Genomic DNA, 115,343 nt, shown 5'->3' on the forward strand with positions numbered 1-115,343 from the left:
TGAATGAAATAAAATATCTTGAATATGCTCTTCGATATTTTTTAAATCAAGCTTTGTTAAAATATCATCTAACTCTCCAACAACTCGTTCAAACAGGTTTATTTTTTCGTATAACAATTTTAAAATATGTTCTTCGACCGTATGTTGAATGGCTAAATTGTAAATGTGAACATCATGTTTTTGACCTAAACGATGGACCCTTCCAATTCGCTGTTCTAGACGCATTGGATTCCACGGCAGATCATAGTTAATAATATGATGACAAAACTGAAGGTTGATTCCTTCGCCGCCCGCTTCAGTGGCAATAAATACTTGCGCGTGGCTTTCAAAAAGCTGCTTCATCCAGTCTTTTTTACCTCGCTTAAATCCTCCTCTAAACGGTACAGAGGTAATTCCATGCTGTTTTAAATACCACTGTAAATACAGTTGAGTTGCTCTGTACTCAGTGAAAATAATGACTTTGTCATCAATTTTTTGAACGAGCTCCAGAACTTTTTCTGCTTTTGCATTTTGCGGTACTTGCTGAAGTAGTTCCATTAACGGCGTAATCATATGTTCCGTTAATGCGCTGTTTTGATCTTCCTGACGTTCCAGCATGTTTTTTAATGTCATATACACCGCTTCACGGCTGCTGCAGGCCTCTCGCTGCAGGGTTAAAATTGAAAAAGCGCTTGAAGGGTGCAGTCCGTTTCCTTTAAAAGACGTAATCGCATCGTATAGCTCGCGTTCTTTTGGCGAAAATTCAACAGGAATGGTTTGCACAATTCGCTTCGTCCATTCGATACCCGTATCGTGGCGGCGATTTCGAATCATAACTTTGTTAACAAGCTCTTTTAAGTGCTCATCGTTTTGCAAAGAGCGTTTTTTAGCAGAAAATAATTCTTCAAAATAGTCTTTATTGCCGAGATGGCCAGGCTTTAAAAGAGAGACTAAGTTAAAAATTTCTTCAATTCGATTTTGAATCGGTGTTGCGGTTAGCAACAGACAAAATTTCTTTTTCAGACTTTGAACAAATTCATAGTTTTTTGTTTTGTTGTTTTTAAGTTTATGAGCTTCATCAATGATGATGAGGTCGTAGTCTTGTTCTAGCACAATTTCTCGATGAGGAGAACGTTTTGCAGTATCAATTGAAGACACAACGATGTCACACTGATCCCACACATATGATTTTCTTTGAGGGACTGCAGGAATATAAAATTTTTGATTCAATTCCATAGCCCACTGTGAAACAAGCGAAGCTGGAACTAAAATGAGAACTTTTTTAACAAGTCCGCGAATCATATATTCCTTCAAAATTAACCCTGCTTCAATCGTTTTCCCCAGTCCTACTTCATCTGCTAAAATGGCTTTCCCATTCATTGTTTCCACTACTTGTTTGGCTACTTCGAGCTGATGAGGAAGCGGCGTTAAATCGGCTAGATGCTTTGGGCTTTGTAGTCCTTCAAATTCTGAGATAAGCGTTTGGTCTTCTATTTCATAGGCAAGTTTATACAAATCCCATGCAGACCAAGGACCGTCTTGCTCCAATTTAGTTGAGAAGGCCGCTTCCCATGTTTCATCGATGTTTAATTTCACTTTCATGATAAAAATGCTCCTTTGTAAAAAATTTTTATTGAACAAATGATAAGAATCAGGTAGGATAAAAATATATTTAGAAAATTTGAAAAAGAAAATAGATTAGCACTTTACAAATGATTGTGTGAATAAAGATAGATACATCTTTCAGTAGTATGCCCAACTTTACCAACTTTATAGAAGCGAATGATGACACGGGGAGAGACTACTTGAATGTAGCGCCGAAGGAGCAAGCAATAAAATTGTGAATCTCTCAGGCAAAAAGACTCTTGTTTGACGCAGCTCTGGAGAGTGTCTATGCGTTTATAGACCACCCACGAGGCAAACCTATTCGTTTATAGGTAAACTTTCAGGTGAAAAGGACAGAGACTTCCTACTAAATACAGTAGGGGGTTTTCTGTCCTTTTTTGTTTGGATACATAGTGATCCCCACACTCTTTGAAAACTCCCCGTTATGAAAAGTTTCACGTGAAAAAGAGGAGGACATAAATATGACAACAGAATTACACAAAACGCCGCTTTATGATACCTATCAGAAATATGGTGCCAAAACAATTGATTTTGGAGGATGGGCTCTTCCCGTTCAATTTTCTTCTATTAAAGAAGAGCATGAAGCTGTACGTACAAAGGCAGGCCTTTTTGATGTCTCTCATATGGGAGAAATTCTTGTAACAGGAGCTGATAGCTTAGCTTTTCTTCAGCACACGATGACAAATGACGTTTCTACCCTCGTAGATGGAAAAGCGCAGTATACGGCTATGTGTTATGAAGACGGAGGCACGGTAGATGATTTGCTGATTTATAAAAAAGCAGATCAAGAGTATTTGCTAGTCGTAAACGCTGCTAATATTCAAAAAGACTATGAGTGGCTGGTGTCTCACAAACAAGGAGATGTAACGCTCGTTAATCAATCTGATGAAACTGCGCAGCTAGCTTTACAAGGTCCCGTAGCAGAAAAAGTTTTACAAACGTTAACGAACGAAAATTTATCTTTATTAAAGCCGTTTACATTTGCTGATGATGTAGAAGTAGCGAATGTAAAAGCTCTCGTTTCACGTACTGGGTATACGGGGGAAGATGGCTTTGAAATTTATTGTTCTTCAGCTGACGCCTCTCACTTGTGGAAGGCTATTTTAGAAGCTGGCAGTGATGAAGGTGTGTTGCCTTGCGGATTAGGCGCTCGCGATACGCTTCGTTTTGAAGCTACTTTGGCTTTATATGGCCAAGAGCTTTCAAAAGATATTACGCCCATTGAAGCTCGAATTGGATTTGCAGTAAAAACGAACAAAGACAGCTTTATTGGAAAAGAAGTGTTAAAAGAACAGCGTGAAAGCGGGGCACCTCGTAAGCTGGTAGGAATAGAAATGATTGATAAAGGTATACCAAGACACGGTTACGAAGTATTTGCAGATGAAGAACAAATTGGATTTGTGACAACAGGTACACAGTCACCGACATTAAAGAAAAACATCGGTCTAGCACTATTGTCAGCAGAGTATACAGAGCTTGGTCAAGAAGTGGAAGTGCAGGTTCGAAAAAAACGCTTAAAAGCAAAAGTGGTTTCAACACCTTTTTATAAACGTTCAAAGTAAGCTTTGGGGAGGAATTTAACATGTTACATCGCTATTTACCAATGACAGAACAAGATCAGCAGCAAATGTTAGCAGCAATTGGTGTTTCATCTGTTGATGATTTATTTTCAGATATTCCGCAGCGCGTTCGTTTTCAAGGAGAATACAATATTAAAAAAGCGGCTTCAGAGCCTCAGCTGTTAAAAGAATTAAATAGTATGGCTGCTAAAAATGTTCATTTAAAAGACTATGCTTCTTTTTTAGGAGCAGGAGTTTACGATCATTACATGCCGGTTATTGTTGATCATGTTATTTCTCGTTCAGAATTTTATACGGCTTATACTCCGTATCAACCAGAAATCTCTCAAGGAGAACTTCAGGCCATCTTTGAATTTCAAACAATGATTTGTGAGTTAACGGGGATGGACGTGGCTAATTCTTCTATGTATGACGGAGGAACTGCTTTAGCAGAAGCCGCTATGCTCAGTGCGGGTCAAACAAAAAAGAAAAAAGTACTTGTCTCTGCGGCTGTTCACCCTGAGTCAAAAGATGTTTTAAAAACGTATGCGAAGGGTCAATACATTGAAGTGGTAGAAATCCCTGCAGCAGACGGAGTAACAGATATGATTGCATTAGAAAAAGAGATGGGGAGTGACGTGGCAGCTGTTATTGTCCAATACCCAAATTTCTACGGACAAATCGAGCCGTTAAAAGAAATTGAAGAAATTACTCATCAAGAAAAATGCATGTTTGTCGTTTCAAGCAATCCTTTATCATTAGGTTTACTTACGCCTCCTGGAGAATTCGGAGCGGACATCGTCATTGGAGATGCACAGCCATTTGGTATTCCAAGTCAATTTGGAGGCCCGCACTGCGGATACTTTGCAACTACGTCTAAGCTTATGCGGAAAATTCCAGGGCGATTAGTAGGGCAAACGGTGGATGAAAACGGTAAGCGAGGGTTTGTATTAACGCTTCAAGCGCGTGAACAGCATATACGCCGCGATAAAGCAACGTCTAACATTTGTTCAAATCAAGCGTTAAATGCTTTAGCAGCATCGGTTGCCATGACAGCTTTAGGCAAGCAAGGTGTAAAAGAAATGGCGCTGCAAAACTTATCAAAAGCGCATTATGCATATGAAGCGTTAAAGGCAAAAGGAGTAAATGTAGCATTTGAAGGAGCGTTTTTTAACGAACTAGTCGTGAAGCTTCCTGTTTCGGTAGCAGAAGCAAACAATCATTTATTAGCATCAAAAATAATTGGCGGTTATGATCTTAGCCGTGATAACCAATCGCTTGAAAATCACATGCTGCTTGCTTTTACAGAGCTCCGTACAAAAGAGGAAATTGACCAACTTGTAAATGAATTGGGGGATCTTCATGCTTAATCAAAATCAATCACTTATTTTTGAAAGCAGTAAAGAAGGGCGAATCGGCTATTCATTGCCGGAGTTAGATGTGCCGCAAGTAAATGCTGAAGAACTGCTTGGAAAAGCGTATGTGCGTACCGAAGCTCCTGAGCTTCCTGAAGTATCAGAACTTGATATTATGCGTCACTACACCGCGCTTTCAAAACGAAATCACGGAGTGGACTCAGGGTTTTATCCGCTTGGTTCATGTACGATGAAATATAATCCAAAAGTGAATGAACAAGCAGCACGCATTGCTGGATTTGCGCATATTCATCCGCTTCAAGATGAGCAAACGGTTCAAGGTGCTCTCGAACTTTTATATGATTTACAAGAGCATTTAACAGAAATTACGGGAATGGATGAAGTAACACTTCAGCCAGCAGCAGGTGCTCACGGCGAGTGGACCGGGCTTATGATGATTCGTGCCTATCACGAAGCAAATGGTGAGACGCAGCGAACAAAAGTCATTGTTCCAGACTCAGCTCATGGAACGAACCCGGCTTCGGCAACAGTTGCGGGATTTGAAACGGTAACGGTAAAATCAAACGAACATGGTTTAGTGGACTTAGAGGATTTACGCCGCGTAGTGGGAGAAGATACAGCCGCTTTAATGTTAACAAACCCAAATACGCTAGGGTTATTTGAAGAAGATATTTTAGAAATGGCTGAAATTGTTCACGCAGCAGGTGGGAAACTTTATTATGATGGTGCAAATTTAAACGCAGTATTAAGTAAAGCTCGCCCTGGAGATATGGGGTTTGACGTTGTGCATTTAAACCTTCATAAAACGTTTACAGGTCCTCATGGAGGAGGCGGTCCTGGTTCTGGTCCGGTAGGGGTAAAAGCAGATTTAATTCCGTATCTGCCTAAACCAGTGCTTGTGAAAACAGAACAAGGCTACCACTTCGACTATAACCGTCCTCAGTCAATTGGACGCGTAAAGCCGTTTTACGGCAACTTCGGTATCAACGTTCGCGCTTATACGTATATTCGTTCAATGGGTCCAGACGGCTTAAAAGCCGTAACGGAAAATGCTGTGTTAAATGCCAACTATATGATGCGTCGTTTAGCAGAGCACTATGAGCTGCCGTTTGACCGTCACTGTAAGCACGAATTTGTTTTATCAGGAAAACGTCAGAAAAAGCTTGGCGTGCGCACATTGGATATTGCGAAACGACTGCTTGATTTTGGCTATCATCCGCCGACTATCTACTTCCCGCTTATTGTAGAAGAGTGCATGATGATCGAACCAACGGAAACGGAGTCGAAAGAAACGCTGGATGCGTTTATCGATGCGATGATTCAAATTGCAAAAGAAGCAGAACAGACGCCTGAACTTGTACAGGAAGCTCCGCATACAACGGTTGTGAAGCGCCTTGACGAAACGCTGGCAGCGAGAAAACCAGTTCTTCGCTATCAGAAAGAACAGGCTGTTCAAAACGTCTAACAAAAAACCTCGCTCAAAGGCGAGGTTTTTCTATATACATATCATTATTTTTTCTTTTTCACTTTACCGTTCCACATTTTGAAGCCGCCTTTTAAATCATAGATTTCTTTAACACCGTGGCGACGAAGCATTTGTGCTGCGCGTCCTGTGCGCATTCCGCTTTGACAATAGATGTAGACAGGCTGATCTGGACGAAATTCTTTAATGCGCATACGGAACTGTGAAAGAGGAATATTTCGTGCGCCTAAAATATGTCCGTTTTCGAATTCATTCGGTTCACGAATATCAACTAGCTGTGCCTTGCGGTAGCCGCTGCGGAATTCTTCTTCAGTTAACGTTTTCATAATGCGACGTTGGACAAAGAACATAACGACAGAGTATATGATGATTATTCCAAGTAAAATGAGTACTGCTGTAATTGGTGACATGCTGATTCTTCCTTTCTTCGACAAAATCCATACTCTTATTATATAAGTGAATGAAATTAGAAGTAAAGCGATTTTGCCTTGAATCTAGCGGATTTCTTCCCGAAAATGAAAAAACTACCACATTTGAATTCACAGTTTTATGTTGCTCTTTGCTTTTCCTTAGCCCAATCTTTTGGTAGACTAAAAAACGGATTTATTTTTTATATTACATATAGCTGAGGATGAGGTAGATGAAAGCAAAGTGGAGATTTATTGATTCCAACAACCGTTCGCCTTATTACAATATGGCGTTAGATGAAGCGTTATTAGAATGGCATAGTAAAGGAGAAATTCCACCTACGATTCGTTTTTACGGATGGAACCCTCCAACGCTGTCGATCGGTTATTTTCAAAAAGCTGAAAAAGAAATTAACTTTGATAAAGTAAAAGAATTAGGACTAGGCTTTGTGAGACGTCCAACGGGCGGCAGAGGCGTGCTTCATGATGAAGAGCTTACTTACAGCGTAATTGTATCTGAAGAGTATCCTAACATGCCTAAGACAGTTACAGAGGCATATCGCGTCATCTCGGAAGGTTTACTGGAAGGATTTCGTTCGTTAGGGCTCGAGGCTTATTTTGCTATTCCTCGTTCAGAAGAAGAAAAAAATAGCTTAAAAAACCCTCGTTCATCCGTGTGTTTTGATGCTCCTTCTTGGTATGAACTAGTTGTAGAGGGCCGCAAAATTGCTGGAAGTGCCCAAACTAGACAAAAAGGAGTTATTCTACAGCACGGCTCTATTCTGTTAGAGATTGATGAAGATAAATTATTCAGCGTGTTTAATTATCCAAATGATCGCGTGAAGGAAAGAATGCAGCGCGCATTTCGTTCTAAAGCGGTAGCCATCAATGCAATTGCGGGCCGCAAAATCCCTATTGAAGAAGCGAAAGAAGCGTTTTACAAAGGATTTGCTTTGGCTCTTGATATTGATTTAGAACCGTATACGCTGTCTGAAGAAGAGGAAGCATATGTAGAAGAACTAGCGCGAACAAAGTACGGATCGGATGAATGGAACTTTAAGCGCTAAACGGATGCCCATGGGAAATAGATAAAAGTGCAACTTCTATAAGTTGCACTTTTTATTGGAATTTTTAGAAATAATGCTTGGCTAATAGAATACATGGGGAAGAAAAGTCAAACACTTTTTTTGCGAAAAAAAAAATATTTCACTTGACACCTTTCTATATGTAGATGTTTGGTCGAGTGTCAAATACTATATATTGAATTCGTCCAAGCCGTGTGGTAAGTTATTGATAGTTGATTGAAAAACTCTTTTTCCTTTAAAAGGAAAAAGAGTTAATAAATTTATAGATGTTCGATAAGTAAGGAGTTGTGAGAATGACTGTTTTGTTAAATCAAAAAGTGAATATGAATGTTGAAAAGCTCAATTCAGATATTGAACGCTTTCCGCAAGTACATCCGATTACACCGGATATGAAGTTGACTCATAAAGGTGTTTCAAGATTGGTAATGTTAGACCGCTATGCGTTTAAAGATACGGAAAAATTAACGTTATCAGAAGGAGATTTTGTTGTTCTAACTGTAAAGGAAGATCCAAAATTTCCAGCACGAGGACTTGGCTATGTGGAAAGCATTAATTTTGAGCAAAAGGCCGCTGTTGTCAAGGTAGAAGATGAGTTTAGAGGTGCTTTATCGCCTGAAGAAGCAGAAAACGGGTTAATTACTCGTTCGCTAGATGTCATTGAAAAGCCTCTAGAAGTCTTCTACGAGCAAATTGCAAAACGTAATGCAACAGGATTAGCTTCTGTGGAAAAAACAGAAGAAAAGCGCAAAGAGTGGTTTGAAAAGTTCTATCAAGAGCTTGTTCAGCTAAACTTTGTACCAGCTGGCCGCGTTCTTTACGGTGCAGGTGCTGACACAGACGTAACGTACTTCAACTGTTACGTAATGCCTTATGTAAAAGATTCACGTGAAGGTATTTCAGAACACCGCAAACAAGTAATGGAAATCATGAGCCGTGGAGGCGGTGTTGGAACGAATGGTTCAACTCTTCGCCCGCGCAACACGCTCGCTCGCGGTGTAAACGGCAAATCATCTGGTTCGGTTTCATGGTTAGATGATATTGCTAAACTGACGCATCTTGTTGAGCAAGGTGGGTCGCGCAGGGGAGCTCAAATGATCATGCTTGCCGACTGGCATCCTGACATTGTAGAGTTTATTATTTCTAAAATGCAAAACCCTCGCATTTTACGTTTCTTAATTGAAAACACAAATGACGAAATGATTAAAAAGCACGCGCAAGATAAATTGAAGTTCACGCCGCTAACAGAGTCTGAAGAAGCGATGTACCAAGGAATCATTAACTATAAACAAATTCCTGGTCTTGGTGGGTTCAGTGAAAAAATCATTAAAGATGCAGAAGAAAAGCTGCAAACAGGCGGAACGTACAGCGTTCATAACTCAGAGTTTTTAACAGGAGCAAACATTTCTGTATGCTTAACAAAAGATTTCATGGATGCTGTTGAAAACGACGGAGAATACGAACTTCGCTTCCCAGACGTAGAAAGCTATTCAAAAGAAGAAATGGCTAATTACAATGAAAACTGGCACGAAGTAGGCGATGTGCGCGAATGGGCAAAACAAGGAAACAAAGTTCGTACGTACCGTACTATCCGTGCAAAAGAGCTATGGAACTTAATTAATATTTGTGCAACGTACTCAGCTGAACCAGGCATTTTCTTCTTCGACAATGCCAATGACATGACAAATGCTCAAGCATATGGTCAGCACGTTGTTGCAACAAATCCATGTGGTGAACAACCACTTGCACCATTCTCCGTCTGCAACTTAGCTGCTGTTAACTTAGCGCAAATGGCAGATAAAGAAATGAAAACAGTTAACTTTGAAAAGCTACGTCAAACAGTTGAAACTGGCGTTAGAATGCAAGATAACGTTATTGATGCAACTCCTTATTTCTTAGAAGAAAACCAAAAGCAAGCGCTTGGCGAACGCCGCGTTGGTCTTGGTGTAATGGGTCTTCACGATCTTCTTATTTATTGTGAAACAGAGTACGGCTCTGACAAAGGCAATGAGTTAGTAGATAAAGTGTTTGAAACAATTGCAACAACGGCTTACCGCGCGTCTGTAGAGCTTGGAAAAGAAAAAGGAAGCTTCCCGTTCTTAGTGGGCGAAACAGATGCTGAAACGGCTTCTTTACGTGAAGCATTCACAAATACAGGCTTCATGAAAAAAATGCCTGAAGATATTCGTGAAAACATTAAAGAGCACGGTATTCGAAACTCTCATCTACTAACAGTAGCGCCAACAGGCAGTACTGGAACAATGGTTGGAGTATCAACGGGTCTTGAACCTTATTTCTCATTCTCATACTTCCGAAGCGGCCGTTTAGGTAAGTTTATTGAAGTAAAAGCTGATATCGTTCAAGAGTATTTAGATCAGCATCCAGAAGCAGATCCAAACAATCTCCCTGAATGGTTCATTTCAGCTATGGAACTTGCACCACAAGCTCACGCGGACGTGCAATGTGTGATTCAGCGCTGGATTGACAGCTCAATTAGTAAAACAGTAAACGCTCCTCGCGGTTACACGGTAGAGCAAGTTCAAAAAGTGTACGAACGTCTGTATAAAGGCGGAGCAAAAGGCGGTACGGTGTACGTAGACGGAAGCCGTGATGCACAAGTCTTAACGCTAAAAGCAGAAGAAAATACATTTGATGAAGAAATTGAAGCGCCAAAAGAAGAAACGAAACCGCACGTGGTGTTAGTTGATACAATTAACGAAATTCGTTCAACTGATGTGACAATTGGTTCTGAAGTAGGCAATACTTGTCCGGTTTGCCGTCAAGGAACGGTAGAAGAAATGGGCGGATGCAACACATGTACAAACTGTGGTGCACAGCTGAAATGCGGCCTTTAATTTTGAACATGATTGACTAGTAAAAGCTGACTCAAACGAGTCAGCTTTTATTATGTATAAAAATGGGGCATAAATAAGAAGCGGGATCGAACGGTTCTTGTATTTGAATAAGCATTGTAGTATGATTTTAATTGAATGTCTTTTATCCAGTTTTATCTTATGACATCGCTTTATTTACACGTTTTTTTCACATAGATTATCAAACATGAACACGATATCACTATAAGAAACAGACATTTATGACTTATTATTAGCAATACATAATATTAATTGGGGGAGATTTCATGCCTACACCGAGTATGGAAGATTATATTGAACAAATATATATGCTAATTGAAGATAAAGGATACGCTCGAGTGTCTGATATTGCTGATGCATTGGCGGTTCACCCCTCATCTGTAACGAAGATGGTTCAAAAACTAGACAAAGATGAGTACTTAATTTATGAAAAATATCGAGGCCTTGTTTTAACAGCTAAGGGACAGAAGATTGGAAAACGTCTTGTTTATCGCCACGAGCTTTTAGAGCAGCTATTGCGAATTATTGGCGTGGATGAGAAAAATATTTATGATGACGTAGAAGGAATTGAACATCATTTAAGCTGGAATTCCATTGATCGAATTGGAGATTTGGTTCAATACTTTGAAGAAAATCATAACCGTATTCAAGATCTTCGCAATGTACAAAAACGAAATGAAGAAGAGCAGAAATTATAAGAGAAAAGCAGCGGCCAATAGCGTCACTGCTTTTTTCTTTTTATCATAACTTGTTGCTGAGTCGACTACAAATGTAGAGTGGGTAGTTTGGAGGAGAGGCTGTGTACGTCGACGGAGTGTTTTCAGGTGGCGGTATTAAAGGGCTTGCACTGATTGGCGCGTTACAAGCTCTAGAGGAAAAAGGCTTGATCTTTCGGCGGTTAGCCGGAACGAGTGCGGGTTCCATTATTTGTGCATTTGTAGCAGCCGGTTATACAAGTGAAGAAATTGTTGAAATGATGAATGAAATTGAGTTATCTTCTTTTTTAGATCAAAGAATGTCTTTTTTACCATCAAGCTTGACAAAGTGGCTGTTTTTATATTGGAAAATGGGATTATATAAAGGAGAAAGGCTTGAAAAGTGGATTGCTGAGAAACTGCGGAGCAGAGGAATTCGTACATTTGCTGATTTGCCTGATCAGTCGCTGCGTATTATTGCTTCAGATTTGACCAACAGTACGATGCTTGTTCTTCCAGATGATTTGCCTAAATATCAAATCGACCCGAATCGCTTTTCTGTAGCAAGAGCCGTTCGAATGAGCTGCAGCATTCCATATTTTTTTGAGCCGGTTAAATTAAAATCTACTCCAAGCAGTTTAATAGTCGACGGGGGCGTGTTAAGCAACTTTCCAATTTTTCTCTTTGATGATGATAAAAGTCTTAAGAAACGACCGGTAATTGGTGTGAAGCTGAGCCCGAAGGACGAAGAGAGAGAACGGAATAAAATTAAAAATGCCGTTGGTTTATTCAGTGCGCTTTTTGAGACGATGAAAGATGCGCACGATGCAAGACATATTTCAAAACGTCACGAAAAAAATATTATCTTTTTACCTGTTAATCAAGTTTTTGCGACAGAATTTACTCTCACAGAAGAACGGAAAGAAGAGCTGATTGCGTTTGGCAAAAAGCGTACAAGGGCATTTTTGAAAAAATGGTGCTATTAAAAAAACAAGGAGGCTCTTCTCCTTGTTTTTTTAAAAGAATGCTCTATTTTTCTTTTTTCCTTTTGTACCTTCGATGACGGTCAAGTGTGAGTTGTTTTTCTTTTTCTTTAGCGGTTTCGTTGATTTGGATACCGGGCGCTTATTTGAGCTTCGGTACGTATGCATATCAACTTTGTTGCTTCCTCGCTCTTTTTCTTTTTGACGCAGTTTCGATTGCTTTACTGCGCGCACATAGCCTCTATCTTGACCTTTTGTCTGAGAAGGGCGGAGAATAAACCGATAAACTAAGTAAAACAAAATGATAAACAGAAAAATATAACCTGCTTGACGTAATAAAACAGCTGGATCTGTAATCAACGTAAATGCAAAGCCAATGACTCCTAACCCGATTAGACCATATACAAGTGGTTTCACGAATGGACGTCTCATTTTGTTCACCTCCTAAAATAGTAAAAAAAGAAAGCAAAACGGTGTGGATTAGACAACTTGTTCGTCAGTGGTAGAAGAAAGTTCATTTTCAACGCGTAAAAGTTCTTTAAATGAAGCAATCGCAACTTCAACTTGATCATCTTTTGGTTCTTTGGTTGTTAAAAGCTGAAGCCATAAACCGGGATAACCTAAAAAGCGAAGAAGAGGGACATGACGAACTTTATTGGTTAACTGTAACACTTCAAATGATAAACCAAGGACAACTGGAATTAATGCAAGGCGATCCACAATTCGTAACCAAAGAGGATCCGTTGGAACGAGTAGGTAGACAAACATTCCTACAACTACGGTAAAGAGGATAAAGCTACTTCCGCAGCGATAATGAAGTCGAGATTGTACTTGAACGGCTTCTACCGTAAGTTCAGCATTGTTTTCATATGCATTAATGACCTTGTGTTCTGCTCCATGATATTGAAACACCCGTTTAATAAGTGGCGTTTGTGAAATCACATAAATATAGCCAAGGAGCAATAATAGTTTAAATACTCCTTCAATAAAAACTTGAGCTACACTTGAAGTGAAAACAGGACGTGTCAATTGTGCTAAAAACACAGGAATCAATGTAAATAGTACTTTCCCGAAAAGAAAGGATATTACACCAATAGTTGCAACGCCAAATATTAAAGATAGTTTTGATTCTTTTTTCTCTTTTTGTTGTTCTGCTGCTACTTGAGCATCATCTTCTGGATTCACGTCATAGCGTTCAGAGGAAAAGTTCAAGTGCTGCGTACCGTTTGCACTAGCTTCAACAATAGCTGCAATTCCTCTTAAAAAAGGAATTTTTTTTAAAGCAGTGAGTACGGAATTTGATTTTCTTTTTGAATGAAAATAATCAATAGATTGATCTTTGCGGCGAATAGCCGTTACCATCATACGTTTGCCACCGAACATGACACCTTCTATAACGGCTTGACCACCATACGCAGGTTTTTGTAATTTAGACATTTCAGGCACCAACCTAACTTAACTAGACTTCTTAGTATTTTATATTCTACAGCAAAATCAAATAAACCTCTAGGCGGATGCATGTTATCTAGTTTAGCCAATATTTTTCATCTCCACACCCTCGTTATGAATTTTTTTCCTTTCATTTATAAAATTTGTTTATAAAACTCTGTGCGAAGTAGTTTTAAAATATCTCTTCGATATCAGGCTCCCTTCTTGCGTATAGGAAGAGTAATAAACGTAAAAACTTAGAAATGAGTCGGTAGGAAATGAGAAAAAAGTTCATACTACATCAAGAGGTGATTAATATGTCAGAACCTAAAGAACAGCATGAAAAAAAACAGGATAACCACCCTACGCATAAACAGGAAATGTCTTTTTTATTTAAAGCTATCTTTATTTCCTTTTTTGGAGGGGTTTTCTGGAGCTTTATTGGCTATTTAAATTATCTGTTTAGCTTTAGCATTATCAATCCAAATATGCTTTTAGATCCATGGGCATTAGGTGATTGGAAGGATAAAGGAATAGGTGTTATCGTCAGTATTTTTCTTATAGGGGTATTATCTATTGTTGTCGGGTTGTTATACTACGTCCTATTAAAGAAGTTTAAAACAATTTGGATAGGTTTTGCCTACGGCTTATTATGGTGGGGAATTGTATTCGTTGTTTTGAACCCGCTCTTTCCCAACTTAAAAACAATTGGAGAGCTTCCAGCTAACACGATTATTTCATCCCTCTGTATTTATATTTTATATGGTGTATTCATTGGATATTCCATTTCTTTTGAAGCGGCAGAGCTTCAAACAAAAGATGAGTCTACAGATTTTCAAACGGCGAATAAGTAGTGTGAATGTTCCAACGTATGCTAATATATTCTGTATAATGATTTAAAAAGAAAAATAAAGTGCAAATTCACATAAGTGAGCTGCATAAAGGGTTCGTAGTAGGGGAGAGTGTTGAAGTAAGATGAATAAGATTTTAGTAATAAACGGTCCTAATTTAAATCGTTTAGGCGTACGCGAACCAGCGGTATATGGGACAGATAATCTTCAAAATCTTGAAGAGAGGCTTCAGCGAGCAGGCAGAGACCACGGAGTAGAAGTTGAGTGCGTACAGTCTAACCATGAAGGTGTAATTATCGACTGGATTCACGAAGCGGATGAGAAGTTTGATGGTATTATGATCAATCCTGGGGCTTTTACTCACTACAGTTATGCCATTCGAGATGCGATTGCCAGTATATCTGTTCCCGTTATTGAAGTGCATATTTCGAACGTACATAAGCGTGAAGAGTTTCGCCACCATTCGGTGACGGCACCTGTTACGCATGGTCAAATTGTTGGGTTAGGTTTATACGGATATGAGCTTGCCCTGCAGGCACTTTTACAATTAAGGGGGAAATAAAATGAAAATCGAAAAACTACGCGAACAGTTTTCAAAATTGAATGTAGATGGTGTTGTAATTACAAGCGAATATAACAGACGCTATATGACTAATTTTACAGGATCTGCAGGTGTCGTTATCATTTCTGAAGACAAAGCGGCATTTGTAACAGATTTTCGTTATGTTGAACAAGCAACTAGTCAAACAGAAGGTTTTGATATTGTTCAGCACAAGGGTCCTATTGTAGAAGAAGTAGCAAATGTAGTGAAACAATTTGGAATTAAAAAGCTTGGCTTTGAACAGAATTATGTTACATATGGACAGCATCAATTATTTGATAAGCATATCGGCGCGGAACTTGTTCCAATCTCGCACGCAATCGAAAACTTACGCTTGATAAAGAGTGACTCAGAGATTAAGATATTAAAGGAAGCTGCAAAAATAGCAGATGCAGCATATGAACATATTTTAACCTTTGTTCGTCCTGGTTTAACAGAGCTTCAAGTGTCTAATGAACTGGAGTTCTTTATGAGAAAACAAGGCGCAACATCTTCATCTTTTGATACAATTGTTGCTTCAGGGCATCGCGGGGCTTTACCGCATGGTGTTGCTTCTGACAAAGTAATTGAAAAAGGCGAACTTGTAACGCTTGATTTTGGCGCATACTATAATGGTTACTGTTCAGATATCACACGAACATTTGCCGTCGGTGAAGTAAGTGATAAGCTAAAAGAAATTTATAATGTCGTACTGCAAGCACAGCTTAACGGAATGAACGGCATCAAAGCAGGTATGACGGGTAAAGAAGCAGATGCGCTAACGCGTGATTATATTACAGAACACGGATACGGCCAGTATTTTGGACATTCGACCGGTCACGGCGTAGGGTTAGAAGTACACGAAGGCCCATCGCTTTCTGTAAAATCTACAGATGTACTGCAGCCAGGTATGATTGTAACCGTTGAACCAGGTATTTACATACCAGACTTAGGGGGCGTTCGTATTGAAGATGATACGGTCGTCACAGCAGAAGGTAATGAGGCATTATCGCACTCATCAAAAGAGTTCATTATTTTATAAAATGTAGGAGGATTTCTTCATGATTTCAGTAAATGATTTTCGTACAGGTTTGACAGTAGAAGTAGACGGAGGTATTTGGCGTGTAATGGATTTCCAACACGTAAAGCCTGGTAAAGGCGCTGCATTCGTTCGCTCAAAACTGCGTAACCTTCGTACAGGAGCTGTGCAAGAAAAAACGTTCCGTGCAGGTGAAAAGGTAGGAAAAGCTCAAATTGATAATCGTAAAATGCAATATCTATATGCAAGCGGCGATCAGCACGTATTCATGGACAACCAGTCTTATGAGCAATTAGAGCTTCCGGCGAGTGCAATTGAATATGAGCTAAAATTCTTAAAAGAAAATATGGAAGTAGCAATTATGATGTACCAAGGTGAGACATTAGGTGTTGAACTTCCAAACACAGTTGAGCTTAAAGTAACAGAAACTGAACCTGGTATTAAAGGTGACACAGCTTCTGGCGGTACAAAACCGGCAACTGTTGAAACTGGTTTAACAGTAAACGTTCCGTTCTTCGTAAATGAAGGTGACGTATTAATTATCAACACAACAGACAGCAGCTACGTATCACGCGCGTAATTCGGTCGTGTAAGCAAGCTGCAAACACACAAAAAAGGCAGAGAATCATTCTCTGCCTTTTTTGTGTGTTTTTTGGTGCTAACCCTTCCTTATTTTGCATAGGTTGTACTAAACAACGCAGAGATATAGGAGGGGCTTATGAAGCAGTGGTTGGATCATTTAAACGGTACGGTATTAACGATGGCGTGCCTTCGATTTATTTCTTCATTTATTGAGTTTATTGCCGCTATTTTAATTGTAACAAACAATGATGTGAAAAAAGCATTAATGATTAATGGAATGCTAGCGCTTGTTGGTCCGATTGTGATGGTGAGTTCTTTCACCATTGGTTTAGTGTCCGTAGCAGATCAATTATCTTTTGGAAAATTAATCATGATTGTAATAGGGGTGCTCTTCATTTTAATCGGTGTTTTTAAATAAAAGGTAGGCATAAAATGGTCAAGCTCATAATACATTGAAATGAGTTCAAATATGAGGGGATGAATATGTTAAACGAAATACTTACAATTTTTCCGCCTAATTTAAAAAAGACTGTTGAATTTTATGTCACAAACCATTCTCATGTACTAGAAGAAATTCGAGTGCGCATAGGAAGACCTATCGAATTTACAATCAACAATCAGCCTTATTTCGAATCGTATCTTCCAAGTGCAGAAGATGCTTTATTTATCTTAAATAAATTAAGCCAGTTTTCGATTTATATGATTGAAGAAGAATTAAAAAAAGGATATGTCACCATTGAAGGCGGACACCGGGTTGGACTAGCGGGAAAAGTTGTAACGGAAAATGGACAGGTTCGTGTGATTCGAGATGTATCATCCTTTAATATCCGGATTGCTAAACAAAAGATTGGCATTTCGAATCAGCTTATTCCTTTTTTATACAATCGTTATTGGCAAAGTACGGTCATTATAGGACCTCCGCAAACAGGAAAAACAACCATGATTCGTGATTTAGCCAGAGTAATAAGTACTGGCATAGAGCGCTCTAAGATTCCTCCGTTTAAAGTAGGGATTGTAGATGAACGATCAGAAATTGCTGGGGCTGTTAAAGGAGTTCCTCAGCATACATTTGGATCTAGAATGGATTTATTAGATAGCTGTCCAAAAGCTGAAGGCATGATGATGATGATTCGCTCCATGAGTCCCGATGTACTGATCGTGGATGAAGTTGGAAGTGAAGAAGATTGTAAGGCCGTACTTGAAGCCGTTAATGCTGGCGTTCGTGTCATTATGACTGTTCATGGGTATGACATTGACGATTTAATGAAGCGTCCCACTTTGCAAGCTTTAATGAAACTTCACGTATTTAAAAGGTATGTTGTGCTATCGAACAGCCGAGGTCCTGGAACACTTCAGGCTATCTATGATGAGCATTATAACTCCATGAAAACGACCGCTGAAAAGTCGCTTATTGAAAATAGTAAAGGATGATGGTGTATGAAACTGTTTGGTGCCATCTTTATCTTATTTGCTTCCACTTACACAGGATTTGAGTTTGCAAAGCAGCTTAGCGAAAGACCTAGGCAGCTCAGGCAATTAAAAACGGCTCTTCGGTCGTTAGAAGCAGAAATTATGTACAGCAACCGGCCTCTTCAAGAAGTTGCTCATTTGTTATCTTTACAGCTTCCTAACCCTTTAGCTTCTTTATTTAGCGAGTTTTCAATGAAATTAAAAGAAGGTACTGAAAGTGTCAAGGAAGCTTGGGAAAAGACGTTGGATCAATTTTGGAAACAAACCGCACTTAAAACAGGAGAACTAGAAATCTTAAAACAATTTGGTGAAACGCTTGGTCAGCATGATCGTTATTCGCAGCAAAAGCATATCTTGCTGACGCTGAATCATCTCGAACGCGAAGAACAAGATGCAGTTGATAAGCAGAATCGCTATGAAAAAATGGTTAAAAGTTTGGGCTTTCTATCTGGATTGCTACTGGTCATCCTATTGATGTAGCGATGGAGGAGGATTGAATGTGGGAATTGATATGAACACCATTTTTCAGATTGCTGGGATTGGTATCGTCGTAGCTTTTTTAGTCACCGTACTCGAACAGATGGGAAAAAAAGATTACGCGAATTGGGTTACCCTCATCGGTTTTATTTATATTTTATTTATGGTTGCTTCGATTGTGGAGGACTTATTTCAAAAAATCAAATCGGTTTTTTTATTTCAAGGGTAGAGGGGTGATTTGCCATTGAAATGCTTCAAATTGTGGGCTTAGGATTAGTAGCGACATTTTTGGCACTTATTTTAAAAGAACATAAATCACCTATTGCTTTTTTACTTGTCGTATTCGTGGGATCCGTGATCTTTCTTTTTTTAATTGATCAAATCTACGAGATTATTAAGATGGTTGAGCGGCTGTCGATCAATGCCCACGTTAACATGATTTATGTGGAAACCATTTTGAAAATCATTGGTATTGCCTATATCGCCGAATTTGGTGCTCAAATTACGAAAGATGCAGGACAAGGTGCCATTGCTTCCAAAATTGAATTAGGTGGAAAAGTGCTGATTCTCTCCATGGCAATTCCTATTTTGACGGTCATTATTGAAACGATTATTTCAATGCTGCCCAATTAATTTTACTTAATATGAGGTGACGAAATGAAGCGGTGGACGTTTAAAGTGAATATACTCGCTCTTCTTTTGTTCCTCTTTTTTTTCTTTCCAGAAAATGTACAAGCTTCCGAACCCCCGAAGCAGCAAGAACTTGTCAATGAACAAATTGATAAGCTCGGTATCGATGAAGTCAAACAGTTTTGGGACGATATTATTACCCAATACGGCGGCTTTTTACCCGAGAGTCAGAAGGGAAGTTTAGTCGATTTTTTAAAAGGAGAAAAAGAGTTCTCTCTTAAAGAATGGCTAGGAGGTCTTGTAAAGTTTTTATTTCACGAAGTATTAGCGAATGGAAAGCTCCTCGGTACGCTCATTATGCTAACGGTTTTTAGCGTGTTTTTGCAAACGCTCCAAAGTGCGTTTAATCAGCAAACCGTAAGTAAAGTAGCGTATGCGCTTGTATATATGGTTTTGATCATCATTGCTCTTAATAGCTTTCAAATTGCTATCTCTTATGCAACGGGAGCGATTGAGACCATGACCAAATTTATTTTAGCTCTGGTGCCGCTGCTGCTTGCCTTAATGGCATCATCAGGAGGAGTTGTATCGGCAGCCTTTTTTCATCCGATGATTTTGTTTTTAATGAACACAAGCGGTTTGCTTATTCAATACGTAGTGATGCCGCTGCTTTTTCTTTCAGCACTGCTTAGCATTGTGAGTACGATTTCAGATGAGCATAAGGTTACACAGCTTGCTCAGTTGTTAAGAAATATAAGCATTGGCGTGCTTGGAATATTCTTAACCGTCTTTTTAGGTGTGCTGTCCGTTCAAGGTGCCACATCAGCTGTTGCTGACGGTATTACGATTCGAACGGCAAAGTTTGTCACAGGGAACTTTATACCTGTTGTAGGGCGTGTGTTCACAGATGCGGCTGATACAGTCATCAGTGCCTCGCTTCTATTAAAGAATTCAGTAGGGATTGCTGGAGTAGCAGTCTTACTGTTAATCGTCGCGTTTCCGGCTATTAAAGTGTTAACGCTCGCTTTTATCTATAAGCTAGCAGCAGCTCTTCTTCAACCCATTGGAGGAGGACCGGTTATTTCCTGCTTGAGCATTATCAGCAAAAGCGTCATCTATATTTTTGCGGCGCTTGCGGTTGTCTCGCTCATGTTTTTCTTATGTTTAACGGTCATCATTACAGCGAGCAACGTCACAATGATGGTGAGGTGAAGAAATTGCAGGCCTTAACGACGTGGATTACTAATATCGTTCTTTTTATCTTATTAGCTACCATTATTAATTTACTGTTGCCCAATTCTAGTTTTCAAAAGTATACGAAGCTGGTGGTTGGACTTCTTTTGATGCTGATTATTATTACACCCGTTTTTCAAATTTTTAAAGTGGATGTTAATCAAATGCTGAAATCACTTAGCTTATCATCTATTCGATCCGATCAGCAGGTAGAAAATTCAATAGAAAATCAGAAAAAAGAAATACAAGCTTCACAACGTGCATATATTTTAGAACAAATGGCTGTCCAAATGGAGGCAGATGTAAAAGAGGAGTTGATGGATCAGTATGGTGTAGCAATTGATCGAATTCACATTGAAACAAAAAAGCCGAACGACGAACCTACCGCTGATAATATTAAATCCATTTCAGTTGCCGTAAGTAAAAAAGCATCGGATGATTCCGAGGTTGTTTCAGCTGTGAAAATTATTTCTATTGATACCTCCACACCGATCGAAACAAACAAACCAACAGAATCCAAGAAATTATCCAACTATTTAGCAGCAAAATGGGATGTAAAACAAGGCCAAGTTGTTGTGAATATGGAGGAGGGAGACACGAAATGAGTCAAAAACCAGAAAAAGGTGACCCATCATTTTTTCAGCGGTTCTTTTCACTTAAACAGTCATCAACTACGAAGAAACCTTCAAAGTTAATGTATATAGGCATTTTACTAGCAGCAGGCGTTATCTTTATGGTATTTAGCAACTCACTCACAACATCTATGAATTCAGGCGGATTATTAAAGAGTGCAAGCAAAGAAACCAGCGCACCACCGGTATCACAGGATGTTCCCGCTTTTAGCTCCAAAAAGACAACAACGATGACAGGTTATGAAGAGCGGTATGAGGAAGAATTGAAAGATATTTTGGATCAAGTTAGAGGCGTAAGTAAGGTAAAAGTAATTGTGAACCTAGATGCAACAGAATCCAAAATATATGAAAAAAACAGCGTGACAAAATCGCAAACCACCAACGAAACGGACCGTGAAGGAGGGACTCGTAAAGTTGAAGATTCCTCAACAGATGAACAGCTGGTCATTGTAAGAAGTGGAGAACAAGAAAAGCCTGTTGTAGTTAAAACCGAAAAGCCAAAAGTAAGAGGTGTGTTAGTTGTCGCTAAAGGAGCTGATAATATCGAGGTAAAGAAATCTATTATTGAAGCCGTGACAAGAGCGCTCGATATACCAAGTCATAGAGTAGCAGTATTAGCGAAAAAAGGATGAGGGGGAAATGAATATGTTATTAAAAAAGCAAACGGTTTGGTTATTAACAATGTTAAGTTTAGTTGTTGTGTTATCGGTGTACTATATGACAACGCCAGAAAATCCTCAGAGTAATGTTGCGCTAGTAGACAATGAAAAACAAAACGAAAAGCAGGCTGATGACAAGGCTCCTGCAGAAGATACAAAACAACAGGCAGATGAGAAATCAGGAACAAAAGAAGATTCAAAAACTGAAGGCTCAGCAGAAGATGTAAAGAAGGAAACGGCTAAAAATGCAAAAGAATCAGCGGTTGTATCAAGTACAGATAGCGATGAGCTATTTACGGCGCTTCGCTTGGAATTAAATGATGAAAGAAGTCAGCTGAAAGAAGAGTATCAGGAAGTAGCGGCATCAAAAAATGTGACGCCTGCAGAAGTAAGCAAAGCGATGGATAAAATCGATGAATTATCAAAGCTTGGTGAAAAAGAAGCAACGCTGGAAACATTAATTAAAGCAAAAGGATACAGCGACGCGCTAGTAAGAGCAGATGGAAAACAAGTGCAAATTACCGTTAAGACAGAAAAACACTCAAAAACAAAAGCAAATCAAATCATTCAGCTAGTCAAAAAAGAAATGGGGCCAAAAGAAGTAGCGGTAGAGTTTCAGCCAACTAAATAAAGGGAATAAAAGAAGTGTAGAACAGCCGCAAATTGGGGTTGTTTACACTTCTTTTTTTATGAAATGACTAAAATCTAAGCGAGACGGTAAAAATTTTAACATGGCTTTCTTTTTTTACTTCGGTTATAATAGGTTTCATAATCTTATATTAGTACTAGGTGACAAATGTTTTCATACGTATTGTCATCTGTAAAGCTATGTTTCCATTTATAAAACGATAACGCTAAAAAGTTATTATAGAGTAAGTGGAACTTCTTTTTAATGTTTGCCAAACGAATTGAATGGCTGTAGCCATTTATCGTATTATTAACATTGTAGAGAATTCTATTTTCATGAGGTAGGAGTGTTCAATATGTTAAAAATTCAAGAGATCCGTGAGATCATTAAACTAGTTGATCAATCATCAATCGAGGAGTTCACCTATGAGCACGAAGGCTCCAAAATCAAGATGAAGAAAAAAGACGCAATTGTTTCCAAACAAGCGCAGCAAGTAGTGGTTTCGGCACCTGAACAAGTGGCAGCACCTGCACCGCAGGCAGCAGCGGCTCCAGCGCCAGCCCCGGCAGCACAGTCTGCACAGCCAAAAGAAGAACAAGCGGCCCCAGCGGTTGATGAAAGCTTACATAAAATTACATCTCCAATGGTAGGGACATTCTATGCGTCATCATCGCCAGAAACAGATGTATACGTAACGCCTGGAGATAAAGTACAAAAAGATTCGGTTGTATGTATCGTAGAAGCAATGAAATTATTTAATGAAATCGAAGCAGAAGTTAAAGGTGAAATCGTTGACGTATTAGTTGAAAATGGACAACTTGTAGAATACGGTCAACCTCTTTTCTTAGTAAAGCCTGAATAAGGAGCGGTAAATATGATTAAAAAGCTATTAATTGCGAATCGAGGAGAAATTGCGGTTCGAATTATTCGAGCGTGTAAAGAGTTAGGTGTAGAATCAGTAGCTGTTCATTCTCAAGCTGATCGCGAATCTTTGCATGTACAATTAGCAGACGAAGCGTATTGTATTGGACCAACGTCATCTAAAGACAGCTATTTAAACTTTACAAACATCATGAGCGTTGCGATGCTAACGGGCTGTGACGCCATTCACCCTGGATACGGCTTTTTAGCTGAAAACGCTGATTTTGCAGAGCTATGCAGAGAGTGTAACGTTACATTTGTAGGACCAAGTCCTGAAGCCATTAACAAAATGGGAACAAAAGACGTAGCGAGAGAAACGATGCGTGAAGCCGGTGTCCCAATTGTTCCTGGTTCAACTGGAATTGTAGAGTCAGTAGAAGACGGTATGTCAATCGCTAATGACATTGGCTATCCTGTTATTATTAAAGCAACGGCAGGAGGCGGAGGAAAAGGAATCCGCGTTGCGAAAAATGAACAAGAGCTTATTAAAGGTATTACAATTACGCAGCAAGAAGCTGCTACAGCTTTCGGTAACCCTGGTGTGTACATTGAGAAGTTCATTGAGGATTTCCGTCACGTTGAGATCCAAGTGTTGGCTGATTCTCATGGAAATACTGTACATTTAGGAGAGCGTGATTGCTCGATTCAACGCCGTCTTCAAAAATTAATTGAAGAAACACCTTCTCCAGCGTTAGACGAAAAAACGCGTGAATTAATGGGCGACGCTGCTGTTAAAGCCGCGCAAGCCGTTAATTACACAGGAGCCGGAACCGTGGAATTCATTTATGATTACCGTGAAAATAAATTTTACTTCATGGAAATGAATACGCGTATCCAAGTAGAACATCCTGTTACAGAGATGGTGACAGGAGTTGACTTAATTAAAGAACAAATCAAAGTGGCAAATGGTGAAACTTTACCGTTTACGCAAGAAGAAGTGACATTTAACGGATGGGCAATTGAGTGCCGAATCAACGCAGAAAACCCAGAGAAAAACTTTATGCCATCACCAGGTACGATTCAAATGTACTTGCCGCCAGGCGGCTACGGAGTGCGCGTAGACTCTGCTGCATACCCGGGCTATGCAATCCCACCTTACTATGATTCAATGGTGGCTAAATTGATTGTTCATGCGCCAACTCGTGAGGAAGCTATTGAACGAATGAAGCGCGCGTTAGATGAATTTGTTATCGATGGCGTTGCGACCACTATTCCTTTTCACCAAAAGCTATTAAATCATGAAAAATTTGTTAGCGGTGAATTCAACACGAAGTTTCTTGAGCTATATGACGTAATGAATTCTTAGTATAATATAAACTATAGGAGGTGCTGTACATGAATGAAAATCATGTATTAGAAATGGAAGAACACCCAAATTCTCTTGGCAAAGTAGAAATTGCTCCTGAGGTTATTGAAGTCATTGCGGGTATTGCTGCTTCTGAAGTAGAAGGCGTTTCTGCAATGAGAGGAAATTTTGCAGCTGGCGTTGTGGAGAAACTAGGAAAGAAAAACCACGGTAAAGGTGTAAAAGTGGACTTAACAGAAAACGGGATAAAAGTAGACGTATTTTGTATGATGAAGTTTGGTGTGTCTATTCCAAACGTAGCGCAGCAAGTACAAGATAACATTCGTCAAGCCCTTAAAAATATGACAGCTATTGATCTCGATGAAGTAAACATTCATATCGTAGGGATTCAGTTTGATACGCAAAGAACTGATATTGAAGAAGTTGAATAAAACAAACGTTTACCTAACGGCTGTTGCTAAAATGGAATAACGTATGATTACTTGTTCCTTTTCAACACAAGCTATGGTAAAGTGAAAAAGACTGTCTCGTCATAAAGACGGTCTTTTTCGTGTTCTACAAACTTCGTATAAGAACAATGAAGTATCGTTTCATAAACTATGCTATTATCTAGGTATACTAGTTGAAGAAGATAAATAAAGGAGCAAAAATAATGAAAAGACATACAGCACGCCAAAAAGCACTACAAGCACTATTTCAGCATGATTTAGGGCAAACCGAGCCAATGGAGGCAATCGGAAATGTTGTACAAAATGAAAAGTCTGATCAATTTTTAGAAAGTCTCGTGCTAGGTGTGGTTGAGCATCAGCAAGAAATTGATGAACTTTTACGCAATCACTTAGAAAAGTGGACGTTAGATCGCGTAGCTACTGTAGACCGCGTTATCCTGCGTATTGCCGTATACGAAATGAAGTATGAAGAAGAAATTCCTACGAGCGTTACGTTAAATGAAGCGATTGAATTAGCAAAAACATTTGGCGATGATCAATCAAGCAAGTTTATCAATGGCGTATTGTCTAAAGTGTTAACAGCTTTATCTAAATAAACGTTCATCTTGCCAAATCAAGTGACTAACATGCTTCTCTCCTTTATATAAAGGGGAGAGGGTGACTGCAAAGGAGGCGAAATGATGAGTGAAGTGCGTTATCTAACCGTTACGGCTCTTACACGATACATCAAGCGCAAGTTTGACGTAGACCCTCACATGCAAGATGTATGGATTAAAGGAGAAATTTCTAACTTTAAACGTCATAGTCGAGGACATATGTATTTCACCTTAAAAGATCAAAATGCTCGTATCGCAGCCGTTATGTTTGCTGGGCATAACCGTCAGCTTAATTTTCAGCCTGAAGAAGGAATGAATGTACTTATTCGAGCTGAAATTTCGGTTTATGAACCAAGCGGAAATTATCAAATGTACGTAAAAGAAATGCAGCCTGACGGCGTTGGAAACTTATACTTGGCCTACGAACAGCTGAAAAAAAAGCTGGAAAAAGAAGGCTTGTTTGATCCTGCCAGAAAACGAAAACTTCCGAAGTATCCAACAACAATAGGTGTGATTACATCTCCTACTGGAGCCGCCGTACGTGATATTATTACGACATTAAAGCGCAGATATAACGCGAACATTATTGTTATGCCCGCTCTTGTTCAAGGAGTGAATGCGGCACCGTCTATCATAAAGGCAATTGAAGAAGCGAACCGTCGTAAAGAAGCAGACGTATTAATTGTCGGCCGCGGTGGCGGGTCAATTGAAGAGCTTTGGGCGTTTAACGAAGAAAGCGTTGCTCGCGCAATTTTCACTTCTACTATTCCCGTTATTTCAGCGGTTGGACATGAAACCGATTTTACAATTGCAGACTTTGTAGCAGATCTGCGAGCCCCTACTCCAACGGGTGCTGCGGAGTTGGCTGTACCTCATATCAGTGAAATTACGGAAAGGTTGACTCAGCGAAATATCCGTCTTCTTCGTTCGATGAAAGAGATGCTTCAGTCTAGTAGCCGCAGGCTTGAACGATCTCAGAAATCATATGCTTTTCGTTATCCCCAAAAGTTGGTCGAGCAAAAAGAGCAGCAGTTAGATCAGCTGATGGAGCGTTTTTATCGTGAAGGTAGAAGGTACATTGAGCATAAACGGACGAACTACGAGCAGCTAACAGCCGCTTTGTTGCGCAATCACCCCGAGCATCAGTTAACGAAAGCCGCAGACCGTCAACAGCAGTTGACGAAAATGCTGACAAAAGAGATGCAGCAGCTGCTAAAGCAAAAACAGCTTTTATTTGCCACGGCAACGTCAAAATTACATACGCTTAGTCCATTAAAAACAATGGAAAGAGGCTACAGCTTGGTATACGATAAAGAAAAAGAGTTAATTAAATCAACCAAACAAGTATCCAAAGGTGATGTAGTAAACGTTCGTTTGACCGATGGACAGTTGCAGTGTGAAGTTTCGAAAATAGAGGAGCGATGAAAAATGGCGACAAATAAAGAGTATACGTTTGAAGAGGCGATGGAGCAGTTAGAAACCATCGTAAATAAGCTAGAAGAAGGCGACGTGCCTTTAGAAGAAGCAATTCAACAATTCCAAGAAGGAATGACTCTTTCAAAATTCTGTCACGATCGTCTTCAGCATATTGAAAAACAAATGGAAACTATTTTACGTGAAGACGGAACGCTTGAGCCATTCTCGGTACAGGAGGAAGAGTGATGGTGAATGAAATGAATTTAAAAGAGTATATTTCTTTTACAAAAGATCGAGTAGAAACACGCTTGCCTGAAGTCGTAAAAGCATTACATGCTCCGGTTAACTTAAAGGAATCCATGCTTTACTCGCTTACGGCAGGAGGAAAGCGACTTCGCCCAGTGCTGTTGTTTGCAACGCTACATGCATTTGGAAAAGACGAGAGCATGGGATTAGAAACAGCCTGTGCAGTGGAAATGATTCATACATATTCGCTCATTCACGATGATTTACCTAGTATGGATGATGACGACTTAAGAAGAGGAAAACCGACCAATCACAAAGTGTACGGCGAAGCAACGGCTATATTAGCTGGAGATGCTCTTTTAACAAATAGCTTTCAGCTCATTTCTGAGGCGGCACACCCTGAAATTACATCACATATGAAACTTGAACTCATTACAGAACTGGTAAAAGCAAGCGGAACAGAAGGTATGATCAGCGGACAGGTTGCAGATATGGAAGGCGAAAAAAAGCAGCTCACGCTAGACGAGCTTGAATATATTCACCTTCATAAAACGGGGAAGCTGCTAGGATTTTGTGTAAAAGCAGGAGCAATTCTTGCAAAAGCTACGCCTCTACAGCAAGAATTATTAGAAGAATTCAGTAAGCATGTAGGGTTAGCGTTTCAAATTCAAGATGATATCTTGGATGTGGAAGGGTCTGAAGAAAAGTTAGGAAAGCCAATTGGCAGTGATACAGAAAATGAAAAAACGACATATCCTTCTTTATTAGGTATGGAAGCGGCCAAAGAAAAGTTACAGTATCATGTTGAACAAGCACTTCTTTCGTTACGTCAAGCTCAAATTAAGCACGGATTACTAGAAGAAATTTGTTTATATATAGCAAAACGTGATAGTTAATGACGATTTCTGTCAGGTTTTTTGAGTGATACAGTAAAATAAGATTGAGTCCCAATAGGGGCTATGCTATAATGATTTTACTACTGTATAAAAGCGTAGTGCATAGGTTTGAAAGACATATACAATATCTTGGTGGCCGTTATCACATTTGTGTTAGCGGCTATTTTTTCACTGTTTTCCTTTGAATATCACTGGTTTACTGATAGAATATCAAAGGTATTGTAAGTAATAAGGAAATACTAAAAATTGACTATACGTATAAAACAATAGACAATGTATTAAGGTAACTTTATAACAAGTACGAAAGTGAGTGATCCACCTTGGATCTTACAACGATAAAAAATCCTGAGTTTTTAAAGAAGATGTCAGTAACACAATTAGAAGAACTAAGTGAAGAGATTCGTCGTTTTTTAATTACAAAGCTTTCTGCAACTGGTGGTCATATAGGGCCAAATTTGGGGGTTGTTGAGTTAACGCTTGCACTCCATAAAGTGTTCGACAGTCCAAAAGATAAATTTTTATGGGACGTCGGGCATCAGTCATATGTCCATAAAATTTTAACAGGACGAGCGGGAGAGTTTGATACAATCCGTCAATATAAAGGGTTATGCGGTTTTCCGAAGCGAGATGAAAGTGAGCATGATGTATGGGAAACGGGACATAGTTCTACATCTCTTTCAGCCGCAATGGGAATGGCTGCAGCAAGAGATTTGCAAAAAACAAAAGCGCACATTGTTCCTATCATTGGTGACGGAGCTTTAACAGGTGGTATGGCTCTTGAAGCGCTTAACCACATCGGGCACGAGCAAACGGATATGACCGTTATTTTAAATGACAATGAAATGTCTATCGCTCCTAATGTGGGGGCTGTACACAGCATTCTGGGACGTTTGCGCACGGCGGGCAAATACAACTGGGTAAAAGATGAGCTTGAAGTCTTACTGAAAAAAGTGCCTGCGGTAGGCGGTAAGCTTGCGGCAACGGCAGAACGTGTAAAAGATGGCCTAAAGTACATGGTTGTGTCAGGCATGTTCTTTGAAGATCTTGGCTTTACGTATTTAGGGCCGGTTGACGGCCATAGCTATGACGATTTATTGGAAACGTTACAATATGCAAAGAAAACAAAAGGACCGGTACTGATCCATGTGATTACGAAAAAAGGGAAAGGGTACTTGCCAGCGGAAAGCGATAAAAGCGGAGCGTGGCATGGTACAGGCCCATATAAAATTGAGTCCGGTGACTTTATTAAAGACAAAAATGTTCCGATTGCTTGGAGTAAATTAGTAAGTGATACGGTATTGAAAATGGCTAGAGAAGATGAGCGTATCGTAGCAGTAACGCCAGCAATGCCTGTAGGTTCAAAACTTGAAGCGTTTCAAAAAGAGTTTCCGCATCGCATGTTTGATGTTGGGATTGCAGAGCAGCATGCTACAACAATGGCAGCGGGTCTTGCAACTCAAAATATGAAGCCCTTTTTAGCTATTTATTCTACGTTTTTACAGCGTGCATACGATCAAGTGGTTCATGATATTTGCCGCCAGAAGCTAAATGTATTTATTGGGATTGATCGCGCTGGGCTAGTAGGTGCTGATGGTGAAACGCATCAAGGCGTGTTTGATATTGCATTCTTACGTCATTTGCCTAACCTTGTTATTATGATGCCAAAAGATGAGAATGAAGGCCAGCACATGGTTCATACTGCTTTGACTTATGAAGAAGGTCCGATTGCCATGCGCTATGCGAGAGGAAACGGATTAGGTGTTGAACTAGATTCAGAACTGAAAAACATTCCGATCGGTACATGGGACGTATTAAAAGAAGGTTCAGATACAACCATTTTAACGTTTGGTACAACGATTTCAATGGCGATGGATGCAGCAGCAGAACTTGAGAAGCAAGGAATCAGCGTCAAAGTGGTCAATGCTCGTTTTATTAAACCGCTGGATGAAAAAATGCTTCACGAAATTTTCCAAACTAATAAGCCTGTGATTACGGTGGAAGAAGCGGTACTTCAAGGCGGTTTTGGAAGCTCGGTGTTAGAGTTTGCATCAGAGCACGGCTATTATGATACGCGCGTTGAACGTATGGGGATTCCAGATCGCTTTATCGAGCACGGCAGCGTAACAAAACTTTTAGAAGAAATTGGCTTAACCAAAGAAGAGATTATAAATCGAGTTAAAAAACTCGTAACACCAATACAAAAGAGGCTTGAAGTTAAGTGACAAAAAAAGAACGAGTAGATGTATTATTAGTAGAAAGAGGTTTGATTGAAACAAGAGAAAAAGCAAAGCGTACAGTGATGGCAGGACTTGTTTATGCGAATGAAGTCCGTTTGGATAAGCCGGGAGAGAAAATTGAACGTGATACGCCGCTGACAATTAAAGGTGCAGTGATGCCTTATGTCAGCAGAGGCGGCTTTAAGCTTGAAAAAGCAATTAAAGAATTTAATGTCCATGTAGCGGATAAAATCATGATTGATATTGGTTCTTCTACTGGAGGCTTTACCGATTGTGCGCTTCAAAATGGAGCGAAGATGTCCTATGCGCTAGACGTAGGCTATAATCAGCTAGCTTGGAAGCTTCGTCAGGATGAGCGAGTAGAAGTAATGGAACGAACAAATTTCCGTTATGTGACCCCAGCTGATTTATCAAGAGGCTTGCCTGAATTCGCTTCTATCGATGTATCATTTATTTCCTTAAGACTCATTCTCCCTGTGTTAAAAACACTTCTTGTTCCACACAGCGATGTTGTTGCGCTTGTTAAGCCCCAGTTTGAGGCTGGAAGAGAGCAAGTTGGGAAAAAAGGAATCGTGCGTGACTCAAAAGTGCATGAAGAAGTCCTTCAAGGCATGGTGGATTTCTCCCTTCGTCAAGGGTACGATGTATATAACATGTCGTATTCACCGATAACAGGAGGAGATGGAAATATCGAATTTCTTCTTCACCTTCGCTGGAAAGGCGAGCGTGAACTTGGTGACAATCAAGCTCCGCTTACTGTGCGTGAAGTGGTCGAAGAAGCACATAAAACGTTAAAAGAGAAAAAGTAATAATGGCCAATGTTAAGCAAAGACTTAGCATTGGCGATTTGATTATGACTCTTTATACAAAAGGTGCATAATCAAGTTGAACACATTATGATACTTAATTAGTGAAAGACTTATAAACAACAAAACAAAAAGAAGATTACATATTAATGTGAGGTGCCAACATGAATAAAGGGCAAAGACATATTAAAATTCGTGATATTATCACGAATAATGATATTGAAACACAGGATGAATTGGTAGATATTTTAAAAAACCAAGGTTTTAATGTAACACAGGCAACAATCTCTCGTGATATTAAAGAACTGCACTTAGTCAAAGTGCCTTTGATGGACGGTCGATACAAATACAGTTTGCCTGCAGATCAGCGTTTTAATCCCTTACAAAAGTTAAAGCGCTCTCTTATGGACGCATTTGTAAAAATTGATTCAGCCGGGCATATGTTGGTGATGAAAACATTACCGGGAAATGCAAATGCGATTGGCGCATTAATTGATCATTTGGACTGGGACGAAATATTAGGAACAATTTGTGGAGACGATACATGTTTGATTATTTGCCGTACTCCTGAAGATACGCAAATTATATCAGACCGATTCTTAGAAATGTTATAAAGGTGAGTGAAGCAGGTTGTTAGCTGAATTATCCATTAAAAATTTTGCGATTATTGATGAACTTTCTGTTTCATTTGAAAAAGGCTTAACGGTATTAACAGGTGAAACAGGAGCGGGAAAGTCAATTATTATTGATGCCATTTCATTGTTAGTAGGTGGAAGGGGCTCTTCGGAGTTCGTCCGCCACGGAACAGACAGAGCCGAAATCGAAGGGCTTTTCTTATTTGATGAAGAACAGCATCCAAGTCATGAAAAAGCTAAACAAGTCGGTTTAGAAGTGGAAGATGGAATGATTGTGCTTCGCCGAGACATTACCACAAATGGGAAAAGTATTTGCCGGATCAACGGTAAGCTCGTCACGTTAGCTATCCTACGTGAAGTCGGACAAACGTTAATTGATATACATGGACAGCACGAGCACCAAGACTTAATGAATCAAGATCGTCATTTAACTCTTCTTGATCAGTATGGAGGAGAACAAGTAGAAGAGGCTTTGACGGAGTATCGAGAGGTATTTTCGAGGTATACATCGTTAAAAAAACAGTTGGATCAATTAACTGAAAATGAGCAGCAGATGGCGCACCGCCTAGATCTTATTCAATTTCAATTAGATGAAATCAAAGCGGCAAATTTGCAGCTGAACGAAGACGAGGAACTAAATGAAGAGCGCTTGAAGATTTCTAACTTTGAAAAGATCTATACGTCATTAAACGATGCGTACAATGCGCTGCACGGTGAGCATCAAGGTTTAGATTGGGTAGGCGTAGCCATGAATCATACGGAGGATATTTCGTCACTGGAAAAAAACTATGCCGATATTTCTGAAATCATTTCATCGAGTTTCTATCAGCTAGAAGACGCGTCTTATAAAATTCGTCAGCAGCTTGATTTATTAGAATTTGATCCCAAACGCTTAGACTTTATTGAAGCGCGTTTAAATGAAATTAATCACTTAAAGCGTAAATACGGTCAAAGCGTAGATGAAATTCTAGAATATGCTGCACAAATTGAAGATGAAATTGATCGTATTGAAAATCGAGATACGCATGTGAGCAAGATCAAAGAACAGTTAGACAGCGTAGCGCAGGATTTATTAGTAGAAGCTAACAATGTTTCAACTATTCGAAGAAAACTTGCTCAAGAGTTAACGGATAGCATCCATCATGAGCTTCAAGAACTTTATATGGCTAAGACCGTATTTCAAATTAAATTCTCTGTCGTAAATGCAGGTAAAAATGACGTTGAAGTAAATGGAGAAAGAATAAAATTCACAAAAGACGGCATTGACAGCGTAGAATTTTATATTTCTACCAATCCAGGTGAACCGTTAAAGCCTCTTGCAAAAGTAGCTTCAGGAGGAGAGCTTTCAAGAATTATGCTGGCGTTAAAGAGCATTTTTTCTAAGCATCAAGGTGTGACGTCCATTATCTTTGATGAAGTTGATACAGGCGTAAGTGGAAGAGTAGCTCAATCGATCGGTGAAAAGATCCATGCCATTTCTGTTGATTCACAAGTTCTCTGTATATCTCATCTGCCGCAGGTAGCAGCTATGGCAGATACTCACCTCTTTATCGCTAAAGAGATAAAAGGTGATCGTACAACGACGTCTGTTCTGCCATTAACTCTTGATGAAAAAGTAAAAGAAATTGGTCGAATGATTGCAGGAGCTGAAATTACAAGCTTAACGAAGGAACATGCCAAAGAGCTTTTAGATTTAGCGGATAAGATGAAGCAGACCATGTAACAAAACACCTTTTAACACGTAACAGTATGTGTTAAAGGTGTTTTTTTATACAAAATGGAGGAACTGAAAATGTTTCCTTGCACTTCTTTTCATTTTTCTCGGAACTTCTGTTATAAATGCGCTCTAAGAAGGCTAAATTAAATGTGTAGCCATTTAGGCGAGGAAGCGAGGAGAGTGAAAACATGCAAAATCGATACAGACATATAATTGGTGCGATTCTCCTTGTTTCGTTCATTTTTGTAGGATTTATTCCAGTTGTGCAACAATATATACACATTCCAAAACAAATCGTCTTATTTGAACAGCAAAAAGAAAAAATTAATACGACATTACCGCTTAGCGTAGAAGCTTCATCACCTGTTTACGATGTAACAAGTAACAAGGCGAAGCTGACCGTAGCAGGCAAACAGGTAGGCAAAGAAGAGTTGATGCTTCATTTGGCCGGTATTCCTGTAAAGCGTGTAGACGTGCAGGTATTATCTGATTTTAAAGTCATTCCAGGTGGACAATCAATCGGTGTGAAATTAAATTCAAAGGGTGTTCTTGTTGTAGGCTATCATCAGGTAGATACAGCAAAAGGTAAAAAATCTCCTGGCGAGATTGCGGGTATTCAAGTTGGAGATATGATTACGAAGATTAATGGTAAAACCATTGAAAAAATGAGTGATATTACACCGTTTATTCAGCAGGCAGGGAAAACGGGTGAACCATTAAATCTGCATATTTTAAGAGAAAAAAAGCAGTTTGACACTAAGCTGTATCCGTTAAAAGATAAGCAGGATTATGCTTACAGAATCGGTTTATACATCCGTGATTCAGCTGCAGGAATTGGCACAATGACTTTTTATGATCCAAAATCTAAAAAATACGGCGCTTTAGGCCACGTTATTTCGGATATGGATACAAAAAAGCCAATCGTAGTAGAAGATGGACAAATTGTCCGTTCGACTGTGACATCAATTGAGAAAGGTTCGAACGGCGTTCCCGGTGAAAAGCTAGCGAGGTTTTCTGAAGATAGACAAATCATTGGAAATATTACACGAAATAGTCCTTTTGGTATTTTTGGAAAATTGTCTTCAACGATGGAAAACGGAATAATGGATAAAGCGATGCCAATTGCTCTATCTCATCAAGTAAAAGAAGGACCGGCTAAAATTCTAACGGTAGTAGATGATGATCAAGTGGAAGAATTTGATATTGAAATTATGAGTACTATACCTCAAAAGTTTCCGGCTACTAAAGGAATGGTTATTAAAATTACAGATCCTAAATTGTTAAAGAAAACAGGTGGAATTGTTCAAGGAATGAGCGGGAGTCCGATTATTCAAAACGGTAAAGTCGTTGGAGCAGTTACCCATGTTTTTGTGAATGATCCTACCTCGGGTTACGGTGTCCATATTGAATGGATGCTTAACGAAGCAGGAATCGATATTTATAAAAATAATCGAAAAAAAGCGAGCTAATGTTGTCATTAGTTCGCTTTTTTTGATAAAAATTATTGTCGTAAATGTACGAGAAAAACGTCGAAAAACAAAGAAAATAAGAGAAAATCGAATAAATTCCATTTAAAAGACTTTTTTCTAAAAAAATAAAGGAAATAATGTTGCATTGTCGAATTTGTCCTTTAGAATAAAGAATAGAGACACGTAGGAAACGACGTATAACATAAAGGACTGAGGAGGAAGCTGCATTGAAAAAAATTAAAGTATGCTTGGTTGATGATAATCGGGAACTAATTGGTTTGCTTGAAGATTATATTTCAGAGCAAGAAGACATGGAAGTAATCGGAGTAGCTTACAATGGACAAGAGTGTTTATCCATTTTAAAAGATAAAGATCCGGATGTTCTTGTATTAGACATTATTATGCCGCATCTAGATGGATTAGCAGTTTTAGGTCAGTTAAAAGAAATGAAAAAAGAAAATTATCCAAATGTCATTATGCTAACAGCATTTGGGCAAGAAGACGTAACGAAAAAAGCAGTTGATTTAGGAGCTGCTTATTTTATTCTAAAACCGTTTGATATGGAAAACTTAGTGAATCATATTCGCCAAGTTAGCGGACAAACATCTTCATTTATGCAACGTTCATCTTCTTCCATGCGTTCACATCGCGACAGCAAACCAGCAAATTTAGATGCAAGCATTACGAGCATCATTCACGAAATTGGCGTGCCTGCTCATATCAAAGGCTATTTATATTTAAGAGAAGCCATTTCAATGGTATATAAGGATATTGAGCTGCTTGGGTCGATTACAAAAGTACTGTATCCTGATATTGCAAAAAAATATAATACAACAGCAAGCCGCGTTGAGCGCGCCATTCGTCATGCTATTGAAGTAGCATGGAGCCGAGGAAACATTGATTCTATTTCTTCATTATTCGGATATACTGTCAGCATGTCAAAAGCGAAGCCGACAAACAGTGAATTTATCGCCATGGTTGCGGATAAATTACGCCTTGAACATAAAGCGAGTTGAAAGGGATAGGACTGCTGGAATTACGGGGTTTTGAGTGAGCTGATACCTTTTGTAATACAGAGTACATGCCGATAAACTTTTGGAATTTACACTAGATATTAAACTGAAAACCAATAAACTTTTTACTGCAGGGCCGATGAATTTTAATCATTCATGGGTCCTTTTATTTTGGTTTGAGAGATGAAGGTATTGAGGTTAACGGGAACGTGCATCTTGTTTCTCTTCATATCAGTAGCGGGGTATTTTATTGGGATAATTTATTTAATTGTTATGAGGGCTTTGTGTTTGAAAAAAGATTTAGAAGATGCATAAAAAAATTTATCTACATATCTTAAATGGGATATGCATAAGTAAATGATAAAAAGCAGCCTTCAGAAAAGGCTGCTTTTTCTAATCCATTAATTTAGCAATCGGTTTTGAAAGGAATAAAACAATAATTCCAAGTACAATTGTCACAGCACCGATTAAGCTGAAGATGTCGAAATAACCTAACGACTGTGTATAAGATGCCAGAACACCCGCTAGTTTATTAGCAACAGCAGAGCTTGCCATCCATACGCCCATTAACAGAGAAGCAAGTTTTAATGGAGCCAGTCTACTTACCATAGACAACCCTACTGGCGAAATCATAAGCTCAGCCAGCGTGTGCAGGAAGTAAGTGAAAATCATGAACAGGATATTTACTTTTAAAGCTGGGTCATTACCAGTATACATAACGGCTGGAATTAAAATTAAGAATCCTAATCCAACTGTTACAAGTCCCATACCCATTTTTGTTGGCGTTTTGAAATCACCGCGTTTTGAATTTCCTAGCTTGTACCAAACAAGTGACATAATTGGTGCTAAAATCATGATAAACAGTGGATTCAACGATTGGAACCACTCTGTTGGAACCGTGAAACCGCCTATTTGACGATCAATTTGATCTTGAGCATATAGCGTTAAAGAACTTCCAGCCTGTTCAAAAGCTGTCCAGAAAGCAATAACAACAAAGGCTAGAATAACGATAGCAACCGTTCTTTTCTTTTCTCGTACTGTCAGAGGAGCAGCTGATGTTTGAGATGCTGCTGCATGAACTTTTCCTGTAGGTTCTTTCCCAATATCACCTAAATAGCGATTAGCCAGTAGGTTAAATAAAATTTGTCCAACAACCATTCCAATAGCTGCTGTTAAAAATCCGTATTTGTAACTCATTAATCCAACAACTAGCGGCGCGAAAAATGCACCAAAGTTAATACCCATATAAAAAATAGTGAAAGCACCGTCACGGCGAGGATCATTTTCTTCATACAGATCTCCCACTAATGTGGAGATATTTGGTTTGAAAAATCCGTTTCCGATAATTAATAAAGCAAGTCCGATATACAAAGCGGCTACGCTTTGATGAATGAAGATGGAAAAATTCCCGAGCGCCATAATCACACCACCGATCGTGATGGCTAGCCTTCTTCCGAGGAAGCGGTCTGTTAAATATCCGCCAATCATCGGCGTAATGTAAACAGCACTAGTGAATGTTCCATATAAGCTCAGTGCAGTTGCTTTATCTACCCCGAGTCCACCTTGAGCAGCGGTAGCAGTTAAATAAAGAACCAGAATGGCTCTCATTCCATAATAACTAAATCTTTCCCATGCCTCAGTAGCGAATAACAAGTACAGTCCAGGAGGGTGTTTTTTCCTAGACTCCTTTGGCTGCTGATTTTCGTGTTGTACAGCTGCTTGCATAATGAAGTCCCCCTAAAATTTTTCTCATACTATTTAATTCTTTTGTTTGAATTGATCAAAAAATCAGAATATAAGTACTGGAATAAATATAATGTATTTTTATTTTAGTAGAAAAATAATAATTTCGTCAATGAAATTATATGGAAAAATCAAAAAATAATTAAATATACACAAAAAAGCATTAAATTACTTATTTGAAAGCATTTTTAAAAATACATTTATATTATTAAATATTCTAATATATGTTATAGGGAATGAAAAGAGAAGGTAATACTATTTTTTGAAATGAAAACTCGAAAGAAAAAAGGATCTGTTATTCAGATCCTTTTTTATCTTCGTCCGCATTTAGTTCAGCGAGTTTTTGCAGTAAAATATGCTGAGGCATATGCATTAATTGCTCGAGAGGGATATTCAATTGTTCGGCTAATTTTACGGCTGTATCCGGTGAAATTTGCAGTGGTCTCATACACAACAACCTCCTTTTGCATATAAAGTAATGAAAGTGAAAAAGTATAAACAGTAAATTCGTGCTTTCACTATTAAGTAATGCTAAAGTTAATAATAAGTGATAATAGAGGAGTTGAGCAAGTATGTTTGTAATAGGTCATCGCGGCGCAGCTGGAACGTTCCCTGAAAATACGATGATTTCCTTCAAAGAAGCAGCGAGAGTTGGAGCACATGGAATTGAACTTGATGTGCATATGACAAAGGATGGAGAACTTGCTGTAATTCATGATGAAAAAGTAGATCGAACGACGAATGGAAAAGGGTATGTAAAAGATTTTACGTATCAAGAGTTACAAAAATTAGATGCGAGCTATAAATTCAAAAAAAAGTATGGAGTATGTAAAATCCCCGCGTTAAATGAAGTAATGGAGTGGGCTTCAAGTGAAGGAATTAGTGTAAATATTGAGTTAAAAAACAATATATTTGACTATCCATACTTGGAAATGAAAGTCCTGGATTTAATTTATTTATACAAGATGAAGGACCGAACGATGATTTCATCTTTTAATCATAACAGCTTAGCCCGAATTGGTTCTTTGGATTCTACGATTGAAACAGCTATTTTATATTCTTATCCGATGTATGAGCCTTGGGTATATGCGCAGCATCTTGGCGCAAAAGCTCTTCACCCTAATCAGCGTACCGTGAATGAAGTAAATGTAGCCGCTTCAAAAGATTGTCAAATTCCAGTGCGGCCTTACACAGTAAATGATGTAAAAGTAGCCGAGCAGCTTCGGAAATATGGATGTGAATCCATTATTACTGATTATCCTGAAAAAATGGTGAAGCAATTTGGAGGGCGTTTTTCGTAAAAAAACATCGCATTAATGCGATGTTTTTTTATCTTTTTGAAATCTGTTTTGAACTTTGTTTCGCTTGCGGTCTCTGTGCAGAATAAAGCCAGCAACAAATCCAAGGCCGATTACAAATAACAGAAGGCCGACTGAAAATTGCAAAAATAAAGAAGGGAACGGGGATTGCAGGATGCCAAAAAGCATATCTCTCATCAGTTTAATGCCATATCCAGCGAGTATACCAGGAATAAGTAAGATTAGCAGTGCGATAATTCGAACCATAACTGCTCCTTTCGCTTCTCTTTTTTAAAAATGAATGCGTTTACATTATGAAACCGTTATACTTGAATCATAAAAGAACTAAATAAATTGTCAAGAGCGTTTCTTTTTTTATATGATAGGTATATGCAATATTTTGCACGGAATATGTACATATTAAGTAGAAAAGGTGAAAAAATATGCAAAATGTGTTGATCGTTGGAGGAGGAAAAGGCGGATTAGCTATTCTGAAAATCTTGTTGGAAACCGAATTTATGAAAGTGATTGGTGTAGTAGACGTACGAGCTAACGCGCCGGCTGTTTTGCATGCGCAAGGACAAGGTATTTCAACCGGAATGAATTGGGAGCCTTATATGACAAAGCAGCTTGGCGTCATTGTTGAAACAACAGGTAAACAAGGCGTTTTTCAACAATTGCAGAGAAGCAAACCTGCTGATGCACTGGTGGTTCCGGGATTGGTTGCTGAAATTATGGCCAATCTGATGGAGGAAAAAGAAGAGTTAATTCAGCGGTTAAAGCAAGAATCGTATAAATATGATCTTATTTTTAACGCGGCTCATGATGCGATGGTCGTGATTGATAGGAATGGATATATTACGCTATTTAATCAAAGTGCCGAGCGGTTGACGAACTTTTCGCACAGAGATGTAATTGGTAAGCATCTTCATGAAGTCATTCCAAATAGTAAACTTGTTGATGTTCTTCATACAAAAACGATTGATCAAAATAGTGAATTTGTGTTAGATAGCGGACGGAAGGTAATTACGACTAGAATACCAATACTCGACGAGAATAGAGAGCTGTTTGGGGCCTTTTCGATTTTTAAAGATATTACGGACGTTGTGGGGTTGGCAGAAGAAGTTACGAACTTAAAAGAAGTACAAACTATGCTTCAAGCTATTATTCAATCTTCTGAAGAAGCTATTTCGGTTGTAGATGAAGAAGGAAGAGGGATTTTAATTAATCCTGCTTATACGAGAATTACGGGTTTAAAAAAGACGGATATTATTGGTCAGCCCGCGACTGCCGATATCTCTGAAGGAGACAGTATGCACATGAAGGTGCTGCAAACAAGACGTCCTGTTCGAGGTGTAAGAATGAGGCTTGGTCCGAGTAAAAGAGACGTAGTTGTGAATGTTGCCCCCGTTATTGTCGATGGGAAATTAAAAGGAAGCGTTGGCGTTATTCATGATATGTCTGAAATTCAAGAGCTTACAAATGAACTCAAAAGAGCGCGTCAAATTATCCGAACGCTTGAAGCGAAATATTCATTTGCTGATATCATTGGTCAGTCTGAAGAATTTCAGCTAGCAATTGAGCAGGCTAGACTTGCTGCTAAAACACCAGCTACTGTTTTGCTTAGAGGTGAATCTGGAACGGGTAAAGAGCTGTTTGCACATGCAATTCATAATGCGAGCAGCCGAAAGTTTAATAAATTTGTTCGGATCAACTGTGCTGCGCTTTCTGAGTCTTTGCTTGAAAGTGAACTTTTTGGGTATGAAGAAGGAGCTTTTTCCGGGGCAAAACGAGGCGGGAAACGAGGCGTTTTTGAAGAAGCCAATAACGGTAGCATCTTTTTAGATGAAATCGGGGAGCTCTCAGCTCATATGCAGGCTAAGCTGCTTCGGGTGCTTCAAGAAAAAGAGCTTATTCGCGTTGGAGGAACGACTCCTGTTCCGGTGAATGTTCGCGTTATTGCAGCTACGAATGTGAATTTAGAAAAAGGAATGGCTGATGGAAGCATCAGGCAGGACTTGTATTATCGGCTAAACAAAATTCCGATTCACATACCTCCTCTTCGGAAGAGAAAAGAGGATATTGGAGCACTTGTTACGCATTTAATTACAAAAATTAATCAAGATTACGGCCGGCATGTTGAAGGGGTAACAGAGCGGGCTTTACAATCATTAAGATCATACGACTGGCCAGGAAACGTCAGAGAGCTTGAAAACATATTAGGCAGAGCCATTATTTATATGCACTATACGGAAACAATGATTGATTCTGTTCATCTCCCTTCACTTGAAGGCAAGGGCAAAAAAGAAAAAAATCAGATGAACGAAGAGGTAGTATTCGAAGGGAAAACTTTGGCGCACATGATGGAAAATTATGAAGCTGAACTTATTCAAAAAGTGTTGCTTGCAAACGAGTATAACCGAACGAAAACAGCAAAACAGCTCAATATTTCCCTGCGTTCTCTGTATTATAAGTTGGAAAAATACAATCTTGCAAATAACAGCATGCAATAAAATGCATGGTGTGCAATTTATTGCATATAAATAGAGAGGTATTCTTTTTTTCTGTTTGTTGTTAGAATCAATAAAAAAAATTTTTTGTGCGTAAGAACGGATATAAGCAGCTATATTATGTAATATATGCAGGGGATGGCACAAATCTTGCATGTATTTTAGATGACTGCATAAATGCGCAGTATGCTCTTTAAAAAGGGGCAAAAGAAAGAATGAAAAAGGAGAGGTCGAACATTCCATGACTCTTGCTACCATCTTATCTCGGGTTGCTAAGCAGTCTTCTTTGACTGTTGCTGTTGCTGCAGCTGAAGACTTAGAAACAATTGAGGCAGTGTATGAAGCTGTGTCAAGGGAAGTTTCTGAATTTATTTTGTTTGGCAACGAAACGACAATTAATGAATTATTCAGGCATTACCGCCCATCCTTACTCACTCATAAGGCTGTGACGGTCGTACATACGGAGTCCGTTTTAGAAGCGGCTCAATTGGCTGTGCGTTCAGTTCAGCAAGGTCAAGCTCATATCGTAATGAAAGGGAATTTATCCACATCGCTTATTTTAAAAGCTGTGTTAAATAAAGAGCATGGTTTGCGTACGGGAAATGTTTTATCACATGTAGCGGTGTTTGACGTTCCTTACTATGACCGCCCTATTCTTGTAACAGATGCAGCTATGAATATTACGCCATCTCTGGAAGAGAAAGTTCAAATCATTCAAAACGCGGTGAACGTTGCTCACTCAATTGGGATAGAGGTACCCAAAGTAGCTCCTATTGCAGCGGTTGAAGTTGTGAACCCTTTGATGCCTGCAACAGTAGAGGCTGCACTTCTTACACAGATGAACCACAGAGGACAAATTAAAGGCTGCGTTATTGATGGACCTTTAGCACTCGACAATGCCATTAACATAGAAGCAGCCAAGCAAAAAGGCATTCAAAGCGAAGTTGCCGGTCAAGCAGATATATTACTCGTTCCAGCAATTGAAACTGGGAACGTCTTATATAAATCCCTTATTTATTTTGCTAAAGCAAAAGTTGGAGCTATTCTAGCGGGGGCAAAAGCTCCGGTCGTCTTAACATCCAGAGCAGATTCATCAGAAAGTAAATTATACTCACTGGCGCTCGCTATCAGCGTCGCTCAACAGAATTCTTAGGAGGCACTAACAATGAAAATTTTTGACTATATGGAAACATACGATTATGAGCAGTTATTATTTTGCCAAGATAAAGATTCAGGCTTAAAAGCCATTATTGCAATTCATGATACAACAATTGGACCAGCTCTAGGCGGTACGAGAATGTGGACATATGAATCAGAAGAGGCTGCAATTGAAGATGCGCTTCGTTTATCACGCGGAATGACTTATAAAAATGCAGCAGCAGGCTTGAATTTAGGCGGAGGGAAAACGGTTATTATCGGAGATCCTCGCAAAGACAAAAACGAAGCGATGTTCCGTGCATTTGGTCGCTTTATTCAAGGATTAAACGGTCGATATATTACAGCAGAAGATGTGGGCACAACGGTAGAGGATATGGATATTGTATATGAGGAAACGGATTATGTAACGGGTGTATCTCCTGCTTTTGGTTCATCAGGCAATCCATCACCTGTCACAGCCTACGGTGTATACCGAGGAATTAAAGCAGCAGCAAAAGAAGCATTTGGAACAGATATGCTTGAAGGAAAAGTAGTAGCTGTCCAAGGCGTAGGAAACGTAGCATATAATTTATGCCGCCACCTTCACGAAGAAGGAGCGAAACTTATTGTAACGGATATTAATAAAGAAGCTGTTCAGCGTGCGGTAGAAGAATTTGGTGCGCAAGCAGTAGACCCAAATGATATTTATGGTGTAGAATGTGATATCTATGCTCCTTGTGCACTCGGAGCAACGATTAACGATGAAACGATCCCTCAAATAAAAGCAAAAGTTATTGCAGGGGCAGCTAATAATCAATTGAAAGAAACGCGTCATGGTGATTTAATTCATGAATTAGGCATTGTATATGCACCGGACTACGTTATTAACGCAGGAGGCGTTATTAACGTAGCTGATGAGCTAGTTGGATATAACCGTGAGCGTGCGCTGAAAAAAGTTGAAGGTATTTATGATAATATTGAAAAGGTAGTTGAAATCTCAAAACGAGATGGCATTCCAACCTATCTAGCAGCAGATCGCTTAGCTGAAGAAAGAATTGAAAAGCTGCGTCGTTCACGCAGTCAATTTTTACAAAATGGACAGCATATTTTAAGTAGACGTCATACGCGCTAATGTTTGAGCTGAAGGCTGGGCAAAAGGAATAAATGAAATCCTTTCGACCTAGCCTTCGTTTATGAGAATGATAAGGTAGGAGGACATGTGTTGGATATGCACGAATATCGAATGCTGATAATAAATCCGGGTTCAACGTCCACAAAAATTGGCGTGTTTCACAACGATAAACCAATTTTTGATCGAACAATCCGCTACGATTCACAGCAAATGAATCAGTTTGAGACGATATATGCACAGTATGAGTTCCGTAAAAATTCGATTTTAGAGGCACTTGATGAAGAAGGGATTAATTTATCTAAATTAAGTGCAGTATGTGGAAGAGGAGGGCTTTTACGCCCCATTGAAGGCGGCACATACGAAGTAAATCAAGCCATGCTCAAAGATTTAAAAGACGGTTATGCCGGCCATCATGCTTCAAATTTAGGCGGGATTTTAGCGTTTGAGATTGGGTCTGGATTAAATATTCCAGCGTACATTGTTGATCCAGTGGTGGTAGATGAGCTAAGTGACATCGCTCGTATCTCTGGAACTCCTTTTATGGAAAGGAAAAGCATCTTTCACGCGCTGAATCAAAAATCGGTTGCTCGAAAAGTGGCTAAAGAAATGAACAGCACATATGAACAAATGAACGTTATTGTTACCCATATGGGCGGAGGCATTACAGTTGGAGTCCATCAAAGCGGAAAAGTAATTGATGTGAACAATGGTCTGCACGGTGACGGTCCTTTTAGTCCAGAGCGCGCTGGCGGTGTACCGGTTGGTGAATTAGTTCGTCTTTGCTTTTCAGGTCAGTATTACCGTGAGGAGATTATGAAAATGCTTGTAGGAAAAGGCGGGCTTGTCGGTTATTTGGGCACATCTGACGTGCAGAAAGTCGAAGAGTTAGTGAAAAATGGAAACGAAAAAGCTAAGCTTATCTACGAAGCAATGGCTTATCAAATTTCGAAGGAAATTGGAGCTGCCAGTACGGTTTTGTATGGAAAAGTAGATGCCATTATTTTAACGGGAGGCATTGCTTATTCAAAGGCGTTTGTTGAGCTGATTATTAATCATGTAAAGTGGATTGCAGATGTCATTGTTTATCCTGGAGAAAATGAGCTTCAAGCGCTAGCAGAAGGGGCTCTCCGAGTGCTTACAGGTGAAGAAGAAGTGAAGGAATATAAAGGCGCTTAATAGCGTTTGCAGAAAGGTGTGAAGCAGTGTGGCAAAAGAATATGATTTGGTCATTCTCGGCGGTGGAACCGGAGGGTACGTAGCAGCTATTCGTGCCTCTCAGTTAGGTCTATCAGTAGCGGTTGTGGAAAAAAATAAGTTAGGCGGCACATGCCTGCACGCAGGTTGTATCCCAAGCAAAGCTTTACTAAGAAGTGCAGAAGTCTATCAAACGGCTAAGAAAAGCAGTGAATTTGGCGTAGAAACGTCCAATGTACTATTGAACTATGCACGTGTACAAGAACGAAAGTCAGAAATTGTTTCACAGTTACATAATGGTGTCAAACAGCTAATGAAAAAAGGTAAAATTGACGTATATGAAGGGATTGGACGTATTTTAGGACCTTCTATCTTTTCTCCTATGCCAGGAACCATCTCCGTCGAATTAAAAAGCGGTGAAGAAAACGAAATGCTTATTCCAAAGAATGTAATTGTCGCAACAGGGTCTCGTCCTAGAACATTACCTGGTTTAACGATTGACGGAGAGAAAGTAATCACTTCAGACGAAGCATTAAAGATGGAAACACTTCCTGCTTCTATTATTATTGTGGGAGGCGGCGTCATCGGAATTGAATGGGCGTCAATGCTCACAGATTTTGATGTTGATGTAACGGTTGTTGAATACAGCGATCGAATTTTACCAACAGAAGATCAAGATATCTCCCGTGAAATGACGAAGCTTTTAAAAGCAAAAGGAGTTACTATTATTACTTCTGCTAAAGTAATGGCTGATACACTGTCTATTGATGGTCAGGTAAAAATTTCGGCTCAAGTAGGAGACGATATGCAAGAATATGAAGCAGAAAAGCTGCTTGTATCTGTAGGGCGTCAAGCGAATGTCGAAGGAATTGGTCTCGAGAATACCGATATTGTAGTAGAAAACGGTGTGATTGCCACGAATGATTTCTATCAAACGAAAGAATCTCATATCTACGCAATTGGAGATGTGATTGGCGGACTGCAGCTTGCACATGTAGCTTCTCACGAAGGAATTGTAGCTGTTGAGCATTTACACGGTGAAAAGCCTTTGAAGATTGATTATAGAACAATCTCTAAATGCGTATACAGCAGCCCGGAGGCAGCAAGTGTAGGATTAACAGAACAAGAAGCCAAACAGCAAGGGTTTCAGCTGAAGGTTGGAAAGTTTCCGTTTAAGGCCGTTGGAAAAGCTCTTGTATATGGAGAGGCAGAGGGATTTGTTAAAATTATTGCTGATGCCGACACAAATGATGTCCTTGGTGTGCATATGATTGGACCTCACGTGACGGATATGATCTCTGAAGCGGGTCTTGCAAAGGTATTGGATGCTACACCATGGGAAATTGCTCATACCATTCATCCTCACCCTAGCCTTTCAGAAGCGATGGGAGAAGCTTCATTAGCTGTAGATGGAAAAGCGATTCATTTTTGATGATTAAAGGAGGTTTAAACATGACAAAAAACCGTCATGAATCATTAGGATTAACTGATGAACAAGTACTTGAAATGTACCGCACTATGCTGCTTGCACGAAAAATTGATGAGCGTATGTGGCTGTTAAACCGTGCAGGGAAGGTGCCTTTTGTTATTTCATGTCAAGGTCAAGAAGCCGCTCAGGTTGGCGCAGCTTTTGCCTTAAACAGAGAGAATGATTACATATTACCTTATTACCGCGATCTGGGTGTTGTGCTAGCATTTGGAATGACCGCCCGCGATTTAATGCTTTCTGGGTTTGCTAAAGCAGAAGATCCAAACTCAGGAGGTCGTCAAATGCCAGGTCACTTTGGCCATAAGGAAAAGCGAATTGTAACAGGATCTTCTCCAGTTACAACACAGGTGCCTCATGCAGTAGGAATCGCTTTAGCAGGACGATTGGAGAAAAAAGACTTAGTCACGTTTGTCACGTTTGGAGAAGGATCTTCTAACCAAGGAGATTTCCACGAAGGCGCGAACTTTGCAGGTGTTCATAAGCTTCCTGTTATCTTTATGTGTGAAAATAACAAGTATGCGATTTCTGTTCCGGTTGAAAAGCAGCTAGGATGCGCAAAAGTATCTGATCGTGCGATTGGATATGGCATGCCAGGCTACACAATCGATGGAAACGACGTACTTGAAGTATACCGAGTGGTAAAAGAAGCAAGAGATCGTGCATCCAGAGGAGAAGGACCTACTCTTATTGAAACTGTTTCAGAACGTTTGACTGCCCATTCAAGTGATGACGATGATCGTGCATATCGCGGAGCAGAAGAATTGTCTGAAGCTAAAAAGAGCGATCCGCTTGCGTACTTTGCGACTTATTTAAAAGAGGTTAACGTGTTAACCGATGAACGAGAAAAACAAATGCTTGATGATATTATGAATATCGTTAATGATGCAACAGATTATGCTGAAAACGCTCCTTATGCAGAAGCGGAATCAGCTTTAAAATACGTGTACGGTGAGTAAGGAGGAGAACATATGCCGGTTATTTCATATATTGATGCAGTAACAATGGCCATTCGTGAAGAAATGGAAAGAGATTCCCGCGTGTTTGTATTAGGAGAAGACGTAGGGAAAAAAGGCGGCGTATTTAAAGCAACCAACGGGCTGTACGAGCAGTTCGGAGAAGAAAGAGTTATTGACACACCTCTTGCAGAGTCGGCCATTGCGGGGGTAGGAATCGGAGCAGCAATGTACGGTATGCGTCCGATTGCTGAAATGCAGTTTGCTGATTTTATTATGCCTGCAGTCAATCAAATTGTGTCAGAAGCAGCAAAAATTCGCTATCGTTCTAATAATGATTGGAGTTGTCCGATTACAATTCGAGCTCCTTACGGCGGCGGAGTTCACGGTGCTCTTTATCATTCTCAATCTGTTGAAGCACTATTTGCCAATACGCCAGGGTTAAAGATTGTGATGCCTTCTACGCCTTATGACGTAAAAGGATTATTAAAAGCAGCTATTCGTGATGATGATCCAGTTCTTTTCTTTGAGCATAAGCGTGCTTACCGTTTGATTAAAGGAGAAGTCCCTGAAGATGATTATGTACTTCCGATTGGCAAAGCAGACGTAAAGAGAGAAGGAGACGACATCACGGTTATTACATATGGTCTTTGTGTACACTTTGCTCTTCAAGCTGCTGAAAAACTGGAAGCAGACGGTATTTCAGCACACATCTTAGATTTAAGAACGGTCTATCCGCTTGATAAAGAAGCTATTATTGAAGCAGCCTCTAAAACAGGTAAAGTACTGCTTTTAACGGAAGACAACAAAGAAGGCAGCATCATGAGCGAAGTAGCAGCTATTATTGCTGAACACTGCTTATTCGATTTAGACGCGCCAATTCAGCGCCTTGCTGGCCCTGATGTTCCAGCTATGCCGTATGCACCAACAATGGAAAAATATTTTATGGTGAATCCAGATAAAGTAGAAAAAGCAATGAGAGAATTAGCTGAATTTTAAAAGGAGTTGTATCAATTGGCTATTGAAAAAATTACGATGCCGCAGCTCGGTGAAAGTGTAACAGAAGGTACAATTAGCAAATGGCTCGTTTCTGTTGGAGATCACGTAAATAAGTACGACCCTTTAGCTGAAGTCATGACGGATAAAGTAAATGCTGAAGTGCCTTCTTCTTTTAGTGGAACAATTAAAGAGTTAATTGCAGGTGAAGATGATACTTTACCCGTGGGAGAAGTGATTTGTTTAATTGAAGTAGAAGGAACTGTACCTCAAAAAGAACAGGAAACGTCTGATAAGACCGTAGAAGAATCAGCGCCAAAAACAGCGGACAGTCAATCCAATAAAAGCCGATACTCTCCAGCTGTTATGCGTCTGTCACAAGAGCATAATATTAATTTAGATACCGTGACAGGAACAGGTGCGGGCGGCCGCATTACAAGAAAAGATATTTTAGCTGTTATTGAAAAAGGTGGAGCTGCTGAAGTGAAAGAAACACCTGCATCAACAGTTCAGCCAGAAGCACCCGTAGCGGCAGCTGCTCCGAAAACGAAGCAGCCCGCGCCGGTTGTGTCTGCAGCAGGAGATCAAGAAATCCCTGTTTCAGGCGTGCGTAAAGCTATTGCAGCAAATATGCTTCGAAGTAAACATGAAATTCCGCATGCATGGACAATGGTTGAAGTTGATGTAACGAACTTAGTTTCTTATCGTGATTCATTAAAGGCGGAGTTTAAACAAAAAGAAGGTTTTAACTTAACGTATTTTGCGTTCTTCGTAAAAGCAGTGGCTCAAGCTTTAAAAGAATTCCCTCAAATGAATTCAATGTGGGCAGGAGACCGTATTGTCCAGAAAAAAGATATTAATGTATCCATTGCTGTTGCAACAGACGATGCTTTATTTGTGCCGGTTATTAAACAAGCCGATGAAAAGACAATCAAAGGCATTGCGCGTGAAATTACAGAGCTCGCGCAAAAAGTTCGTACGGGTTCATTGAAGTCTGAAGACATGCAGGGCGGAACGTTTACTGTTAACAACACAGGCTCATTTGGTTCCGTGCAATCAATGGGGATTATTAATTACCCGCAAGCGGCTATTTTACAAGTAGAATCTATTGTAAAACGCCCGGTTATTATTGATAACATGATTGCTGTTCGAGATATGGTTAATTTATGTTTATCACTTGATCACCGCGTGTTAGACGGCTTGGTGTGCGGCAGATTCTTGGCAAGAGTTAAAGAGATTTTAGAATCTACGTCTAAAGAGAATACGTCCGTCTATTAAAAAAAAGCAAATGGAGCTTTCTCCATTTGCTTTTTTATTTTGAAGCAATGATTGAACAATTTGTAAAAGATGTATTAAAATAAAAGAAGAATCATCAAACTTCAAAGTGTAATCATCTAGGTCTAGCAGGCAGCTATTAACTGTAAAGGGGCATGGAAATGAAAACAAATACATTATCATTTCATGAATTTACACGTACACCTAAAGAAGATTGGGCACAGGAAGTTAGCAAAAACACCGCGCTCGGCTCAAAAGAAACGTTAGAAAACATCTTTTTGAAACCGCTTTATTTTGAAAGTGATACGGCACATTTAGACTACTTGCAGCAGAGTCCGACGGGAATAGATTATTTAAGAGGAGCCGGTAAAGAATCATACATACTAGGGGAATGGGAAATCACCCAAAAAATCGACTTACCTTCTATTAAAGAAAGCAATAAACTTCTTTTACACAGTTTGAAAAATGGACAAAATACGGCCGCTTTTACGTGCAGTGAAGCAATGAGGCAAGGAAAAGACGTGGATGAAGCAACTGAAGCTGAAGTAGCCTCAGGCGCTACAATTTCTACTTTAGAGGATGTTGCTCATTTGTTTCAGCATGTAGCTCTTGAAGCTGTGCCTTTATTTTTAAATACGGGATGTACATCTGTTCCACTTCTTTCGTTTCTAAAAGCATACTGTGTTGATCATAACTTTGATATGAGACAGCTAACAGGTACAGTTGGAATGGATCCGCTCGGCACCCTTGCTGAATACGGGAGAGTTCCACTTTCTACTCGAGATTTATACGATCATTTAGCTTACGCAACACGTTTGGCTCACAGTAATGTTCCAGAGCTCAAAACAATCATTGTATCAAGCATTCCTTACCATAACAGCGGGGCAAATGCTGTTCAAGAACTAGCTTATATGCTTGCTACAGGAGTGCAGTATATTGATGAATGCATGAAACGCGGTTTGTCCTTGCATCAAGTTTTACCTCACATGACCTTTTCTTTTTCAGTTAGTTCACATTTATTTATGGAAATATCAAAACTTCGTGCTTTTCGTATGCTTTGGGCAAATGTGGTTCGTGCTTTTGATGACACGGCCGTTTCAGTGCCGTTTATTCATACGGAAACGTCACATCTTACACAGTCTAAAGAAGACATGTATACAAATGCATTAAGGAGCACGGTTCAAGCATTTGCTTCTATTGTAGGAGGAGCGGATAGTCTGCATATTGAACCATATGATTCCGTCACATCCTCATCTTCTCAGTTCGCTCATCGCCTTGCTCGTAATACTCACTTAATTTTGCAGCACGAAACACATATATCAAAAGTAATGGATCCTGCCGGAGGCTCTTGGTACGTTGAAGCTTACACACATGAATTAATGACAAAAGCTTGGGAGTTATTTGGCAACATTGAAGACCACGGCGGAATGGAAGAAGCTTTAAAACAAGGGCGAATTCAAGATGAAGTTGAACAAATGAGAGTAAAAAGACAAGGAGATATAGAGTGCCGAATTGAGCGCTTGATCGGAGTCACCCACTATGCTCCTAAGCAACACGTTGCATCCGAAGAGATAAAAAACACTCTGTCTAAAAAAGAAGAAAGAAAAATGAACAAATACAGCGACCAGAACGCTTCGGAATTCTCATCAAATCTTTTGCTAGAGGACTATACAAAGCTAGCATCCAAAGGGGTAACAGCAGGATGGATGCTAAAACAAATGGCGAAGCAGTCACAGCCTGACAGTGTTGTGCCGCTCACTAAGTGGAGAGCAGCAGAGAAGTTTGAAAAAATACGGGTTTATACAAAGGGAATGAGCATTGGCATTATGGAGCTCACCGATCCTAGCAGCCGTAAAAAATCTGAGATTGCCCGGTCTTTATTTGAAAGCGCAGGCTTTGCGTGTGAAACAATTAAAAACATAGATTCCTATGTCGAGATAGCAGATTGGATGAATGAACAAAAGCACGAAGCATATGTGATCTGTGGAAGTGATGAACTCGTAGAAAAGCTCTTAACAAAAGCGATGGCTTATTTTGAGGAAGATTCGGTTTATGTGTACGTAGTGGGAGAAGAACATGTATCACGCAAAACGCAGTGGCAGCAAAAAGGTGTAATGAGCGTCATACATCCTAAGACGAATGTTATTCAATGCGTTAAGAAGTTATTATGTGCTTTGGAGGTAGAAGTTCATGTATAAAAAGCCTTCTTTTTCTAATATTCCATTATCATTTTCAAAGCAGCAAAGAGAAGATGACGTGACTCAAAGTTCATTCACTGCTTTTCAAACAAATGAACAAATTGAATTAAAATCATTATATACAAAAAAAGACAGAGATAACCTCGACTTTATTCACTTTGCACCTGGTATTCCGCCTTTTGTGAGAGGACCGTATGCAACGATGTATGTGAATCGGCCTTGGACTATTAGACAGTATGCAGGGTACTCAACGGCGGAGGAAAGCAATGCCTTTTACCGCCGAAACCTAGCTGCTGGACAGAAAGGGCTGTCTGTTGCTTTTGACCTCGCTACCCACCGCGGCTATGACTCTGATCATCCAAGAGTTGTGGGAGATGTAGGGAAAGCAGGCGTGGCAATTGATTCAATGATTGATATGAAGCAGCTGTTTGAAGGGATTCCGCTTGATCAAATGTCCGTGTCAATGACGATGAACGGGGCGGTGCTTCCTATTTTAGCTTTCTACATCGTAACAGCTGAAGAACAAGGCGTAAAAAAAGAAAAGCTGGCTGGAACCATTCAAAACGATATTTTAAAAGAATATATGGTGCGCAATACGTATATTTATCCTCCTGAGATGTCAATGCGAATCATTGCGGATATTTTTAAATATACAGCGGAGTACATGCCGAAATTTAACAGTATCAGTATATCAGGCTATCATATGCAAGAAGCAGGTGCTCCAGCAGACTTAGAGCTTGCTTATACGCTTGCAGACGGACTTGAATATGTACGAACCGGCTTGAAAGCGGGAATTACAATTGACGCATTTGCTCCGAGGCTATCCTTTTTCTGGGCAATTGGAATGAACTATTTTATGGAAGTAGCGAAAATGAGAGCAGGGAGGCTGCTGTGGGCAAAACTAATGAAGCAGTTTGAGCCGGATAATCCTAAATCTCTAGCTCTTAGAACGCATTCTCAAACGTCCGGATGGAGCTTAACGGAACAGGATCCATTTAATAATATTATTAGAACATGCGTAGAAGCTTTGGCTGCAGTGTCAGGTCATACGCAGTCGCTTCACACAAACGCATTGGATGAGGCAATTGCTCTTCCAACTGATTTTTCAGCTAGAATTGCCCGAAATACGCAGCTTTATTTGCAAAATGAAACGGAGATTTGTTCCGTTATTGATCCTTGGGGAGGCTCTTATTACGTGGAATCATTAACGAATGAATTAATGATAAAAGCGTGGAAGCACCTTGAAGAAATAGAGCAGCTCGGCGGAATGACAAAAGCAATAGAAGCAGGCGTACCTAAAATGAAAATAGAAGAAGCAGCTGCGCGCAGGCAAGCAAGAATAGACTCCCAGGCAGAAATTATTGTAGGTGTGAATCAGTTTCAGCCGGAGCAAGAAGAACCGCTTGATATTCTTGATATTGATAACACAGCAGTTCGAATGAAGCAGCTGGAAAAGTTAAAGAAAATACGCAGTGAACGTAACGAACAAGCGGTAATCGAAGCGCTTAATCGACTGACCACTTGTGCCAAAACAGGTGAAGGAAATCTCCTTGCTTTTGCGGTTGAAGCTGCAAGAGCTAGAGCTACACTAGGTGAAATTTCAGAAGCTATTGAGAAAGTGGCTGGAAGACATCAGGCTACTTCTAAGTCAGTGAGCGGTGTATACAGTGCGGAGTTTGTGCATCGAGATCAAATCGAAGAAGTTCGAGAGCTCACGGCTGAATTTTTAGAGGAAGAAGGAAGACGCCCAAGAATTTTAGTTGCGAAAATGGGGCAAGACGGTCATGATAGAGGATCGAAAGTGATTTCAACAGCCTTTGCTGACCTTGGATTTGATGTGGATATTGGTCCTTTATTTCAAACGCCTGAAGAGACAGCAAGGCAAGCTGTAGAAAACGACGTACATGTGATTGGCATAAGTTCTTTGGCAGCCGGGCATAAAACGTTACTGCCGCAGCTTGTTGATGAGTTAAAGAAATTAGAGCGCGACGATATCGTTGTTATTGTCGGAGGCGTTATTCCTAAACAAGACTATTCATTTCTTTTAGAACACGGCGCTTCTGCAATCTTTGGACCTGGAACAGTAATCCCAAAAGCGGCCGTTTCCGTCTTACATGAAATAAAGAAACGGTTAGAAGAATAGTTGGTGAAGACAATTGGTGAAATTAAAAACGGTACAAGATTATAAACAAGGCCTGCTTGAAGGGAAAAGAACAGCGTTAGCTCAAGCCATTACTTTAATTGAAAGTAAAGCGCTGAAGCATAAAGCAATAGCACAACAGCTGATTAAAGAAATCTATCCTCATACGGGGCATTCAGTGCGCATTGGTTTTACAGGCGTACCAGGAGCAGGAAAAAGTACGCTGATTGACAAATTTGGATCGTACCTATGCAAAAATGGCTATTCCGTTGCAGTTTTGGCAGTCGATCCAAGCAGTACCTTGTCTGGAGGAAGTATTTTAGGAGATAAAACCAGAATGGAGCTGCTTGCCAAACAAGAGAACGCTTTTGTCCGTCCTTCACCTTCTCAAGGGACGCTTGGAGGTGTTCATCTTAAAACGAGAGAAGCCATTTTTCTTTGTGAAGCGGCTGGGTATAACATCATATTTGTCGAAACGATGGGTGTTGGCCAAGGTGAAATGATAGTAAAAGAGATGGTAGACTTCTTTGTTCTGCTTGCTTTAACCGGAGCAGGAGATGATTTGCAAGGAATTAAAAAAGGGCTGCTTGAATGGGTTAATTTGATTTGTGTAAATAAAGCAGACGGAGATAACCGCCTAAAAGCAGAAGTGACTGCAAAAGAATACAAAAGTGTCATCGGTTTTCTTCATGGTCATTCCGGAGGATGGAAACCACAGGTCATCACAACTTCTGCTTATGAAGAAGCATCCTTTCAAAACTTGTGGAAGATAATTTGTGACTATAAGGAATGGATGAATAAAAAAGATCTGTTTTATGCAGTAAGACAAAAGCAAATGAAGGCATGGTTACAGGCAAGTGTTAATGAATATTTGCAAGAATCATTTTATGAACATCCTTTAGTTAAGCAAACATTAGGGGATGTTGAAAAACAAATGATGACGGGAGATGCCACAATGGCTGAAGCTCTCGAACACTTGATTAAAATCTATCAGCAGGCGATGAAAGAAATATAAAAAAGGATCCTGCACTTTATACGGATCCTTCTACACTAGGGAGTTAAGAGTATGGTTTTCTAGCTGTAAAAATAGTATTGCCATTTCTTTTCTTGTTTAATCTTGATTACCAAGAAAAAATGAGTCAAAGCAATCGCCTTTTTAGTTTTCGTTTGCTATGATAAAGAATAGATAGCAAAAGGGAGGTATGAAAATGAATATCGATTTTAACTTGTTTATGAACGACGTTGTTCGTCAAGCCCGCAAAGAAATTACAGCTGCTGGTTATACAGAATTAACGACGGCTGAAGCGGTAGATGAAACGTTTAAACAGCCTGGTACAACGCTTGTAATGGTGAATTCAGTTTGCGGTTGTGCAGGAGGTATTGCAAGACCTGCTGCAGCGCACGCTGTACATTATGATAAACGTCCAACAAACTTGGTTACAGTATTTGCTGGGCAAGATAAAGAAGCAACTGCACGTGCACGCGAATACTTTGAAGGTTATCCGCCTTCATCGCCGTCTTTCGCCTTATTAAAAGACGGAAAAATTATCACAATGGTAGAGCGTCACGAAATTGAAGGCCATGAGCCAATGTCAGTTGTGATGAAGCTGCAAGAAGCATTCGAACAGCACTGTGAAGAAGTGTAAGAGAGAAGCCGTTTTGAACGGCTTCTTTTTTTATGCATTTTTTTACCTATTTGTATGCAGACTTTCTAACGAGTGGAAAATGTTGAGAAAAGGTATTTTCAAATAGTGAAACTTATATTTAAAAAAGATATTGCATATTTATAATGTTGTGTTAAAATACATTTATATGAATATATATTTAAATTTCGACATTTACTTGCAATAGCAAAAAACTTATTTCATAATATTATTAATTTTTAAAAAATAACGTAAAGAATAAACTAGGGGGAACGAAGATGAAATTGAAGAAGTGGTTATCAGTAACGGCAATTGGTCTCTTAACAGCAGGCGTTTTAGCTGCATGCGGAGCAGGAGAAGGAACGTCTAACGGCGGAGCAAGCAGCGACGGCAAAGATAAAAAAGTACTCGTAATGGGAACATCAGCGGATTACCCACCATTTGAATATATTGATACGGCAAAAGGTGATAGTGAAGCAATCGGATTTGATGTAGATTTAGCAAAAACAATCGGTAAAAAGTTAGGCTATGACGTACAGGTAAAGGATATGGAATTTGGCGGATTAATTCCAGCTTTACAATCTAATAAAGTCGATTTAGTTTTAGCCGGTATGACGCCAACTGAAAAACGTAAAAAGAACGTGGACTTCTCAGACGTATACTATGAAGCAAAAAACATGATTGTATCGAAGAAAGATGCGCCAATTAAAAATGCAGAAGAACTAAAAGGAAAAACAGTCGGTGTACAAACTTCTTCTATTCAAGCAGACGAAGCAAAAGAAATTGCAAAAGAAGTTGACGGAGTAAATGTAACAACGCGTGACCGTATTCCAGAACTAATTCAAGAAATGAAATCAAATCGTATTGATGCAGCGATTATTGAAGATACAGTAGCAAAAGGGTATGTGAACAAAGACAAAAGCTTGCAAATGTCTGAGACAGGACGCTCAGATTCAAACAAAGGATCAGCAATTGCGTTTCCTAAAGACAGCAAGCTAACGAATGACTTTAACCGTGAATTAAAGAAAATGAAAGAAAATGGTGAATTAGATAAATTAATCGTTAAGTGGTTTGACGATCAAAAATAAGAATGACAGTTAGAGAGGAATGGAACTAGGCATGAATTTGGATTTTTCGCAAATCGTGCCTTCTATGCCTTATATTTTAAAAGGGATAGGGGTAACGATACAGATAGTCCTAGCTTCAGCAATTTTAGGGTTTGTGCTGGGAGTTATTTTATCATTATGTAAAATCAGCCGCAATAAACCTCTTCAATGGTTTGCGGATGCATATACGTCCGTGTTTCGCGGAACACCGCTTGTACTGCAATTATTATTAATATACTTTGGGTTGCCTCAGCTGCTTGGGTTTGATATTGCCCCGTTTCCAGCGGCCGTTGCTGCGTTCGGGCTAAACTCTGCAGCATATATATCTGAAATTATTCGCGCTGGTATTTTAGCTGTTGATAAAGGACAGCGTGAAGCGGCATTAGCGTTAGGAATTCCTTATCGCCGCATGATGGGACAAATTATTTTGCCACAGGCACTTAAAAATATTTTACCTGCTTTAATGAATGAGTTCATTACATTAACAAAGGAATCAGCTATCGTTACAGTTATTGGAGCACTCGACATTATGCGCCGTGCTTACATTGTAGGGGGAGAAAAATTCGCCTACCTTGAACCGTTAATTTTTGCAGGGTTGATTTATTATGTAATGGTAATGGGCTTAACGCTCCTTGGTAAAGCAGTCGAGAGGAGAATGAGAAAAGGTGATTAACGTTGAAAATTTACACAAATCATTTGGTAAGAATGAAGTTTTAAAAGGTATTTCAACTACGATTAAGGAAAAAGAAGTCGTAGCCGTTATTGGCCCTTCTGGTTCTGGTAAATCTACTTTTTTACGCTGTATGAACCTGCTTGAAGAACCGACGAGCGGATTAGTTTCAATTAACGGTCAAGTGATTACAGATAAAAAAACAAACATTATGCGTGTGCGTGAAAATGTAGGAATGGTATTTCAGCATTTTCACTTGTTTCCACATATGACCGTGCTTGAAAATTTGACGTATGCTCCGATGACGGTAAAAGGCGTGTCAAGAGAAACAGCTGTTGCTAAAGGCAAAGAATTACTTCAAAAAGTTGGACTTGCTCAAAAAGCCAACGAGTTTCCAAATCGCTTATCGGGCGGTCAAAAGCAGCGTGTAGCTATTGCAAGAGCATTGGCAATGGAGCCGAAAGTGATGCTGTTTGACGAACCAACCTCAGCATTGGATCCAGAGATGGTAAAAGAAGTACTAGATGTAATGAAGTCGCTAACGGAAACAGGAATGACGATGGTCATTGTAACGCATGAAATGGGATTTGCACGAGAAGTAGCGGATCGTGTGCTGTTTTTAGACGGCGGTGTGCTTGTTGAAGATGCGCCTCCGGCGGAATTTTTCTCAGCGCCTAAAAGCAAGCGTGCTAAAGATTTCTTAGAAAAGATTTTATAATAAAAAAAGTGCAGAAAGAGTACGATCTTTTCTGCACTTTTTTTATTGACAATTATCCGGTATAGCAAGATTTAAGGTTGTGTTATTTTTCTATTCATGTTAATAAAGAATAGAGCATTTTATCACACTAAAAAGAAACCAACATGTAGGAGTCTAGAAAATGAAATTTAAAATCGGGTACCGGACAATTAAAACAGCCGTCGGTACATCACTGGCTATTATTATAGCTCAGTTCTTTCACCTCGAGTTTTTTGTATCAGCTGGAATTATCACCATTTTGTGCATTCAAAACTCAAAGAAAAAATCGTTGCGAAGTGCAAGCGATCGTTTTATTGCTTGTTCTTTATCTATTCTGTTTTCTTTTATATTCTTTGAAGGGATTGCTTATCATCCACTTGTTATAGGACTGATGCTCCTTTTGTTTATCCCGGTTACGGTTATATTCAAAGTGAATGCAGGCATTGTGACAAGCTCCGTTATTTTGCTTCATATTTATTCCAAAGGCAATATGACATGGGGAATCGTTTTTAATGAACTTGGCTTAATTGTAATTGGAATAGGTGTTGCCCTGCTTGTGAATTTATACATGCCAAGTTTAGATCAAGAGCTTCGCACGTATCAGCAAGAAATTGAAGAAAATTTCCGGTCGATGTTAAAAGAAATTGCCCTGTATCTCAGAACCAATGACAGCAGCTGGGACGGTAAGGAAATTGCAGATACGGTAAAAATTTTAGAAAAAGCAAAAAGCCTTGCGTTTCGTGATGTAGAAAATCATTTTGTGCGTGGGGAAAATTATTATTACCGCTATTTTAAAATTCGTGAAAAACAGCTTGAAATTATTGAGCGTACGCTTCCTCTCATTACCGCTATTGATTTGGTAGTAGAACAGCGCTACATGATTGCTGATTTTATTGAAGAATTAAGCCTATCCATTCACCCCGGTAATACAGCAAAATTATTTTTAGCCAAACTTCAGCATTTACGAGAATCGTTTGCAGAGATGCCTCTTCCCAAAACGCGGGAAGAGTTCGAAGCGCGGGCCGATTTATTGCACGTAGTCAAAGAGATTGAACAATATTTGGTTATTAAACAAACTTTAAAAATAAGTTAAACAGCATGCATGTTGTTCATCGTCCCTACGAACACTAAAAAGGAAAAGAGATATATCTCTTTTCCTTTATTTAGGACTAACGTAAGGTGGTGGATTACGTGCATGTATTTGCTTTTATCCTTTTACTACTATCTCCGGTTTGGCCATTAGGAGAAAATCCGTTGCCAAATGATCCTTATATTATTATTAATAAACAAAGCAATGAGCTTGCTTATATTCAAAATAAAGAAATTAAACAAATTATTAAAGTAGCAACGGGGAAAACAGTTAATCTGACGCCCGAAGGGGAGTTCACGGTAACAGTAAAAGCTGTTAATCCTTATTATCGGAGAAGTAACATTGAAGGAGGCGCTCCTCAAAATCCTCTAGGTATAAGGTGGATTGGGTTTGATGCAAGAGAGACTGACGGACGTATTTATGGCATTCACGGTACAAATCAGCCGGATTCCATCGGTAAATATGTATCGAATGGCTGTATTCGCGTGGAAAATCATGAAGTAAGCCATTTATATGATCAAGTTCCGTTAGGTACAAAAGTATGGATTGTATCTACAGATCAATCTTTTGAAGAGTTAGCTGCTCAAAAAGGCATTGTGAATATACAGCAAAAGACTGGTGACTAGTCACCAGTCTTTTTTATATGTTTGCATTGCACAAAAAAACAGCAGTGCATCTATGTTTTTAGTCATCAGTTCCGATTAAAACCACATGGCAAGTCCCGCTAAAAGCGTAGATATTAACATGACAAGAAGCATTAAAAACACAACGGTTTTTTGGATTTTCTTATTAGACATACAACCAAAGTCCTCCTACACATTTTTTTCTTATTTTACATGTCTTCCGCTGCTTAGACAAGCAACTTTCTGTAGATACGCGAGCAGGAGATTTCTTTTGTTTTCAAGAATATGTGTAAATGAAAACGCTTTTTTAAGAGGTGAGAAAATGATAAAAGGAATTGATCACATAGGAGTAGCTGTAAAATCAATTGAAGGCAGCCTCCCTTTTTATGAAAAGGTATTAGGACTGTCTCTATTAAAAGTAGAAGAAGTAGAAGAACAAGGAGTAAAAGTTGCTTTTATTCAGTGCGGCAACGTAAAAATTGAATTATTAGAGCCGCTTTTTGAAGACAGTGCAGTGGGTGCGTTCATCAAAAAGAGAGGTGAAGGTCTTCACCATGTTGCTTTAGGTGTGCGTACGATTGAAGAACGGATTAACGAGTTAAAGGAAAAGGGTGTACAAATGATTGACGATGTTCCGCGAAAAGGTGCAGGGGAAGCATCCATTGCTTTTTTGCATCCAAAGTCAGCAAACGGTGTTCTTTATGAGCTCTGTGAAAAAACACTAGAGGAGGAGAAGAAACATGGTTGACATCTATGATAAATTAAATGAATTGTACGATAAACGCCGGAAAATCGAGTTAGGCGGTGGAGACGAAAAAATTGAAAAACAGCACCATAAAGGGAAATTAACAGCACGCGAACGAATTGAAATTCTTTTGGATGAACATACATTTGTCGAATTAAATCCGTTTATTGAACATCGGTGTGCTGATTTCAGTATGAATAGTCAAGTAGGCCCAGGGGACGGGGTAGTAACAGGTTATGGCAAGGTAAACGGTCGCTCAGTCTATTTGTTTTCGCAAGATTTTACAGTATTCGGAGGCGCGTTAGGTGAAATGCATGCTAAAAAAATCGCGCACGTAATGGATTTAGCGGCTAAAACAGGCGTGCCGTTTATTGGTTTAAATGATTCAGGCGGGGCTCGTATTCAAGAGGGCGTTATGTCCCTTGACGGATACGGTCATATTTTTTATCGAAACGCCATTTATTCGGGTGTTATGCCTCAAATATCTGTTATCATGGGTCCTTGTGCAGGCGGAGCCGTGTACTCACCGGCGATTACGGACTTTGTTTTTATGGTAGAAGAAACAAGTCAAATGTTCATTACAGGACCAAAAGTAATTGAAACGGTAACGGGAGAAAGCATTTCCTCGGAAAATCTTGGAGGAGCAGCTGTTCATAACGAAATTAGCGGTAATGCCCATTTTAGGGGTGCAACGGAACAAGAGGTACTAGAACAAGTACGAACGCTCTTAAGCTATCTTCCACAGTCTAGTCAAGAGCAGCCTCCTTTAGCTTCAGAGGTACAGAGTGATCATTATCGTCCGGATTTATTAGATGTTGTCCCGTTTGATGCCGTGCGTCCTTACGATGTGCGTCAAGTCGTTCACCAAGTAGTGGACGAGCACTCATTTTTTGAAGTACAAAAAGACTTTGCCAGAAATATTGTCATTGGTTTTGCCCGCATAGATGGAAAAGTTGTCGGACTTGTGTGTAACCAGCCTAAAGTAATGGCAGGCAGTTTAGATATTAACTCCTCAGATAAAGCAGCAAGATTTATTCGGTTTTGCGATTCATTTAATATCCCACTTATTACATTTGAAGATGTTACAGGTTTTTTCCCAGGTATCAAGCAGGAACATGGCGGAATTATACGACATGGTGCTAAAATTTTATATGCATACTCCGAAGCTACCGTTCCGAAAATCACGGTGATCTTGCGAAAGGCGTACGGGGGTGCGTATGTAGCTTTAAATAGTAAATCGATTGGAGCAGACCTTGTGTATTCGTGGCCTAATGCAGAAATTGCTGTTATGGGTCCTCAAGGTGCGGCAAATATTATCTTTGCAAACGACATTCGAGGCAGTGAAAACCCAGATGAAACAAGACACGAAAAAATTGAGCAGTATCGCGAGAAATTTGCTAATCCTTACGTAGCAGCAAGTGCCGGAATGGTGGATGATGTTATTGATCCTCGGGAAACGCGAATAAAATTAATACAAGCGCTTGAAATGTTGCACAATAAAAAGGAAGAGCGTCCAGCAAAGAAACATGGTAACATACCATTGTAGGTTATTTTTGGAGGGATTACATATTATGATTAATGAACAACGAATCGTTGATTTATTTATTGAATTAGTACAAGTAGATTCAGAAACAAAGCATGAAGAAAAAATTGCTGTTGTACTAAAAGAAAAATTTACTGCATTAGGCGTCGAAGTAGTAGAAGATGATGCCAAAGAAAAAACGGGCCATGGAGCCAACAACTTAATCTGCACACTGCCAGCTACAAAAGAAGGCGTAGACACAATCTACTTTACTTCTCATATGGATACAGTCGTACCTGGAAACGGTATTAAACCATCGATTGAAGATGGGTATATTAAAAGTGACGGCACAACGATTCTTGGTGCGGATGATAAAGCAGGCTTAGCAGCAATGCTAGAAGCAATCACCGTATTAAAAGAAGAAAACATCGCGCACGGAAAAATTGAATTTATTATTACAGTAGGAGAAGAATCTGGCTTAGTGGGCGCTAAAGCTCTTGATTCTAGTCTCGTAACAGCAAAATTCGGCTATGCTTTAGATAGCGATGGCAAAGTGGGAGACATTATCGTTGCTGCGCCGACGCAAGCAAAAGTAAATGCAACAATTTATGGAAAAACAGCTCATGCAGGTGTAGCTCCTGAACGAGGCGTTTCTGCTATTACAATTGCTTCAAGAGCCATTTCTAAAATGCCGCTTGGACGTATTGATGAAGAGACTACAGCGAATATTGGACGTTTTGAAGGCGGAACACAAACAAATATCGTATGTGACCGCGTCGATATTTTAGCAGAAGCTCGTTCATTAATTCCAGAAAAAATGGAAGCACAAGTAGCCAAAATGAAAGAAGCATTTGAAACAGCTGCACAAGAAATGGGCGGACGTGCAGAAGTTGATATTAAAGTGATGTATCCAGGCTTTAAATTTGGCGATGGAGATCATGTTGTGGAAGTTGCTAAAAAAGCGGTGGCCAATATCTATCGTCCTTCACGCCTGCTTCAAAGCGGAGGCGGAAGCGATGCAAATGTAATTGCAGGCTTTGATATCCCAACGGTCAACTTAGCAGTTGGTTATGAAGATATTCATACAACAAATGAAAAAATTCCGGTAGAAGAACTAGTGAAGACATCTGAATTAGTAGTGTCGATTATTAAAGAAGTAGCAAAATAATAGCTGAAGCCTCGCTTTTATATAAAAGCGGGGCTTTTTACATAGTGAATAGTAAATAGTCTGAATTTTTTAACATAATGTATAATGAAGAACGGACGGTCGTTTTGTACAATAAAGTTAGTAATACATTTTACCAAAGTAGAAGTTGAAAATAACGTATATAAAAAATATGTAAGCGCTTTCAATTTAGCTTTTATCAACAGATATTCTTGGGAGGTTGATGCAATGCGATCACCGGAAAGTTTGCCGTCCATCATTCAAAATTTTAATGAAGTAGAAAAAGGGTTGTCCAATAGAGAAGCAGTCGAAGAGTCTAATCGATGTTTGTACTGTTATGATGCACCCTGTATTCAGGCATGCCCTACAGGAATTGACATCCCAACGTTTATTAAAAAAATTGCATCGGGCAATTTAAAAGGGTCTGCCGAAACGATTATGTCTTCTAACCCAGTAGGAGCAAGCTGTTCGAGAGTCTGTCCAACCGATGAACTATGTGAAGGCGCGTGTGTGCTTAATCATTCAACCAAACCAATTATGATTGGAGATTTGCAGCGCTACGCAACGGATTGGGCTATTCAAAATGAACAGGTGCTGTTTGAGAAAGGAAAAGCAAACGGCAAAAAGGTAGCGATTGTTGGTGGAGGTCCGGCTGGTCTCTCTGCAGCAAGAGAACTGGCTCGATTTGGGTACGACGTAACTATTTTTGAAGCGGAAAAACAAGCAGGAGGGTTAAATACATATGGAATCGTGTCATTTCGTCTTCCTCAAGCGATTTCATTCTGGGAAGTTGAACAAGTAAAAAGCTTAGATGTGAAAATTAAAACGAACGTAAGAATTGGAGAAGATATTCTTCCAAGCGAATTACTGCAGTCATATGACGCGGTTGTATTAGCTATTGGTATGAGCAAGGTGCCTTCTCTACATGTTGAAGGTGAAGAGCTAGACGGCGTGTATGATGCGATTGATTTCGTGAAAAAAACGAAGTCAGAAGCGCTATCAACAGAATTTGTTGGTAAGCGTGTGGCTGTCATTGGGGCAGGAAATACTGCCATTGATGGTGCTACGTGTTCGGTGCGTTTGGGAGCTGAAAATGTTCAAATTTTATACCGTCGTACACGAGAAGAAATGACGGCTTACGATTTTGAATTTGAATTTGCGAAACAAGATGGTGTTGAATTCCGCTGGTTAACGGCTCCTATACGAATTATTGGAGATGAAAATGGTAAGGTGAGCGGCATTGAATGCGTAAAAATGACGTTAACGGATCCAGATGCAGACGGCCGCGGAAAGCCTGTTCCGGTTGAAGGTTCAACGTTTACCATTCCAGTAGATGCTGTTGTTAAAGCAATCGGTCAAGAACGATACCTGTCTTTGATTCAACAATTCCAGCTGAACCATGAAGACGGAGTTGTCTTAATCAATCAAGAGACGTTTCAAACATCAAATCCAAAAGTATTTGCTTGCGGAGACGTCATTTTTGGTAAAGGACAAGGAGAAGCAATGGTTGTGACAGCTGCTCAGCAAGGGAAACAAACGGCGTTAAATATTCATATGCAGCTAACAAAAGAAACAATGGAAACAGCTTAAAATCAGGAGGAGGAGAAATCTATGGCAGATTTAACAACAAATTTAGCAGGTATTCAATCACCAAATCCGTTTTGGCTGGCATCCGCACCGCCAACCAATTCAGGTTATCAAGTGCAGCGTGCATTTGAAGCAGGATGGGGAGGCGCAGTTTGGAAAACGCTTGGTGATCCGATTTTAAATGTTTCCTCTCGATTTGCTGCCGTTGGCTTCAACGGTCAGCGCGTAGCCGGCTTTAATAATATTGAGTTGATCACCGATCGTCCGCTTGAAGTCAATTTGAAGGAAATCTATGAAACGAAAAAGAAGTTTCCTAACCACGCAATTATTGCCTCCCTTATGGTAGAGCCTCACCAAGAAAAATGGCATGAGATTGTTAAAAAAGTAGAAGACGTAGGAGTAGATGGATTAGAGCTGAACTTTGGCTGTCCGCATGGAATGGCAGAACGAGGGATGGGCGCTGCTTCTGGGCAAGTCCCTGATTTGGTTGAAAAACAAACGTATTGGGCGAAAGAAGTTGCTCAAACGCCGGTCATTGTTAAATTAACGCCAAATATCACAGATATTACAGTTACAGCAGAAGCAGCAGTTCGAGGCGGTGCTGACGCTGTTAGTATGATTAACACTATTAATAGTTTAGCAGGAGTAGACATTCACTCGTGGAATACGATTCCACACGTAGCGGGAAAAGGCGCTCACGGAGGCTATTGCGGCCCGGCTGTTAAGCCGATTGCATTAAACATGGTTGCTGAATGTGCAAGAAGTCCGTTCATTAACGTTCCAATATCCGGTATGGGAGGCGTTTCGAACTGGCAGGAAGCAGTGGAATTTATGCTTATGGGTGCTACGGGTGTCCAAGTATGTACAGCTGCTATGCACCACGGTTTCCGCATTGTAGAGGATATGATTCAAGGTCTCAACTATTATTTGGATGAAAGAGGAATCGAAAAAGTAAGCGACATTGTAGGAAAAGCCGTTTCAAAATATTCCGACTGGGGCAACTTAGACCTCAATTATAAAGTAGTGGCTCGCATTGACCCGGATACGTGTATTAACTGCAATAAGTGTCATATTTCTTGTGAAGATACTTCTCATCAATGTATTGATATGCTGAAAGATCCTTCAGGGAAACCTTACTTAAAAGTACGAGAAGAAGATTGTGTAGGCTGTAATTTATGTTCGATTGTATGTCCTGTGGACGGAGCGATATCTATGGTTGAATTACCAAATGAACAGCCTCCAATGACGTGGAATGAACGCCAAGCTGCTTTACAAGCGACGGCTGCAGAGCGATTAGACGTATAAATACAAAGGGGATGAAGAAATGAAGAAAATCGTTAAAAATGGTGTGGTAGTTACAGCAACAGATACGTATAAAGCCGATATTTTAATTGAAAATGGAGTTATTTCGGCAATTGGATCGGCTTTTGAAGAGCAGGGCTGTGAAGTGATTGATGCAAAAGGCAACTATGTATTTCCAGGAGGCATCGATCCTCATACTCATTTAGATATGCCATTTGGAGGCACCGTTACAAAAGACGACTTTGAAACAGGTACAAGAGCAGCAGCTTTTGGAGGTACGACCACTGTTATTGATTTTTGCTTAACGAATAAAGGCGAACCGCTGCAAAAAGCGATCGGCACATGGCATGAAAAATCCAAAGGAAAAGCGGCTATCGACTATAGCTTTCATCTAATGATTGGAGAAATTACGGAAGATGTATTAAACGAGCTTCCTACGATTATTGAAAAAGAAGGAATTACTTCTTTTAAAGTATTCATGGCCTATAAAAATGTTTTTCAAGCAGACGATGCTACCCTTTATCAAACGCTAGTGCAAGCTAAAAAACTAGGGGCGCTTGTGATGGTACATGCTGAAAATGGAGATGTTATTGAGTATTTAACGGAAAAAGCACTAGAGCAAGGACAAACCGACCCTATCTATCATGCACTGACTCGTCCTCCGGAAATAGAAGGAGAAGCTACGGGAAGAGCTGCGGTGCTGACGGAGCTGGCTGACTCGCAGCTCTATGTTGTTCACGTGTCGTGCGCTGAAGCGGTTAAAAAGATTGCTGAAGCAAGGGAAAAAGGCGTAAATATCTGGGGTGAAACGTGTCCGCAGTATTTGACGCTTGATCAAACCTATCTAGAGAAACCGAATTTTGAAGGAGCAAAATACGTATGGTCGCCGCCTTTACGTGAAAAATGGAACCAGGATGTTTTGTGGAATGCTCTGCGTAATGGCGACTTGCAAACGATTGGCTCAGATCAGTGCTCGTTTGATTTTAACGGTCAAAAAGATCTCGGAAAAGGAGATTTTACGAAGATTCCAAACGGAGGCCCTATTATCGAAGATCGCATGAGTATTTTATTTTCAGAAGGAGTAGTGAAGAAACGAATTAATATCAATCAGTTTGTTGATATAACATCAACGAAAATTGCTAAGCTGTTTGGACTGTATCCGAAAAAAGGAACAATAGCGGTTGGTGCAGACGCCGATCTGCTTATATTTGACCCTTCTGTTGAACGTACGATTTCAGCAAACACGCATCATATGGCAGTCGACTATAGCGCATTTGAGGGAATGAAAATCACAGGTGAGCCGGTTTCAGTGCTTTGCCGCGGAGAATTTGTTGTAAAAGATAAGCAGTTTGTCGGTCAAAAAGGCTACGGACAGTATACACAAAGAGCAAAGTTTAATGAATTAAACACAGCTAACGAGGCTGAAAAATTAACGTTATAAAAACAGATGCCAAAATAGATCGGAGGCAGGGAAATGTCAAGTTACCATGAATATATGGCAGAGCGGGAAAAGATTGATTTTTTGCTGCAAAAAGGATTCAAAATAACGGCCGTAACAGAGAATCTAAGCGGGGCATTTGTGAGGTTTGAACGCACTGAAAATAACCAAACCGAACAAGAAACGCTTCATATATTGACGGCGGATGCTAGAAAATATTTTTCATCCGTATTGATTCAACAAGTATAAAAACGAAGGCTGGGACAAAATTATTTTAGCTGAAGGAAGATCCGAACGATGAATCGTTCGGATTTTTTTATTGGTAGGGTGAACGTAGGTTTCATGTATGCAGGTGCTTCTAGATGTGGATGGGAGTAATTTAGTTATGTCTCAATCTCTTTCTTTACTAATACCTATAAGTTTTTTACTATATTCGCTGATAAAAGTGATCCGTTTTTTTGTTTTTTTCGTTCTAGATATGAAGCAAAATAACTAGATATTATCCATTCGCTGTATTACAGTTGTTACATTTCGTTTACATCGAAAGAGAAAAGGTTTAGTTATCTAGTAAATTGTAGTAAATATTATAGTAGAACGTTTTCACAATAAATCTATTAAATAAAAAAGGGTGTGACACGAATGGATCAAGCTACGCAGTGTATGACACAAGAAGAAACAAAAATTATTGATAAATTAAAAATGGAAATGTTAAATGCAGTGTCACTACAAGATTTGCGTTTTTATAAAAAAGAAATTCACCGAATTAAAGAACAAGCGGTTAAACGCCACGGTTTTTTTAATAAATTACAGCAAACAGCTCAGAAGCTGTAACGATCTATTATCGTTACAGCTTTTTTCGTTTCTTTCATTAAACATTTTATTTCTTCTAAATATTTAATATAATGTAAGAAGATATAGCTTTTGTTCTACACATATGCGAAATGCGCGTTAATGATCCAGGAGACATGATGTGAAATTCGCTAGGGGCGGTGTTGACTTGAAATCATATTTAACAGTAACAGAGATTTTAACAAGGAAACATTTTGTAAACTGTGAAGTAATAGCTGGAGAGAAAGGGCTTACTAATTCTGTGAAGTGGGTGCACGTGATGGAAGTAACGCGCATTAATGAGCTGCTAAAAGGAAACGAGCTCATTTTATCAACAGGAGTAGGCTGGGGAGAAGATCCTCAATCTTGTTTATCATTTCTTCAGCAATTAATTTCTTGTAAGGCATCAGGACTGTGTATTGAACTTGGCACTTATACTTCTAAGATTCCGCAAATTGTGATTGATAAAGCGAACGAATGTGATTTTCCGATTATTTTATTTCACGAAGAAGTTCCATTTGTTGAAATTACGCAAGATGTCCACTCGCTTTTAATTAATCAGCATTATCAAATGATTTCCGATTTAGAACAGTATTCTCATAGGCTAAATCAGCTGCTGTTAACAGTTAATGACCCGGCCGTTATCTTACAGTGTTTATATGAATCTACGGGGCTTCTTGTCGGCCTTAAAGTTTCAAATGAATTACTTACCTTTGCTCCGGAAATGGACTTGCTCAAACAGCAGCTTCTACTTCATTATATAAGCAGTGAAAATGAGAGTCCGCATTTTACTGAGCAGCCTATTCATTTATTAGGACAAGATTATGCTCAGCTGTATGTCGCCTCTATAAATGAAGCGTTAACAGAACTTGAAGTGCTCACCGTTGACCGGACGGCAACGGCACTTGCTCAGCATTTTTTGAAGGACTTGTATGTCGAAGAGAAAAAAAGAGTAGATGAAACCGAATGGATGACAAAATGGATGAACGGAGAGTTAACTCTTGAACAAATAAAAGATTCCATGCACGAGGTGTGCTCAGACTCTCCTATTCGCGGGGGTGTCGTTGTTTGCTGTAAGTGGCAAAGACGGGAAAAGTTTGATCGAACGTATTTTAAGCTTATCCTGCGAAGCATCTTTGAACAAGAAGGCTTCCACTTATTAGTATCCGAGCGAAATCGCGAAGTATTATTTATTCTTTTGAACAAACGAATGGTTAGCACGTGGAGAGAGAGGTTAGAGAACAGCCTTCACCGCTGGATGAATCAATACGAATCAGATGAAAACTCAAAGCGGAACGCCATTAGCTTTATCGGAATTGGCCAATACTGTGAACAGCTCGACTGTATGCATAAAAGCTATGAAACGGCTAAAGAAACGATTTCGATTCAAGAAATGCTGCAAAAACAAACAATTATTCATTTTTATGATGATTTGCATATGTACCGAATTATTTCGCTTTTACATCAGCATGAAGACTTACAGGAAGTGGTATTTGAATATCTGCAGCCCGTTATTACATATGATGAAACGTACAATGCAAAACTCATGGAAACATTAAAAATATATTTAGCATGCAACGGATCTAAACAAGAGACGGCTAAGCGTTTATACATTGTCCGACAAACGCTGTATCACCGCATTGAGAAACTAGAAAAGCTACTGGGTGCAGATTTTATGGAGCCGGAAAAACGATTGGCGATTGAATTTATGATTATGGCATATGAATATTTGTTTATGATGAAAAAGTCGCGTGCAGAATTTATAAACGGATAAGTAAGCAGCTGGAAACAGCTGTTTTTTTATGTTGAGGCTGATTTTACTATATGTTCATTTTAGTTCAAGCTTTTTCCGAATTCACTGCGCAAAATGTGAAACGAGAATCTGGAGTTGTTTCACATTTTGTCTAATGCAACCGCTATTTATTTATTCAATAATAAAGGTAGATTTGTCATTTCTTATTTTTCGAGGAGGCCAAGCGATATGTCAGTTGTGAATAATGATACGCAAGTTTTAAAAAATTACGTGGGCGGAAAATGGGTTGATACGGCAGGGAAAGAATTTGGAGAGGTGATTAATCCATCGACCGGAGAAGTAATTGCAAAAGTACCGCTTTCTACAAAAGAAGATGTAGCCAATGCGGTAGAAACAGCGCAAAAAACATTTGAAACATGGCGTAACGTTCCTGCTCCAAAACGAGCAAGATTAATGTTTGCGTTTCAACATTTACTAGTTAAGCATCACGAAGAGTTAGCGAAATTAGTTGTACAGGAAAACGGCAAGGCTTTTAAAGAAGCTTACGGTGAAGTACAGCGCGGTATTGAATGCGTGGAGTTTGCTGCGGGTGCTCCTACTTTATTAATGGGAGAATCATTAAATAACATAGCGGAAGAAATTGATTCTGAAATGTTCCGCTTTCCACTTGGTGTTGTCGGAGGCATCACACCTTTTAACTTTCCAATGATGGTACCGCTTTGGATGTTCCCGCTTGCCATTGTATGTGGAAATACGTTTGTATTAAAACCGTCTGAGCGAACGCCGCTTTTAGCAACGCGACTTGCTGAACTTTTTACAGAAGCAGGAGCACCGGATGGATTATTAAATATTGTGCACGGTGCACACGATGTTGTGAACGGATTAATAGAGCACGAAAAGGTTAGAGCGATTTCATTCGTCGGATCGCAGCCGGTAGCAAAGTATGTTTATGAACAAGCTGCAGCTCAAGGGAAACGAGTTCAGGCTTTATCCGGAGCTAAAAATCATCATGTTGTGATGCCAGACTGTGATATGGACAAAGCGGTATCACATATTATCAGCTCGGCTTATGGAAGCGCCGGCCAGCGATGCATGGCGTGCAGCGCCGTTGTCGTAGTTGGTGAAAAAGGTGATGAATTCGTTTCAAAATTAAAGCAAAAAGCAGATGAATTAATTATGGGAAGCGGCTTTGATGATGAAGTGCTTCTAACGCCTGTGATTCGAAAAGAGCATCGTGATAAGGTGCTGGATTATATTGAACTTGGCATGAAAGAAGGGGCAGAACTCATTCGTGACGGACGTAAAGAAATGGATGAACATGCAGAAGGAAATTTCTTAGGAGCAACAATTTTTGACCGCGTAACTCCTGATATGACCATTGCTAAAGAAGAGATTTTTGCACCTGTACTAAGCTTGCTTCGCGCTGACACATTAGATGAAGCACTTCGCTATATGGAAAAATCCCGTTTTGGAAATGGAGCAACGATTTATACAAAAGATGCGAAAGCGGTGCGTCAATTTAGAGAAGAAGCAGATGCCGGTATGCTCGGTATTAACGTAGGAGTACCTGCTACAATGGCCTTCTTCCCGTTCTCCGGCTGGAAAGATTCTTTTTACGGAGATTTGCATGTCAACGGCAAAGACGGTTTGAACTTCTTTACACGCAAAAAGATGGTTACATCACGCTTTGACTTTTAACATATAGATGAATATAGCAAGTGGCTTCGGCATTTTGTCGAAGTCTTTTCATACAGAAAAAATACCGCGCTAGCGATTTGGGAGTGGATAAGATGGTACAGGTCAGTCAAAATGAAAAAGATCTGCGTGCAAAAGATGAGCAGTATGTATGGCATGGAATGAAACCATACAGTCCGGATGCAACGATGGTAGCTACAAAAGCAAAAGGGGCTTGGATTACAGATGAACAAGGAAATCGCTATTTAGATGCAATGGCAGGGCTTTGGTGTGTAAATACCGGATATGGACGGGAGGAGTTAGCGCTTGCAGCTTATGAGCAGCTAAAAGAACTGGCTTATTTTCCGCTCACTCAATCTCACGTACCTGCTATCAAACTAGCAGAGAAGCTAAATGAAATGCTAGGTGATGACTATGTTATCTTCTTTTCAAATAGCGGATCTGAAGCAAATGAAACGGCTTTTAAAATTGTGCGTCAGTACCATCAGCAAAAAGGAGAGCATTCTCGCTACAAATTTATTTCGCGTTACCGAGGTTATCATGGAAATTCAATGGGCGCACTAGCAGCAACAGGCCAAGCTCAGCGTAAATATAAATATGAACCGCTTGCCCCTGGCTTTATTCACGTTGCGCCCCCTGATTCGTACCGAGGGCAAGATGACTACCATGCGCCCAAAGAAGAGCTTCAATCTGTAAAAGATATTGACAATGTTATGACGTGGGAGTTAAGCGAAACGATTGCCGCTGTTATTATGGAACCAATTATTACAGGAGGAGGAATTCTTTTACCGCCTCAAAATTATATGAAAGGTGTAAAAGAAACTTGTGAAAAACATGGTGCACTTTTAATTGCAGATGAAGTTATTTGCGGCTTTGGACGTACAGGAAAAGCTTTTGGTTTTATGAACTACGATGTAAAACCGGATATCATTACCATGGCAAAAGGAATTACAAGCGCATATCTTCCGCTCTCTGCAACTGCTGTTAAAAAAGAAATTTATGAAGCGTTCAAAGATAGCGATCAGTACGAGTATTTTCGCCACGTTAATACATTTGGCGGGAGCCCGGCTGCGTGTGCACTGGCATTAAAGAATTTAGAAATTATGGAGAGAGAAAATCTTTTTGGACGTTCTAAACAGCTCGGGGCTTACGTATTAAGTGAGCTGAAGCCGCTTATCGATAGCCACCCATACGTTGGAGACGTAAGAGGTAAAGGGCTTTTAATCGGAATTGAACTTGTAGCTGATAAGCAAACGAAGGAACCGCTAGACGTTAATCTTGTAAATGAAGTAATTGCTAAATGTAAAAGCAAAGGAGTCATTATTGGTAAAAATGGAGCAACGGTAGCCGGCTATAATAATGTTCTCACGCTCTCGCCGCCGCTCAACATTGAGGAAAGTGATATTGAGCTGTTATTAGCTACTGTTACGTATGCGCTTGACAGCATCAAATAGGTAAGTTTGCAAAAAGCCTGTATAATATACTTACAGGCTTTTTGTACGTGTGAAGGAGGAAGTAGAAAATGGAATTGTTATTTTTAGGAACGGGTGCAGGAGTACCGGCAAAACAGCGGAATGTTTCATCTCTTGCGCTCGAACTTTTGCAGGAAAGAGGGGCGGTGTGGCTTTTTGATTGCGGAGAAGCAACACAGCATCAAATTTTATATACAGCCGTTAAACCGAGACGAATTGAGAAAATTTTTATTACGCATCTTCACGGTGATCATATTTACGGATTACCTGGACTCCTTGGAAGCCGCTCGTTTCAAGGCGGAGAATCACTGCTTACTGTATACGGGCCAAAAGGAATTAAAGAATTTATTGAAGTCACGCTGGCTGTAAGTCAAACTCATCTGCAATATCCTCTAGAGATTGTTGAAATAGAAGAAGAAAGGGAAAGTGGAACGATTTTTGAAGATGAAACTTTTTCAGTGGAGTTTGGCAAACTTGAACATGGCATTTTATCTTATGGATATCGCGTTGTCGAAAAAGATTTGCCAGGATCATTGGACGTTCAGCGTTTAAAAGAGATGAGTATTCCCCCAGGGCCTCATTATCAGCAGTTAAAAGAAGGGAAAGAAGTAGTATTAAAAGATGGGCGTCTTATTAATGGACAAGAGTTTGTAGGAGAGCCTAAAAAAGGGAAGGTCATCACGGTTTTAGGAGATACAAGAAGGTGTATGCAAAGTGTTCAGCTTGCTATGCATGCGAATGTGTTAATCCATGAAGCTACTTTTGCAGCGGGAGATGAAGAGCTGGCTTACAACTATTTTCATTCTACTGCAAAAGAAGCCGCTGAAATTGCTAAAACAGCATCGGCCGAGCGTCTTATTTTATCTCATATCAGTTCGCGTTACCAAGGCGATGCAGTCAGCCAGTTAGCAGAAGGAGCAAAAGAAATTTTTCCGAATACCGATATAGCAGAAGACTTAAAAAGGTTTACGATTTCATAAAAAAGACGAGGGTACCCTCGTCTTTTTTTACCATCCGCGTTCGTACTGAACGGGTGCTGAAAGTGTTTCATTTAGTTCTTTTGCCGCTGTGCGCGGGAAGTAAGGATCGCGCAGAAGTTCACGCGCAACAAAAATTAAATCCGCGCGTTCGCTTTGCAGAATCTCTTCTGCTTGTCGTCCGGTCGTAATTAATCCAACTGCGCCTGTATCAATATTTGCCTGCTGCTTAATTTTATCTGCAAACGGCACTTGATAGCCAGGATATACGTTGATTGGAGCATGTACAAGAGCACCGGAACTAACATCAATTAAGTCGACGCCTTGTTCTTTCATCCATTTTGCAAATGCAACGTGATCATCTACGGTTAATCCGCCTTCTGTATAGTCAGAAGCAGAAACACGGACAAATAAAGGACCTTCCCACTCTGTTTTCACAGCGTCAATAATTTCCTTTAAGAAACGATAGCGGTTTTCTGCGCTGCCGCCATATTCGTCGCTGCGTTTATTGCTTAGCGGTGATAGGAATTGATGTACTAAATAACCGTGTGCCGCGTGAAGCTCGATAATATCAAACCCAGCTTCTTTTGAGCGTCGAGCGCTTTCTTTAAAGGCAGAAATCGTTTCATGAATTTGTTCTGTGGTCATTTCCACAGGTTTTTTACTTTTATCATCAAAAGCAATAGCAGAAGGAGCATAAATATCGCCTTCAACAGTTGCTTTACGTCCTGCGTGTGCAAGTTGAATGGCCGTTTTTGCACCGTTTTCTTTTAGCTGTGTCACAAGCTTGGTTAATCCATCTCTTTGCTCATCATTCCAAATTCCTAGGTCTTGAGCTGAAATGCGACCTTGTGGGACGACAGCTGAGGCTTCAACCATAATGAGACCTACTTGTCCAACCGCGCGAGTTGTGTAGTGAACCATATGAAAGTCGGTTACTACTCCGTCTTCTTTTTCGCATGAATACATGCACATTGGCGACATTACAATTCGGTTTTTTAATGTTACGTCTTTCACTGTATAAGGTGAAAATAGTTTTGTTGTCATTTGGTTTAACCTCCAATTATTTCGATACTCTAAACAAAAGTTATTATATCACCGCATTGAATTTTCTTTCACATAATCTGCTTATCCATTTTTGATTATAAAAAAACCTCTTTCTTTTTTTAGAAAGAGGTGAACCTTTACGAGCGTTTACTCGAGATTTTTTCGTCAATCGTATCTCCTAAATATTTAGAGCGAATGGTAGCTTGTTCAATACACTGTATCATCGCTTCTTGGAAGTTATGAGAAATAAGCTGTTCGATTCCTGCTTCTGTTGTACCGCCAGGACTCATCACTTCTTTTCGAAGTACGGCTGGCGTTTTAGGTGACTGTTTCAGCATTTCGGCAGCACCGATAAGCGTTTGAAGAATTAGTTCATTCGACACTGACGTATCCAAGCCTTGTTTTTCAGCTGCTTTTTCCATTGCTTCTACTAGATAATAGATATACGCTGGGCCGCTTCCCGATAGTCCTGTTACAGCGTGAAGCTGCTCTTCCTCTACAGTTGTAACCGTCCCAATCGTTTCAAATAAAGCAGTAGTAACGTTCATATGCTCCGCTGTAGCAAATTTGCCGGGTGCAATGGCTGTAGCCGATAATCCAATAGAAGCAGATGTATTTGGCATAGCTCTTACAACCGCTACTTCTTGGTCAAACAAGTTTACAATTGTGGCAGTCGATACACCCGCTAAAACAGAGAGAACGAGGTGATGGGGACGAATATAGGACTTAATCGTATCGATGCTTTCCGCTACGTCTTTTGGTTTAATAGCAAGCACGACGATATCGCTTTTTTCGATTAACAAGGCATGATTACGCGTAATGTTAATTCCATAGGCGTTTCGAAGTTCGTGAAGTCTTTTGTCGTTGCTATGATTTGTTACGGTGATTTGATTGGGGCGAAGCTTTTTAGCTGACAGCAGCCCTGAGATCATAGCTTCAGCCATTGATCCAGCTCCAATAAAGGCGATATTTAGATCCGTTTTCATTAAAATTTCCTCCAGTCATTTGCTATCCAATGAAAACAGATACTGAGATTTCAGTATCTGTTAAAGGTTTATGTTTGTGTATCTCTTCTTTATAAAATGCATAGTTATCTAAAGATATGAATAAAACTTCACTATATTTCTGTCATTATGCAATGAAAAAGAGAGGGATGTCAATGTAATTTTCAGAAAATGAACGCATTTGTATAAATAAGGGGAAAAATCGTGTAAACTTAAAAGAAAATGCGATGGTAAAGGAGCAAAAATACAGATGAATGAGCAATTGTATAAAATTGTGCTGCCTACTCCTTTTGCGGTAGGAGATGTGAATGTTTTTGTTATAAAAGGTCAGACCGTTACGCTAATCGATGCTGGTATTAAAACGGAGGCAGCGTGGTCTGTATTTAAAGAAAAGCTTAATGAAATAGGATTAAAACCAGATGATATTAAGCAAGTTGTCCTAACTCACCACCACCCTGATCACGTAGGAATGCTTGATTTTTTTGATAAAGATATCGCCATCGTCGGTCATGCGAAAAATCAGCCTTGGATCTCCCAGAATCCGGATTTCTTTGAGTGGTACGATGCGTTTTTTGAAGATCACTTTATGAAAGCAGGCGTAGATGAAAGATTTCGCCCCTATTTAAAACGTTTAAAAGCATCAATGAAGTATTCATGTCACCGTTCTCTTACAACTTCTGTGCAGGAAGGAGATTACATTCCAGGCCTAGAGAGTTGGAAAGTGCTTGAAGTGCCCGGTCATGCTCAAAGCCATATTGCATTATACAATGAAAAAACAGCGGTTATGATTGGAGGAGATTTGCTGTTAAAGCATATTTCATCTAATCCGCTTATTGAACCTCCTATGAAACCAAGCGGCGAGCGGCCTAAAACGCTTCTTCAATATAATCATTCGTTAAGACGTCTGCTTGACTTAGAGATAAGCTGTATCTATACAGGTCATGGAGATGAAGTGTTACATGTCCGTGAACTTGTACAAGAGAGGTTACAAAAGCAAAGCGATCGAGCCGATAAAGTACTTAGCATGATAAAAGAACGCCCTCAAACAGCATTTGATATTTGCAAACAGCTATTTCCTACTATTTATGAAAAAGAACTAGGGCTAACTCTTTCTGAAACAATTGGTCAGCTCGATTTTTTAGAAGATGCAAATAAAATCAGTACACATGAAAAGGAAAGTACGCTTATTTATTCTGTGTGCTCTTAACTTATAAAAAAGGTGTGTTATATTTGAAATCCTCGTTAAAGAACCAACATGTCGTGATTACAGGCGCTTCGGGAGGTCTTGGAGAACATTTAGCTTATGAAGTGGCCAAAAGAGGGGGCGTCCCCGTTTTACTTGCACGTACAGAAGAAAAGCTGCAGCGAGTAGCTGAGCAAATTAGTCAACAGTATGGGATTGCCTCTTACATATATAAAGCTGACGTAGCAAACGTAGAGGAAGTCAAAAGAGTTGTTCAGAAAATGATAAGTGAAATGAAGCGTGTTGATGTGCTGATTAATAATGCAGGCTTTGGTGTATTTGAAGAAGTGAAAGAAGCATCGATTACGACAATTACCTCAATGTTTCAAGTCAATGTTATTGGATTAATTGCATGTACACAAGAAATTTTAGCTTATATGCTAAAAGAAAACAAAGGACATATTATTAACATTGCTTCTCAAGCAGGAAAACTTGCAACGCCTAAATCCAGTGGCTATTCAGCTTCTAAACATGCCGTGCTAGGGTTTACTAACAGCCTGCGAATGGAATTAGCGAAAACAGATATCTATGTAACCGCAGTGAATCCAGGTCCTATTCAAACCAACTTCTTTTCAATAGCAGATCAATCAGGAAACTATGAAAAAAGTGTAGAAAAGTTTATGTTAACACCTCAATACGTAGCTGAAAAAACGGTCAATATTATTGGGAAACCAAAGCGAGAAGTCAACTTGCCTAAGTGGATGAATATAGGTTCGAAGATGTATCAGCTTGCCCCGGGGCTCGTAGAAAAATTGGCAGGGGATGCGTTTAATAGAAAATAACCTGTGTTTTAACCACAGGTTATCAATGGTTTCGTTCAGTAAGGCTGTATTTCTATAAATCTACTGCTCGTCTAAAATTTTTGCAGCGCGCACACAAGAGTCGAATTTTCCTTTATGATTTCCGTCGCAAAAGGGCATCTTTTGCGACTGGCCACATCGGCAGAGTGAAAACGTCGGCTTTGTCTCAAATTTGTTCCCGTCTGCATCAATTAATTCAACGTCTCCAGTGACACGGAAAGAGCCGTTATCCATTACTTTAATTTGTACTTTTGACATAGAAAAACCTCCTTTTTGTACACATCTATATGAAGCGCCAGAGTTTAATGAAAGCGAGATGTGTATTATACTCATTATATAAGCAATTTTCGTTTGTTTATACAATTAGTTTAAAAGGAGTTAAAGGAAAATGAATATTACCTTTACAGATAAAGCGATAGCAAAAATACAAGAAAAGTACGGGAAAGATTCTTCACTATATTTAAAATTAAAATACGATACGGACGGATGCGGCTGTGTTGTGAGCGGTGTAACAACGCTATGGATTGTTGATGAAAAAGAAAGCGATGATGTAACCATCGAGACGAATTTTGTTCCTGTTCTTGTCGAAAAAACAAAGCAAGTATTTTTAGATGATAATATGACGGTTGACTACAATGAAAGTGCATATGCGTTTATGCTAAAATGTCCTTCTCAAATTTTAAATCCGCGCATGTCATTTATCGATAAAACAAAAGAAGCGCTTTAATGCGCTTCTTTTTGTATTTTTTCTAAAAATGATTCAATAACTTGTTCATATTCTCTTGGATTATCAGCATACGAGCGGGCATGAGTGCCTACAGGTGCCAAATACAGCCGTTTTGCACCCATTTTTTTGGCATGCAGCTGCTCCGTCATTTTAGGAAGAATATAGTCATCTTCTTTACTATGGATAAACAGAACAGGATGTTTAATTTGATCTACGACTGAAATGGGGGATACGTCTTTAAATGAATAGCCTTCTCGCCATTTTAAAATAATATTGGCTGCTGGCATCACAAGCTGTTTGGGCAGGTGGAAATCTTGTTTTAAGCGATAGGCAAGAAGTTCTTCCAAGTCTGAAAAAGGGCAGTCGACAATATAAAAATCAGCTCCGTCTTCCATTCCAGCATATAAAAGAGTGGTCGCAGCTCCCATAGATTCCCCGTGAATCCCAAGGGAAATAGTTGAACCTAATTGTTCTTTTACCCAGTGAACAACAGATTGAAGGTCCAGCTTTTCATAATAGCCGTAGCTCGTTGTTTTTCCTTCAGACTTGCCGTGACGGCGATGATCATAAAGAACGACGTTCCATCCAAGCTTCAGAAAAAGCCGAGCATATTTCATAGAGTTCAGTGAATGAACTGTAACTCCATGCGAAAGAATCATAAATCGGTTGTGATCGTGTTGTTTAATAACGGTCCCAGCTATGTTATAGCCGAGAGAAGAAGGAAGCACAAATGCTTCTTTAGGAAGAGCGTTATAGACGTTTTCATCATAAAAGCCATCTTCCGTATCGCGGTCAATAATGACTTTGTCGGTCTTTTTACGGATGTACATCATTTGATTTGTAAAAAAGATGCCAAGAGCGGCAAATGCTCCGAGAACGCTTCCTATTAATAATAGCCATTTTTTCATGATTAGCGGCTCCTTTTGTTAATATAGCTAGTATTTATTATAGCATCGCTCTCATAAAAACCTAATTTTTAACGCTGTGCAAACAAAGAGTATTGCTTGCTTTCAATCGGTCTTGAAATGTAAGGAGCGATAAAATCGACCGCTTCGAGCAGCTTTTCTTCATTAATAGAAGTGGAGATACCCATTTCATGAAGCATAAAGACAAGATCTTCGGTAGCTACGTTTCCCGTTGCTCCCTTAGCAAAGGGACATCCTCCTAACCCGCCAGCAGATGAATCGAACCTGTTAATACCGGCTTGCAGAGCTGCGTAGATATTTGCAATAGCCAATCCTCTCGTATCGTGAAAGTGCGCAGCAAGTAGCGTGTGGGGAAAACTTTGTTTTAATTTCGAGAAAAGTGAAAATACATCTTTAGGATTTGCCATGCCGATTGTATCGGCAACGCTTAGCTCATCCACTCCAGCTTCCACAAAGCTTTCGCAAAGGCTCAGCACGTCACGTTCATTTGTTTTTCCTTCATACGGGCAATAAAAAGCAGTGGAAACGCAGGTGCGAATAAAACATTCTTGCTGCTTAAGCTGCTGAATGAGAGGAAGCAGCGTTTGTACAGCTTCTTCGGTGTTTTTGTTAATGTTTTTTTGATTAAAGGTATCGCTTACGCCAATAAAAAGCGCAACCGAGCGGCAATCAGCTTGCAGTGCCTTTTCCAAGCCTTTTTGATTCGGCACCAGTACAATGTTTCGGCATGTATCAGTCTGAAATATAGGTGCAATAGTAGAAGCATCTGTCATTTGAGGGACCCATTTTGGAGAAACAAAGGATGTAATTTCGATTTCGGATAGTCCCGCTTCTTTTAATTTTTTGATAAAATTAATTTTTTTATCAGTTGGAACAAAATTTTTTTCATTTTGAAGTCCATCTCGTGGACCAACTTCTATAATTGTTACTTTTTTAGGAAATCCCATAAACCGCTCTCCTCCCACAATGTAAACGCTTACTAATATTTATTTTAATTCTAAAAAATTAAAATTCAATAAAAATTATAAATTTTTACAAAAAAAGAGGAATTTCGCAAGCGATGTCGAAATTAATACAAGTGACAGTTAATCACAGTAATCAAACAGTAAGGAGAGGTTTTCGACATGGGTCAAACAGAAGTAGTCATTGTAAGCGCTGTACGTACAGCAATCGGCAGCTTTGGGGGAAGCTTACAAAATGTATCCGCAACAACTTTAGGTGGTACTGTAATCAAAGAAGCTTTAAACAAAGCAGGGGTATCAGCAAACGAAGTAGACGAAGTTATTATGGGAAATGTCTTACAAGCAGGTTTAGGACAAAATCCAGCACGACAAGCAACTTTAGCAGCAGGTTTACCTGAAACTGTTTCAGCATTAACCATCAATAAAGTATGCGGATCAGGACTAAAAGCAGTACATCTCGCTACACAGGCGATTCTTGCTGGGGATGCTGATGTGATTGTTGCTGGTGGAATGGAAAACATGAGCCAAGCACCATACCTATTAAAAAATGCACGCAACGGGTTTAAAATGGGCGATCAAAAAGTAGTCGACAGCATGATCCAAGATGGATTATGGTGTGCATTTAACGACTACCATATGGGCGTTACAGCTGAAAATCTGTGTGATAAATATGAAATTACTCGCGACGAACAAGATGCATTTGCAGCTTCAAGTCAGCAAAAAGCAGAAGCAGCTATTCAATCTGGTCGTTTCGCAGATGAAATTGTGCCAGTAGAAGTGCCTGGAAGAAAAGGCCAAGTAACAATTTTTGAACAAGATGAGTTCCCACGCGCAGGCACAACGGCTGAAAGTCTAGGGAAACTACGTCCAGCCTTCAAAAAAGACGGTTCTGTAACAGCTGGTAATGCATCTGGTATCAATGACGGTGCAGCTGCAGTAGTGGTAATGAGCCGTAAAAAAGCAGACGAGTTAGGCCTAACACCATTAGTGTCTATTAAAGCTAATGCAACTGCCGGAGTAGACCCAAGCATTATGGGAATCGGTCCTGTAAGCGCAGTGAAAAAGGCGCTGGAAAGAGCTGCTGTTTCATTAGAAGATGTTCAATTAGTAGAAGCAAACGAAGCATTCGCTGCACAGTCAATCGCTGTGGATCGTGAACTTCAATTTAACCATGATATTTTAAATGTAAACGGTGGAGCAATTGCGCTTGGACATCCTATTGGTGCAAGTGGTACACGTGTCCTAGTTTCACTTATTCATGAAATGCAAAAACGCGACGCAAAACTTGGGTTAGCAACGTTATGTATTGGCGGAGGCCAAGGCGTTGCAACAATCGTTGAACGTCCTTAATTTTTGATATAGTTTTTATAAACATTAAAGCTATATCACAACGCCACAGATTCCAAACATACTGCTTTGGAACTCGTGGCGTTTTTGTTTTCCTTTGAATTTTGTCTACTAATATAACTTTTTTGACAAAAAAATGATTAAATTATAATTTTTAGTTATATATATATTTAAAAAGAAATAAAAATCTTTTATAATAGATTAGAAAGCGTTTTCAAAAATAACGAAGGGGTGGTTATGTATGAAACAAGTACATACGTCGTTTAAAGAAGCGGTGAAAGATATTCACGACGGTGCTACGATTATGGTCGGTGGTTTTGGTTTATGTGGAATTCCGGAGAATTTGATTTTAGCGTTAGTTGAAACAGGGGTAAAAGATTTAACCGTAATTTCAAATAACTGCGGCGTAGACGACTGGGGACTTGGACTGCTTCTGAAAAACAAACAAATTAAAAAGATGATTGGCTCTTACGTGGGAGAAAATAAAGAGTTTGAAAGACAAGTATTGTCAGGAGAAATTGAAGTAGAATTGCTACCTCAAGGCACGCTAGCTGAAAAGATTCGGGCCGGCGGAGCGGGCATACCTGCATTTTATACACCAGCAGGAGTGGGAACACCCATTGCTGAAGGAAAAGAAGTTCGCGTGTTTGATGGGAAAGAATATTTGCTAGAAGAGGCGTTAAAAGCTGATTTTAGTTTGGTTAGAGCGTGGAAAGCCGATCATATGGGGAATTTAGTGTATAACAAGACAGCGCGCAATTTCAGCCCAATGATTGCAGCAGCAGGAAAAGTGACGATAGCAGAAGTGGAGGAACTTCATCCAACAGGTTCACTTGATCCAAATATTATCCACACACCTAGTGTATATGTTCAATCGTTAATTATTGGTGAACAAGAAAAACGTATTGAGCGTTTAACCGTTCAAAAATAACAAAAGAGGAGAGATTTTTCATGATTGAAAACGGCGTGAACGTGAGAGAGCGAATTGCAAAACGTGCTGAAAAAGAAATTTTGGACGGATTTTATGTAAACCTTGGAATTGGTATTCCAACGCTTGTGGCTAATCATATCTCAGATAATAAAACGGTGGTGCTTCAGTCTGAAAATGGTCTATTAGGCATTGGACCATATCCGAAAGAAGGAGAAGTAGATCCTGATTTAATTAATGCAGGTAAAGAAACCGTAACGGCGACAAAAGGGGCTTCTTACTTCGACAGTGCTGAATCGTTTGGCATGATTCGCGGAGGGCATATTAATATTGCGATTTTAGGAGGCATGGAAGTCTCAAAAACTGGTGACTTAGCTAACTGGATGATTCCTGGGAAAATGATTAAAGGAATGGGCGGTGCAATGGATTTAGTTCATGGAGCGCAGCGCATCATTGTCATTATGGAACATGTGACGAGAAAAGACCAACCTAAAATCTTAAATGAGTGCACTCTCCCTCTGACAGGAAAAGGGGTAGTAGATCGTATTATTACAGATCGAGCGGTCATTGATATTACGGCAGAAGGCCTAAAACTTGTGGAAGTAGCGAAAGGTTATACGGTAGAAGATATTCAACAGTCTACAGAGCCAACTTTAATCGTTGATGAACATGTAAAACTAGATGCATTTTGATTTTTGGTAACAAAAGCAAGAATATGATACAATATCTCTCAATTAAAGTAGCGGGGGAATTGTGATGGCTAAAAAAAAGCAAAAACAATCAGCACAAAAACAAAACGATCAGCTCAGTATCAAAGATCAGCTAAATGATAGCTTATTAAAACAGCTTCAAGCTAAAAAACAGGCGCTTTCTTTAAAAGAAGAAGAGCAGAAAGAAACAGAGCGTAAAGAAGCTGCTCGAATTCGAAAAGAAAAAGAAAAAAATAAATCGTTTGAAGAACTGTTAAATGAAAGTGATATGAACTGGTCCGAGTTTAAAAAATAAAAGCGCCGATAAAGGCGCTTTTATTTTTTAACGATGAGCTTCATATTGATTTGCTTTAAAGATCGATTGCAGCTTGTTAACTTCAGTAGGCTGTAGCGGGGAGGTCTCGACAGCCTTTACGTTTTCACGAAGCTGTGAAGAAGAGCTTGCTCCTGCTACAACTGAGGCTACCGCAGGATTAGCTAAACAGTATTGAAGTGCAGTTGAATTCAGAGAGTGATTTGGTCGTACGTGACGAAATGCTTCTATCGTTTTTGCTAATTCAGTACCGCTATAGTCTAAGTATCCCTTACTTTCGAATGCAGCTAGCTTTTGCTCTCCTTTTTCGGTTAGCAGCCCTTTGGCTACTGGACCTCTGGCTACAACGCTAATGCCGTTATCGTGTAAAAGGGGAAGTGCACTTTCTTCAGGACGTCTGTCCAATAAGCTGTATTGCATCATTACGCTGACAATAGAAGAGTTTTGCACATACTCTCGAATCACATTCGGGCGGATAGATGAAATACCATAGTAGCGAATGACGCCTTCTTGTTTTAATTCTTCAAATGCTTCAATTGTTTCTTCAATATTGTCTTCAACCGTCCCTCCGTGCAGTTGATATAAATCGATGTAATCCGTTTGAAGCCGGCGCAGGCTTTCTTTTACTTCATCTTTTATGTAAGCTTTAGACGGATCCCATGTCCAGCTGTCTTTTGCATCGTTCCAGCGATTTCCTACTTTTGTGGCTAAAACAATATCATGTCTGCGGTTTTTTAGAGCTTGTCCCACAAACTCCTCGTTTAAGCCAAAGTCATATAAATCTGCTGTATCAAAATAATTAACTCCATATTCCAGAGCTTCATCAACCATATTGACAGCGTGTTTCTGTTCTGTTCCAAGAGACATGCATCCTAAACCTAATGTACTGACGAGCAAATCTGAAGTACCTAAGCGTCTTTTTTCCATATATGTCACTCCTTATTTTTTACTTGTTTCTATCTATTGTAGCGCTATGATAGAGGGAAACTCAAATAAGAAGATTAAAAAACTGCAGCACAATTAGTGTCTGCAGTCTGCTTGTTGTTTGTAAGAATTAAAATTTTGAGAGATAGCGTTCGTCCACTCATCAACATACTGAAATTGTTCGCCGTATTCTTTTAACTTTTGCTTGATTTCCCATGCTTTACCGACCAAAATGATTTGCTTCTCGTGAACATAAACTTTCATTTTTTCTACCTCCCAAGATTCGTATGATAGAATATATGTAAGAGTCAAAAAAATAGAACGAGGTGTAGAAAATGGATCATTTAACAGAAAAAATGCTGTCTTCTGAAAAGCTGTTTGGAGGCAGAGTAATTGATTTGTACCTAGAAGAAGTAGAGCTTCCAAACGGAAAAACGAGTACAAGAGAAGTAGTTAAGCATCCTGGAGCCGTAGCTGTCATTGCGTTAACAAACGATCATAAAATGATTATGGTCAAACAGTATCGCAGGCCGATGGATCGTATTTTGGTCGAAATTCCAGCCGGCAAGCTAGAAAAAGGAGAAGAGCCGATTGTGACGGCAAAGCGTGAGTTAGAAGAAGAAACAGGCTATACCACGGATTCGCTTAGCCATATTATTTCTTTTTATACATCACCCGGTTTTGCAGATGAGTTGGTTCACCTTTATTTAGCGGAAGATTTAAAAGTGATGACCACCAAAGCGGAATTAGACGAAGATGAATTTGTTGAAGTAATGGAAGTTACCGTAGATGAGGCGCTTACTCTTATTCAAAACAAAGAAATTTATGATGCAAAAACAGCCTATGCTGTGCAGTACTTACAGTTAAAAAGCGGATTAGGAGAGTAAGAGAGTTTTTTCTTTTACATACGAACGGCAATCTAGCAACTTAAAAGAAAATCCGAACGATGAATAGAGATTCTTGATGGAGAATCAAATTCGTTCGGATTTTTTTAAGGTGATGGTGAACGTAGATTTGATAGATTCAAAAGATTCTTGGCATAGTTTTTGTACTCTATCATACACTCTATTAAGCGATTAATAGGAGGAAGACGATGAGAAAAAAACAATTGCCGTTATCGTATGCAAGACATTTTCAAGAAAACAGTTCTATTTATTTGTTTGTAACCGTGCTGTTTTTAATGGGAATCATTTTTGGGGCTATTGTTGTAAATAGTTTGACGCTTGATCAAAAAGAAGACCTGTATTTCTATTTAAACCGGTTTTTCGGACAGGTGAAGAGTGGAGAAGTAGCGAGCAGCGTTGAAATGTTTCAGCAAAGTTTTTTTCACAATGTTAAATACTTGGGGCTCATTTGGATATTAGGAATTGCTATTATTGGTTTGCCCGTAGTGTTAATTCTGCTGTTTTTAAAAGGAATGGTGATTGGTTTTACCGTAGGCTTTTTAGTCAATCAAATGGGACTCTCAGGGTTTGCGCTATCTTTTGTATCTGTTATGCCGCAAAATATCTTTCTCATACCGGCATTTCTGATCTTGTCTGCGGCTTCAGTTGCCTTTTCTTTGAAGCTCGTGCGGCAGCAGTTTTTTAAAAAAGCAGCGGAGCCTATTTCCGCATCCTTTTTACGCTATAGCGGCACGATGATTGCAATGATATGTTTGGTTGCCTGTGCAGCTACAGTTGAAGCTTACGTATCACCTACTTTAATGAAAAGTGTAATGGCTCTATTAAATAAGTAAGAATAAGTATTAAGTAAAAAGAATTCTTTTTTCTTATTAATAATAACTTTATTTTGACACCCTCGACACATCTGATATAATGGATTAGTGAATGGCGAGGGAGGGAATAATTATGGAAAGTCGAATTGAGCGAATTAAGCAGCAGTTGCACTCAGCTAGCTATAAATTGACACCTCAACGTGAGGCGACTGTAAGAGTACTTCTTGAACATGAAGAGGATCATTTAAGTGCCGAAGATGTATATCTCCTCGTCAAGGAAAAGTCTCCGGAAATTGGATTGGCAACTGTTTATCGTACGTTAGAATTGTTAACTGAACTTAAAATTGTTGATAAAATAAACTTTGGCGATGGCGTTTCTCGCTACGATTTAAGACAAGAAGGAGCCGCACACTTTCATCATCACCTTGTGTGTATGGAATGTGGATCTGTGGACGAAATTCAAGAAGATTTGCTTGAAGACGTTGAAGAAATTGTGGAAAAGCAATGGAATTTTAAAATTAAAGATCACCGCTTGACGTTTCATGGCATTTGCCATCGCTGTCAGGATAAAGAAGACAAGCAGTAAAAGCCTTTTCCCTAATGGAGAAGGTTTTTTGTTGTACATAAATAGAAAAAATAACGAGGTTACAAGCTACATGGTTTTATAGAAAGGAAGGAAATGACCAGGAGAGAACTCAGCGTATAAAGGCAAGAAACATGTATAAAACCTGTCCCAGTTGGCATATCTTCTAATAGAATCAAAAATTGGAGGAATTGTTTCATGAAATCATGGGCTGAAATGGTATATAATACATGTAAAGTATTTATCTTATTTACCGGGTTTACTCTTTTGTTTTATTTTGGAATGATATGGGTATCTCAAGAGTATCAAAATTATAAACGTTATGATGAGCCGTCGGGTTCAGCGGTTAAAGTCATGCAAGCAAGTGTGAACAAAGATCAGACGTGGCTGGAGCGTTTATTTATGTTTTATCAAAACGGGGAGTAGAGGCTATTGAATGATCAAATTCAAGATTTTATTCATTATTTAGTAGTAGAGCGGGGACTGGCGAAAAATACGATTGATTCGTATGAACGAGATTTAAAAAAGTATGCTCAATATTTAGAGCATGTAGAGCAGCTGAAATCATTTAATGAAGTAACAAGACTCCACATCGTTAATTTTCTGAAATATTTAAGTGATCAGCAAAAGTCATCTAAAACGATTGCGAGACATGTGGCTTCAACTAGATCTTTTCATCAATTTTTACTAAGAGAAAAAGCAGCGGATACAGATCCATCCGTTCATATTGATACTCCGCAGCTTGAGCGCAAGCTGCCAAAAGTGCTAAATGCAGAGGAAGTAGAGGCGCTGTTAAATGTGTTTGATACTTCGACACCTTTTGGCATACGAGACAAAGCGATGCTTGAGTTGCTTTATGCTACTGGAATTCGCGTGTCTGAACTCGTTAACTTAAATATTGATGATGCACATTTGACGATGGGATTTATTCGCTGTATCGGAAAAGGGAATAAAGAAAGAATTGTCCCCATCGGAAGGTTGGCAACGGAGGCGATTGAAGAGTACTTACAGCATGGCCGGAGTATTTTAACAAAGCAAAAGGAACAGGACAAAGCACTCTTTGTTAATCATCACGGAAGGCGTTTAACAAGGCAGGGATTTTGGAAAATATTAAAAAAGTTAGCTTCTGAAGCAAAAATTGAAAAAGAATTAACTCCACATACTTTACGGCATTCGTTTGCTACTCATTTGTTAGAGAACGGCGCGGACTTGAGAGCCGTTCAAGAAATGCTTGGGCATGCGGATATTTCGACCACTCAAATTTATACACATGTTACAAAAGCACGTTTAAAAGATGTATACAATCAGTTTCATCCGCGAGCGTAGGAAGATTCCAATGTCCAGTGAGTTTATAGACATTGGTTTTTTGTTTGAGAACACTTTCATTCATGTGTACAAAAAAATAAAAAGCGTCTATACTAATAGAGAGGTCAGACTTCTGACCAATAAGAGAAGATGGTTAAATTATTTCCAAACGGGAATTTTATAGAGAATAAATAAATTGATATTTGGAGGGAATAAAATGGCGCATACATATAAACGCGTATTTTTAATTGTCATGGATTCAGTAGGTATCGGTGAATCACCGGATGCTGAAAAATACAATGATAAAGGTGCCGATACGTTTGGTCATATTGCAGAGCACTGCAACGGTCTTCATATGCCTAATATGGCTAAGCTTGGTCTAAGCAATATCCGTGAAATTAAAGGAATTGATAAAGCTGAAAAACCGCTCGCTTACTATACAAAAATGCAGGAAGCTTCTGCAGGAAAAGATACAATGACAGGTCATTGGGAAATTATGGGCCTTCATATTGATACGCCTTTTAATGTGTTTCCGGACGGATTTCCAGAAGAGCTGATTTCACAACTAGAAGAAAAAACAGGTCGAAAAATTATTGGGAACAAACCAGCATCTGGTACAGAAATTTTAGATGAGCTAGGAAAACAACATATGGAAACAGGTGACTTAATCGTCTATACATCAGCGGATTCTGTTTTACAAATTGCTGCTCATGAAGAAATTGTTCCAATTGATGAATTGTACAAAATTTGTGAGATTGCTCGTGAATTAACGCTAGATGATCCATATATGATTGGACGTGTTATCGCTCGCCCGTTTTTAGGTGAACCAGGTAACTTCACACGTACATCCAATCGTCATGACTATGCATTAAAGCCTTTTGGACGTACAGTAATGAATGAATTAAAAGACAATGACATCGATGTTATTGCTATCGGTAAAATTTCTGATATTTACGACGGAGAAGGAGTCACAAAATCTCTTCGTACCAAATCGAATATGGACGGCATGGATAAGCTAGTTGATACATTAAACATGGACTTCACAGGCTTAAGCTTCTTAAATTTAGTTGATTTTGATGCTCTCTATGGCCATCGCCGCGATCCACAAGGATATGGGCAAGCGCTTGAAGAATATGATGTACGCTTGGAAGAAGTATTTGATTTATTAAAAGAAGATGATTTATTGATTATTACAGCGGATCATGGAAATGACCCTGTTCATCATGGGACAGACCATACGCGTGAATACGTGCCGCTTCTTGTGTACAATAAAGGCATGCAAGAAGGAAAAGAACTTTCTATTCGTCAAACGTTTGCGGATATTGGCGCAACAGTAGCAGAAAATTTTGGCGTAACAATGCCTAAGCATGGAAAAAGTTTTTTAAAAGAGCTGGATTAAGCAGGGGGAATGGAGTATGAAAAAAGAATATATTGAAAAAGCAGCAGAATATATTAAAAATCAATCAGCTGTTACACCAACAATTGGCCTTATTTTGGGTTCTGGACTAGGGGTATTAGCTGACGAAATTGAAGGCGCGGTAAAAATTCCGTATAACGAAATTCCTGAGTTCCCGGTTTCAACAGTTGAAGGTCACGCTGGTCAATTAGTAATTGGTACCATTCATGACGTACCGGTTGTAGCTATGCAAGGACGTTTTCACTTTTATGAAGGGTACGCCCTTGATAAAGTAACATTTCCAGTGCGTGTAATGAAAGAAATTGGTGTAGAAACGTTGGTTGTAACGAATGCAGCAGGCGGAGTGAACGAATCCTTTAATCCAGGAGATTTAATGATTATTTCTGATCATATTAATAACTTTGGAACGAACCCTTTGATTGGACCTAATGACTCTGATTTTGGAGTAAGGTTCCCGGATATGTCAACTGCTTACTGCAAGGACCTTCGTCAATTAGCGAAGAAAGTAGGAGCTGATTTAAATATCGCCTTACAAGAAGGTGTATATGTAGGAAACACAGGTCCAACATATGAAACGCCTGCTGAAGTACGCATGCTTCGCATTATCGGGGGAGACGCGGTCGGTATGTCTACAGTACCAGAAGTTATTGTGGCACGCCATGCGGGTATGAAAGTGCTGGGTATTTCTTGTATTTCTAATATGGCAGCTGGTATTTTAGATCAGCCGTTAAATCATGAAGAAGTGATTGAAACGACTGAAAAAGTAAAACAGCAGTTTTTATCGCTTGTAAAAGAAGTAGTAAAGCAGCTTCCAGCTTATCAAAAATAAGAAGAAAATATGACTTCAAGCATCGAGAATTTCTCGATGCTTTTTTTATTTCGTTTAGTATAAATCGATTATACCTTGGAAAAAATAGGTTGTATAAAGAATGGAGGTTTGTGGAGATGAAGCGAACTATTGTAAAGTTACTCGTTGTCATATTTTTATTTCCACTTATGACGCAACCTGTTTTAGCCGCAGAAAAAAAGAGTTCTGAGCTTGCTGACAGTGCTAGGTCAGCTATTTTAATTGAACGGGATACAGGAAAAATTCTATACGAAAAAAATAGTAATCAAGAACTTCCCCCTGCTAGTATGACTAAAATTATGACAATGATTTTAATTATGGAGGCTTTGGATAAAGGGAAAATTACCTTAAAAGATAAAGTGCGAGCAAGTGAATATGCCGCTTCAATGGGAGGGTCACAAATCTTTTTAGAGCCCGGAGAAGAAATGACGGTAAATGATTTGCTAAAAGGGATTGCGATAGGTTCTGGTAACGATGCTTCTATGGCAATGGCTGAATATTTAGCTGGATCAGAAGAAAAATTTGTAGCAAAGATGAACCAAAAAGCGAAAGAGCTTGGTTTGACTCACACAAAATTTCAAAATCCGACAGGCCTGCCCGTAGAAAATCACTATAGTACAGCTCATGATATGGCCATGATGGGCAGAGAGCTGCTAAAGTATGAAAAAATTATTAACTATACGAGTAAATACGAAGCTTATTTACGCACGGATACAGATAAGAAGTTTTGGTTAGTAAATACAAATCGCTTAGTGAAGTTTTATCCCGGCGTTGATGGACTCAAAACGGGATTTACCGGTCAAGCCAAGTATTGCCTGACAGCTACCGCTAAGAAAGGAAATATGCGTGTGTTAGCGGTTGTATTCGGTGCAAGCACGCCAAAAGACCGCAATAATCAAGTAACCAAAATGTTAGACTACGCATTCAGTCAATATACAACGAAGCCTTTATACAAAAAAGGAGACGTTATTGCCAAGATAGATGTAAATAAGGGTAGCGAAGATCAGGTAACAGCCGTTACGTCCGAGCCTATTTCTGTTTTATTGAAAAAAGGAAATGCAGCCAAAGACGTTAAAACAGAAGTGAAAATGAACGAGAAGCTAAATGCGCCTATTCAAAAAGGCGACAAAATTGGAACGTTGACCATTAAGAAGGATAACAAAGTAGTTAGTTCTTCACCGCTTCTTGCAAAAGAAGATATCGATGCTGCTTCTTGGTGGAAGATATTCAAACGTACATTCTCTATTTTCTCTCAAACATCGTAAACAGCTAAATGTGACGAAATAGAACTAGTTTTGTCGGTGAGAAGGATTCTATTCTGTCGGCAGCGAAAGACTGACTATAAGATTTCCGAGGAGGTTTGTATAGTGAGTCTTTCGATTGAATTGGAATTCAAACAAGATGTCTTGTTGGTTCGATTAACAGGAGAATTAGATCATCATACGGCAGAAGAGCTAAGAAGCAAAATCACTGAAGCGATAGAGAAGGAATCTATCAGCCATTTGATTTTAAATTTACAGCATTTAACCTTTATGGACAGCTCTGGCTTAGGGGTTATTTTAGGGAGATACAAACAGGTTCATAATAATGGCGGGGAAATGGTTGTATGCGCTATTTCTCCTGCCGTAGAACGTCTGTTTAATATGTCAGGCTTATTTAAAATTATTCGTTTTGAACCTAATGAAGAAAACGCGCTTCAAAAATTGGGGGTGGCATAATGAAAAATCAAATGAACCTCCAATTTTCCGCGCTTAGTCAAAATGAATCGTTTGCCCGCGTCACGGTAGCATCATTTATTACGCAGTTAGATCCAACAATGGATGAGTTAACAGAAATTAAAACAGTCGTATCTGAAGCAGTAACAAATGCTATTATTCACGGCTACGAAAGCAATCCGGATGGTGTGGTATATATTTCTGTGACGCTTCATGAAGACGGTGTAGTCGAGCTGATGATTCGTGATGAAGGAATTGGTATCGATAACGTGGATGAAGCCAAGCAGCCTTTATACACAACGAAGCCAGATCTAGAGCGTTCTGGAATGGGTTTCACCATAATGGAAAACTTTATGGACGAAATTCGAGTGGAGTCTACTGTATTAGAAGGTACGACCTTATATTTAAAAAAGCACTTAACAAATAGTAAAGCGCTATGTAATTAAGGAGACTTGCCAATGGATGTGGAGGTCAAAAAAAATAAAAACGAACCGTATTTAAAGGATCATGAAGTTAAAGACCTCATCAAGCGCAGTCAGCAAGGTGATCAAATTGCACGAGATACAATCGTCCAAAAAAATATGCGGCTCGTTTGGTCGGTTGTTCAACGTTTTATTAACCGTGGTTATGAGCCCGATGATTTATTTCAAATTGGATGTATAGGGCTATTAAAGTCCGTTGATAAATTTGATCTATCGTATGATGTTAAATTTTCAACATATGCTGTTCCAATGATTATTGGTGAAATTCAGCGATTTATTCGTGATGATGGTACGGTAAAGGTTAGCCGTTCTCTCAAAGAAATGAGCAATAAAATACGTAAAGCAAAAGACGAGCTTTCCAAATTACTTGGACGCGTCCCTACAGTCGCTGAGGTTGCAGAACATTTGGATCTCACTCCTGAAGAAGTAGTACTAGCTCAAGAAGCTAATCGTGCTCCTTCGTCTATTCACGAGACCGTCTATGAAAATGACGGAGATCCAATTACCCTTCTTGACCAAATTGCTGATCATACGGAAGCGAAGTGGTTTGATAAAATTGCCTTAAAAGAAGCAATTGAAGAACTTGATGAGCGTGAAAAGCTCATTGTCTATTTGAGGTATTACAAAGACCAAACTCAGTCCGAAGTGGCCGCAAGGCTGGGAATTTCTCAGGTTCAGGTATCGAGGCTTGAGAAGAAAATTTTAAAACAAATGAAGCTGCATATGAATGACACATAATGCTTAAGAAGCAATCCGTTTTGCTATTCAAAGAAGAATAGTGAAACGGATTGCTTTTTTCATTTGGTAATTAATGGTCTGTTCAGAAACGTGAATTAGAAAATTTAAGAAAATCCATACTACACGTACAGGGAGATAATGAATCGTAAGGTGTGATATGAATGGAAAACGTTCTTTATCTTAAAATGAGGCATCGTATTCAAGTAAAACCTGATGAGGCTGTAAATATTGGACAATTAGCAATGGTTATAGCAGGAGATTCTGTTCAAAAGCAAATTGAAAAGCTAATTGTATATCAAGTAAGTATGAGCGATCGAAATATTATCATTGTTGATTTAATGAAGGTAATTGAAAAAGTTGCCTCTCAGTATCCGCACTTAGACATTCAGACGATTGGACCCGCTCAAACAATTGTAGAGGTCGTGTATAAAAAGAAACAATATTCCTTTTTGTTTTTTCTAGCTGTTTGGTTTCTTCTCTTCATCGGAGCTGCTTTAGCAATTATGAACTTTCACGAAGATGTGAGTATGAGACAAGTACATCAAAAATTGTTCTATATGCTGACCGGTCTGAGAGATAAGCAGCCTTTGCTGATTCAAGTGCCTTACTCTATCGGTTTGGGGCTGGGAATGATTCTGTTTTTTAACCACGTCTTTAGAAAACGAATTAATGAAGAGCCTAGTCCTCTCGAAGTCGAAATGTTTAATTACCAGCAAGACTTAGATCAATACGTCATTATGCACGAGAATAAAGAAAGTATGAAAAAAATTGATGATCATTAACATTGTGATGACCATTGTAATTGGACTTGCGGGAGGACTGGCTGCAGGTGCTGGGTTTGTAGCATTTTTAACGGTGCTGGGCATTATTCCGCGTTTGATGCAGCTGACCAAAACCATGAAATACATTCAAGCATATGAGTGGGGAGTTGTAGGTGGTGCTGTTACAGGCGGTTGGTGCAGTCTTCATCAATATACGTGGCAATTTCCTGCGGTATTTATTATGATCATAGGTCTAACGAGCGGTATTTTTATTGGGATGCTGGCAGCAGCGTTAACAGAAGTGCTTAATGTATTGCCGACGTTAACGAAACGGATAGGAATGGAAGGCAAGCTTATTTTATTGTTAATGGCCATTGTACTAGGCAAAGTATGCGGATCATTATTTCATTGGATTTATTTTGTTAATCAATAAGAAAAGGATGTATGTAAAGTGGCAAATAATCAAAAATTAAAAGATAACTATCAAGAAAGCATTAAACCATTTCAGCCTAAACCTTCATATGTGGCAAATTGCCTAAAAGCCTTTTTGGTAGGGGGAATCATTTGTACATTAGGACAGGCAATTCAAAATTTCTATATTGCATTTTTTGACTTTAATGAAAAAAATGCAGGTAATCCTACCGTTGCAACCCTTATTTTAATATCTGCGCTCTTAACCGGGTTTGGGATATACGATCGTATTGGTCAATTCGCAGGTGCAGGTTCAGCCGTTCCTGTTACGGGTTTTGCCAATTCCATGACGAGTGCAGCGCTTGAACATCGAAGTGAAGGAATTGTTCTCGGAGTTGCGACGAACATGTTTAAACTGGCCGGAAACGTCATTGTATTTGGAACGGTTTCCGCTTACGTTGTAGGAATCATTCGCTACCTTTTTAAAACTTATTTGCTATGAAAAGAGGGGGATTATGAGAAAAACTGGAAAGCAAACGTGGGTTTATGAAAATCCTATTTATATTAATGCTACAGGAACAGCAGTAGGTCCAAAAGAAGCAGATGGACCGTTGGGAGAAACATTTGATATTACACATAAAGATTTGCACTGTGAAGAAGACAACTGGGAGTTAGCTGAAAGAAGACTGATGACGGAATCCATTGATTCCTGCTTGCAAAAAATAAATTTATCCTATGAAGACGTTGATTTGTTTTTGGCTGGAGATTTATTAAATCAAAACGTAACGGCTAATTTTGTAGCTCGGCATAATCAAATTCCTTTTCTATGCATGTTTGGGGCTTGCTCCACATCAATGGAAACGCTGGCAACAGGAGCAGCTCTTGTGGATGCGGGATTTGCTAATCGTGTTATTGCATCAGCGAGCAGTCATAACGCAACGGCTGAGCGCCAATTTCGAAATCCTACCGAGTACGGAGGACAAAAACCAGATACGGCAACGGCAACCATTACGGGAGCAGGGGCAGCGCTGGTCTCGAAAGAAAAAGGTATTGTGCGTCTGACGTCTGCAACGATTGGTCGGGTAATGGATTATGGGATTAAAAATGCAAACGATATGGGTTCTGCTATGGCACCAGCTGCTGCAGATACCATTCAAAGACATTTGGAAGACTTAAACATCGCTCCAAGCGAGTATGATCTTATTTTAACAGGAGATTTATCTGGTGTAGGCAGTCCAATCTTAAAACAGCTGCTCAAGGACGAAGGCTACGATATATCAACCAATCATAATGATTGCGGATTAATGGTATATCGCCCCGACCAAAATGTATTTGCAGGAGGAAGCGGCTGCGGCTGCTCGGCTATTGTCACATATGGGCATATTTTAAATGAATTAAAATCAGGAAACTTAAAGAAAGTGTTTATGGTGGCAACAGGAGCTCTTTTAAGTCCAACGATGATTCAGCAAAAAGAGTCAATTCCAACAATTGCTCATGGCGTCGTCTTAGAACATATTGGGGAGGGGGGATGATCAATGGAGTATGTAATAGCTTTTGCTGTAGGAGGAATCATTTGCGTTATTGGGCAGCTGCTGCTTGATCTTGCTAAGCTTACTCCAGCGCATGTTATGAGTTCGTTTGTAGTTGCAGGAGCGATTTTAGATGGATTTGGTCTTTATGATAAGTTAATTGAATTTGCTGGCGCCGGAGCGACGGTTCCAATTACAAGCTTTGGTCATTCTTTGTTGCACGGAGCGATGAAGCAAGCGGATGACCACGGATTTATTGGGATTGGGATTGGGATTTTTGAACTTACTTCGGCTGGAATTTCAGCAGCTATTTTATTTGCTTTTATTATTGCGTTAATCTTTAAACCGAAAGGATAAAAGATTATGAAAAAAAGAAGGGTCATTATTGTAACCGATGGGGATGAATATGCGCGCAAAGCCATTGAGCATGTAGCCCAATCGGTTGGTGGCAGATGCATTTCGAGGTCATATGGAAACCCTACTACGTTAACAGGTAGTCAAACAGTAGATTTAATTCTTCAAGCACCATATGACCCCGTCTTTGTGATGTTTGACGATAGCGGTTTCTTAGAGGAAGGACCTGGGGAAATTGCTTTGCTCCATGTAGCAAAGCATCCTCAAGTAGAAGTTCTTGGAGTGATTGCTGTTGCATCACGTACTCATCAAAGCGAATGGACAAGAGTGGATGTGACCATTGATCGTTTTGGGGAAATATCGCATTACGGCGTGGATAAAAGCGGAATTCAAGAGTTAGAAGTCGGACGAATTAATGGAGATACAGTTTACTGCTTGGATCAGCTCGATATTCCCTTAGTTGTAGGAATAGGGGATATCGGCAAAATGGCTAGGATGGATGATGTTAAACTGGGATGTCCTATTACAGAAAAAGCAGCAAGACTTATTTTAGAAAGGAGCGGTTCGTTTGGATAAGCTAGCAGAGCAGAAAACAGCTATTTTTTCGAAAGTACAAAAAAACGATCAGTGGTTCAAAGAAAACGCTAGTATGAACACAAGTTTTGATGTGGGCGTGCGTAAACTACTTATTTTGGATCGAGAAGTTCACGTTTACTATGTAACAGGACTGTGCGATAGTTCATTTATTATTGAAATTACCAAAGTCCTCGTTCAAATTAATGATAATGAAGTTGAACGGGCAAAGCTAAAGGATATTGTTGAAAACCGTCTTATTCATCAGCAAGTCAAGCCTTTAAAGACGCTGGATGATGGAATGGTGTCGGTTTTATCAGGACTGCTATTCGTTTTAATTGACGGTGAAGAAGTTGGCTTTGAAGTCGATGTGCGTACATATCCTGGCAGATCCCCTGAAGAAGCGGATACAGAGAAAGTGATTCGCGGAGCAAGAGATGGGTACACTGAAAACATCATTATCAATACAGCGTTAACAAGAAGACGAATTCGTGACGGAAGATTTCGTTTTGAAATTATGAAGGTAGGCGAACGATCAAAACTGGACGTAGCGATTGGGTACATAAATGGCGTAGCTGATCCAGGGCTGGTCAAACTGATAAAAGATGAACTAGAAGCAATTGATATAGATGGTTTACCGATGGCTGACAAATCAATTGAAGAGTTTTTAGTCAAACAAGGAATTAATCCTTTTCCAATGGTACGCTATACCGAACGTCCGGACACAGCAGCAGCTCATGTACTAGAAGGGCATGTGATCATTATTACCGATACGTCTCCAAGCGTTATTATTACGCCAACTACGCTGTTTCATCACGTGCAGCATGCAGAAGAATACAGGCAGGCTCCTTCTGTCGGTACGTTTATCCGCTGGATACGGTTTTTAGGAATTCTTGCTTCTCTTTTCTTATTGCCGCTATGGCTGTTATTTGTACTTGAGCCAGACTTGCTGCCGTCAAAATTGCAGTTTATTGGACCAAACGAAGCAACAAATATTCCAACTGTTGTTCAAATTTTCCTAGCTGATTTTGGGATTGAATTTCTGAGGATGGCGGCCATTCATACGCCGACGCCGCTCGCCACGGCGATGGGCTTGATTGCCGCTGCGCTTATTGGGCAAATTGCTATTGATGTAGGTCTCTTTGTTCCGGAGGTTATTTTGTATGTGGCTATTGCAGCAATTGGTTCATTCGCAACGCCAAGCTATGAGTTAGCAGTAGCAAATAAAATGCTGCGATTATTTTTGTTAATTTTTGTGGCGGCCTTTCATACTCCAGGGTTTCTTATTGCAACAACGTGTATCATTCTCTATATGGCGCGATTAAAATCGTTGAATACGCCCTATTTGTGGCCGTTTCTTCCATTCAATCCGCAGGCTTTATGGCAGATTCTCATTCGTACACCGGTTCCTGGAGCAAATCCGCGTCCTAGTATTGTACATCCGCAGGACAAAGACCGCCAGCCTGCAAAACCTTAAACAAAATATGTGGTTGAAACCTGTATGAAGATGTGATAGATTTGTTTTAAATATGGAAAATAATAAATATTTAGACAGTTAGCAGCGAATTGCCGTTAACTGTCTTTTTTACACTATACACAGGAACGGGGTCTAAACATGTTTTTACACGGAACAAGTCGCATAAATAAACAGAGTCATCTTGAAATTGGTGGAGTTGATACAGTTGAATTAGCATCAAATTTTGGGACACCTCTTTACGTATATGACGTAGCTTTAATTCGGCAGCGTGCTAGAGGATTTAAAGAAACCTTTGAAAAGCATGGGGTAAAGGCACAGGTTGCTTATGCAAGCAAAGCGTTTTCGACAATTGCTATGGTCCAAGTCGTTCACGAAGAAGGTCTTTCGTTAGACGTTGTGTCCGGAGGGGAATTGTATACGGCTTTAGCAGCTGACTTTCCGAAAGAACGGATTCATTTTCATGGAAACAATAAAAGCCGAGCAGAACTGGAAATGGCCGTCAAAGAAGATGTAGGATGCATTGTAGTTGATAATTTTTATGAAATTGCATTGCTTCAGGAAATAACGGAACAGTATCAAAAAAAGATGCCTGTTCTTCTCAGATTAACACCTGGAATTGAAGCTCATACGCATGATTATATCTTGACAGGGCAGGAAGACTCGAAGTTTGGGTTTGACCTTCAAAACGGTCAGGCAGACGAAGCGGTTCGTCTCGTGCAGAAAAGCAAAGGGCTAGAACTTTTAGGTATTCACTGTCATATAGGATCGCAAATTTTTGAAACAACCGGATTTATTATGGCCACTCAAAAGCTTTTTGCAAAAATGAAAGAGTGGAAACAACGTATAGAATTTGTTCCGCAAGTATTAAATTTAGGCGGGGGCTTTGGCATTCGTTATACGGAAGAAGATCAGCCTATTCCTGTTTCGCAGTATGTGGAAGTTATTATAGAAGAGGTCAAAAAGCAGTCCAAACAGTTAGAGGTAGAAATTCCTGAAATTTGGATTGAACCCGGCCGCTCTCTTGTAGGAGATGCTGGAACGACCCTGTATTCAATCGGTTCTCGTAAACATGTACCTAATGTACGTGAATATGTAGCGATTGATGGAGGAATGAACGACAATATCCGTCCGGCGCTGTATCAAGCGAAATATGAAGCAGTCATTGCCAATCGAATGAATGATGAGAGTGATGAGCTCGTATCCATCGCAGGTAAGTGCTGCGAATCGGGGGATATGCTAATGTGGGATGTACATCTTCCAAAAGCAAACCCAGATGATTTATTAGCGATGTTTTGTACAGGCGCATACGGTTATTCCATGGCAAGTCACTATAACCGTTTGCCAAAGCCAGCTGTCGTGTTCGTAGAAGACGGAGAAGCACAGCTAGTCGTAAAACGCGAAACATATGAAGACATTGTAAAAAATGACGTGAAATACAAAGTGACAGTAAAAAAGTAACGAGTGATTAACGTAAAAAAGAGCCTCTTGTTCAAGAGGCTCTTTTTTTATGAGAATAACGATTTAATAGCATTAATAATATCAACAAAGAATTGCTTTAGTTTATCAAGAAATGATTGGCCTTCTTCTGACTGAAGAAATGTTGTTACTTTTTCCTTTGTCGCAGAAAGCTGGTCTTTTACTTGATTCCAATCGATATTCATATCTTTTAAACGATTGAAAAAGTCAACAAGTGTATTAAGCTCTGAATCCGTTAATTTAATACCTAAATCATCAGCCACTCGTTGAATTAACGTGCGTAAATCGTCCTTTGTTTGAGGATTTTCTTTGGCAATTTCTTCTTTGATTGTTGCCATAAACTGCGCTGCTTTTTCTTTACCGATTTTTTCACCAAGCTCAGATGTCTGGACCATCTCTTCATTGGCTGCTTTTTTTACTTCTTCTGGGATTTTTTGATCTGTTTGAACTTCATATGCTTTCATAATACCTGTTAAAGCAGCTGTACCAGATACTTCAAATGGAGCGGTAATCTGGATTTTTGCATCTTTAACGCCGGCGGTCATCAAAGCATTAATATACATGTCGTCTGTAATACCATTAATATTTTGAGTTGATACGCTTAAACCAGAATCTTTTGAACCAAGGGTAATACTAGAAGATGAAATAGCACGAGAACCAATAGTAGCTTTTGGAATAAAGTCACCTAAATATTCATGCTCTTCTTGGTTTGTCACGGTTACTGTTTGAGCATTGCTTGGTGCATCAAGGTCATTTAATACCTGTTGTTTCTGAGAGCTGGTTAAGTCCTGACCTAATGTAATAATCACATCGCCAGGAGCAGCATCTGCAAAACTTTTTAAGGGTGCGGTTAGGAATAGAAGAAGACCTAATGTCACCATCATTGCTTTTATCGTTAATTTCAAACCTTTTTCCTCCTTTAATCCCATACTTGCCCTATTATAATACGGGCAGGTCTGAAGTAACAGAGTCAATTCATCATTTTCCCATAAATCAGTCTAGAGGCGTAGATTTCTATATAAAATGAAATCTATGTATCTCCATCACTGTATTAGACGGATGATACTATAAAAAGTTTCATCTCACAACTACTATTTTTTATTTAGAGCCCTACGAGAAGAAAGTGAAAAAGTGCATTCATTGAATTCATGAGCTTGTTTGTAGTAGAATAGAGTGAGTTTATAAATGTAAGTGTTCTGCCTCTAGGTGGCATTTACAACTTTTACGTTTTGCCGCTTTGACGGGGAAGATAGAGCCTGTAGCGGTACTAATACATATATTGGAGGTCATTTATATGAAAAAAGCAAGTATTTTAATGGAAAATGGCGAAAAAATTCTAATCGACTTATTTCCGAACGAAGCACCAGGAACAGTAGAAAACTTTGAAAAGTTAGCTAATGAAGGATTCTACAACGGCGTAACGTTCCACCGCGTTATCCCTGGATTTGTTTCTCAAGGAGGAGACCCAACTGGTACAGGTGCTGGCGGCCCTGGCTATTCAATTAAATGTGAAACAGAAGGAAACCCTCACAAACACGAAGCGGGTTCTCTATCAATGGCACATGCTGGTAAAGACACAGGCGGCAGCCAGTTCTTTCTTGTTCACGAGCCACAGCCTCATTTGAACGGTGTTCACACTGTATTTGGAAAAGTAACAGAAGGACTTGATACAGTGTTAAAAATGAAAAATGGCGACGTAATGAAAGAAGTAAAAGTCTGGGAAGAATAAGAGCATACTTCCATAAATGGATATCAGCTAATAAAACGTCATAACAACCTTTTGCAGGGGGTTACGGCGTTTTTTCTTCGCGCAACAGCTCAAAAAGCGTAATAGATTAGGTTTCTCATACACGCATGACATATGACAAGCTTTTGTGTAATATTGCTATTTACTTATAAATTTTGTATGATAAAAGCAGTAAAAAACGCAGCGCATTAATTTGTAGGAAAGTTTGAGGACGAGGGAGAATCGTATGCTTATTCGCTATAAACGAAACTATGAAAAAATTGCCATGGGTCTTCTATCGTTTGTACCTACGGAAAAAGATTTGAAAAAACTTCAACAAACGATGAAAGAATATGAGCAAAACGAACATTGGCAGCTGTATCTTTGGAAGCAAGAAGAAGATATTATTGGAATTGTTGGCATTTCCATGCTCGATAAAAGTTTGATTGAGGTTCAACACGTCAGTGTAAACCCTTCACACCGCCAACAGGGCATTGGCAAAAAAATGATTAAAGCTCTTAAAGAAATGTATACGACTGCACAAATTAAGCCGAGTGAAATCATCGCTCCCTTTTATGAAAAGTGTCAGGCGGATGAATAAAGAAAAGCATGATGACTAAGATGCGAAAGCTTCTTTCACATCTTAGTCATCATAAAACAACAGGTAGCTTCTAGCTACCTGTTGTTTTGTTTTGCCAATAAGTTCGCTTGTCTTTCCGCAATCACATCTGAACGATCTCGCGTACTGTGACGATGAACAATCGCATCATTTTGCAGATTAGAAGCTGATAACCAGACAAGCTGTTTATCAGTGCTTCTTTGTTTGCAAGCTCGTAATAATGCTGGATCTTCAATGGGCAAGTTAATACTTTTATATGGCTGATAGGTATCGATTAAAGCTAATTGTTTGCGAAGAAGTTTAAGCAGTGAAGAATAATTAAGTCCAAGCTGTGCAATATTTTCTTCTTCCTTCGTTAAAATTGCCAGCGCCTTTTGCATCGTTCTTTTGGCTCCGGCGAAATTTTGGCGTCGATGATGATAGAGTGAAACAGCAATTTGAATAAGGCCAACCCAAATAATATTGCGATGTCCTCTTTCGTCTTTTTTCCAGTGTTCTTCTAGCAGTTCATGACATTCAAAGTAATCCCGGTCGCCATGAAAATGAACTAAATAATCAATATAGGCTTGTGAATACAATCTTGTTCCCTCCTGGTAAGACTCTATATGTAGTGTATCACAAAAGTTAGCTATTCATCAGCGCTGTGCCTTTAAAGAGACAAACGTGCTCAAGGTATGGCGAACACGTTTGTTTTTATTCAATATGTGTGGTTAGAAGCGTAAGCAAGAACAACCAACAATAATTAATAAAATAAACAGTACAACAATTAAAGCGAAACCGCTACCGTATCCACAAGATTTTTCACCCATGCGAGTTCCTCCTTTAGTCATTTCAAAATGTTATTACCTTGACATCATATGTATGTTTAAACTTTTTGTATGGGCAAATGACCTATTTTTACGTTAATTTATATTGGACATGTGTCTATAATCCTCTATACTAATGATAGTAACGTTATATAAAGCAGCAGAAATGATAAGCAATTGAAAAGTGTTGGTGAGATAAAAGTGGAGTATAGTGTAAAAGTAGATGCGTTTGAAGGACCTTTAGATCTTCTTCTGCATTTGATTAACCGATTTGAAATTGATATTTACGATATCCCAGTAGCGACAATTACTGAGCAATATATGATGTTTATACATACAATGAATGAGCTTCAGCTAGACGTTGCCAGTGAATATCTAGTCATGGCAGCAACTTTGCTTCAAATTAAAAGTAAAATGCTTCTGCCTACGTATGAAGAAGATATGGATGAAATTGAAATGGTCGATGAAGAAGATCCGCGTGAAGAATTGATGCAGCGCTTAATTGAATATCGAAAGTTTAAAGAGGCGGCAGTAGAGCTTCAAAAGCTGGAAGAAGACCAAAGTCATGTGTATACAAAACCTCCAAGTAATGTGCAAATAAATGCAGAAGAACGTACGCAGCCTCAGGACGAAGGATTGGATATATCACTGTATGATATGCTAAGTGCTTTTCAAAAGCTGATGAAACGAAAGCAAAACAAAAAGCCTATGCAGACGAAAATAGCAAGGCAAGACATTCCAATTGACAAGCGCATGAGTGAAATTGTGAATGAATTAAAAGCCTTTAAAGGGAAAAAAAGTTTTTATCAGCTGTTTCCTTATCAAGAGCGTGATCATATTGTTGTAACGTTTTTAGCTGTGCTGGAATTAATGAAAGAAAATGAAATCGTTGTGGAACAGCAGCACAATCTAGACGAGCTTTATGTATCGTATCGAGAAAGGAATGAAGAGGAATGACAACGAATAATCTACAGGCTATTATTGAGAGCTTACTTTTTGTTTCTGGTGATGAAGGTCTATCTATTAGCCGGTTAGCTGAGATTATAGAAAAGCCTCATGAAGACATTCAAGGTGCTTTGGAGAGCTTAGAGCAAGAGTGTAAGTTCAGAGGAGTTACACTTGTTGAAATAGGAGGGGCCTATCAGCTTGTTACAAAAAAAGAGTATGCACCATATATTGAGAAGCTCGTAGAAGCTCCCGCTAATCAATCCTTGTCACAAGCAGCGCTTGAAACGTTAGCTATTGTAGCATATAAGCAGCCTATTACAAGAGCTGAAATCGAAGAGATCCGCGGAGTGAAAACGGAAAGGCCTCTTCAAACTTTAATTGGAAAGGTTCTGTTAAAAGAAGTGGGACGAGCGGAAGGCGCAGGGCGTGCCATCCTATACGGAACGACAAAAGAATTTTTAGGCTATTTTGGACTTAAAAGTATCGAAGAGCTGCCGCCTCTTCCAGAAGATTTATTACAAGAAGGAACCGATCAAGAGGCAGATTTGTTTTTTCAATCGTTTCAAGAAATGAAGTAAAACCGTAAAAGAACATAGAGTTTTTTCTATGTTCTTTTTTGTATGGACAAATCTTTTCATTCATAACCAAAAAAGACGAGCATAAACTTGTACAAACAGGTAGAGGGACGGGGATGACATGAAAAGAAGCAAAAGAAGTATCATCTATCTATTTATTGTATTGCTATGTCTCAGCGGTTGGCCTTCCGTATCATCTGCAGCAGGGAGTGTAAGTGCTCATAGTGCTATTTTGATGGAACAGAAGTCAGGAAGAGTGTTATATGCTAAAAATGCAGATCAAGTTAGCCGGATTGCTAGCATCACAAAAATTATGACAGCAATACTGGCGATTGAATCTGGCAAGATAAATAAAACAGTTACCGTTAGCCACAGGGCAGTTGGCGTTGAAGGTTCTTCTGTGTATTTAGTTGAAGGTGAAAAAATAAAATTAAAAGATTTAGTGTATGGCCTGATGCTTCGTTCAGGTAATGATGCTGCTGTAGCTATCGCAGAAGCCGTCGGAGGAAGCGAAGATGGATTTGTTTATTTAATGAATAAAAAAGCAGAAGAAATTGGCATGACGAATACAGTATTTCAAAATCCGCATGGATTAGACGATCATGAAAATCATCGCTCAACAGCGCACGATATGGCCTTGCTCATGCGCTATGCAATGAATAATAAAATTTTCAAAGAGATTTCAGGAACAAAAGTCTATCGAATGAAGCACCCTGAAGAGAAATGGGATCGAGTGTGGAAAAACAAAAATAAACTGCTGACAACACTATATGCATACTGTACTGGCGGAAAAACAGGATATACAAAATTAGCAAAACGAACGCTTGTGACAACTGCTACAAAAGATGGAATGGATTTAATCGCCGTAACGATTAATGCGCCGGATGATTGGAACGATCACATTTCCATGTATGAAAATGCATTTGATAAATATGATATGACCAGTTTAGCTGCAAAAGGTGAATTGGCAGATATAAAGGATTCTTTTTATAAAGATCAGCTGTATATTAAACGAAATGTCGTTTATCCTCTTACAAAGAAAGAACAGAGCTCTGTAGAAGTGAAAACAACGTTAATTCAGCCTAAAAAGCAGTGGAAAGAAACAGGGAAGGTTCCAAATGTGGTAGGAAAGCTCGATATTTATAGAAGTGGAGAAACGATTGACAGTGTTCCTATTTATTTCGAAAAGCAGGCCGAGCAGCAAGAAGGTTTCTTTGATCGAGTGAAGCGATTAATGTTTATTCAGTCTGGAGCCAAAACAGATGGTTAATATTATTTGGATGTTGCTGACCATTATCGGAATTGTTTTTGCAATTATAAATGGGAAAATTGGTGATGTAAACAAAGCAATTTTTCAAGGAGCAGGCGAAGCGGTGACCATCAGCATTGGGTTAATCAGCGTGCTGGTCTTTTGGTTAGGTATGATGAATATTGCTCAAAGTGCAGGGCTTCTCGACAAGTTAGCGAAACTATTTCGACCCATTATTACTAGACTTTTCCCTGATGTTCCAAAAGATCATCCGGCCTTAGGATACATATTGTCCAATATGATGGCGAATATGTTTGGGCTGGGGAATGCGGCAACTCCTCTTGGTATTAAAGCGATGGAGCAGCTTAAAAAACTGAACGGCGACAGAGACGAAGCAAGCCGTTCTATGATCACACTTTTAGCACTTAACACAACCAGTTTAACGCTTATACCGACCACAGTTATTGCCATTCGAATTACGTATAACTCGGCTAATCCTACTGAAATTGTGGGTACTACGCTTTTAGCAACTGTTGTAGCTACAATAGGAGCTATCATCATCGATCGCTTCTTTTATTATCGACGTACGCGAAAAGGAGGAAAACGAAAATGACGATGCTTAATCAAGTATCATTGATGTTTATTCCTCTTATCGTAGGATGTATTTTACTTTATGGAACCTACAAAAAAATTCCTACGTATGAAAAGTTTGTAGAGGGAGGGAAAGACGGATTACAAATTGCTTTTTCCATCATTCCTTACTTAGTCGGCATGTTAGTGAGCATCTCTATTTTTCGAGCTTCAGGAGCCCTTGATTTTTTCTTATCTGTTTTAAAACCTATGCTGCAAGCAGTCGGCGTTCCGGCTGAAATTGTACCTTTAGCTCTTATTAAACCGATATCTGGAACGGCTGCCCTTGGTATCACAACGGATCTAATTTCTACATATGGACCTGATTCTTTTATCGGTCGTTTGGCATCGACCATGCAGGGAAGTACAGATACCACGTTTTATATTTTAACGGTTTATTTCGGAGCAGTAGGTATTAAAAAAATGGGAGATGCGCTGAAGGTTGGTTTACTGGCGGATTTGGTAGGGATTATTGCATCAGTTGTGATCGTAATCCTTGTATTTGGCCGGTAAGAAATCGAAAATTCTACCTCTGTGTGGCAAATAGACTTGTGTATTACTTCGTAAACAAGTAAGATGTTACAAGAGGTGAAGTGTTAATGGAACGATTACAAAAAGTGATTGCTCACGCAGGTGTAGCATCAAGACGTAAAGCTGAAGAATTAATCGGCCAAGGCCGAGTGAAAGTAAATGGAAAAGTTGTAAAAGAATTGGGCACGAAAGTAGGTCCTAACGATAAAATTGAAGTAGACGAAGTGCCGGTAGAAAGCGAAGCGCCCGTTTATTTTATGCTATACAAACCAAGAGGCGTGATTTCAGCTGCTAACGACGACAAAGGAAGAAAAACAGTCGTTGACTTCTTTCCGCATGTAGAAGAAAGAATTTACCCGATTGGACGTCTGGACTATGATACGTCGGGTCTACTTCTTTTAACAAATGATGGTGAATTTGCTAATCAGCTAATGCACCCGAAATTTGAAGTGGATAAAGTGTATGTGGCTAAAATTAAAGGAATCCCAAGTCGTGAAAGCATCAGACAGCTGCAGCGCGGAGTGATGCTTGAAGACGGAAAAACAGCACCAGCTCGTGCAAAAGTTCTTTCCATTGATAAAAGCAAGCAGACGGCGATCGTAGAACTGACGATTCACGAAGGGAAAAACCGTCAAGTACGTCGCATGTTCGATGCAATCGGACATTCTGTATTAAAGTTAAAACGTGAGCGCTACGGACCTTTAGACTTACGCGGATTAAATGCAGGAGAAGCACGCGAGCTTACGGCTCATGAAGTCAAACAATTATATTCAATGTCTCAAACAGGTAAGTAATTTTCACTTACCTGTTTTTTTTATGAAAAATGTCGTGAATTAGAAAATCAAGCAAGGTTTTTTGAAAAAATGTCGAACTTGTAGAATGAGAGGAAGACTTCACAGAAACGTCGAAATATTATCGGAAAGCCACTACCAAAAAAATGATATAATGGTAGAAAAAAAGCGTATTGAAAGCGGTTAAAAGGAGTTCGTGCTATGAAAAAAAAGCGCTTGATTATTCGAACAGTTATATTAGCAGTTTTACTGTGCGCGGTTGGATATACCCTTTATGCTCAATTTTTTGCTGATAAACAAAAGGTATCGGTAGGAGATGAGGCACCTGACTTTATATTAAGAGATGTTGATGGAGAAACTCATCAGCTATCAGATTACAAAGGCAAAGGAGTTTTTTTGAATTTTTGGGGAACATGGTGCAAGCCCTGTAAACAAGAGATGCCGGCGATGGAAAAGCAGTATGCAGCATATAAAAAGCAAGGCGTTGAAATTTTAGCTGTTAACGTTGCAGAAACGAATATAGCGGTAGAGCAGTTTGCTAAACAGTATGGGCTATCTTTTCCAATTTTGATGGATAAAGATTCACAAGTGTTGGGTGCGTACGGGATAGATCCTCTTCCGACTACGTTTTTAATTGATAAAAACGGAAAGATTGTAGACAGCTTTATTGGCGGATTAGAAGAATCTAAAATAAAAGAATATATGGAAGAAATTAAACCATAGGGAGTGTTGACAATGAAACACGTAAAATGTGAATGTGGACACGTTAACCCGCATGGTACGATTTTGTGTGAAGCCTGTGGTAAACCAATTGCAGAAGAAACAACTGAAAAATTAGTAGATATGCGTTATGAAGGAAGCGCAAGGCGATCGCAAACGTACAATAAAACAGTTATCGATAAAATATGGAATTTTTTCTCTTCTGTAAAGGTAGGCATTTGGATCATTATTGTGACGCTTGTTGCGTCTGCAGTCGGAACCATTTATCCTCAAGAAGCTTACATACCTCCTAATGTGACAGCAGGTGAGTATTATCAAAAGGAATATGGATGGACAGGAGAGCTTTATTATAAGTTAGGTTTTCATCATCTCTATGAATCGTGGTGGTACTTGCTTTTAATTGCTGCTTTAGGAATGTCGTTAGTCATTTGCAGTTTAGATCGAGTAGTGCCTTTGTACCGAGCTCTAAAAAAGCAGAGTGTAACAAAACATCCAAACTTCTTAAAGAGACAGCGTTTATACAGCACTTCATCATCGTGGACGGATCAAGATTATGAACATGTAAAAAGCATGCTGAAAAAAAGAAGATACTCTATTCGCGAAGAAAAGGGCAATCTGCTGGCTGAAAAAGGACGCTTCTCAAGATGGGGTCCATACGTTAATCATATCGGTCTCATTATCTTTTTACTAGGTGCTATGCTTAGATTTGTACCAGGTATGTATATAGATGAAGTTCTTTGGATCCGTGAAGGTGAAACAAAAGTTATTCCTGGGACGAACGGAGAGTATTTTTTGAAAAACCATCGTTTTACTGTGGAAACGTATGATAAAGATAGCGAAAGCGCCGTGTTTCAAGAAGCAATTGATCGTGCAGGGAATAATAAAGTAGCCAAAAAATATGAAGCGGATGTTAGTCTGTATAAGCGCGAAGGAAAGCTTATACCGGGAGCAGATCCAAAGCTAAAGAAAATAAAAGATTCAGAGATTCGTGTGAATCAGCCGCTTAAGTTTGAAGGATATGCCATGTACCAAGTGGACTTCAAGTTAAATGAGTTTAGCTCTATGTCTTTCCATTTAACAGATAAAAATGCAAATAAAAACGTTGGTTCACTTACAGTAGATTTACATAATCCAAAAGCAACATATGATTTAAAAAACGGATATAAAGTCAAGCTCATGAGCTACTTTCCAGACTTTTTCTTTGATGATGAAGGAAACCCAAATACAAAAACAAGAGTGCCTAACAACCCGGCTTTTGTATTTAAAATGATTACGCCTCAGCATAAAAAAGGCGAAGTTGCTTTTGTTGGAATTAGAGAGAACTTGGAACCACTAGGAAATAACGATTATAAAATGACCTTTGCTGGTGTGGAAACGAAAAATGTAACGGGATTAACCGTTCGCAGAGACTATACGCTTTGGTTTTTAGGGATTGGCGGAGCCATCTTTATGATTGGTGTGATTCAAGGGATGTATTGGAATCATCGCCGCATGTGGATTCAAAAAGTCAATAATGAGATATGGTTGGCCGCACATACAAATAAAAACTGGTATGGTCTTAAAAAAGAATTAAATGGTTTATTAGAATCCACATCCCTCACACAGCTGAAGGACCAAAATGATAAAGAAACAAAATAGGAGGAAAAAGCATGGATTACGCGAGTATAAGTAGTAATTTACTGTATGTGGCGTTTATTGCTTATTTAGTTGCAACCTTTTTTTTCGGAGGAGCTATTCGAGATAAGCGAGCAGCTCAAAAGAAAACAAAGTGGGCAACGTTTGGAATTGCGGTTACCATCATCGGTTTTATTGCACAGATTGGCTATTTCATTACAAGATGGATTGCATCAGGCCACGCTCCTGTTAGTAATTTATTTGAATTTACGACGTTTTTTGGCATGATGCTTGTTGGCGCATTTATTGTTATTTACTTTATTTATCGTCTTAGCATGCTTGGACTTTTTGCCTTGCCGGTGGCTCTTTTAATCATTGCTTATGCAAGCATGTTTCCAACTGAAATTACGCCGCTGATACCAGCTCTCCAGACGAATTGGCTGCATATTCACGTTACAACCGCAGCTACGGGTGAAGCCGTGCTTTCCATTAGCTTTGTTGCAGGATTGATTTATTTAATCAAAACAATTGATCAATCCAAGCGAAATAAAAAAGCATTTTGGCTGGAATTCATCCTGTATACGCTTATTAGTACGCTTGGGTTTGTAGCGGTGACGCTGGCTTTTAATGCGGCTCACTACGAGTCATCATTTAATTGGGTTAATAAAAGTGGCGAACAAGAGCAAGTCGTATATCATATGGTTCCGCTAGTGGGGCCTCATCAAAGTGAGTGGACAGACGGGAACGACATAAAGCCGCTTGTTGATATGCCGGCTATTATCAATGCTAAAAAATTAAATACAGTTATTTGGTCGTTAGCCGGTGGGTTTGTCTTATATTGGCTGATTCGTCTTATTTTACGGAAGCGAATTGGAGCCGCACTGCAGCCGCTTGTGAAGCAGGTAAACAGCGACTTGCTTGATGAAGTAAGCTACAGAGCAGTGGCGATTGGATTTCCTATTTTTACACTAGGAGCACTTATTTTCGCTATGATTTGGGCTCAGATGGCCTGGACGCGCTTTTGGGGATGGGACCCCAAGGAGGTGTGGGCGCTGATCACCTTTTTATTTTATGCCGCTTTTCTTCATCTTCGGCTGTCTAAAGGATGGCACGGTGAAAAATCAGCTTGGCTGGCAGTTGGCGGATTTGCCATCATCATGTTCAACTTAGTGGCCGTCAACCTAGTTATTGCAGGTTTACATTCATATGCGTAACCTTTAAAAATAGAATAGAGGCTGAAATAAAGATATTTTAGTTGAAGAAGATCCGAACGATGAGTTGAGATTCTTGATGGAGAATCACATTTGTTCGGATTTTTTTATTTGCATGGTGAACGGAGGCTTCATATATGTAGTTGCTTCTAGCTCCTGTATTTTATTTGTCCATCTGTAGATTGGATGGATTTCGATATGTCTCAACCTCTTTTTTGAGGAAAAAAGCTATTTTTCATAAAGGTGTTCACGAATTGTCACATTGTTTGGGTAACATAAGTAGAACTCGCCGGTTTTTTTTTGTACACTAAGACTAGGAGGTTGAAAATACATGCAAAACGAACAAAGATTACTGCTAGTAGACGATGAAGATCGCATTAGACGATTGTTAAAAATGTACTTAGAAAAAGAAGGATACATCATTGAAGAAGCAGCCGACGGGCATGAAGCAATCGAAAAAGCGTTACACATAGATTATGATTTGATTGTATTAGATTTAATGATGCCTGGCATAGACGGTATTGAGGTCTGTAAACAAATTCGCGAGAAAAAAGCAACTCCTATTATCATGCTTACAGCTAAAGGTGAAGAAGTAAACAGAGTCCAAGGGTTTGAAGTAGGTACAGATGATTACATCGTTAAGCCGTTTAGCCCAAGAGAAGTGGTTCTTCGCGTAAAAGCACTGCTTCGACGTTCTTCTCAAGCAACGTTTATTCAGCCAGAAACGAGCGTGAAAAACCTCATTGTCTTTGATCACTTAACGATTGATAATGATGCACATCGCGTTACAGCAGACGGAAAAGAAGTTAACCTAACTCCAAAAGAATATGAATTATTATGTTACCTTGCAAAAACGCCAGATAAAGTATATGACAGAGAGCAGCTGCTGCGTGAAGTATGGCATTATGATTTCTTTGGAGATCTTCGTACGGTAGATACGCACGTCAAGCGTTTGCGTGAAAAATTAAATCGCGTATCGTCACAAGCGGCGAAAATGATCGTAACCGTTTGGGGAGTAGGGTATAAATTTGAGGTTGAAAATAACTGATGTTTTGGAGAAGTGTAGTTGGTAAACTATGGTTTACTATCCTATTGCTCGTTACGCTTGTTTTATTTATTTTGACCATTTTACTGCTTCAGTTTTTTGAAAATTATCATGTTGTAGACGCAGAAAACCGTTTAACTAAAACGGCTGCTAAAATCTCTACCATTGTGCAGGAAACAGAGGATGAAAAGCTAGGACTATCCATTGCTCGTGAACTTGCAGATCAAGCAAGTGTAGTTATTGTTCAAGATAACGATTTTTATTGGCATTCCACACATCCTGATAAAGAAAATAAGAAAGCTATTTCGGCCATTGTTAAGCAAAACGATCAGCTAAATCAAGTGGTTGAAAAAGGTAAAGTAATACGGGAAAAAATGTACATGACCACAAAGAAAGACACGAGTGATGAGCCTTTAATGTTTGTTGTCGGTGTACCTTTAATGAAAGATAATAAACCGACAGGCGGCGTTTATCTGTATCAATCTCTTTCTGAAATTGAAGAGCCCGCTCAATATACGACTAAGTTCATTTTATTGGCTGCAGGTATTGCTATTATTTTAACTACTATCTTTGCTTTTTTCTTATCCACTCGAATTACAGCACCTCTTAGAAAAATGAGGCAGGCGGCATTTGAAGTAACAAAAGGGAACTTTGATACAAAAGTACCTATTTTAACTCACGATGAAATTGGAGAGTTAGCGATTGCTTTTAATCAAATGGGCAGGCAGTTAAAGTTTAATCTCAATGCGCTCAATCAGGAAAAAGAACAGCTTTCAAGTATTTTAAGCAGTATGGCAGACGGTGTTATTACGTTTAGTAGAGACGGATCGATTTTAATTACCAATCCCCCAGCGGAGCATTTTCTTCAGACTTGGTATTACGAGCAGGATGTGAACAACCAGCAGGTGCCTGAGCTTCCAGCAAACGTCGTGCATTTGTTTCAAACGGTAGTAGAGACTGAAACGGAGCGAAGTGCAGAGTTGAAAATTCAAGGGAAAACGTGGGTCATTTTAATGTCACCGCTCTATAATCAAACGAAAATCCGCGGTGCTGTAGCTGTACTGCGAGACATGTCTGAAGAGCGTAAACTTGATAAATCAAGAAAAGATTTTATTGCAAACGTGTCTCATGAATTGCGTACACCTATTTCTATGCTTCAAGGTTATAGTGAAGCTATTATTGACGATATTGCAAGTACGGATGAAGAAAAGAAAGAAATTGCACAGGTGATTTATGATGAATCACTCCGTATGGGCCGGCTTGTAAATGAACTTTTAGATTTAGCGCGAATGGAAGCGGGACATGTGCAGCTTCACTTAGAATCTGTAGCAATGGTTGAATTTACAGAACGTGTTTTGCGCAAGTTTCAAGGGTTAGCTAAAGAAAAACATATTAAACTGTCTCTTAATGGAAAAATAGAAGATGAATTTGAAGCGATGATTGATTCAGACCGTATGGAACAAGTGCTGACAAACTTAATTGATAATGCCATTCGTCATACGGATGACTACGGAGAAGTAAAGTTGCATCTTGATAAAAGTCAATCCGAAATCCATCTTTCTGTTCAAGATACAGGAGCAGGGATTCCAAAAGAAGATCTTCCGTTTGTATTTGAGCGATTTTATAAAGCTGATAAAGCCAGAACGAGAGGAAAGTCAGGAACTGGTCTTGGGCTTGCGATCGCTAAAAATATCGTGGAGGCACATCAAGGGATTATTGCAGTTGAAAGTGAATTAAATGAAGGAACAACTTTCTTTATCAAACTGCCAAAGTAAACACATGCTAACTAACAGTTTGTCTTCAGCTGAAATAATAAGAATAGCAAAGAGATGTGATTCATTGGAGAATCACATCTCTTTATTTTTTCTATAAACAAGTCTAAAAGAGAAGGAATTGGCATATAGTATGTTTTGTGTGCAATGATCTACATAGGAGGTTCTTTCTTCATGATTGACGTGTTAAGAAGAATATTGGTTGTATTAGTGATGGGATTGTGTATAGGTCTTTTATTTTTGGGCGGACAAATGGTAAAGGCAGAAGAGAAGCAGTGGGAGTGGCCGGTTGAAGGAGTCTTAACTGATATATTTGGTTCTCGTCAAGCCAAACACTTTGGAATCGATATAGCAGCACCTGTTGGTACACAGGTGTATGCTGTTGCAAAAGGAG

Annotated in this window: 121 protein-coding genes and 1 riboswitch (2 of these 122 only partly in view); of the genes, 103 read left to right on the forward strand and 18 right to left on the reverse strand. The window is 39.4% G+C overall.

What is annotated here, in order from left to right; translation table 11 throughout:
• Positions 1 to 1,581, reverse strand: the 5' portion of a protein-coding gene (locus ACOZIR_RS02110) for a DEAD/DEAH box helicase (protein ID WP_014458233.1). The gene continues 93 nt to the left of window position 1, outside the view; only the first 1,581 of its 1,674 coding nucleotides appear in the window; it begins with the start codon at positions 1,579 to 1,581; the stop codon falls past the left edge of the window.
• A 180-nt stretch (positions 1,582 to 1,761) separates the two neighbouring features.
• A riboswitch (glycine riboswitch) is annotated at positions 1,762 to 1,854 on the forward strand.
• Between the two features lie 212 nt (positions 1,855 to 2,066).
• Between ACOZIR_RS02110 and gcvT the strand changes: the two genes are divergently transcribed.
• From gcvT to gcvPB, 3 genes are read left to right on the forward strand one after another with little or no spacing between them, the layout of a single operon-like run.
• Positions 2,067 to 3,167: a glycine cleavage system aminomethyltransferase GcvT gene (gcvT, locus tag ACOZIR_RS02115; RefSeq protein ID WP_340141701.1), complete on the forward strand. Its 1,101-nt coding sequence runs from the start codon at positions 2,067 to 2,069 to the stop codon at positions 3,165 to 3,167.
• A 20-nt stretch (positions 3,168 to 3,187) separates the two neighbouring features.
• Complete coding sequence (gene gcvPA / locus ACOZIR_RS02120) at positions 3,188 to 4,534, forward strand: aminomethyl-transferring glycine dehydrogenase subunit GcvPA (RefSeq protein WP_421535501.1); 1,347 nt, start codon at positions 3,188 to 3,190, stop codon at positions 4,532 to 4,534.
• Positions 4,527 to 6,005 carry an aminomethyl-transferring glycine dehydrogenase subunit GcvPB gene (gcvPB, locus tag ACOZIR_RS02125; RefSeq protein WP_045295430.1) on the forward strand — a complete coding sequence of 493 codons (1,479 nt, stop codon included), beginning with the start codon at positions 4,527 to 4,529 and terminating at the stop codon, positions 6,003 to 6,005. The genes gcvPA and gcvPB overlap by 8 nt, the downstream gene beginning before the upstream one ends.
• 44 nt (positions 6,006 to 6,049) lie before the next feature.
• Here the strand turns inward: gcvPB and ACOZIR_RS02130 are convergent, their stop codons facing one another.
• Positions 6,050 to 6,433: a rhodanese-like domain-containing protein gene (locus ACOZIR_RS02130; RefSeq protein WP_045295429.1), complete on the reverse strand. Its 384-nt coding sequence runs from the start codon at positions 6,431 to 6,433 to the stop codon at positions 6,050 to 6,052.
• Between the two features lie 230 nt (positions 6,434 to 6,663).
• Between ACOZIR_RS02130 and ACOZIR_RS02135 the strand changes: the two genes are divergently transcribed.
• From ACOZIR_RS02135 to ACOZIR_RS02150, 4 genes are all read left to right on the forward strand, one after another.
• Positions 6,664 to 7,497, forward strand: coding sequence for a lipoate--protein ligase family protein (locus ACOZIR_RS02135; RefSeq protein WP_045295428.1), 834 nt, complete (start codon positions 6,664 to 6,666; stop codon positions 7,495 to 7,497).
• Positions 7,498 to 7,808: 311 nt separating this feature from the next.
• On the forward strand, positions 7,809 to 10,367 hold the full coding sequence (locus ACOZIR_RS02140) for a vitamin B12-dependent ribonucleotide reductase (protein ID WP_045295427.1): 2,559 nt from the start codon (positions 7,809 to 7,811) through the stop codon (positions 10,365 to 10,367).
• Positions 10,368 to 10,651: 284 nt separating this feature from the next.
• Positions 10,652 to 11,083, forward strand: a complete 432-nt coding sequence (gene mntR, locus ACOZIR_RS02145; RefSeq protein ID WP_013085004.1) for a transcriptional regulator MntR — start codon at positions 10,652 to 10,654, stop codon at positions 11,081 to 11,083.
• A gap of 101 nt (positions 11,084 to 11,184) precedes the next feature.
• Positions 11,185 to 12,066 (forward strand): patatin-like phospholipase family protein, encoded by an 882-nt coding sequence (locus ACOZIR_RS02150; protein ID WP_016765549.1) that lies wholly within the window; start codon positions 11,185 to 11,187, stop codon positions 12,064 to 12,066.
• Positions 12,067 to 12,096: 30 nt separating this feature from the next.
• On the opposite strand, the gene ACOZIR_RS02155 is transcribed toward ACOZIR_RS02150, so the two are convergent.
• Positions 12,097 to 12,495, reverse strand: coding sequence for an SA1362 family protein (locus ACOZIR_RS02155; RefSeq protein ID WP_421535502.1), 399 nt, complete (start codon positions 12,493 to 12,495; stop codon positions 12,097 to 12,099).
• Positions 12,496 to 12,543: 48 nt separating this feature from the next.
• Complete coding sequence (locus ACOZIR_RS02160) at positions 12,544 to 13,500, reverse strand: DUF1385 domain-containing protein (RefSeq protein ID WP_045295426.1); 957 nt, start codon at positions 13,498 to 13,500, stop codon at positions 12,544 to 12,546.
• Between the two features lie 308 nt (positions 13,501 to 13,808).
• Between ACOZIR_RS02160 and ACOZIR_RS02165 the strand changes: the two genes are divergently transcribed.
• From ACOZIR_RS02165 to spo0A, 26 genes are all read left to right on the forward strand, one after another.
• Positions 13,809 to 14,345 (forward strand): YqhR family membrane protein, encoded by a 537-nt coding sequence (locus tag ACOZIR_RS02165; protein ID WP_045295425.1) that lies wholly within the window; start codon positions 13,809 to 13,811, stop codon positions 14,343 to 14,345.
• Positions 14,346 to 14,466: 121 nt separating this feature from the next.
• Positions 14,467 to 14,904, forward strand: coding sequence for a type II 3-dehydroquinate dehydratase (gene aroQ / locus ACOZIR_RS02170; RefSeq protein WP_045295424.1), 438 nt, complete (start codon positions 14,467 to 14,469; stop codon positions 14,902 to 14,904).
• A 1-nt stretch (position 14,905) separates the two neighbouring features.
• Positions 14,906 to 15,964, forward strand: a complete 1,059-nt coding sequence (locus ACOZIR_RS02175) for a M24 family metallopeptidase (protein WP_045295423.1) — start codon at positions 14,906 to 14,908, stop codon at positions 15,962 to 15,964.
• A 19-nt stretch (positions 15,965 to 15,983) separates the two neighbouring features.
• On the forward strand, positions 15,984 to 16,541 hold the full coding sequence (efp, locus tag ACOZIR_RS02180; RefSeq protein ID WP_013059155.1) for an elongation factor P: 558 nt from the start codon (positions 15,984 to 15,986) through the stop codon (positions 16,539 to 16,541).
• A 138-nt stretch (positions 16,542 to 16,679) separates the two neighbouring features.
• A complete protein-coding gene (locus tag ACOZIR_RS02185) occupies positions 16,680 to 16,961 on the forward strand; it encodes a YqhV family protein (RefSeq protein ID WP_028411599.1) in 282 nt (93 codons plus the stop codon).
• Positions 16,962 to 17,026: 65 nt separating this feature from the next.
• Complete coding sequence (spoIIIAA, locus tag ACOZIR_RS02190; RefSeq protein WP_421535503.1) at positions 17,027 to 17,974, forward strand: stage III sporulation protein AA; 948 nt, start codon at positions 17,027 to 17,029, stop codon at positions 17,972 to 17,974.
• A gap of 6 nt (positions 17,975 to 17,980) precedes the next feature.
• A complete protein-coding gene (spoIIIAB, locus tag ACOZIR_RS02195; protein WP_028411597.1) occupies positions 17,981 to 18,493 on the forward strand; it encodes a stage III sporulation protein SpoIIIAB in 513 nt (170 codons plus the stop codon).
• A 19-nt stretch (positions 18,494 to 18,512) separates the two neighbouring features.
• On the forward strand, positions 18,513 to 18,719 hold the full coding sequence (gene spoIIIAC / locus ACOZIR_RS02200; protein ID WP_013059151.1) for a stage III sporulation protein AC: 207 nt from the start codon (positions 18,513 to 18,515) through the stop codon (positions 18,717 to 18,719).
• 20 nt (positions 18,720 to 18,739) lie between these two features.
• Positions 18,740 to 19,123: a stage III sporulation protein AD gene (gene spoIIIAD / locus ACOZIR_RS02205; RefSeq protein ID WP_013059150.1), complete on the forward strand. Its 384-nt coding sequence runs from the start codon at positions 18,740 to 18,742 to the stop codon at positions 19,121 to 19,123.
• A gap of 24 nt (positions 19,124 to 19,147) precedes the next feature.
• Positions 19,148 to 20,332 (forward strand): stage III sporulation protein AE, encoded by a 1,185-nt coding sequence (gene spoIIIAE / locus ACOZIR_RS02210; RefSeq protein ID WP_013059149.1) that lies wholly within the window; start codon positions 19,148 to 19,150, stop codon positions 20,330 to 20,332.
• 5 nt (positions 20,333 to 20,337) lie between these two features.
• Positions 20,338 to 20,958 carry a stage III sporulation protein AF gene (gene spoIIIAF / locus ACOZIR_RS02215; RefSeq protein WP_045295099.1) on the forward strand — a complete coding sequence of 207 codons (621 nt, stop codon included), beginning with the start codon at positions 20,338 to 20,340 and terminating at the stop codon, positions 20,956 to 20,958.
• The gene (gene spoIIIAG / locus ACOZIR_RS02220) at positions 20,955 to 21,617 is read left to right on the forward strand and encodes a stage III sporulation protein AG (RefSeq protein ID WP_013084996.1); all 663 of its coding nucleotides are present in this window, start codon (positions 20,955 to 20,957) and stop codon (positions 21,615 to 21,617) included. The genes spoIIIAF and spoIIIAG overlap by 4 nt, the downstream gene beginning before the upstream one ends.
• Before the next feature lie 7 nt (positions 21,618 to 21,624).
• Positions 21,625 to 22,275, forward strand: coding sequence for a SpoIIIAH-like family protein (locus ACOZIR_RS02225; protein WP_224357768.1), 651 nt, complete (start codon positions 21,625 to 21,627; stop codon positions 22,273 to 22,275).
• Positions 22,276 to 22,627: 352 nt separating this feature from the next.
• The gene (gene accB / locus ACOZIR_RS02230) at positions 22,628 to 23,134 is read left to right on the forward strand and encodes an acetyl-CoA carboxylase biotin carboxyl carrier protein (RefSeq protein WP_029714777.1); all 507 of its coding nucleotides are present in this window, start codon (positions 22,628 to 22,630) and stop codon (positions 23,132 to 23,134) included.
• Between the two features lie 12 nt (positions 23,135 to 23,146).
• Positions 23,147 to 24,499, forward strand: coding sequence for an acetyl-CoA carboxylase biotin carboxylase subunit (gene accC, locus ACOZIR_RS02235; protein WP_045295097.1), 1,353 nt, complete (start codon positions 23,147 to 23,149; stop codon positions 24,497 to 24,499).
• 29 nt (positions 24,500 to 24,528) lie between these two features.
• Entirely contained in the window at positions 24,529 to 24,930 is a 402-nt protein-coding gene (locus ACOZIR_RS02240; RefSeq protein ID WP_045295095.1) for an Asp23/Gls24 family envelope stress response protein, read from the forward strand.
• A gap of 221 nt (positions 24,931 to 25,151) precedes the next feature.
• Entirely contained in the window at positions 25,152 to 25,544 is a 393-nt protein-coding gene (gene nusB, locus ACOZIR_RS02245) for a transcription antitermination factor NusB (RefSeq protein ID WP_045295094.1), read from the forward strand.
• Between the two features lie 84 nt (positions 25,545 to 25,628).
• Positions 25,629 to 26,969, forward strand: coding sequence for an exodeoxyribonuclease VII large subunit (gene xseA, locus ACOZIR_RS02250; protein ID WP_029714770.1), 1,341 nt, complete (start codon positions 25,629 to 25,631; stop codon positions 26,967 to 26,969).
• Between the two features lie 3 nt (positions 26,970 to 26,972).
• Positions 26,973 to 27,206, forward strand: coding sequence for an exodeoxyribonuclease VII small subunit (locus ACOZIR_RS02255; RefSeq protein ID WP_013059140.1), 234 nt, complete (start codon positions 26,973 to 26,975; stop codon positions 27,204 to 27,206).
• On the forward strand, positions 27,206 to 28,102 hold the full coding sequence (locus tag ACOZIR_RS02260; RefSeq protein WP_045295088.1) for a polyprenyl synthetase family protein: 897 nt from the start codon (positions 27,206 to 27,208) through the stop codon (positions 28,100 to 28,102). The genes ACOZIR_RS02255 and ACOZIR_RS02260 overlap by 1 nt, the downstream gene beginning before the upstream one ends.
• A gap of 320 nt (positions 28,103 to 28,422) precedes the next feature.
• A complete protein-coding gene (gene dxs / locus ACOZIR_RS02265) occupies positions 28,423 to 30,324 on the forward strand; it encodes a 1-deoxy-D-xylulose-5-phosphate synthase (protein ID WP_045295086.1) in 1,902 nt (633 codons plus the stop codon).
• The gene (locus tag ACOZIR_RS02270; RefSeq protein WP_029714773.1) at positions 30,321 to 31,148 is read left to right on the forward strand and encodes a TlyA family RNA methyltransferase; all 828 of its coding nucleotides are present in this window, start codon (positions 30,321 to 30,323) and stop codon (positions 31,146 to 31,148) included. Before dxs ends, ACOZIR_RS02270 begins: the two co-directional genes overlap by 4 nt.
• Positions 31,149 to 31,309: 161 nt before the next feature.
• A complete protein-coding gene (gene ahrC, locus ACOZIR_RS02275; RefSeq protein ID WP_013059136.1) occupies positions 31,310 to 31,759 on the forward strand; it encodes a transcriptional regulator AhrC/ArgR in 450 nt (149 codons plus the stop codon).
• A gap of 16 nt (positions 31,760 to 31,775) precedes the next feature.
• Entirely contained in the window at positions 31,776 to 33,503 is a 1,728-nt protein-coding gene (gene recN, locus ACOZIR_RS02280; protein ID WP_045295084.1) for a DNA repair protein RecN, read from the forward strand.
• Between the two features lie 182 nt (positions 33,504 to 33,685).
• Positions 33,686 to 34,966: a SpoIVB peptidase gene (spoIVB, locus tag ACOZIR_RS02285; RefSeq protein ID WP_028411587.1), complete on the forward strand. Its 1,281-nt coding sequence runs from the start codon at positions 33,686 to 33,688 to the stop codon at positions 34,964 to 34,966.
• 227 nt (positions 34,967 to 35,193) lie between these two features.
• Complete coding sequence (gene spo0A / locus ACOZIR_RS02290) at positions 35,194 to 35,982, forward strand: sporulation transcription factor Spo0A (RefSeq protein WP_013084985.1); 789 nt, start codon at positions 35,194 to 35,196, stop codon at positions 35,980 to 35,982.
• Between the two features lie 390 nt (positions 35,983 to 36,372).
• Here the strand turns inward: spo0A and ACOZIR_RS02295 are convergent, their stop codons facing one another.
• Together ACOZIR_RS02295 and ACOZIR_RS02300 are read right to left on the reverse strand one after the other, a co-directional pair.
• Positions 36,373 to 37,704, reverse strand: coding sequence for a peptide MFS transporter (locus ACOZIR_RS02295; protein WP_045295083.1), 1,332 nt, complete (start codon positions 37,702 to 37,704; stop codon positions 36,373 to 36,375).
• A 313-nt stretch (positions 37,705 to 38,017) separates the two neighbouring features.
• Entirely contained in the window at positions 38,018 to 38,170 is a 153-nt protein-coding gene (locus ACOZIR_RS02300; protein WP_080564743.1) for a YycC family protein, read from the reverse strand.
• Positions 38,171 to 38,294: 124 nt separating this feature from the next.
• Between ACOZIR_RS02300 and ACOZIR_RS02305 the strand changes: the two genes are divergently transcribed.
• A complete protein-coding gene (locus tag ACOZIR_RS02305) occupies positions 38,295 to 39,023 on the forward strand; it encodes a glycerophosphodiester phosphodiesterase (RefSeq protein ID WP_045295082.1) in 729 nt (242 codons plus the stop codon).
• A gap of 12 nt (positions 39,024 to 39,035) precedes the next feature.
• Here ACOZIR_RS02305 and ACOZIR_RS02310 read toward each other — a convergent pair whose 3' ends face one another.
• Positions 39,036 to 39,287, reverse strand: a complete 252-nt coding sequence (locus ACOZIR_RS02310; protein ID WP_045295081.1) for a DUF2627 domain-containing protein — start codon at positions 39,285 to 39,287, stop codon at positions 39,036 to 39,038.
• Between the two features lie 176 nt (positions 39,288 to 39,463).
• On the opposite strand from ACOZIR_RS02310, the gene ACOZIR_RS02315 reads away from it, so the two are divergent.
• From ACOZIR_RS02315 to ACOZIR_RS02395, 17 genes are all read left to right on the forward strand, one after another.
• Positions 39,464 to 41,533: a sigma-54 interaction domain-containing protein gene (locus tag ACOZIR_RS02315; protein ID WP_045295080.1), complete on the forward strand. Its 2,070-nt coding sequence runs from the start codon at positions 39,464 to 39,466 to the stop codon at positions 41,531 to 41,533.
• 166 nt (positions 41,534 to 41,699) lie between these two features.
• The gene (yqiS, locus tag ACOZIR_RS02320; protein ID WP_340142123.1) at positions 41,700 to 42,683 is read left to right on the forward strand and encodes a phosphate butyryltransferase; all 984 of its coding nucleotides are present in this window, start codon (positions 41,700 to 41,702) and stop codon (positions 42,681 to 42,683) included.
• A gap of 12 nt (positions 42,684 to 42,695) precedes the next feature.
• Positions 42,696 to 43,799, forward strand: coding sequence for a branched-chain amino acid dehydrogenase (gene bcd / locus ACOZIR_RS02325; protein WP_013059125.1), 1,104 nt, complete (start codon positions 42,696 to 42,698; stop codon positions 43,797 to 43,799).
• Positions 43,800 to 43,895: 96 nt separating this feature from the next.
• Complete coding sequence (gene buk, locus ACOZIR_RS02330) at positions 43,896 to 44,975, forward strand: butyrate kinase (RefSeq protein WP_421535621.1); 1,080 nt, start codon at positions 43,896 to 43,898, stop codon at positions 44,973 to 44,975.
• 28 nt (positions 44,976 to 45,003) lie between these two features.
• Entirely contained in the window at positions 45,004 to 46,425 is a 1,422-nt protein-coding gene (lpdA, locus tag ACOZIR_RS02335) for a dihydrolipoyl dehydrogenase (protein ID WP_310878380.1), read from the forward strand.
• Positions 46,426 to 46,445: 20 nt separating this feature from the next.
• Positions 46,446 to 47,438, forward strand: a complete 993-nt coding sequence (locus ACOZIR_RS02340; RefSeq protein ID WP_013084976.1) for a thiamine pyrophosphate-dependent dehydrogenase E1 component subunit alpha — start codon at positions 46,446 to 46,448, stop codon at positions 47,436 to 47,438.
• A gap of 12 nt (positions 47,439 to 47,450) precedes the next feature.
• On the forward strand, positions 47,451 to 48,434 hold the full coding sequence (locus tag ACOZIR_RS02345) for an alpha-ketoacid dehydrogenase subunit beta (protein ID WP_045295076.1): 984 nt from the start codon (positions 47,451 to 47,453) through the stop codon (positions 48,432 to 48,434).
• Positions 48,435 to 48,449: 15 nt separating this feature from the next.
• On the forward strand, positions 48,450 to 49,709 hold the full coding sequence (locus tag ACOZIR_RS02350) for a dihydrolipoamide acetyltransferase family protein (RefSeq protein ID WP_340141704.1): 1,260 nt from the start codon (positions 48,450 to 48,452) through the stop codon (positions 49,707 to 49,709).
• A 158-nt stretch (positions 49,710 to 49,867) separates the two neighbouring features.
• Positions 49,868 to 51,904: an acyl-CoA mutase large subunit family protein gene (locus tag ACOZIR_RS02355; protein ID WP_045295073.1), complete on the forward strand. Its 2,037-nt coding sequence runs from the start codon at positions 49,868 to 49,870 to the stop codon at positions 51,902 to 51,904.
• Positions 51,897 to 54,047 (forward strand): methylmalonyl-CoA mutase, encoded by a 2,151-nt coding sequence (gene scpA / locus ACOZIR_RS02360; protein ID WP_045295071.1) that lies wholly within the window; start codon positions 51,897 to 51,899, stop codon positions 54,045 to 54,047. Before ACOZIR_RS02355 ends, scpA begins: the two co-directional genes overlap by 8 nt.
• Positions 54,048 to 54,063: 16 nt before the next feature.
• On the forward strand, positions 54,064 to 55,059 hold the full coding sequence (gene meaB / locus ACOZIR_RS02365; protein WP_340141705.1) for a methylmalonyl Co-A mutase-associated GTPase MeaB: 996 nt from the start codon (positions 54,064 to 54,066) through the stop codon (positions 55,057 to 55,059).
• A 193-nt stretch (positions 55,060 to 55,252) separates the two neighbouring features.
• A complete protein-coding gene (locus tag ACOZIR_RS02370; protein WP_013084970.1) occupies positions 55,253 to 55,690 on the forward strand; it encodes a BrxA/BrxB family bacilliredoxin in 438 nt (145 codons plus the stop codon).
• 281 nt (positions 55,691 to 55,971) lie between these two features.
• The gene (locus tag ACOZIR_RS02375) at positions 55,972 to 56,775 is read left to right on the forward strand and encodes a transporter substrate-binding domain-containing protein (protein WP_372451795.1); all 804 of its coding nucleotides are present in this window, start codon (positions 55,972 to 55,974) and stop codon (positions 56,773 to 56,775) included.
• A 31-nt stretch (positions 56,776 to 56,806) separates the two neighbouring features.
• A complete protein-coding gene (locus tag ACOZIR_RS02380; RefSeq protein ID WP_013059114.1) occupies positions 56,807 to 57,466 on the forward strand; it encodes an amino acid ABC transporter permease in 660 nt (219 codons plus the stop codon).
• Positions 57,459 to 58,181: an amino acid ABC transporter ATP-binding protein gene (locus ACOZIR_RS02385; RefSeq protein WP_216887351.1), complete on the forward strand. Its 723-nt coding sequence runs from the start codon at positions 57,459 to 57,461 to the stop codon at positions 58,179 to 58,181. The genes ACOZIR_RS02380 and ACOZIR_RS02385 overlap by 8 nt, the downstream gene beginning before the upstream one ends.
• 160 nt (positions 58,182 to 58,341) lie before the next feature.
• Positions 58,342 to 59,292: an aromatic acid exporter family protein gene (locus ACOZIR_RS02390; RefSeq protein ID WP_045293000.1), complete on the forward strand. Its 951-nt coding sequence runs from the start codon at positions 58,342 to 58,344 to the stop codon at positions 59,290 to 59,292.
• Positions 59,293 to 59,390: 98 nt separating this feature from the next.
• Positions 59,391 to 59,915 (forward strand): L,D-transpeptidase, encoded by a 525-nt coding sequence (locus ACOZIR_RS02395; RefSeq protein ID WP_045292998.1) that lies wholly within the window; start codon positions 59,391 to 59,393, stop codon positions 59,913 to 59,915.
• Between the two features lie 75 nt (positions 59,916 to 59,990).
• On the opposite strand, the gene prli42 is transcribed toward ACOZIR_RS02395, so the two are convergent.
• Positions 59,991 to 60,086: a stressosome-associated protein Prli42 gene (gene prli42, locus ACOZIR_RS02400; protein ID WP_016765525.1), complete on the reverse strand. Its 96-nt coding sequence runs from the start codon at positions 60,084 to 60,086 to the stop codon at positions 59,991 to 59,993.
• 148 nt (positions 60,087 to 60,234) lie between these two features.
• On the opposite strand from prli42, the gene mce reads away from it, so the two are divergent.
• The 12 genes from mce to rnz all read left to right on the forward strand — a co-directional run bounded on the left by mce (position 60,235) and on the right by rnz (position 74,399).
• Positions 60,235 to 60,660, forward strand: a complete 426-nt coding sequence (mce, locus tag ACOZIR_RS02405) for a methylmalonyl-CoA epimerase (RefSeq protein ID WP_045293005.1) — start codon at positions 60,235 to 60,237, stop codon at positions 60,658 to 60,660.
• Positions 60,653 to 62,203, forward strand: a complete 1,551-nt coding sequence (locus ACOZIR_RS02410) for an acyl-CoA carboxylase subunit beta (protein WP_310878386.1) — start codon at positions 60,653 to 60,655, stop codon at positions 62,201 to 62,203. Before mce ends, ACOZIR_RS02410 begins: the two co-directional genes overlap by 8 nt.
• A 25-nt stretch (positions 62,204 to 62,228) precedes the next feature.
• The gene (locus ACOZIR_RS02415; protein ID WP_421535504.1) at positions 62,229 to 63,347 is read left to right on the forward strand and encodes a tripeptidase T; all 1,119 of its coding nucleotides are present in this window, start codon (positions 62,229 to 62,231) and stop codon (positions 63,345 to 63,347) included.
• Between the two features lie 225 nt (positions 63,348 to 63,572).
• Positions 63,573 to 64,934, forward strand: a complete 1,362-nt coding sequence (locus ACOZIR_RS02420) for an NAD(P)-dependent oxidoreductase (RefSeq protein ID WP_328120143.1) — start codon at positions 63,573 to 63,575, stop codon at positions 64,932 to 64,934.
• 21 nt (positions 64,935 to 64,955) lie between these two features.
• Complete coding sequence (preA, locus tag ACOZIR_RS02425; protein WP_328120144.1) at positions 64,956 to 66,236, forward strand: NAD-dependent dihydropyrimidine dehydrogenase subunit PreA; 1,281 nt, start codon at positions 64,956 to 64,958, stop codon at positions 66,234 to 66,236.
• 19 nt (positions 66,237 to 66,255) lie between these two features.
• Positions 66,256 to 67,674 (forward strand): dihydropyrimidinase, encoded by a 1,419-nt coding sequence (hydA, locus tag ACOZIR_RS02430; protein WP_328120145.1) that lies wholly within the window; start codon positions 66,256 to 66,258, stop codon positions 67,672 to 67,674.
• A 33-nt stretch (positions 67,675 to 67,707) separates the two neighbouring features.
• A complete protein-coding gene (locus ACOZIR_RS02435) occupies positions 67,708 to 67,920 on the forward strand; it encodes a hypothetical protein (protein ID WP_045292986.1) in 213 nt (70 codons plus the stop codon).
• Between the two features lie 390 nt (positions 67,921 to 68,310).
• On the forward strand, positions 68,311 to 68,502 hold the full coding sequence (locus ACOZIR_RS02440) for a hypothetical protein (RefSeq protein ID WP_013059103.1): 192 nt from the start codon (positions 68,311 to 68,313) through the stop codon (positions 68,500 to 68,502).
• A 139-nt stretch (positions 68,503 to 68,641) separates the two neighbouring features.
• Complete coding sequence (locus ACOZIR_RS02445) at positions 68,642 to 70,273, forward strand: PucR family transcriptional regulator (RefSeq protein WP_328120146.1); 1,632 nt, start codon at positions 68,642 to 68,644, stop codon at positions 70,271 to 70,273.
• Positions 70,274 to 70,480: 207 nt separating this feature from the next.
• Positions 70,481 to 71,950 carry a CoA-acylating methylmalonate-semialdehyde dehydrogenase gene (locus tag ACOZIR_RS02450; RefSeq protein ID WP_045292981.1) on the forward strand — a complete coding sequence of 490 codons (1,470 nt, stop codon included), beginning with the start codon at positions 70,481 to 70,483 and terminating at the stop codon, positions 71,948 to 71,950.
• 92 nt (positions 71,951 to 72,042) lie between these two features.
• Positions 72,043 to 73,401 (forward strand): aspartate aminotransferase family protein, encoded by a 1,359-nt coding sequence (locus ACOZIR_RS02455; protein WP_045292979.1) that lies wholly within the window; start codon positions 72,043 to 72,045, stop codon positions 73,399 to 73,401.
• Positions 73,402 to 73,469: 68 nt separating this feature from the next.
• On the forward strand, positions 73,470 to 74,399 hold the full coding sequence (gene rnz / locus ACOZIR_RS02460; RefSeq protein ID WP_328120147.1) for a ribonuclease Z: 930 nt from the start codon (positions 73,470 to 73,472) through the stop codon (positions 74,397 to 74,399).
• A 27-nt stretch (positions 74,400 to 74,426) separates the two neighbouring features.
• Here rnz and namA read toward each other — a convergent pair whose 3' ends face one another.
• Positions 74,427 to 75,443, reverse strand: coding sequence for an NADPH dehydrogenase NamA (namA, locus tag ACOZIR_RS02465; protein ID WP_071270754.1), 1,017 nt, complete (start codon positions 75,441 to 75,443; stop codon positions 74,427 to 74,429).
• 137 nt (positions 75,444 to 75,580) lie between these two features.
• The gene (proI, locus tag ACOZIR_RS02470; RefSeq protein ID WP_310878391.1) at positions 75,581 to 76,429 is read right to left on the reverse strand and encodes a pyrroline-5-carboxylate reductase ProI; all 849 of its coding nucleotides are present in this window, start codon (positions 76,427 to 76,429) and stop codon (positions 75,581 to 75,583) included.
• A gap of 268 nt (positions 76,430 to 76,697) precedes the next feature.
• Here proI and ACOZIR_RS02475 point away from each other — a divergent pair, with 268 nt between their 5' ends.
• Both ACOZIR_RS02475 and ACOZIR_RS02480 read left to right on the forward strand, forming a co-directional pair.
• On the forward strand, positions 76,698 to 77,654 hold the full coding sequence (locus ACOZIR_RS02475) for an MBL fold metallo-hydrolase (protein ID WP_028411561.1): 957 nt from the start codon (positions 76,698 to 76,700) through the stop codon (positions 77,652 to 77,654).
• 23 nt (positions 77,655 to 77,677) lie between these two features.
• The gene (locus tag ACOZIR_RS02480; RefSeq protein ID WP_328120148.1) at positions 77,678 to 78,472 is read left to right on the forward strand and encodes an SDR family NAD(P)-dependent oxidoreductase; all 795 of its coding nucleotides are present in this window, start codon (positions 77,678 to 77,680) and stop codon (positions 78,470 to 78,472) included.
• A gap of 60 nt (positions 78,473 to 78,532) precedes the next feature.
• On the opposite strand, the gene ACOZIR_RS02485 is transcribed toward ACOZIR_RS02480, so the two are convergent.
• Complete coding sequence (locus tag ACOZIR_RS02485; protein ID WP_013059094.1) at positions 78,533 to 78,748, reverse strand: CDGSH iron-sulfur domain-containing protein; 216 nt, start codon at positions 78,746 to 78,748, stop codon at positions 78,533 to 78,535.
• 130 nt (positions 78,749 to 78,878) lie between these two features.
• Here ACOZIR_RS02485 and ACOZIR_RS02490 point away from each other — a divergent pair, with 130 nt between their 5' ends.
• Positions 78,879 to 79,217, forward strand: a complete 339-nt coding sequence (locus ACOZIR_RS02490; protein WP_045292968.1) for an iron-sulfur cluster biosynthesis family protein — start codon at positions 78,879 to 78,881, stop codon at positions 79,215 to 79,217.
• Here ACOZIR_RS02490 and ACOZIR_RS02495 read toward each other — a convergent pair.
• Together ACOZIR_RS02495 and ACOZIR_RS02500 are read right to left on the reverse strand one after the other, a co-directional pair.
• Complete coding sequence (locus ACOZIR_RS02495) at positions 79,214 to 80,125, reverse strand: alpha/beta hydrolase (protein WP_045292967.1); 912 nt, start codon at positions 80,123 to 80,125, stop codon at positions 79,214 to 79,216. The genes ACOZIR_RS02490 and ACOZIR_RS02495 overlap by 4 nt on opposite strands.
• 68 nt (positions 80,126 to 80,193) lie before the next feature.
• On the reverse strand, positions 80,194 to 81,090 hold the full coding sequence (locus ACOZIR_RS02500; protein WP_421535505.1) for a hydroxymethylglutaryl-CoA lyase: 897 nt from the start codon (positions 81,088 to 81,090) through the stop codon (positions 80,194 to 80,196).
• 177 nt (positions 81,091 to 81,267) lie between these two features.
• On the opposite strand from ACOZIR_RS02500, the gene ACOZIR_RS02505 reads away from it, so the two are divergent.
• The 4 genes from ACOZIR_RS02505 (at position 81,268) to ACOZIR_RS02520 (ending at position 84,385) form a co-directional block, all read left to right on the forward strand.
• Positions 81,268 to 82,455, forward strand: a complete 1,188-nt coding sequence (locus ACOZIR_RS02505; protein WP_028411556.1) for an acetyl-CoA C-acetyltransferase — start codon at positions 81,268 to 81,270, stop codon at positions 82,453 to 82,455.
• Between the two features lie 238 nt (positions 82,456 to 82,693).
• The gene (locus ACOZIR_RS02510) at positions 82,694 to 83,383 is read left to right on the forward strand and encodes a CoA transferase subunit A (RefSeq protein ID WP_013059089.1); all 690 of its coding nucleotides are present in this window, start codon (positions 82,694 to 82,696) and stop codon (positions 83,381 to 83,383) included.
• Positions 83,384 to 83,403: 20 nt separating this feature from the next.
• Complete coding sequence (locus ACOZIR_RS02515) at positions 83,404 to 84,072, forward strand: 3-oxoacid CoA-transferase subunit B (RefSeq protein WP_045292964.1); 669 nt, start codon at positions 83,404 to 83,406, stop codon at positions 84,070 to 84,072.
• 64 nt (positions 84,073 to 84,136) lie between these two features.
• Complete coding sequence (locus ACOZIR_RS02520) at positions 84,137 to 84,385, forward strand: YqkE family protein (RefSeq protein WP_033579729.1); 249 nt, start codon at positions 84,137 to 84,139, stop codon at positions 84,383 to 84,385.
• A gap of 27 nt (positions 84,386 to 84,412) precedes the next feature.
• On the opposite strand, the gene ACOZIR_RS02525 is transcribed toward ACOZIR_RS02520, so the two are convergent.
• Positions 84,413 to 85,330, reverse strand: coding sequence for an aldo/keto reductase (locus ACOZIR_RS02525; RefSeq protein WP_310878394.1), 918 nt, complete (start codon positions 85,328 to 85,330; stop codon positions 84,413 to 84,415).
• Between the two features lie 93 nt (positions 85,331 to 85,423).
• Complete coding sequence (gene mciZ / locus ACOZIR_RS02530; protein WP_033579730.1) at positions 85,424 to 85,591, reverse strand: Z-ring formation inhibitor MciZ; 168 nt, start codon at positions 85,589 to 85,591, stop codon at positions 85,424 to 85,426.
• 71 nt (positions 85,592 to 85,662) lie between these two features.
• On the opposite strand from mciZ, the gene ACOZIR_RS02535 reads away from it, so the two are divergent.
• From ACOZIR_RS02535 to lysA, 19 genes are all read left to right on the forward strand, one after another.
• Positions 85,663 to 86,214 carry an NUDIX hydrolase gene (locus ACOZIR_RS02535; RefSeq protein WP_045292961.1) on the forward strand — a complete coding sequence of 184 codons (552 nt, stop codon included), beginning with the start codon at positions 85,663 to 85,665 and terminating at the stop codon, positions 86,212 to 86,214.
• Between the two features lie 206 nt (positions 86,215 to 86,420).
• A complete protein-coding gene (spoIIM, locus tag ACOZIR_RS02540; RefSeq protein ID WP_025750451.1) occupies positions 86,421 to 87,065 on the forward strand; it encodes a stage II sporulation protein M in 645 nt (214 codons plus the stop codon).
• A gap of 112 nt (positions 87,066 to 87,177) precedes the next feature.
• Complete coding sequence (locus tag ACOZIR_RS02545) at positions 87,178 to 87,630, forward strand: Fur family transcriptional regulator (RefSeq protein WP_013059082.1); 453 nt, start codon at positions 87,178 to 87,180, stop codon at positions 87,628 to 87,630.
• 195 nt (positions 87,631 to 87,825) lie between these two features.
• Complete coding sequence (locus tag ACOZIR_RS02550; RefSeq protein ID WP_013059081.1) at positions 87,826 to 88,053, forward strand: YqzK family protein; 228 nt, start codon at positions 87,826 to 87,828, stop codon at positions 88,051 to 88,053.
• A gap of 6 nt (positions 88,054 to 88,059) precedes the next feature.
• The gene (gene xerD, locus ACOZIR_RS02555; RefSeq protein ID WP_028411550.1) at positions 88,060 to 88,953 is read left to right on the forward strand and encodes a site-specific tyrosine recombinase XerD; all 894 of its coding nucleotides are present in this window, start codon (positions 88,060 to 88,062) and stop codon (positions 88,951 to 88,953) included.
• A gap of 196 nt (positions 88,954 to 89,149) precedes the next feature.
• Positions 89,150 to 90,331 (forward strand): phosphopentomutase, encoded by a 1,182-nt coding sequence (gene deoB, locus ACOZIR_RS02560; protein WP_045292958.1) that lies wholly within the window; start codon positions 89,150 to 89,152, stop codon positions 90,329 to 90,331.
• A gap of 16 nt (positions 90,332 to 90,347) precedes the next feature.
• Positions 90,348 to 91,178, forward strand: a complete 831-nt coding sequence (locus tag ACOZIR_RS02565; protein WP_045292956.1) for a purine-nucleoside phosphorylase — start codon at positions 90,348 to 90,350, stop codon at positions 91,176 to 91,178.
• Positions 91,179 to 91,294: 116 nt separating this feature from the next.
• Positions 91,295 to 92,461: a D-alanyl-D-alanine carboxypeptidase family protein gene (locus ACOZIR_RS02570; protein ID WP_045292954.1), complete on the forward strand. Its 1,167-nt coding sequence runs from the start codon at positions 91,295 to 91,297 to the stop codon at positions 92,459 to 92,461.
• A gap of 102 nt (positions 92,462 to 92,563) precedes the next feature.
• Positions 92,564 to 92,914: an anti-sigma F factor antagonist gene (gene spoIIAA / locus ACOZIR_RS02575; protein ID WP_013084936.1), complete on the forward strand. Its 351-nt coding sequence runs from the start codon at positions 92,564 to 92,566 to the stop codon at positions 92,912 to 92,914.
• Positions 92,914 to 93,357, forward strand: coding sequence for an anti-sigma F factor (gene spoIIAB, locus ACOZIR_RS02580; RefSeq protein ID WP_013084935.1), 444 nt, complete (start codon positions 92,914 to 92,916; stop codon positions 93,355 to 93,357). Before spoIIAA ends, spoIIAB begins: the two co-directional genes overlap by 1 nt.
• A 12-nt stretch (positions 93,358 to 93,369) precedes the next feature.
• The gene (gene sigF, locus ACOZIR_RS02585; protein WP_013059074.1) at positions 93,370 to 94,131 is read left to right on the forward strand and encodes an RNA polymerase sporulation sigma factor SigF; all 762 of its coding nucleotides are present in this window, start codon (positions 93,370 to 93,372) and stop codon (positions 94,129 to 94,131) included.
• A gap of 161 nt (positions 94,132 to 94,292) precedes the next feature.
• Positions 94,293 to 94,913 carry a stage V sporulation protein AA gene (locus tag ACOZIR_RS02590; RefSeq protein ID WP_045292952.1) on the forward strand — a complete coding sequence of 207 codons (621 nt, stop codon included), beginning with the start codon at positions 94,293 to 94,295 and terminating at the stop codon, positions 94,911 to 94,913.
• The gene (locus ACOZIR_RS02595) at positions 94,903 to 95,325 is read left to right on the forward strand and encodes a stage V sporulation protein AB (protein ID WP_028410704.1); all 423 of its coding nucleotides are present in this window, start codon (positions 94,903 to 94,905) and stop codon (positions 95,323 to 95,325) included. The genes ACOZIR_RS02590 and ACOZIR_RS02595 overlap by 11 nt, the downstream gene beginning before the upstream one ends.
• Positions 95,326 to 95,343: 18 nt before the next feature.
• Positions 95,344 to 95,805, forward strand: a complete 462-nt coding sequence (gene spoVAC / locus ACOZIR_RS02600) for a stage V sporulation protein AC (RefSeq protein ID WP_028411545.1) — start codon at positions 95,344 to 95,346, stop codon at positions 95,803 to 95,805.
• Positions 95,806 to 95,818: 13 nt separating this feature from the next.
• Complete coding sequence (gene spoVAD / locus ACOZIR_RS02605) at positions 95,819 to 96,835, forward strand: stage V sporulation protein AD (protein WP_043976324.1); 1,017 nt, start codon at positions 95,819 to 95,821, stop codon at positions 96,833 to 96,835.
• Positions 96,836 to 96,838: 3 nt separating this feature from the next.
• Positions 96,839 to 97,189: a stage V sporulation protein AE gene (gene spoVAE, locus ACOZIR_RS02610; RefSeq protein WP_013059069.1), complete on the forward strand. Its 351-nt coding sequence runs from the start codon at positions 96,839 to 96,841 to the stop codon at positions 97,187 to 97,189.
• A 6-nt stretch (positions 97,190 to 97,195) separates the two neighbouring features.
• The gene (locus tag ACOZIR_RS02615) at positions 97,196 to 97,762 is read left to right on the forward strand and encodes a stage V sporulation protein AE (RefSeq protein WP_045292949.1); all 567 of its coding nucleotides are present in this window, start codon (positions 97,196 to 97,198) and stop codon (positions 97,760 to 97,762) included.
• Entirely contained in the window at positions 97,755 to 99,236 is a 1,482-nt protein-coding gene (locus ACOZIR_RS02620) for a spore germination protein (protein ID WP_045292948.1), read from the forward strand. Before ACOZIR_RS02615 ends, ACOZIR_RS02620 begins: the two co-directional genes overlap by 8 nt.
• A 138-nt stretch (positions 99,237 to 99,374) precedes the next feature.
• Positions 99,375 to 100,694, forward strand: coding sequence for a diaminopimelate decarboxylase (gene lysA, locus ACOZIR_RS02625; RefSeq protein ID WP_045292947.1), 1,320 nt, complete (start codon positions 99,375 to 99,377; stop codon positions 100,692 to 100,694).
• Between the two features lie 47 nt (positions 100,695 to 100,741).
• Here the strand turns inward: lysA and ACOZIR_RS02630 are convergent, their stop codons facing one another.
• Positions 100,742 to 101,617, reverse strand: a complete 876-nt coding sequence (locus tag ACOZIR_RS02630; RefSeq protein WP_013059065.1) for a DUF1002 domain-containing protein — start codon at positions 101,615 to 101,617, stop codon at positions 100,742 to 100,744.
• Between the two features lie 389 nt (positions 101,618 to 102,006).
• On the opposite strand from ACOZIR_RS02630, the gene ACOZIR_RS02635 reads away from it, so the two are divergent.
• On the forward strand, positions 102,007 to 102,441 hold the full coding sequence (locus tag ACOZIR_RS02635; protein WP_013059064.1) for a peptidylprolyl isomerase: 435 nt from the start codon (positions 102,007 to 102,009) through the stop codon (positions 102,439 to 102,441).
• 244 nt (positions 102,442 to 102,685) lie between these two features.
• Positions 102,686 to 103,039 carry a GNAT family N-acetyltransferase gene (locus ACOZIR_RS02640; RefSeq protein ID WP_013059063.1) on the forward strand — a complete coding sequence of 118 codons (354 nt, stop codon included), beginning with the start codon at positions 102,686 to 102,688 and terminating at the stop codon, positions 103,037 to 103,039.
• A gap of 74 nt (positions 103,040 to 103,113) precedes the next feature.
• Here the strand turns inward: ACOZIR_RS02640 and ACOZIR_RS02645 are convergent, their stop codons facing one another.
• Positions 103,114 to 103,635: a DUF309 domain-containing protein gene (locus ACOZIR_RS02645; protein WP_221779358.1), complete on the reverse strand. Its 522-nt coding sequence runs from the start codon at positions 103,633 to 103,635 to the stop codon at positions 103,114 to 103,116.
• 132 nt (positions 103,636 to 103,767) lie between these two features.
• A complete protein-coding gene (locus ACOZIR_RS02650) occupies positions 103,768 to 103,866 on the reverse strand; it encodes a YjcZ family sporulation protein (RefSeq protein WP_170836726.1) in 99 nt (32 codons plus the stop codon).
• Positions 103,867 to 104,064: 198 nt separating this feature from the next.
• Here ACOZIR_RS02650 and ACOZIR_RS02655 point away from each other — a divergent pair, with 198 nt between their 5' ends.
• From ACOZIR_RS02655 to ACOZIR_RS02710, 12 genes are all read left to right on the forward strand, one after another.
• On the forward strand, positions 104,065 to 104,820 hold the full coding sequence (locus ACOZIR_RS02655; RefSeq protein ID WP_013059060.1) for a segregation/condensation protein A: 756 nt from the start codon (positions 104,065 to 104,067) through the stop codon (positions 104,818 to 104,820).
• Positions 104,817 to 105,389 (forward strand): SMC-Scp complex subunit ScpB, encoded by a 573-nt coding sequence (scpB, locus tag ACOZIR_RS02660; protein WP_013059059.1) that lies wholly within the window; start codon positions 104,817 to 104,819, stop codon positions 105,387 to 105,389. Before ACOZIR_RS02655 ends, scpB begins: the two co-directional genes overlap by 4 nt.
• A gap of 118 nt (positions 105,390 to 105,507) precedes the next feature.
• The gene (locus ACOZIR_RS02665) at positions 105,508 to 106,656 is read left to right on the forward strand and encodes a D-alanyl-D-alanine carboxypeptidase family protein (protein WP_045292946.1); all 1,149 of its coding nucleotides are present in this window, start codon (positions 105,508 to 105,510) and stop codon (positions 106,654 to 106,656) included.
• Complete coding sequence (locus ACOZIR_RS02670; protein ID WP_013059057.1) at positions 106,649 to 107,248, forward strand: nucleoside recognition domain-containing protein; 600 nt, start codon at positions 106,649 to 106,651, stop codon at positions 107,246 to 107,248. The genes ACOZIR_RS02665 and ACOZIR_RS02670 overlap by 8 nt, the downstream gene beginning before the upstream one ends.
• Positions 107,245 to 107,778, forward strand: coding sequence for a spore maturation protein (locus tag ACOZIR_RS02675; RefSeq protein ID WP_013084923.1), 534 nt, complete (start codon positions 107,245 to 107,247; stop codon positions 107,776 to 107,778). Before ACOZIR_RS02670 ends, ACOZIR_RS02675 begins: the two co-directional genes overlap by 4 nt.
• Before the next feature lie 86 nt (positions 107,779 to 107,864).
• On the forward strand, positions 107,865 to 108,590 hold the full coding sequence (locus ACOZIR_RS02680; protein WP_028411537.1) for a pseudouridine synthase: 726 nt from the start codon (positions 107,865 to 107,867) through the stop codon (positions 108,588 to 108,590).
• 198 nt (positions 108,591 to 108,788) lie between these two features.
• On the forward strand, positions 108,789 to 109,310 hold the full coding sequence (gene resA, locus ACOZIR_RS02685) for a thiol-disulfide oxidoreductase ResA (RefSeq protein ID WP_421535506.1): 522 nt from the start codon (positions 108,789 to 108,791) through the stop codon (positions 109,308 to 109,310).
• A 12-nt stretch (positions 109,311 to 109,322) separates the two neighbouring features.
• Positions 109,323 to 110,945 (forward strand): cytochrome c biogenesis protein ResB, encoded by a 1,623-nt coding sequence (locus ACOZIR_RS02690; protein ID WP_028411535.1) that lies wholly within the window; start codon positions 109,323 to 109,325, stop codon positions 110,943 to 110,945.
• 11 nt (positions 110,946 to 110,956) lie between these two features.
• Complete coding sequence (ccsB, locus tag ACOZIR_RS02695; protein ID WP_099331267.1) at positions 110,957 to 112,135, forward strand: c-type cytochrome biogenesis protein CcsB; 1,179 nt, start codon at positions 110,957 to 110,959, stop codon at positions 112,133 to 112,135.
• 328 nt (positions 112,136 to 112,463) lie between these two features.
• Entirely contained in the window at positions 112,464 to 113,180 is a 717-nt protein-coding gene (locus ACOZIR_RS02700; RefSeq protein WP_013059051.1) for a response regulator transcription factor, read from the forward strand.
• Positions 113,180 to 114,952, forward strand: a complete 1,773-nt coding sequence (locus ACOZIR_RS02705) for an ATP-binding protein (RefSeq protein ID WP_045292942.1) — start codon at positions 113,180 to 113,182, stop codon at positions 114,950 to 114,952. Before ACOZIR_RS02700 ends, ACOZIR_RS02705 begins: the two co-directional genes overlap by 1 nt.
• A 171-nt stretch (positions 114,953 to 115,123) precedes the next feature.
• Positions 115,124 to 115,343, forward strand: the 5' end (the start) of a protein-coding gene (locus ACOZIR_RS02710) for a peptidoglycan DD-metalloendopeptidase family protein (protein ID WP_045292940.1). It continues 470 nt past the right edge of the window; the window shows 220 of its 690 coding nt (coding positions 1–220); the start codon lies at positions 115,124 to 115,126; the stop codon falls past the right edge of the window.

This window comes from Priestia sp. D3YE.R1 (assembly GCF_049199565.1).
GTDB classification, from domain to species: domain Bacteria; phylum Bacillota; class Bacilli; order Bacillales; family Bacillaceae_H; genus Priestia; species Priestia aryabhattai.

Coding starts and splice junctions, on each gene's coding strand:
- deoB (WP_045292958.1), top strand. CDS start 89,150: ATGGCGCATACATATAAACGCGTATTTTTAATTGTCATGGATTCAGTA.
- ACOZIR_RS02390 (WP_045293000.1), top strand. CDS start 58,342: ATGAAATTTAAAATCGGGTACCGGACAATTAAAACAGCCGTCGGTACA.
- ACOZIR_RS02545 (WP_013059082.1), top strand. CDS start 87,178: ATGGAAAGTCGAATTGAGCGAATTAAGCAGCAGTTGCACTCAGCTAGC.
- ACOZIR_RS02340 (WP_013084976.1), top strand. CDS start 46,446: ATGACAAAAAACCGTCATGAATCATTAGGATTAACTGATGAACAAGTA.
- ACOZIR_RS02370 (WP_013084970.1), top strand. CDS start 55,253: ATGAATATCGATTTTAACTTGTTTATGAACGACGTTGTTCGTCAAGCC.
- ACOZIR_RS02640 (WP_013059063.1), top strand. CDS start 102,686: ATGCTTATTCGCTATAAACGAAACTATGAAAAAATTGCCATGGGTCTT.
- ACOZIR_RS02260 (WP_045295088.1), top strand. CDS start 27,206: ATGGTGAATGAAATGAATTTAAAAGAGTATATTTCTTTTACAAAAGAT.
- gcvPA (WP_421535501.1), top strand. CDS start 3,188: ATGTTACATCGCTATTTACCAATGACAGAACAAGATCAGCAGCAAATG.
- spoIIIAB (WP_028411597.1), top strand. CDS start 17,981: ATGAAACTGTTTGGTGCCATCTTTATCTTATTTGCTTCCACTTACACA.
- spoIIIAG (WP_013084996.1), top strand. CDS start 20,955: ATGAGTCAAAAACCAGAAAAAGGTGACCCATCATTTTTTCAGCGGTTC.
- sigF (WP_013059074.1), top strand. CDS start 93,370: ATGGATGTGGAGGTCAAAAAAAATAAAAACGAACCGTATTTAAAGGAT.
- prli42 (WP_016765525.1), bottom strand. CDS start 60,086: ATGTCTAATAAGAAAATCCAAAAAACCGTTGTGTTTTTAATGCTTCTT.
- ACOZIR_RS02295 (WP_045295083.1), bottom strand. CDS start 37,704: ATGCAAGCAGCTGTACAACACGAAAATCAGCAGCCAAAGGAGTCTAGG.
- ccsB (WP_099331267.1), top strand. CDS start 110,957: ATGGATTACGCGAGTATAAGTAGTAATTTACTGTATGTGGCGTTTATT.
- ACOZIR_RS02650 (WP_170836726.1), bottom strand. CDS start 103,866: ATGGGTGAAAAATCTTGTGGATACGGTAGCGGTTTCGCTTTAATTGTT.
- ACOZIR_RS02450 (WP_045292981.1), top strand. CDS start 70,481: ATGTCAGTTGTGAATAATGATACGCAAGTTTTAAAAAATTACGTGGGC.
- scpA (WP_045295071.1), top strand. CDS start 51,897: ATGTATAAAAAGCCTTCTTTTTCTAATATTCCATTATCATTTTCAAAG.
- aroQ (WP_045295424.1), top strand. CDS start 14,467: ATGAATAAGATTTTAGTAATAAACGGTCCTAATTTAAATCGTTTAGGC.
- preA (WP_328120144.1), top strand. CDS start 64,956: ATGGCAGATTTAACAACAAATTTAGCAGGTATTCAATCACCAAATCCG.
- ACOZIR_RS02700 (WP_013059051.1), top strand. CDS start 112,464: ATGCAAAACGAACAAAGATTACTGCTAGTAGACGATGAAGATCGCATT.
- spoIIAB (WP_013084935.1), top strand. CDS start 92,914: ATGAAAAATCAAATGAACCTCCAATTTTCCGCGCTTAGTCAAAATGAA.
- ACOZIR_RS02615 (WP_045292949.1), top strand. CDS start 97,196: ATGAAAAAAAGAAGGGTCATTATTGTAACCGATGGGGATGAATATGCG.
- ACOZIR_RS02310 (WP_045295081.1), bottom strand. CDS start 39,287: ATGGTTCGAATTATCGCACTGCTAATCTTACTTATTCCTGGTATACTC.
- ACOZIR_RS02135 (WP_045295428.1), top strand. CDS start 6,664: ATGAAAGCAAAGTGGAGATTTATTGATTCCAACAACCGTTCGCCTTAT.
- ACOZIR_RS02380 (WP_013059114.1), top strand. CDS start 56,807: ATGAATTTGGATTTTTCGCAAATCGTGCCTTCTATGCCTTATATTTTA.
- ACOZIR_RS02690 (WP_028411535.1), top strand. CDS start 109,323: ATGAAACACGTAAAATGTGAATGTGGACACGTTAACCCGCATGGTACG.
- ACOZIR_RS02255 (WP_013059140.1), top strand. CDS start 26,973: ATGGCGACAAATAAAGAGTATACGTTTGAAGAGGCGATGGAGCAGTTA.
- ACOZIR_RS02595 (WP_028410704.1), top strand. CDS start 94,903: ATGATCATTAACATTGTGATGACCATTGTAATTGGACTTGCGGGAGGA.
- resA (WP_421535506.1), top strand. CDS start 108,789: ATGAAAAAAAAGCGCTTGATTATTCGAACAGTTATATTAGCAGTTTTA.
- ACOZIR_RS02140 (WP_045295427.1), top strand. CDS start 7,809: ATGACTGTTTTGTTAAATCAAAAAGTGAATATGAATGTTGAAAAGCTC.
- ACOZIR_RS02485 (WP_013059094.1), bottom strand. CDS start 78,748: ATGTCAAAAGTACAAATTAAAGTAATGGATAACGGCTCTTTCCGTGTC.
- mce (WP_045293005.1), top strand. CDS start 60,235: ATGATAAAAGGAATTGATCACATAGGAGTAGCTGTAAAATCAATTGAA.
- ACOZIR_RS02475 (WP_028411561.1), top strand. CDS start 76,698: ATGAATGAGCAATTGTATAAAATTGTGCTGCCTACTCCTTTTGCGGTA.
- rnz (WP_328120147.1), top strand. CDS start 73,470: ATGGAATTGTTATTTTTAGGAACGGGTGCAGGAGTACCGGCAAAACAG.
- ACOZIR_RS02300 (WP_080564743.1), bottom strand. CDS start 38,170: ATGAGACCACTGCAAATTTCACCGGATACAGCCGTAAAATTAGCCGAA.
- ACOZIR_RS02495 (WP_045292967.1), bottom strand. CDS start 80,125: ATGAAAAAATGGCTATTATTAATAGGAAGCGTTCTCGGAGCATTTGCC.
- ACOZIR_RS02665 (WP_045292946.1), top strand. CDS start 105,508: ATGAAAAGAAGCAAAAGAAGTATCATCTATCTATTTATTGTATTGCTA.
- ACOZIR_RS02420 (WP_328120143.1), top strand. CDS start 63,573: ATGCGATCACCGGAAAGTTTGCCGTCCATCATTCAAAATTTTAATGAA.
- ACOZIR_RS02185 (WP_028411599.1), top strand. CDS start 16,680: ATGAAGCAGTGGTTGGATCATTTAAACGGTACGGTATTAACGATGGCG.
- ACOZIR_RS02570 (WP_045292954.1), top strand. CDS start 91,295: ATGAAGCGAACTATTGTAAAGTTACTCGTTGTCATATTTTTATTTCCA.
- mciZ (WP_033579730.1), bottom strand. CDS start 85,591: ATGAAAGTTTATGTTCACGAGAAGCAAATCATTTTGGTCGGTAAAGCA.
- ACOZIR_RS02635 (WP_013059064.1), top strand. CDS start 102,007: ATGAAAAAAGCAAGTATTTTAATGGAAAATGGCGAAAAAATTCTAATC.
- ACOZIR_RS02160 (WP_045295426.1), bottom strand. CDS start 13,500: ATGTCTAAATTACAAAAACCTGCGTATGGTGGTCAAGCCGTTATAGAA.
- ACOZIR_RS02705 (WP_045292942.1), top strand. CDS start 113,180: ATGTTTTGGAGAAGTGTAGTTGGTAAACTATGGTTTACTATCCTATTG.
- spoVAE (WP_013059069.1), top strand. CDS start 96,839: ATGGAGTATGTAATAGCTTTTGCTGTAGGAGGAATCATTTGCGTTATT.
- ACOZIR_RS02525 (WP_310878394.1), bottom strand. CDS start 85,330: ATGGAAAAAAGACGCTTAGGTACTTCAGATTTGCTCGTCAGTACATTA.
- ACOZIR_RS02345 (WP_045295076.1), top strand. CDS start 47,451: ATGCCGGTTATTTCATATATTGATGCAGTAACAATGGCCATTCGTGAA.
- ACOZIR_RS02520 (WP_033579729.1), top strand. CDS start 84,137: ATGGCTAAAAAAAAGCAAAAACAATCAGCACAAAAACAAAACGATCAG.
- ACOZIR_RS02240 (WP_045295095.1), top strand. CDS start 24,529: ATGAATGAAAATCATGTATTAGAAATGGAAGAACACCCAAATTCTCTT.
- ACOZIR_RS02415 (WP_421535504.1), top strand. CDS start 62,229: ATGATTAATGAACAACGAATCGTTGATTTATTTATTGAATTAGTACAA.
- ACOZIR_RS02675 (WP_013084923.1), top strand. CDS start 107,245: ATGACGATGCTTAATCAAGTATCATTGATGTTTATTCCTCTTATCGTA.
- ACOZIR_RS02435 (WP_045292986.1), top strand. CDS start 67,708: ATGTCAAGTTACCATGAATATATGGCAGAGCGGGAAAAGATTGATTTT.
- ACOZIR_RS02165 (WP_045295425.1), top strand. CDS start 13,809: ATGTCAGAACCTAAAGAACAGCATGAAAAAAAACAGGATAACCACCCT.
- ACOZIR_RS02680 (WP_028411537.1), top strand. CDS start 107,865: ATGGAACGATTACAAAAAGTGATTGCTCACGCAGGTGTAGCATCAAGA.
- spoVAD (WP_043976324.1), top strand. CDS start 95,819: ATGAGAAAAACTGGAAAGCAAACGTGGGTTTATGAAAATCCTATTTAT.
- xseA (WP_029714770.1), top strand. CDS start 25,629: ATGAGTGAAGTGCGTTATCTAACCGTTACGGCTCTTACACGATACATC.
- gcvT (WP_340141701.1), top strand. CDS start 2,067: ATGACAACAGAATTACACAAAACGCCGCTTTATGATACCTATCAGAAA.
- ACOZIR_RS02455 (WP_045292979.1), top strand. CDS start 72,043: ATGGTACAGGTCAGTCAAAATGAAAAAGATCTGCGTGCAAAAGATGAG.
- buk (WP_421535621.1), top strand. CDS start 43,896: ATGCACGAATATCGAATGCTGATAATAAATCCGGGTTCAACGTCCACA.
- nusB (WP_045295094.1), top strand. CDS start 25,152: ATGAAAAGACATACAGCACGCCAAAAAGCACTACAAGCACTATTTCAG.
- ACOZIR_RS02515 (WP_045292964.1), top strand. CDS start 83,404: ATGATTGAAAACGGCGTGAACGTGAGAGAGCGAATTGCAAAACGTGCT.
- ACOZIR_RS02355 (WP_045295073.1), top strand. CDS start 49,868: ATGAAAACAAATACATTATCATTTCATGAATTTACACGTACACCTAAA.
- spoIVB (WP_028411587.1), top strand. CDS start 33,686: ATGCAAAATCGATACAGACATATAATTGGTGCGATTCTCCTTGTTTCG.
- namA (WP_071270754.1), bottom strand. CDS start 75,443: ATGACAACAAAACTATTTTCACCTTATACAGTGAAAGACGTAACATTA.
- ACOZIR_RS02670 (WP_013059057.1), top strand. CDS start 106,649: ATGGTTAATATTATTTGGATGTTGCTGACCATTATCGGAATTGTTTTT.
- spoIIM (WP_025750451.1), top strand. CDS start 86,421: ATGAGAAAAAAACAATTGCCGTTATCGTATGCAAGACATTTTCAAGAA.
- spoIIIAE (WP_013059149.1), top strand. CDS start 19,148: ATGAAGCGGTGGACGTTTAAAGTGAATATACTCGCTCTTCTTTTGTTC.
- ACOZIR_RS02155 (WP_421535502.1), bottom strand. CDS start 12,495: ATGAGACGTCCATTCGTGAAACCACTTGTATATGGTCTAATCGGGTTA.
- efp (WP_013059155.1), top strand. CDS start 15,984: ATGATTTCAGTAAATGATTTTCGTACAGGTTTGACAGTAGAAGTAGAC.
- ACOZIR_RS02550 (WP_013059081.1), top strand. CDS start 87,826: ATGAAATCATGGGCTGAAATGGTATATAATACATGTAAAGTATTTATC.
- ACOZIR_RS02175 (WP_045295423.1), top strand. CDS start 14,906: ATGAAAATCGAAAAACTACGCGAACAGTTTTCAAAATTGAATGTAGAT.
- ACOZIR_RS02410 (WP_310878386.1), top strand. CDS start 60,653: ATGGTTGACATCTATGATAAATTAAATGAATTGTACGATAAACGCCGG.
- ACOZIR_RS02305 (WP_045295082.1), top strand. CDS start 38,295: ATGTTTGTAATAGGTCATCGCGGCGCAGCTGGAACGTTCCCTGAAAAT.
- gcvPB (WP_045295430.1), top strand. CDS start 4,527: ATGCTTAATCAAAATCAATCACTTATTTTTGAAAGCAGTAAAGAAGGG.
- ACOZIR_RS02315 (WP_045295080.1), top strand. CDS start 39,464: ATGCAAAATGTGTTGATCGTTGGAGGAGGAAAAGGCGGATTAGCTATT.
- ACOZIR_RS02225 (WP_224357768.1), top strand. CDS start 21,625: ATGAATATGTTATTAAAAAAGCAAACGGTTTGGTTATTAACAATGTTA.
- bcd (WP_013059125.1), top strand. CDS start 42,696: ATGAAAATTTTTGACTATATGGAAACATACGATTATGAGCAGTTATTA.
- mntR (WP_013085004.1), top strand. CDS start 10,652: ATGCCTACACCGAGTATGGAAGATTATATTGAACAAATATATATGCTA.
- ACOZIR_RS02565 (WP_045292956.1), top strand. CDS start 90,348: ATGAAAAAAGAATATATTGAAAAAGCAGCAGAATATATTAAAAATCAA.
- scpB (WP_013059059.1), top strand. CDS start 104,817: ATGACAACGAATAATCTACAGGCTATTATTGAGAGCTTACTTTTTGTT.
- lysA (WP_045292947.1), top strand. CDS start 99,375: ATGTTTTTACACGGAACAAGTCGCATAAATAAACAGAGTCATCTTGAA.
- ACOZIR_RS02490 (WP_045292968.1), top strand. CDS start 78,879: ATGAATATTACCTTTACAGATAAAGCGATAGCAAAAATACAAGAAAAG.
- ACOZIR_RS02500 (WP_421535505.1), bottom strand. CDS start 81,090: ATGGGATTTCCTAAAAAAGTAACAATTATAGAAGTTGGTCCACGAGAT.
- accB (WP_029714777.1), top strand. CDS start 22,628: ATGTTAAAAATTCAAGAGATCCGTGAGATCATTAAACTAGTTGATCAA.
- ACOZIR_RS02535 (WP_045292961.1), top strand. CDS start 85,663: ATGGATCATTTAACAGAAAAAATGCTGTCTTCTGAAAAGCTGTTTGGA.
- ahrC (WP_013059136.1), top strand. CDS start 31,310: ATGAATAAAGGGCAAAGACATATTAAAATTCGTGATATTATCACGAAT.
- ACOZIR_RS02505 (WP_028411556.1), top strand. CDS start 81,268: ATGGGTCAAACAGAAGTAGTCATTGTAAGCGCTGTACGTACAGCAATC.
- ACOZIR_RS02590 (WP_045292952.1), top strand. CDS start 94,293: ATGGAAAACGTTCTTTATCTTAAAATGAGGCATCGTATTCAAGTAAAA.
- ACOZIR_RS02130 (WP_045295429.1), bottom strand. CDS start 6,433: ATGTCACCAATTACAGCAGTACTCATTTTACTTGGAATAATCATCATA.
- spoIIIAD (WP_013059150.1), top strand. CDS start 18,740: ATGCTTCAAATTGTGGGCTTAGGATTAGTAGCGACATTTTTGGCACTT.
- ACOZIR_RS02510 (WP_013059089.1), top strand. CDS start 82,694: ATGAAACAAGTACATACGTCGTTTAAAGAAGCGGTGAAAGATATTCAC.
- ACOZIR_RS02440 (WP_013059103.1), top strand. CDS start 68,311: ATGGATCAAGCTACGCAGTGTATGACACAAGAAGAAACAAAAATTATT.
- spoIIIAA (WP_421535503.1), top strand. CDS start 17,027: ATGTTAAACGAAATACTTACAATTTTTCCGCCTAATTTAAAAAAGACT.
- proI (WP_310878391.1), bottom strand. CDS start 76,429: ATGAAAACGGATCTAAATATCGCCTTTATTGGAGCTGGATCAATGGCT.
- accC (WP_045295097.1), top strand. CDS start 23,147: ATGATTAAAAAGCTATTAATTGCGAATCGAGGAGAAATTGCGGTTCGA.
- hydA (WP_328120145.1), top strand. CDS start 66,256: ATGAAGAAAATCGTTAAAAATGGTGTGGTAGTTACAGCAACAGATACG.